Below are 115,343 nucleotides of genomic sequence, written 5' to 3' on the forward strand. Positions count from 1 at the left end.
ATAACGGTGCATAGTAACTTAAACCATCAGTCTAAAGACAAGAAATTGGCAATTCAATTTTCTGCCTACTACACGTCGAATATAAATAATTTACCAGCATCCGATTTGGTAAGAGAGGCCTTGACTTTGGCACCAAATGCGCCTGATCTATATAATGATGATGGATCACTAAACTGGGAAAACTCGACATGGAATAATCCGCTTCGTAATTTGGAAGGTAAATACTTAGCCCAAAGCACTACTTTAATAAGTAATGCAACTATCAATTATACTCTTAATAAAGGTTTAAAGTTAGTCACCAGTTTAGGCTATACAGAGAGCGATCTGCAAGAACTAAGAACCGTACCGTCTACCACGCTGAACCCCGCTTATGGTCTAGGTAGCGACATCTCATCGGCTATTCATAATAATGCCGATAGAACCTCATGGATTATAGAGCCTCAATTACATGGGACGTTTCATTTGGGGAAAACCAAAATAGAATCCTTGGTTGGATTCACTTTTCAAGAACAAAAGAGCCATCGACTATCGCAATTTGCCTTTGGGTTTACCAATAATAACTTTATTGAAAACATTGCGGCGGCATCTAGCCTATTTGTTCTTGGTGACACCCAAACACAATATAGATACCACGCGCTTTTTAGTAGGATTAATTTAAATCACCAAGGGAAATATATTCTTAATCTAACAGGAAGACGTGATGGTTCCAGCAGATTTGGGGATGACAAGAAGTTTGCCGATTTTGGAGCTGTGGGTGCTGCTTGGATTTTTTCAAATGAATCTTTTATAGAATCTGCTTTGCCATTTTTAAGCTTTGGTAAAATACGGGCGAGTTATGGTACTTCAGGCAATGACCAGATAGGAGACTATCAGTATTTAGACACCTATAATTTTGGCAGCTCACCCTATCAAAATATTATAGGTTTACAACCTACAAGACTATACAACCCTAATTTTAGTTGGGAATCCAATAAAAAACTGGAGTTTTCTATGGAACTTGGGTTTTTACAAGACCGTATTTTTATAAGCAGTAGTTATTACCGTAACAAATCATCCAACCAATTGGTTGGTATTCCATTGCCAGGGACAACAGGTTTTAATTTTTTAAATGCCAATCTTAATGCAACGGTAGAAAATAAAGGCTGGGAATTTGAATTGAATACAACCAATATAGCTAGTAAAAATATACGTTGGACGACTTCAATTAACTTGACCCTACCTAAGAATAAACTTTTAGAATTTCCAGATTTGGAAGGGTCTACTTATGCCAATCAATTGGTGATAGGACAACCTCTAAATATTATAAAGGTGTATCAATATACAGGGGTAAATCCGCAAACGGGACTTTATGAATTTACGGATTTTAATGAAGATAGTACTATTTCTGCACCTGATGACAAGCAGGTTATTAAAGACCTTAATCCCAAGTATTTTGGAGGTATAAACAATCATTTTTCCTATAAGAAATTTAGTCTGGATGTGCTGTTTCAGTTTACCAAACAATTAGGTGTGCACTTTTTGGGTATTCCCGGGACTATGGGGAGTCAAACTAATGACGTATTGCAGCGGTGGCAAAATGTGGGCGACCAAACGTCTGTGCAACGTTATACCAGCGGATTAAACTTTGAAGGTTTAGTAGCTTATTCTAATTATACTCAAAGTGATGCTGTTATTGGCGACTCCTCTTATCTGCGCTTAAAAACGTTGGCTTTATCTTATCAGATTTCAAAAAAGACGAGCAAGGGTATTGGTTGTGACCTCTTTTTAAGAGCTCATAATCTGCTGACCATTACGAGCTATAATGGACTTGATCCAGAGACCAGATCCAGTTCAACCATTCCTCCATTACGATTTATCTCCTTAGGAACGCAACTTACATTTTAAAAAAGAACATTATGACACATATAATTAAACATACAAACCCGTCTAGAAGTTTAGCCTTCATGCTTTTACTTCTTGTGCTTTTGACCTCTTGTGAAGATTTTGTTGACATAGATCCTCCAAACAATCAGCTTACTAGTGCCATTGTATTTGAAGACGCAGCAACTGTTAATGCAGCCTTAACTCATGTTTACGGTCAACTTAGAGATCAGGGACTCACCAATGGAGGTGTCTCAGGATTGGGCTATCTATTGGGGCATTACACGGATGAACTAACACTTTATAGTACCTCACAGTCTGGGATTCAGTTATTTTTCGATAATAATGTATTGGCAACAGACAATACAGTTTTAAGCCAATGGAATAGCAGTTATAATCTTATATATGCAACCAACAACATCATAGAAGGTGTTAAAAGTTCAACAGGTTTAGCAGAGGAAGATAAAGACCAATTTCTTGGTGAGGCGTACTTTATAAGAACCTTAATTCATTTTTATTTAGTGAATCTCTTTGGAGATATCCCTTATATAGATACGACTGACTATCGCACTAATAGTACTACTTCAAGACTGGAAGCAGATCAAGTGTATCAAAAAATGATTGATGATCTGGTGTTATCGAAATCATTGTTATCTGCAAATTATGGAGATGCAAACAGAGTACGTCCCAATAAATGGGTAGCAACTGCGCTTTTAGCTAGGGTATATCTTTATAACGAGAATTGGGATGGGGCTTTAAGCGAAGCTACCGAGATACTTTCTAGTGGCGTTTACGCTTTGAATACTGATATTAATCAGGTGTTTTTAAAAAATAGTACAGAGACCCTTTTGCAATTTGATGCTGGGATTTCGGGGGCTAATACCATAGACGCCTTGACATATATTTTTACAAGTGGCCCACCTCCAAACAGTAGTTTAGCAGATTATTTTATTGATAGTTTTGAAGTTGGGGATGCGCGCTTTAGCGATTGGATGGGTACCGTTTCTAATGGTACAGATACTTGGTATTATCCTTTTAAATATAAGCTGAATACCAATACTAGGACTACTCAAGAGTGTTCCATCCTATTTCGATTGGCAGAATTATATCTTATTTCGGCGGAAGCCAACGCCCAATTAGGCAATGTGTCTAACGCTTTAGATCAGTTAAATGTTATACGAGAAAGATCGAGTTTGGCACCTGTGTTGGTAACCGATACAGCTGCACTTTTAGAGACCATTTATCAGGAACGTAAAATGGAGTTCTTTACTGAAATGGGGCATCGCTTTTTTGACTTGAAACGAACTAGTGCAGCAACTAGTGAGCTATCTCCAGTAAAACCTAATTGGCAAGCTACGGATGTACTATTGCCTATTCCAGAATCAGAACTCCTTTTGAATCCTAATCTGAAACCGCAAAACGATGGGTATTAAAATGATACGTCTAAATCGATTAGAGACTATTAAAGGTATTGGCTTTGCCTCCATTGGCAAACTTTTGTTTCCAATGATTATTTTGTTAGTCACCTGCTCCTTATGGGGGCAGGTTAACAACAAGCTGGATCTCAATGATTTCTTAGCATCTGGAGATTTTATAAAAGTTCATTGGCAAGACAGTAAGGTTTTCTTTGAAATTGATGAAAAATTATTGGGTAAAGACCTGCTGTTTGTGAGGCATGATAAGGGCTATAAGCATGTGATTTGGACTAAATACAAGGATCAGATACTTTTAGAAACCCCAAGAATTAAATCGTTGTCAGGGGTTATTATTCCCATAGATAATCATCCATCTATAGAAAAAAGTATCCTTGGTATATTTCCAATTATAAAAGAAAAAAGTGATCTCAAGACCCTTTATATTGATGTGACTGATTTATTTCTAAAGAACAGTGTGGCGTGGTATTCCAATTTTAAGGAAACCATTATACCTGATTTATCAGCAATAGAAGAAATAAAGTATTTGAAAAATGAAATTGTGATTTCAACCAAGAGAGTCTTATCAAAAAACACAAGCAAATCAACAAATCAGGTTGATTTTAGTTTTTTTCTATTGCCAGAGTCCATGAAACCTAGATTATTTGACCATCGCATAGGCTATTTTATAGAGGATGAATTGAGCCCAATTAATCATTTTCCTAAACATGCTAAAGCGAGTATATCAAGATGGCACTTGGAAAAAAAGGATGCAAACAAGAAAATCAGTGTCCCTGTTAAGCCCATTACGTTTTACTTAGATACTAATATCCCCAATAAGTGGAAACCCTATATAAAAGCGGGGATTCTTGAATGGCTGCCAGCTTTCGAAGCAGCAGGTTTTAAAAATGCCATTGAAGTTAAAGAGATTCCAAATAATATTAAGAATTGGCAAAGTAACAGCGTCAATAATTCTGTTGTGAGATGGTTGAACAAAGAAGGGATAAGAGGTCAGAATAATAAAGCAGGTTCTGGAGTGTCTAGAATAGTTGATTTAAGATCGGGTGAAATTATAAAATCAGATATTATTATTGGCTCCTCATACCAATATTTTTCAGACAGCTATTTTATTAGATGTAGCCCCTTGGATAAGCGTGCACAGCAATATCCATTTTCAGATGATTTAATGGGAGCACTTATTCAATCGGTTGTGGCACATGAAGCAGGTCATGCTTTTGGAATCAAGGATGCTAATTATGGGGAATATGCCTATCCATTTGACAAAATGCGAGATAAAAAATGGCTCCAAGATATGGGGCACACCCCAAGTGTTATGTCTTATGCCAGGCATAATTATATGGTGCAGCCAGAAGACCATATACCACCCTCTTTATTAATTCGGAAAGTTGGACCTACTGATGTTTATACTATTAAATGGGGATACGAATCCTTTCCAAATATTAATGAGCCACAAGACGAACTACCATATTTAGAAAAAATGATTCGTCGGCAGGATTCCATTCCTTGGTATCGCTATAATATAGGCAACTATGAAAAGACGGGTCCAGATTGTAGTAATGAAGTCGCTGATAATAATAATCCCATAAAGAGTGCAGAACTAGGACTATTAAATATGAAAAGAGTGATTGAACTCTTATCAACGGTTACAAAGACTCAAAAGGATAATGAACTGTTAGAGCGATTATATAATAAAACAATAACGCTTTGGTTTGATCAAATGAGTCATGTCATGACTTCAATTGGTGGCTATACGACGCATTATAAATCGGGAGCACAAACGGGTGCGGTGTATACACCAATTCCTATGCAACTTCAACAAGAGGCTGTAGATTTCCTAAATTTAAATGCCTTTAAGATTCCTGATTGGTTAGCGCATCCAATGTTTTATTCTAGGATTATGTACTCGACTTCGACTGATAAAATAATGGCATATCAATTACAATTACTATCGGAAATATTGAGTCCATTAAGAATGAAAAGGTTAGAAAATATGGTGTTTTCTTCTAAAGCCGATGGTGTTATCAAAGCATTACTATCAAAATTGCGTATTGGTCTTTGGAGTGAATTATCTCAAAATAAAATAAGCATTATACGCCGAAGACAGGAACTACAAAGTGCTTATATCGCTTTGTTAAGTGAGGCAATTACAAAACCAAAAAAATATGGAATCACAAACCCAAGTGATATGTACTTTGTGTACAGCGATTATTCAAGAAGTATTTTTATGTCTGAACTCATGTTATTAAAAAAGGATATTATAAGTACAGGAACTAGCGTTACAGATAGCATCACTTTTGGTCATTTAAAACGTTGTTTGTTAAATATAGATGACATCTTAATCGGGAAGTAGTTAAAAGTTTATATTTTGTGTGCGTCAAAACTTTGACTTTAAATCAACCAATTTTTAACCAGAAAAGGGGCATACAGCCCCTTTTCTTTTTTTATACCTAAATCCCTTAAGGTCTAAAAACTACCAGAGGACAAGTTGTTTGACTTGGAAACATTTTCCCAAAGGCTTGTTGTCCTTGCGCATTGGTACAAAGAATCTCTCCATCAGGAGAACAATCAACTTTTTGTGTACAAGGTGCTGGAGAATCAATATAGCCATCTACTATGGCTAAATTTGCTACATTCGAACTAGTCGAAGTAGCAAAGGCGCTGGTTAAAGCAAAAATGATTGCTACAACCGGAATTAATAATTTAAACTTGAAAGTTTTCATAATTATTATTTTTAAATGAATGTTATGATCTACTCTTTTATACAGGTTTTCGATCTCAGTCCTGTTACCGGCCGGTAAATCTTTTATCTTATGGTGGCATTTAAGCTATTAGCCATCTGTGTGTTATTCAAAGGTTACTAAAAATGTGAGGGCTTTAATTGGTATACAGAAAGCACAACATCTATTAGAGCAACCAAATGATTGTTATAAACATTAAATTCTCTAACTTTTCTTTGACCAATATTATAGAGGTAAAAGCTAAATTGATAGCTTTGCTTTTTCCAGTTGTAAACATCAATTATTGCGGCTTGGTTTAGCATAGATTTTTCTTCATATTTACCTAGTCTATTAGAGTGAATCATCATCAGGTTTTGATATAAAGCAGCCGTTTTATTTACTTCTAATGGAGGCACTTTCATTTTAATTTCTCCCAGTTCATTTTTTTGGGATAATTGAATTTGGGCAACCCGAACAGTGTCTATAGTTTCTTCCCTGCGGAGTAACTTCAGATCAGGATTCATAATCATAAATTGGTTGCGGTAGAAGTAAACATAACCCAGGTTTTCTTTGTCTTCTGAAACGATCATAGTACCATCGACATCAAACATGCCATCTATTTGTCTTTCTAATAAGTCAGGATCTAATATTATATTAAAATCATCCTGTTTCTCTAGAACCCCAAGTGTGGCTTCATTTGTTTTACTACTGATAGCCTTTATATATAATTTGTTAGAATCTATAGGGATGGCACGCGTAAAATAGGTTTTGTTTTTCATCCAAAGGCTGGCATGCCAGTCTCCAATGTTTCCGCGGAAAATACAGGGTACAAATCCATCGGTTACAAAGAAGTATGGTGGGTGAAACTTTACTGTTATGGATCGAAAAGGTAAATCCATTCTATCCAATGTAATCCGGATATGTTGGGTGTCTTTAGTTTTTAAGTTTACCTCTAAAAGATGTAATGGGGCCGTGGTATTTCCTAAATACAATATCTCATTTTCGTATCCAGCGATATAATAGGAATTGTATTTAAGAGAAAGGTCATACTTTTTAGTAATGGGATGGTGGGGATACCTTCTAACAAAAGCGTTATTACGATGCATTTGGTTTTCGGAAAGTAAAAACATGATTATAACGAGAGAGCAACTCAATAATCCAAATATTGATAACCTTAAAAGAGTTTTCATGTTATTTTGCTTTTAAGGTTAAAGGGTTTCTTTCTAAATAAAAGATGGCAATAACTGCCATTATAATAAATATCAGATTGAATATAATATGCTCTGTCCATCCCAAATGTTCCAATACACCGCCACAGGAACAAGGGATATAGTCGCTAAAATTCAGGATAAGTATGATGTAAGCAGTAAATAGTATCATTAATGAGAAACTGGCATAAAACGCCAATAGCATACACTTTGGAATTAAGAATAGACCTGAAATTACCAGTTCTATTATTGGTATTCCCCAAGCCACCCAACTGGCATACCTCGTAACAATTGGGGATTGACCCAATTGTATTTGAAACTGATTGAAATCAAGAAGCTTGCTTGTGGCAGCATAAACAAATAATACAATGAATAAAATACGTATACTATTTGTTATTGTTACTAATTGATATCGTGTATTCGAACCTGTCATACCTTTTGATTTGATATGCCAAAGTTCCGAAATAAAATTTAACCCTAAGGGATAATTAGTTGACTGTGAGGGATTTATTTATTAAAATGTGGTTTGTGTACTTGTTTTTTATCAGGATTCAATGTTTTTTTACGTAAGTCTCTAGGCGTATATCCATAACGTTTTTTAAATGTTCTGGTGAAATGAGGGTTGCTTTTAAACCCTGTCATTTCTGCAATTGACTTGAAAGTTTGGCGGGTATACTGAATCATCATTTTCGCCTTTCTTAAACGTTCTTCCTTTAAGAACCGATAGACCGTAGTGCCATACAACTCCTTAAACCCATACTTCAGTTTAAACTCATTGGTGCCCAATTGCAGTGCGAATTTTTTAAGCGAGGGGAAGTCCTTTTCAAGATTATTGATAATGATGCTATGGGCTTCACGTATTCTACGAATGTCCTCAAAGCTCAGTCGAAGCTTTTGTTTCTGATTTTCTGATCGCGTATTATTTGAACTTTGTTGGTCGTTGGAGTGTTGGATGACCCGTTGCTTCAAATCATTTTCCAGATGATCCTGTCTATTGGAATGGTGAATCACCGTAATAAGGGCCTTTTTAAAATCATTTTGTTTACCATTAAGACTCGTCATATAGCAAGTCTTTGGAATGACCAAACTTCCCTTGGATTTGAAGGTTAGCTCCAGGGACCTGTCCTGAAATTTACTTTGCTTTAGGCTACGCCATGCCTCCTTCCACGATATTCGTGACTTTTCTATTAAAAAATCTGAAAAAGGGTGTCCTATAATATCCATCTGTAAAACAGATAGCATATTGCAAGCTTGTTGGTTGGCAATGTCAATGAACCCATCCTTATCCACAACGAAGCTCATTTGAACAATGGCCGCAATGGGGCTATTGGTGTTGGCATAGCCCTGATGGAGTAGGGTTTCCTGAATTTCTTCAGCCAGCATATTCAGTGATAGACCTATCGCTTCGAGATTATCATTTTTACCAGAGCGCTCCAAACGGTAAAAGAAATTCCCTGAGGCCATTTCCAATAACATTTGGTTGATTCGTTTCATTCTTCGCTTTTTACCGGTACTCACATCTAAAGTATTATATATAAATTAATTGTGAGAGACTCTACTAAAAAAAATAGCAATTATTTAAGGCGTAAATCCTTTATTGTTCCATAAATCCAGAAAGAAACGCTATGGCATGTTCCATAGAATCAAATGTCTTTGTCGGGATTGGTGGATTGCTGGTTCGGATATAAAATTCGGACAGCATTTCAGAAACCGGTGGATCTACAATAACCGCCACAGCCGTTATCAAGGTTGAACCTTCCATGGCCAAATAGGCCCTGGCAGATTTATTGATTTCCTTTACACCTCTAATGTCGCATAGTACAGGGAATTCACGACCCTCATGTAAAGTCAGTCTATCCTCGACAATCTGTACGGCAGCTTCTAAATCCACAGTAACACCTTGGTGGTAGATAATATGTAATACACCATCTAGGAACCTATACGAGGTATAATCATTTTCAAAATAATTTCGCATCATGTAGAAAACTGGTTTTTCATTATAAACTTACAAAATAATCAAGACTAGCCTATACCATTTATCGATTTCCCTTAGTAATTATTGGCTTTTTATTGCCTACCAAGGATTAAAAGTTGACTCTAAGGGAGTATAGAGCCGACTCATTTTGTAAAATCCTACAAATGATGTTAAATTATATGAAATAAAAACATAATAAGATGGCAAAAATCAAACACAACAATTTTTTGAGTACCGTTCACGAAGTATTTACAGATGCCAAACAAGAGGGCATTATGCATCTCTATGCCGAAGGCGAAGCATTTACTGGGCGTACTATTGGCGTAAAGGACAGACAATTATTTCACTTTGGAACCACGGGATATTTAGGCCTGGAGCAGGATGCGCGATTGAAGGCCGCTGCGATAGATGCTATTACCAAATACGGAACGCAATTTCCATTATCCAAGTCTTACATTTCCAATCCCCTCTACAGGCAGTTGGAAGAACGCTTAACGGCGATGTACCAGAACCCAATCATTATAACCAAGAACAGCACTTTGGGGCACATGGGTGCTATACCTAATGCGGTGAATGACCAAGATGCCATTATCCTAGACCATCAAGTCCACTGGAGTGTGCAAAGTGCCGCCAAAGTTTTAAAGAACAGATCGGTTCCCATTGATATGATCCGCCATAACGATTTGAACATGCTGGAGGACAAAATAAAATCGCTTTCCGATAAACATAAAAAGATCTGGTATATGGCCGATGGCATCTATTCCATGTACGGTGATTTTGCACCGATTCAGGATTTAAAGACCTTGAGCTTAAAGTATCCCCAATTACATCTATATATAGATGACGTGCACGGGATGAGTTGGGTGGGCAAGAACGGAACGGGTTATGCCTTGAGCGAGCTCAAAGAACTTTCAGAAAATGTTCTGCTCTTTGGCACCCTGAGTAAGACCTTTGGAGCAAGTGGTGCGGTATTGGTATGTTCCAATAAAAAGATGTACCAAGAAATAAAGACCTTTGGCGGGCCCTTGACCTTTTCAGCGCAATTGGAACCAGCGTCTGTGGCAGCAGCCACGGCCTCGGCAGACATACACCTATCCCCTGAAATCTATGAACTTCAAAATGACCTAAGGGAACGGATTCAGTATTTCAATGCACTATTAGAGCAAACCGACTTGCCTCTAATTGATAAAAATCTGTCACCTGTGTTCTTTATAGGTACGGGCATGCCGAAAACGGGCTATAATTTTGTCGGTCGACTTATGAAAGAAGGGTTCTATGTGAACCTTGGTATTTTTCCAGCTGTGCCCGTAAAGAATACAGGGGTGCGCATTACCATATCCAGACATAACCAAAGGGAGGAAATCAAAGCCTTGGTAGAGGCGATGGTATATCATTATCCAAAAGCGCTTGAAGACACGCACACGAATGCACAACGGGTCCTGCACGCCTTTAAAATGGATGCTAAAAAGAGTAAAGAAAATCATGTATCCAAGGCGCTTGTCATTAAGTTGGAAAACTCCATTTTAAAAATGGATAAAGCACTCTGGGACAAACTCATGGGCAAACAAGGCGTCTTTAACTGGGAAGGCCTTAAGTTTTTAGAGGAATCTTTTAGTGGTAATGTTTTAATAGAACATAACTGGGCGTTCCGATATCTCGTTATCTATGACCAACAGGAGAAACCCATTCTAGCCACCTTCTTAACTGTAGGGTTATGGAAGGACGATATGCTGTCCAATTTAAGTGCCTCTGAAACCATAGAAAAACAAAGACAGTCAAACCCCTATTATTTAACATCCCAAGTGCTGGGTATGGGATCACTCTTTACCGAAGGGAATCACCTGTATATAGACGACAAGCACCCCTTAAAGTCCCAAGCATTAGATACGGTGATGCAAACCTTGGAAACGCTTGAACAAGAATTTAAGGCAACCATGGTAGTGCTCCGGGATTTCCCTAAAAATGAAAATTTGCACCCTTATTTCCAAGGACAGGGATTTATAAGGGTCCAGATGCCTGATTCCTGTAACATAGATTTAGTGGAAGGTGAAGCTATGGAAACTTACATCGCCAAGCTTTCTTCTAGAAATAGGCGGCATTTACGAAAGGAGATTTTGGAATATGAAACTCGTTTGAAGATCGATATAGTAAAGAAGTGTAACCTTAATCAATTAAAGCAATTTCAGGAATTGTATGCCAATGTCCATCAAAATAATCGCGGATTGAACACGTTCTCATTCCCTGAAAAATTATTCGAGAAAATGTCAAAGCATCCCAATTGGGAGTTCATTACCGTTGCCTTAATTAATAATCCAGAAACAATTATTGGGGTTATGCTGTGCTATAATAACAACGGCCATACCTACGTCCCTGCCTTTGTTGGTCTGGACTATGAGTACGTTCTGGAATATCATACCTACAGGCAGCTTTTATACCAGACCATTAAAAGGGCAATACAATTAAAGTTTCATCAGATTGACTTGGGAATGACCGCTGCTTTTGAAAAAAGAAAACTAGGAGCCACCGTTGAAGAAAAGTTTGCCTATATCCAAACATCCGATAATTATACCATGGAGCTTATGGGTATTTTGGAAGGTCCCCAATCGCAGTAAACTGAATTTCACATACGTTTGAAATACCAAGATTTAATATCTGAATTTGAAATAAAGTTGGAAACTTTGGAGTCCTGTCATGAGGATATACTATATAAGGCAGAACATGGCATTAACCATACCGAGAAGTGTATCAAATCCCTGCGCTGTAGAGTCGTTGAACGAGGTTTTCGATCAACACAGGAGGAGATACACTTCTTTAAATATATTAAGCCCCAAGTTTTCAGTAAGTTGATCTATTATGTAAAATTATATAAAATAGAGAGCAAACGACCGAGAAGCAGTTCCAAGTTTCAGGTCAAATATTTAAATGATCAGATCAATAAATTACAAGTTTATTTTAATGATAATTTAGAGTTCTACCATTACTATCGCCGGGGTGCCACGACCCTGGACGACCAATATTTTATTAGAGGTAAATCAGACCTACGTTCGCCCACAGAATCCTTCCATGTCTTTATAGACGAACAATTCTCCACATGTCAAGATAGCACGGTGGCCACCATTATGGCATTCGATATGCTCATTGTATACTTGCAACAGGAAATAATGAAACTAGAATCTCTCAACACTAATCCAAAAACAATTCCAATGAAGCAGTCTTCGAAGCTTTTCTGGACGGGAAGCAAAACAGAATTAATTGAACTCATTTATGCCTTGCACAGCAGTGGTGTTATCAATAGTGGCACTGCAGATATTAAGGAAATGGCGTCCTTATTTGAACAGATCTTTAATATTGACCTAGGGAATTACTACCACACATTTATTGAGATCAGGGCACGGAAATGCAGTAAAACCAAGTTCTTGGACAAACTCATTGAAGTTTTGGTGAGACGGTTTAATGAATCTGATGAATAATCCCAAGTTGACCCCAAGGTGGGAGATTATATGAAAGGCCTGAAATCATATAATTTATAGAGAATTGTACTTTTATTTTATAAAAGTTCTTGTTATTTAATAACAAAACCCATCAAAATAAATGCAAGAAAAAACACCCCACCTTGGGGTTGGATATAGATGATAAATTAAAATAGTATCTCAGATTTGTAGAACGAAAGTCAAATCAGGTCAAGGACTATCATTTTAGTTGAAAGCAAAATGGTGGTTCTTTTCTAAAAATAGTTCTACTATGCCAGCAACAATTATTACTCCAGATGATCTAAGGGATTTTAAACTTGAATTGCTCGATGACATCAAAAAACTTTTAAGCAACCAGGCGCAAGCTAAACTGAAGAAATATCTAAAATCTTCAGAACTCATGGACTTACTTCAAATTAGTCCTGGCACGTTACAAAAACTTCGAATTAAAGGCATACTACCCTATACAAAGGTGGGTGGCATCATTTTTTATGATTCCGAAGAAATTCAGAAGGTTATGGACAATAATGACGTGAACCACAAAATCGATTAAGGATGTATGAATTATATAAAACACCTCAATGCTGTATTTCAAAAATTTTATACAGACAAAAGATTAAATACTACACATGTCAGCTTGTATATGGCGTTGTTTCAGTTTTGGAATATCAATCGATTCCCAGAGGAATTTTATATCGGCAGACAAGAAATCATGCAGCTCTCAAAAATTGGTTCGACAGCAACTTATCATGGTTGTTTAAAACAGATGCATACATGGAAATATCTGAAATATATGCCTTCACACAATCCGTACAAAGGCAGTAAAATTAAGATGTTCAATTTCGGTACAACCTCTGAACAAGTAGTGAACGAGCATGAAACAAGTACTGAACAAGCATTGATACATAATACAAACATTAATAAACAAATAGAAAACATTAATAAAACTAAGCTACCCAAAAATGAAAATGATGTTATTATTTTTTTTAAAAAGAAAAAATGGCCAGCTAATGAAGCTCAAAAATTTTACAATCACTATCAAGGTATTGGATGGAAAATTGGTGGGAAAATAAAAATTGAAGATTGGCATGCTACCGCAAGTAATTGGATGCTAAAAGCCAATGAATTTGAAACTGTGTATCCAGTTCTTCAAAAAAAAGATAACCTAAGAACCAGTAAAAACAAAGATTATGGTCAACCCTTGTGAAATAATCGAAGAAGACAAAACATATTCCATTGGCAAATTTGATGGCAAAGAATTGATTTACGATTTTGAAAAAATCTTAATCTATCTCGATGCTAAAGGAAAATTACTTTTTGGTAACGGTTTTAAAATCTATGACGAAGACCGCAAAATTATTTTAAAACTCTGTCATTACTTCATAAAAGATAAAACAAACTGCGAGAAAAACGAGATTGATCCCGAAAAAGGCATGTTACTTTCTGGACCTGTGGGATGTGGCAAAACAAGTTTAATGTTACTCTTAAAACACATCGTTCCCATCCAAAAACCATACATCCTAATTCCATCCAGAAATATCGTATTTGGTTTTAACCATATTGGGTACAAAACCGTTGAAGACTATGGTTGTAAACAGTTTTTTTGTTTTGATGATTTGGGCATTGAGCCCATTGGAAGGCATTATGGAAAAGATTTTAACGTCATGGGAGAAATTCTACTCTCACGTCACGAGCTTTTTATAAACCATCACATAAAAACCCACGCTACTACAAATCTAAATGCAGGAGAATTAGAAGATTTATATGGCAATAGAGTACGAAGCAGAATGCGCCAATTATTTAACCTCGTAGCATTTGACCAAGACACTAACGATAAACGAAAATAAAAATTTAGAAATCATGAAAATAGCAACTTTTAATGTTCAGAATTTATTCCACAGAGATAAAAGCCTTTTAGAAAAACCTTTTGGAAAATCCCTCAGAGATTGGATTAAAGAGCTTGACGCATTGATGCATCAACCTTCAAAATCCTTGAGCCAACAAGATAGAATTAGAGACCTATCATTTTTGATTGGTTTTGAAAAATCAAGTTCAAGACCTTATGCAATTTTGCGACGAAAAGCTGGCTTTCTTTACATGAAAGGTTTGAGTCATTCTGGCGAAAACAAAGCTGGCGATGTTACAAATTGGAATGGATGGATTGAGTTGCAAACGGTACCTATTCATCCAAAATCCACAGACCATAAAGCACAAGTTATTGCCAATGTAAATCCTGATATTTTACTGCTTCAGGAAATAGAAGATAGAGCTTCGTTTGAAGATTTTAACCAACTCATTTTACCAAAATACGACTGTAATCCTTATGAGCATTCTTTTGTAATTCAAGGTAATGATATGAACAGTTTGGAAATGGGAATTGCCATGAAGAAAGGCTATAATCTTGAAGCGGTTAGAACCCATAATATTAATGAAGTGATTAACGAGGATGGCAAAAATCTCATTGAATATGAAATTAGCACACCATCAAAAGATACCATTTGGTTATTGAATGCTTATCTAAGAAAGCCTACAACAAACAAAAAGCAATCAGATAACATTAGAAAAAAACAAATCGCAAAAATCGCTGAAGTTTATAATAACCTTATTTCTGAAGGGAAAACAAATATTGTTATAGCAGGTACATTTAATGCACCTTCTTACTGTGATTCCTTATCGCCATTAATTCAGAATACAGACCTAAAAGACATCACAAAACACCTATCTTTTGAAGTAGATATCGATAAAGGCGATGATTCTACTTATTTTAGATTAGGCGCTTATAGAATGGGTGTTAATATTAAACAGAAAGATTATATGCTGTTCTCGCCTGCTCTTTTTAACAAAATGAAAGATAGTGGCTTAAATCGCAAAGCGATGTGGCCAGAAAAGCGTCCGCAATGGTGTATTTATAAATCTGTTTCTAATAAGAATGTTGCTGCTAGTGAGCATCCTTTGGTTTGGGGGAATATATAATAATTTATTTAATTTGACATAAGAACAATTATAGTACAAATGTTGTTATTGTTATTTTAAGTCAGTAGTACATTTGATAGCTATAATGTAGTATTATGTAAAATATCCCGGAAGCATTGGTTTTCATAAGAATAATTAGAACTTGGGTCATTAAACTAATAAGCGGTTTGCTTCGCAGCGTTTAAAAAACATTTGTATCTATAATTTGCCATTATGTAAAATAGCTACTGCCAAACGCTCGATTGCTTTTATAAAATCAAATTGCTTATTACAATTTATTTATATCACAATTATCCATCGCTTGCCAACGCCAAAATAAAAGCTAACCTTTTTACTGTTATTGAAATTTTAGCGTATTTGAAAATTGTGCATCATGTTTTTTTCTACGCGATTCTCGTGAGCTTGCCATAAGAGCTTAAATTTTAAAAAAATAAAATTCCAAGCACTTATTCTATTCTCGTTACTATTTAATCTTTTTTTAAGAAGCTGTTTCGATATTATGTAAAATAGAACTAGTAATTGTATTTTATAAATTGATACTCAATCAATTTCCAAAATAGTATGTAAAATAGGATTTAAACTTTTGAACTTCTCAAGGTTTCATTAATTCTTTTTTTCTTGGATAAAAAAAGAAACAAAAAAATCATGACTGCATATAATTTTGGAAACAATTACGGCTCGTTACGCTATATTTTAGGAAACATTGGAACTAACCAAGATTTCTGTAGAAAACGCTTTAAAACTCAGGAAAACAAATAATAACAGTAACTAAACCCCTAAAATATTGTGCTCCTCTCTCCTATTGTTTTAGCCAAAATTCTATGAGGTCACATCAGATTGATTCAATAATGATAATTCCATATTAAAAAATTTATATGTAAAAGTAGTTTTAACAATGCAGAAAACGTTGCCATATGACAACGTTTTCAAGAGTTTTTTACTCAATTTTTAATAAATATTTTTAGAACTCCAAATCAACAACTAAATCAAACTCATCATAAATGGCTTTATCTTTTAAGTTGTCGAAAAAACTTGTAGACCCATATCTTACATCAAATTTTGTTCTATCTATTTTTAATGAAGTATTTGCTTTATTTCCATAAACCGAAAGATCAAATGAAATAGGTTCTGTTTTTTCTTTAATCGTTATATTTCCTGTGACTTTATAAGAGTTTTTACCTGTAGACTTTACTTTAGTGAAAACTAATGAAGCCGTTGAATATTTTGTAACTCCAAAGAAATCATCAGATTTTAAATGACCTTCTAACTTTCCTTTGTATTCTCCTTCTAGATCTGTAACTGTTATGGTTGACATGTCTATTTCAAAACTTCCACCAGTCAAAATATCGTTATCAAAATTTAAGTGGCCAGTTTTTATTGAGATGGTACCTTCATGAGAACCTGTTACTTTGTAGCCTTTCCATACAACTTTACTGTTGTCTACTTTAATATCTTTTTTATCACTTTCTATTGTTGAAAAAGAGAATGTCATAAATGATACCATTATAAGTGTAGCGACGTTTTTAATTGATTTTTTCATTTGTATTAATTTAAATAGTTAATATTTTAAATTACGCGCCGTAATAAAATTTTTCTTTGATTATTTTTCCGTCTTTCCAGTCTTGTACTGCAACTTGAGTGTAGTTTTTTACGCCCCAATCCTTATGGGTGTAATCAAAATGCCATTCTACCATTGTTGTGTTTTCACCAATGGTAACTTTTAAGGGTTGAGCGCCTCTAAATTCTGTTATAGCTCCAAAGAAATCATCTTCACGTTTTCTGTTGGCTTTCTTTCCTTCAATAATAGGATTGTCATTTTCCTGCATAACCACATCGTCATGGTAGAATTGATCAAAAGCTTCTAAAGCTTTTCCTTGAAGAATCATGTCGTTAATCGTACTAATTTTTTCTAATAATGTATTCATCTTATTTGTTTTAAATATTATGGTACAAATGTCCCAAATATTAAAACCTTAGAAAATGAAGTAGATTATGAAATGATGTTAAACTAGATTAACAACTATTGATTTTGAATGATTTGACTTTTGATTTTACTTAAAAACTCTTTAGTAATACCTAAATATGAAGCAATCATATATTGAGGTACACGTCGTTCTATTTTAGGATAGGTATTCTTAAAAATTTGGTAGCGCTGTTTTGCAGTAAGGCTAAAATTTCTGATAATACGTTTTTGCGAAGCTGCGTAGGCACGTTCTACAATTTTTCTAAAAAGACGTTCCAGTTTAGGTATTTCTGTATATAGTTCTTCAAGGTTACTATAAGTAAATTGAATAAGCTGAGTGTTTTCTATACATTGAATATTAAAATCGGCAGGTGTTTGCGTAATAAAACTTCCTAAATCGGATGTCCACCAATCTTCAATCGAGAACATTACAATATGCTCTTGACCATCTAAATCCACATAGAATGTTTTAGTACAACCAGAAATAATAAAATTGACACTTTTACAGATATCTCCTTGTTGCGATATGTATTGGTCTTTGAGGTAGTTTCTGTGAACTATTTTAGAAAGCAGAATGGCTTCTTCTTCAACGGTTAAGCTGATATATTTATTTATATAATCTAAAAAAGGCTGATAATTAATTTGCATCTTCTGCTTGCGTTTTAATTCTATTTTGGCACATAATTTAAGGTTTTATTCTGGATTTTAACAATGTGGTCAAAAGTCCATAAACCAATAGTATAAATGAAACTCCAAATCCTAAAACGCCAATATTAACTCCTAAGAGTGTTTTTTCGGTTCCATCTAAATATTTCATTGAGCCTCCATAGGAATTCTGCAATACAAATGCTAATAAAAATCCTCCTGTTATGAGTAAACTTAAAATTGTACTAATTTTTGTTTGTGTTACAGGAAATTGTAATTAAACATGAAAGCAGTAATAATGTTATTTTATTCATTCTGACTTTAATTAGTGGTAACAGATTTTAAACCATAGATTTATTACAATAGGTTGCTTTTTCAAAATCTCTTATATTCATTGAAATAATCGGAACATTTGGAAACATTAATTTCAGTTCTTTTATAATTGATTTTGAAAGCATCGCTTTTTGATTAGTAGTTCTTCCTTCCATAATATTTGCAAATATGTGAATAAAATCATCCTTAGTATTTCCAATATTATAATGCTCAAAAGGGTTGATTCTCACCTTAATATCTCCTTTATCAAAAAGCTGACTAGAGTCTGCAGTATCATAGACTTTCTGCATAATCTCACGAGGTGTTTTTAAGCTCATGATTTGTTCTGAACAATCAATTACAAAATGTGGCATAGTGTTGTTTTATTGGTTATTAGTTTGATTAGTTTTAATCCAAGTTTTGATTTTGGTCATAGCGTCTTCATTGTGCTAATTCCATTATGAGTTTCTCCTTCAACGATATAATGATCTCCTTTCGAATAAGAATTGATTGCAACAGCATATTCTTCAGCTATAAACGCTTCGTCTTTGCTTCCTGTCAATACCAACAAGGGTTTACTTACAGATTGTAATGCTTTCTTATAATCCACTGGAAAACTTGCCTGCATACTTCTATAAGAATACGATCGTATTGGCATTTGCTCTGGTGAATTGTAAAACACGACATGCATTGAGTCATAAGTATGAATACCAAATTCATTCAGCATTTTTAATCCTAAACCTCTTGTTAGATGTGTTTTTATAAAATTACTCTTTAAATTTAAATCTTGACTTGTTGTTGGCGCATTATTACCAAGGTTTGGTGTAAACAATAAATAAGCATCTACGTTGGTTTCTGGAAAGGTTTCAGCATGTTTTAGCACTATACCTTCACCCATTGAATGTCCAGCAAGAATAATGGTTTCATTTGGTCTGTCTTTTTTTTATGTTTGAAATGATATCATCCAAATCTTCTGCGTATTGATTAAGCGTAGTGACGTCACCAGGAGCTCCACCTGATTGTCCATGACCTCTTAAATCCAAAGCAATAACATTGGCTTGAGTAGCTTCTCGCAATAATCCAGACATTTTATTATAAGTAAAACTCGTCGCCAAAGTGCCATGCAGTAATAAAATTGTTCTTTTGGAATCATGCATGTAGTTTTGTCCATGAATTTGAACACCATCTCGCATTTTAAATGAAACTACTTCTGATGAATATGGCTGATCAAAACCCATATCTTCAATGCTTTTTTGTGTGATTTCTGGTAAAAAAGGTTTTTCGAATTCAGGTTCTGGATACTGAATCATTTTTAAGGCTTCAGTTAAAACTCTTATGCTATCTGAATGCGTTTGTGATGTTAGTTTAGTACTAGTGAGTATAAAAATCACGAGAGCTATTACTAATCTTATTAGATGTATCATAATTATTTATTAAATATTCGTTTTTTGATTTATGTGTTTTTGATTTATGAATTCCAAATACCAGTTGCAGCTGTTTCTTTTATATATTCAGAAATGTCCTTTGGTTTTCTGCCTAATACGTGCTCAATGTCGTTAGTGATTTCTGAGTTATTAGGGTTGCCAAGAACTTCAGTAAACAAGTATTCGACAAGCCAAATAAAATCATCTGGTACCTCTTGTTGTTTCATCATATTGGTATAAGCAGAAATGGCAATTGGTGTAAATGCTATGTCTCTTCCTGTTGTTTCTGAAATTTCATTAATCACCTCTTTAAAAGTCAGTGACCTTGATCCAGTTAATTGATAAATTTTACTGTTATGCTTATCATTTAAAAGTGCTTCTACAGCTACATCTGAAATATCTTCGGTATCCACATAAGGAACTTTTATATCTGCTTGAGGAAGTGCTACAAACCCTTCTAGTATTGGTTCTAAAAAGAAACTTTCACTAAAATTTTGATTAAACCAACTTGCTCTTATTATAGTATAATCAATTCCCGAATGAATAATAACTTGTTCACACAGTTCAGCTTCTCTTTCACCTTTACCTGATAACAATACTATTTTTTTAATATTAGCATTTTTTGCTTGCTTGGTTAATGCTTCTATTGCATTTAAAGCACCTGGAACTGCTAAGTCAGGTTGAAACGTGATGTATACCTTATCCATTCCTTGTAAAGCTAGTGACCAATATTCTGGTTTGTGCCAATCAAATGCTGGTGAGCCCGAACGTGAACCAACTCTAACAAGGTGTCCGTTTTTTGATAATTTATGCGCTACTTTACGGCCAGTTTTTCCTGTACCTCCGATGACTAAAATGTTTTCTTTCATAATTGTATTATATTTTTTGATTATTTTTTAATTAAAATGGTCATTAATAGTAATAGAAATGACATAGAAGAACTAAGTGTTCTAATGTGGTGTAATTGATTCCATTTATTTTCAAAACCAGCACGCAGATCTTTTAATGCGCCTTCACTAGCAGAAGTTAATTCTGTATTATTTAAAATTTCGTTCAGAGGTACATTTCCAAAAATAGTAACAAGCGCTACACCAAAAACATAAAGTATAGTTGCTATAACTAAAAGCCATATGATGTTGTTAGAAGCCGATTTAAAAAAGTATAGATTAATAAGGTTTATAAATACAGGTCCGAAGAACACCACAAAGAATGTTGGATTTAAGATGGTTCTATTCATTTGTTGAAAAGCACTTAAATAACCAAAATCGTCTAGTCTCGATATTCCTGTTGTTACTGTATTACTCCATGTAAAGCATAATCCTGCAGATAAACCTGTAAATAATATGAGAATAATAAATACGATATTTTGAACCGTTATTTCCATCGTGTTATTTCTTTACTGCGTTTAACTTAGAATAGACTTTTGCATAATAATAAAGTGCTGCAACCAATAGAAATTCAAATGCTATAATCCAAAATGCAGGTGCCGTAAAAAAACTATAATGACTTCCTCCATTGGGAATTTCAAATAATGGAACTGTAATTAAAGCATCTAAAGCAACACTTGTAAGCAACATGGTTTGCCCAACCTTTACACCATGTGTTTGATAATCTTTCTTGTAGTAATAATGGCAGCCTAGCCATACTAATGGCATTACAGTAATAAAGAGCACTGTGTTTGCTTGTGTTGTAGCGTCCTCTAATATGGTTACATAATAAGAGAGTGAATAAAAAAGAACAGCTATTATCCAAATAACTACTCCTGTTAAAACTGCGCGTTTAGTTTTCATGTCTTTATAAGTTTTTAATTATAAGACAAATTTATCCTGACATTAGAAGAGTAACTTATTTGAAAAGGATTATGATTTGTTTGAAAAGTAGAACGTACTATATTTGGACGATGACTTAATTATTTTATTTGGCTAGGTCTATACCCAAACTTTTTCTCAAAGGCATTAGAAAATGAACTCAAGCTTTCATAACCAACATGCCATGCGGCTTCTTGAACAGTAGACTTCTGATTCCGAATCATTTTATGAGCCAATGTAAGGCGCTCATTTTGTAAATACTTAAATACTGGAACACCAAAAAACGCTTTAAAGCCTTTCTTTAGTTTAAAAGTATTTAATCCTATCTGCTTAGAAATTTCACTTAATGATGGTGGATTATCGATATGCTTTAGCAAAATCTCCTTAGCCAAATTAAGTTTTTCACGTTCAGGAGTTTTTATACGATCCGTTTTTAAAATTGCCAATTGTCCGAAAAAATGAGAGAGCAAGGCTGTTATTTGACTTCTAAAAAACATCATTTTTGTCTTACCTTCGTACTTGATATTAAATAACGAGTCCACAATAGACTGCATTTCGGGAGTCATAATAAAACTAGGGCCTTCTACATAATGATCTATAGGATTAACCAACTGATTAAGCATTTCTCCAAATAACTCTCCTTCTTGATTAGGAAGGTCTTCTATAGCTTTTGCCGAAGTAGCTATTACCAAACATTCCAATGGTTTTGAAGCAGAAACAGAATGTATAAACTCTACCTTTTCATCTGCATAAAATGATAATGCTAGACCTTTAGTATGATTAAAGCCCTTTTCTTTATTCACATATTGAACAGTTAAATCTACATTTCCTGAACCATAGAACGCTACTGCAATAATTGGTTCATCAAAAAAACAAGAGTCTACGGTTGGCTCATTTACTTTAGCTTCTTCAACCAAAATGGTAAAATCATTTATGTCTATAATATCTCTTGTCATATCAGGTATTGTAAATTTAAGAAATATCAACAAGATATTTTTTAGATTGTATGTATTATTTTACTGATAGCTTAATGTTTAATCCATTCCACACACATTTTATCCCACTCCTCTACCCTTACATAAAAAGAGCGTTCCATTAACATTGTAGAGAAAAATTGTAGAAGAAAAAAATAAAGAAAATGATGTAATAAACTTGAGCTTTTAACCAAAGCTCAAGTTACATAACGCGGTACATTATAGTACATTTTATAAATAGGTTTGCCCAGTGGGTGAAGCTATTTATAACACAGATGGCGCGCTGGCGAAATTATGATGTTTAGTACATATCATTCTATTTATAAAAAATAAGCTATAATGTAATATTATGTAAAATATTCCAGAAGCATTCGTTTTCAGTAGAATAATTGGAACTTGGATCATTAAAAATTCGTGTTTTTATTTATCGTTTAATTTTAATATTCTGTACAATCCTTCAACATTTTTTAAATACGCGATTCTCAAGAAACTTTAGAACTATAAATTTGTAGCTATAATTTGACGTTATGTAAAATATCCGCTGCCAACGTTTATTGTTTTTATAAATTCAAATTGTTTATTGCAATTTAATTATAACACAATTTCCAGCCGCTTGCCAGCGCATTATAAAAGCTTAACTTTTTGCTATGTTTTAAAAATCGCGTATTCGACAAATGTACATCAAAAAAAATTTTAAGCGATTCTCGTCAACTTGCCACAAGAGTATAAAATTTAAGAAAAATAAATTTCTATACACTTGTTATATGTAGAATTTCAATTAATCTTTTTTTAAAATATTCTAATCTTTTTTTCTTGATAAAAAAAGAAACAAAAAAATCAAGTTAGGTATTTTAAAAATTGATACTCAATCAATTCTTTAAAATAGTATATAATTTTGGAAACAATTACGGCTCATTATGCTATATTTTAGACAATTTATCGTTAAGAAAATGTACCAAAGTACATTTTTAGATAAATACAATTTGAAGCAGCCTTTTAGTAAAGTGTTGTATCCAAATACAATCATCCTCAGGATAATCGTATTCGTATAGCCTAAAATATGCACGCTCCACTCACCCTATTGTTTTACCAAAATTTCATGACCCCGTTTAAGATTTAAGCATAAATAATTAAATCTTAAATAATAAAAATGATTAGAATTTAAAAAGGTCGATAAATTAATCGCCCTTTTTTTTATTTTATTATTTCATCCCAATTTACTTTATCATTATGAGAATGTGTAAATCCTATAGCTCTTTCTTCTGCTATAGTATCAACATCTCTAAATGCCATAACATACGTTTTTCTCCAATCTTTTGATTTATTTCCACCAGAGCCATGAATAATTCTTTCATCATGAATTGTAATACTACCTCTTTTTACCGGCAGGTAGCTAATTTTATCTGACTTTTTTTCATCTATAACAAGTGTGTGAGTTTCATCTCTGTTAACGTTTTCAGATTCATTATCGCCATTAAATGGTTTAGGCATATGTTTACGTAGTTCTGGTTCATTGTTTGTACCTGGAATTACTTGTAAGCATCCATTAATTAAATCTGAATCACTTAATGCTAAAGAAAATGTTGCTGTCCATGTTTTTTTTGTTTTTGGCCAATATCCTAAATCTTGATGCATTGCAAATTCAGCACCAGCTTTAGTTGGTTTTTTAGCAAGAAACTGTTCGTAATCTATTGCTGCTTTTCCATTTATATAAAGCTGATCTACAATATTTTGTGCTATTTTATAGTAAATATTATCAACCAATTCTGAACAATATTTACTTGGAAGCATTGCATTTACTAATTGAAAATCTTCAACTGGTGTGCCGTAAGGTTGAGACATATCACAAAAATCTCTTCCCATTTTATCCTTTTCATTACCATTTACAAAATGATCAAACCAAGGATCTATGGTTTTCATTTCTTCATCTGTTAGAACATCATTAAGTACAATATAACCTAGTTCGTGATATTGTTTGATTTCTTTTTCGGTTATCAAATATTGATTTCCTTCTCTTCTGTGTTTTCTTGAATCTGAATTCGTTATTCTATCCATTTGTTTAAAATTTAAAAGGTTAATAATTGTTTATTCTGTCCATATAATTTTCTTGTATAAAATTTATTGAATCATCTTTACAGGTTATTTCCCATGTCTTATTAATGTCTTTTTGCATGTCTATTTTTATAGCTTTTTTATTTAAAGGTGTAGAAATAAACAGAATTGAGGCGTTTTCTTCTGTAGCGTAATTGGTTAGTATTATTTCAGACCAATCAATATTTCTAGTACATTGTGCTAGTTTTACATGAGGTAAAATTGTACCACTTTTTACTAAAATAATTCCTGGCAATTTTTCTGAAGATATGCTCCACCAATTACTACCATTATAGACATTCCCTGTTTGATAATCCACCCAATCGCCTTGTGGAATATAAACGTTACGTTTGTTTTTATTGGCTTCAATAAATGGTGCAATTAAAATACTATCACCAAATAGATACTGATCTTCTATATACCATGAAGTTAAATCCTTTGGAAATTCAAAAAACAAAGGGCGCAACATAGGTATTCCTTTTTCACTGCTTATAACAGCTTGCATGTATATATATGGAAGAAGCTTGTATTTTAATTCAACGATTGAACGAAATGTATTCATAAATTCATCATTAAATAACCAAGGTTCTCTTGGTGGCATACCATGAACTCTGCTATGTGATGAGAAAATTCCAAAGAATGCCCATCTTAAAAATAATTCTTCATTTGGTTCAGAAGAAAAACCACCTATATCATGGCTCCAATATGTAAATCCACTTAATCCTAAAGACATACCTGCTCTTAATGAAGTAGCCATTGCAAAATCACTAACCTCAGAATCTCCGCCCCAATGTATTGGGTAGCGTTGTCCTCCTGCCCATGTACTTCTTGCCCAAATTATATTTTCTGAAGATTTTTTCTTAACGAGTTCATACAAAAAACGTGTGTAATATAAAGGGTATAAATTATGCTCATAAAAGCCATTTCTATTAGAATGATAAACGCCTTTTAAAGGCGCACTTTCTCCAAAATCTGCTTTTATTGCAGAAACACCAATATCTAACAATTTATCCACCTTTTCTGCATACCATTGTTGTGCTTTTGGGTTGGTAAAGTCTAAGATAACATCGCTTGTAGGTACATTATGATTCCCATTTTGGATATAAAGCTTTTTTTCAATTATTTCAGTATATAATGGATTCTTTGTTGTGTAATATGGTAATTGCCATAACGATGTATAAAAGCCTTTTTCCTTTAATTGTGAAATCATTGATTTTGGTGTTTCATAATTTGTTCCAAACTCAAAATCGCAATTAAGTCCATTTTTAAACCAACCAGCATCAATGTGAATAACATCGCATGGGATTTTATTATTTCTCATTTTTTTTGCCACATCCAATACTTCAGTTTGTGATTGATATGATAATCGACTCATCCAAAGTCCAAATGTCCATATTGGTGGAACTGGACTTTTACCAGTTATATTGGTGTATTCTGAAAGAATTTCTTTAGGATTACCTATAAAAATAAAAACATCTAAAAATTCATCTCCAATAAATAATGTATTGCAAGCATCATAAGTATTTCCAAAATCAAAAGTCATTGGTGTTGTTGAATGTACAAACATACCATACCCTTTTGAGCTCATAAAAAAAGGTATAGGTTTATACATTTCTTTAGTTGCTGTACTTTGCGCATCTGTAGCAAATAATTGAATTTTTTGTCCTCTTTTATCTAATCTTGTAAAAGATTCTCCACAACCATAGATTTTTTCATTTGGTGATAAACTAAATGAAGCCGCAAACCCTCTTGAATAATCTTTTGATTTTCTAACAAATGAAAAAGGTGTGTACTTTTGATGTAATGATTTGTTATCGTTTAAGTTTAGTGTTTCAAATAATAATTCGTCATTATTATCAAAAATTGCTACTTTCCAATTAGATTTTGAGATTTTAATTTTTCCGAAGTTGCTTTTGTAAATTATTTTGTCGTCAACGTCTTTACATATCCAATTACAATTAGATAATGGTTTATCTAATAACATTTTCGATTTTTCTTTAGGAATTTTCCCATGATCTGAAGACATTCTTAATCGGATTGTACGTTCAGTAATGAAAGATAAATCCCATTGAAATGATGGATTTACATCATAATCTTCTTGAGGCCATTCTTTTCCTCCTTGTTTTTCTAGTTTTAAACCAATTTTATTAAAAGCCCAATCTAACCGAAGACAATGCTTTTCCCATTGTAATTTTCCTGTGCATTTTTCAGAATCGAAATCTATAACCTTTTTAGGTAGAAAAAATTCATTTTCCATTTCCGTAAAGGCACTAGAAACGTCAATCACTTGATTTAGTAGTGCTTTCATTGATACAAATATTAAAATTAAGTGTGCTTGTAACTAATTAATCTTTAGCACGGTATATCCGAAAGGTGCTAAGATTAAGTCTATTTTTGATTCTTTAATTGAGTTCGAATTTTCTTTGTTAGAGATAATACTTTCTAATTTATTCTCGGTTAGTTTAAATGGTAAATCTGCACTATTAATTGAGGTAGTTTGCGCACTATTAGACTCATTAAAAAGTACTAGATACTTTTCATTGTCTTGCCATCTACAAAAAGATATTATACTAGTATTTGTATTGTTAACAAAGGCTTGTTCACCAATTGTAAATGCACTATTTGATTTTCTTAATTTTATAAGTTCTTTATAAAAACTGAGTAGTGAATTGGGGTCATTTATTTGTTCTTCAACAGAAATTCCATCGTTGTCTTTTAAAGTTGTATCGTCCCACCATGGGCCTGTATTTTTATACCATAATGGCATTCCTCTTCCATCAACGGTTTTGTACCATTCAAAAGCTTCTCGCATAGGAATGTCATTTCCGTCTGAAACACCATATTTTCCCATACCACCAGAACCTTGCATTCCAATCTCTTGTCCATAATATATGCTTGGTATACCTTTATTTAAGATTGAAAAGAGTGCACCTAGTTTAAGTTTTTTAGAATTACCCTCTACAACCGAAGCATAGCGAGGTATATCGTGATTCTCTAAAAATATTAGTTGATATTTTCCTTTTGGTGTTGCATTTTTAGATGAATCAACTTTATTAATTAAGGTTGTTTTATCAAAAGACATAAAGCCTTCTCTAACAGAAAATCCAAACATCATATCTACTTTTCCTTTTGAAAAATAATCTTCTCCTAAATCATTCCAGTTTGCTTGTTCCCCAAAGATTTTTATGTTCGGATTTATACTTCTTAACTCTTCGAATAATGGTGCCCAAAATTCTACAAATAGGTTTTCACGGATACCTTTCCAGTCCAAATCATCCATCATATGATCTATTCTAAAACCATCTACTCCATCATTAAAGTTTCCATCTTTATTTGGGTCAACCCAATATTTAAATAAATCATACATGTATGTTTTAACGTTTTCATCTGCTAAATCAACTGTTGTAATATCAAAAGATTCACCATTATAAGACTCTAATGATGTTAAGTTAAAAATCATGGATTCTGGTTTTGTGTTATCTACTCCATTATAAACAATATAGTCACTGTATTCTGAATCTGGATTTTCAAAAGAATCTTTAAACCAAATATGGTTTTTGGTTACATAATGTATTTCCATATCCATATAAAATTTCATGTTTCTTTTATGTATGGCTTTTACCATTTCATTGTAATCATCAAAAGTTCCATATTCTTCATCTATCTTTTTAAAATCATCTGGAAAATAATTGTGATAATAAATTGATTTATAAAGTGGTGTCATTAAAATTGAAGTAATACCTAAATCTTCTAAATAATCTAGTTTTTCAGTAACTCCATTAATATCACCATGTGTATCATCATTGCTGTCATAAAAGCTACGTTGAAAAAGATGATAAAAAATTTCATCTTCGGGTGAAGAAATCTTTGTTGTCCTTAATTCTGAAGTAGTTTGAGTTTTGTCTTTCTGTTTACAACTTGTGATTAAGCAAAAACAAAATGATAGTAAAAAAATATGTTTCATGATACTGTTAGTTTAAATTGTATAGCACAAAATTAGACGATAGCACCGGTATTTTATTCTACTCCGTATGCAAATAACTATACCATATTTGCATTTAATTAGATTTATATCAATATAGTCTTATGTGCTCTTTTTTATTTTTATTTTTGAATACTTATGAATGCAATGTTTGAACAGATAGAGATTGGCGCTTCTCAATCACTTAAAATTAAGAAATATCATATTTCTAATATTGATATTCCATATCATTATCATCCTGAGATTGAAATAGTTTTAATTCTTTCAAGTACAGGAAAAGTGTTTGTCAGAAATTCTATGGTTGTATTTAAACCTGGTAATTTATTTATTTTTGGTTCTAATGTGCCTCATCTTCTTATAAATGATAAAATATACCATAATGATGAATTAGAAGTAAGATTATTAGTTATTCAATTTCATCCAGATTTATTTGGAAACCACTTATTTAATCTACCTGAATTAATAAACGTTCAAAAATTAATTAACAATTCAAATGCTGGTATTAAATTAGAAAGCAATAAAAATTGGTCTAAAAAAAATGCCATTGTAGATTTATTAAACACAAATAATATTGAACGATTTACTAAAATATTACTAATGTTGGATAGAATACAAAGAAAACATAAATTTCAGTTTATTGATAAGTTCATAGAATGTAGTGATAGTATAGATATACCTATTCGGATTCAAAATGTAAACAGATTTTTGCTACAAAATTATCATAGAGAAATCTCACTCGATGAAATTGCTAATATTGCCAACATGAATAAATCATCATTTTGTAGATATTTTAAAGTACATACAAATAAAACTTTTAGTGAATTCTTAAATGAATTAAGAGTAGATTATGCTTCAAAATTATTAATTGAAGGGTCGCTTTCAATTTCAAGTATTGGATACGAAGTTGGTTATAACAATTTACCTTATTTTATTAAAAGATTCTATAAAATTAAAGGCATAAATCCTAAAGAATATAGAGCAAAATATAAATGGAATTAAAAAAATTGTTTATAAATGACAACTAATAATTTACACATCCCATTTCACACACATTTCACTACTCTCCTACGTCGTTTCGTAAAAAGAGTGTTCCACCATTAACATTGTAGAGAAAGTTTATAGAAGAAAAAAAACAAGAAAATGTAGAAATTCAACTTCGCTTTTAGCCAAAGCTCAAGTTACATAACACGGTACATTATAGTACAAATGTTCATTATGTTGTTTAGAGCATTGTTTCCATTTGATAGCTATAATGTAGTATTAATGCGAATCAAAAGTTGAATTTATAATAAAAAAACAAGCCTAATTAGTTGAAAAACAACGTTTTAAATTTGTTTAAGTTATTGATTTTCAGTATCTTAATAGTCAATTTCAACAAGATTATTTTGGATACAAACAGCAATAACAAGGATTACAAGTTAGTGAAAATATATAATTATGTCCGTGAAAAATTCGAGACCCATTTACAATTTGATTGTGGGCGATTTAGCAACAATAATGTGCCAAAGCTTACAGATCAAGAGATCATAACAATCTATCTATTCGTGGTGCACCACCAAGGGATTTTTAAGATGGACAAGATACACCAATTTGCAAGCGAGTACTTATTGAGCTGGTTTCCAGATCTGGGAAGCTATCAGGCCTTTAACAAAAGAATGAACGGGCTCTCCAATGTTATGAACACATTTGTAGAGTTGCTCTTGGGCGAGTTTGCCCCAAAGGAATGTTCAGATAAACTTAATGTACTGGATTCCATGCCCATTATCACTTGCTCAGGAAAACGTTCGGGGAAAGTCGCTCCCGAGATCACGGACAAAGGGTACTGCTCCACAAAGGGCATGTATTATTACGGCATGAAACTCCATGCTTTAGGGTTTTGCAATCCCAAGAGGTTGCCACATCCAGGGCAAATAGTGTTCACGCCAGCTTCGGTAAACGATCTTGCCCTATTCAAAGAGGCTTGATCTAGACTATTACCCAACCATATATTTTTTTCAATAAACCCATCATTATAATTTAATACATTGTGTTATTATTATTCGAAGTCTTAGATATTTGCTGGATACTATCCCAATGTTCTACAATTTTTCCGTTGTTATCAAATCGAAAAAAGTCCATTGTTACATATTGATCGTTATCTGGCCAAATTTGATGCGTATGTAATGCTACTAAATCTCCTTCTGCTACACTTCGTACAAAATCAATTGATTTTATAGGATACTCTCTTTGCATTCTATCAAAATAATCTATAAAAGGTTGTGGACCATTGCCAACTATTGGGTTGTGCTGTATATATTCTTTACCAACATAAAGCTCTACAGCTTTTGTTGGGTTGCCTTCATAAGCCATTTTATAAAATGCTATGGCGTTTTTTTTGTTTAGTGCTATGTCCATAAAATTTAGTTATTTAGTTTTCAGTACTGCCAATTCCTTTTCTAAAGCTTCTGCTTTTTCTTTAAACTTTTGCATTGCCTTTTTAAGCTGACCTATTTTTTTAAAACTTCTTTATTTTGAAGTGCTTCATAAGTTGTTTCTCCGTTTACTTCTTTTATTTTTGATTTGCTGCCACAGGTTGGGCAAGTTGCTACTTGGCTCATTTTTTACTTTTTATAGACGACATTAAATATTGCTTAAGTTCAACTAATTCGAAAATTATTCTATTTTTTTAAATGATCAATAATTCCGCTTCTGAATACGGTTTGTAAAGTTCGCTTAGCTTCATTTTTGTAACCAATTATTATGGAACTATGAACAATCATTTTATCAAAATCAAAAACAATTGTTAAGTAATCGTTTTTATCAATTTCATGCCAATTGATTAAATAAAGATTTTCACCAATTTTACGAGAACGATATGAAATATCTTGGTTTCCGTTTCCTTTTGCGGGGCCAACAAGCCATTTATACTTAGCCTTACCATTATTAAATGCCATATGTATAGCGGTGCCATTTTGATATTGGAAGTTCATGGAATAACCATCTAGCAAGTGTTCTGGCTCTCCAAATTGGAAATTATTGTTTTCTAATGTTTCACTTTGTGAAAAACTATGAGTAGTACTTAATAAGATAATACAGATAACTGCAATTAATTTTGTTTTCATTTTATTTAATTTTTAAGAGTTATTAAAACCACTTTACCCTTATACTTTGAAGTAAACTGGTACTTAGTTTTTTTATTAATAATTTTTAAAAATGCTTGAGAATCTGCCATATTAGCATTATCAACGTAAATAACTGTGTTGGAATGAAAATTTGGTTCAAGCATTTCAAATAATGGCAAATACAAATCTTTCCAACCATCTAGTAAAAGTAAATCTATAGACTCATTATGATTTTTTAAGGTTTCCATAGCATCGCCTACTTTAACTTCAATAAGCTCATTTACACCTGCTTTTTCAAAATTTTCTTTCGCCTTTTGAGCTTTTGATTCAAAAAGTTCTGTTGTAATAATGCATTCACCTGTTTCTATTACCCCTTGAGCTAAAAACAATGTAGAGATACCAAATGAAGTTCCAAATTCTACTATGCTTTTAAGATTGTTTTTCCTAATGAGCTGGACTAAATATTCTCCTTGTGCTTTAGAAATAGAAAGATAGGCCTCCTTAAAATCAGCGGGTCGCATAGGTCTAAACATGCTTTTTGCCAGCCCTTTCATTATTTTTAAACGGTCGTTTTTAGAGTCTTTAAATAATTGGTTCAAAGTGATTTCTATTTGATTGTCTTGTTCAACTATCATAATATTTTTATTTTATTGCAATACAAAGTTGGAGCAATTCATCCCGTAAAATAGTATCAAAATGAGCTTTAAAATGGTAAATGTGAAACCAATGGTTATAGTTGTTGTCTAAATTTAATTTTCCAATCCTTTTAACAACTGAATTGCATAACTGTTCATATAATTTCTTCCAGTTGCATTGACCATAGTCTTAGCTATCTCCATAAGTGACTTGGCTTTTAACTTGATGATTTCTTTATCACTTTCGTTTAAGGCTAACAGATAGTCGCATAATTGTGACGCCCATTGAAACTCACCCTCTTTGAATGCGGTCAGGGCATTTGAACGAAGTTGGCCCTTTCCACCGACCATTTCCGCAACCTTTTCGGCTTCTATTTTTGGTGTTAGGCGGTTCAGGTTTACAGGGTTTCCATCAAACCAACCTAAATAGCCGTTAAAAATGGAGCGTACACCCCAATCAACGCGACCATAATATCCCATTAAATTAGGTTTAGTGGCCAAATGCTCCGGTAGCTTAACATATTCGACCAAATGGTCTGGGGTCATTCCTTTGTTCATCCCTTCAATAGTTTTATCGAATACAAATTTTATGGCATCATGATAATCGGTCAACACTTTTTTTACCTTATCTTTTCCGATGACTGGACGGGTGTGACCAGGCAATAAATATTCCGCATTTTCGCTTTCCATTTTCCCAATGCTTTCGTACCAGCTTTTGACATCACGGTATTGCGACCCTCGAATGGTATAAAGATTAGGAAACGATTTGTAATAAGTGTCTCCACAAAAAAGAATTTTTTGGTCGGGCATCCAAATATACATATTGTCGTAAGTCTCCCCAGTAGCAGCAACAAGTTCAAATTTAACGCCATCAATTTCAATTTGTTTGCGTTGGTCTTTTAAAAAATGTGTTGGACTGAATGCCGCCGTTTCATTTCCGCGGGTAAACATGGTACGTTGTTTGTCGGGGCGTGGAGCAATGCCATTGTTAATGTGAATGGAATCTGGAAGAATAATTCCTGCTTGTCTAGCTCCACGGGCGTTGGCATAGGTTAATCCTGCCTCCTTGCCAGCGTTTGCCTCCAGATTAAACCCGATGTTGTTTCCCAATGCAGATGACCTTCCCCAAACTTGTGGTTGATCCCCTTCTTTCAAAAAAGCATCGATGCCACCAAAATGATCTCCATGTCCGTGTGTTATTAATATCGCCTTAATAGGCTTATCCGTAATCTCACGAAATTTTAAGCGTAATGCTTCCATACTAACGGGCGACTGTCCTGCGTCTATTAATATAATTCCAGTTTCTCCTTCAATCATGGCAACATTGCTCACATCGTGACCAACGGCAAACCAAACGTTATCGCCAAACTTGAATATTTCCGGCTCAAACTCTTTGTTCTGTTCTTTCAATATACGGGTAGCTTCTGTTTCTTGGGCATTCGTAGCTATAGTTAAAACAATCAATGCCACAAATAAGATGAAATTTCTAGTTTTCATTTTTTTTAAATTTAAAGTTCAATACAAAAATAGTATCATACCAAACAATCCAAAAGGTTAATCTTCGGAAAATAATGGTAAATATCGAACCCTAATAGTTAGATGTAGTCTTTTTTGAATGTATTTGGGGTTAATCCTGTATGTTTTTTGAAGTATTTTACAAAATTAGTTGGTTCTTCAAATCCTAAAGAATAGGCTAATTCTGTGCTTTTGATTTCAGAATTGATCAATAATCTTTTAGCTTCTAAAATCACAAAGGCATCTATAAATTGTTTGGCAGTTATTTTTACAATGTCTTTGCAAATGGTATTAAGATGTTTGTATGTGATGTTTAATTTTTTGGCATAAAAATCAGCATTTCTGCTCTTGGAAAAATTATTTTCAAGTAGGGATTTTAAATTTAAAAAAGTAGTTAATTTATCTGATTTTTTTAAATGAACAGTTTGGTATTGCTTTAAGCGTTCTAATTTTGAAAAGATTATAGAATGTAACGCGTTATACGTGTTTTCCTGATTGTAGTTTTCTTTAGGATTGGTGTATTCTTCGTAAAACAATCTAATGTATTGCTCTACATTTGAATCCTCAGGAACTTCGATTTTTGGCGAAAACAGATGAGAATTGAAGAGCCTTATAATTTCGTTTTTAGGCAACGAATGAATCTGCTTTTTTAAATAATCATCTGTAAATACTAATATGTATCCTTTTAATCCTTCAGTAAATTGAAAGGCGTGAATTTGACCTTTAGATATATGAAGAATAGTGTTCTTTTTAACCTCATGCCATACAAAATCTACCAAATGCTTACTCTCTCCTTCAGTATAAAAGACAATCATATTAAAAGCCACTTGATGTGCTTTTTCTGGATTATGGTCTGCCTCACTAATACGTTTTAAAAGACTTTCTATAGTTAATATTTCAATACCACTATTGTTTGGTTTTTGGGAATTAAAAGTAATATGTGGTATATCGTTCAGCATAAAGGATTATTGAATTTTAAATCTATTTTACATTTAATTAGTTAAATGTAGTAATTTTTATAAGTATTAAAATTAGTTTTTAAATATTCCATTCCACACACATTATGCTTCCCTCCTACGTCGTCGCATAAAAAGTGTTTATTCACAAGGTTAATATTGTTTTAGAAGAGTTCATGAATCTCGTAAACTCGATTTCATTAATAATGTAGAAGAAACTTTTTAGAATAAATTTTTTTAAGAAACTGTAGAAATAACTTTGCCAACGCGCCGACTCGCTCCTACCTCAAAAGGTCTACTAGACCTTTATCATTCGGCCGTAACCAAAGCTCAAGTTACATAACACGGAACATTATAGGACAAATATCTCTATAGTTTTTTAGTGAGATTGAGTAATAAGTATGTGAATGTTACATTAATATCACAAACGTGATAAAAACAACATTTAGTTAATTTTCACCTTTTCTAGGTAGACTAAATATTATTTTAAGAATTTCCTTCATAGTTTTGTAAAACTGATTATAAATCGCCCTCATAATCCTAAAAATTTAATAATAGATTGAAGTATATTTAAAGCTATGGCATATTGAGATTCCTCTTTGCTCAAATAATATGCCTCATCAGTTTGAGATAAAAAACCAAGCTCTAACAGTATGGCTGCGTTACTATTATGGTTATCTCGCAGCACTTGAAAATTACCATATTTTATACCTCGATTATTAATACCCAAAACATCTGCCAATCCTTTTTGAATAGTAAATCCCAAATAAGCAGATGCTGACGCTTGTACTTCGCTTTTAGGATGAATAAAAACTTCTGTTCCTGAAGCTGTTCGATTTAAAGCTTGATTACAATGGATTGAAATAAATATATCAGCTTTCAGTTTTTTGGCTAGTTGTGTTCTATCGCCAAGCGATATTAATGTATCTGTATATCGCGTGAGAAATAATACCAAAGGATTTTCAAACAGCTTTTCATTAAGTACCACAATTTTTGAGGCGATGCCCATAACAATATCTTTTTCTTTTGTTCCAATTTTGGTAATTGCACCAACATCTTTCCCACCATGTCCTGGGTCTATAATTACAATTGGATTCGTCTTTTTATCTACATCTTTTTGTGAATAAGACCCATTTAAAAATCCTAGACAAAATAGTAGCAACGTAATTTGATTTAATGTTTTCATAATATCAGTTTTAGATTACACAATATTCAAGAAATCAATCACTTCCTTAATAATCTTCAAAAGTTTAACACCAATCTGCGTTAAAATTTAGAGATTTTCTTTGGTCTTCTTCATTTCATAATAGATTTCGAAAAAGTCTTAGCAGACGGCGAAGTATGACGTACTGCACGGATACTAAAAAATTTAAAATCTATTCGTTATGAAAAAATCAATTTTTGTATTACTCGTACTCTTGCTGACATCAGCTTCAAGCTTTGCGCAAATTGGTGGTATTGAAGATTCTGTAAATGATGTTTCAGATACCATTAGAGCCATTTTCCCAATCATTTTGGGTGTCATTTTCCTTATCGGCTTCCTGTTTAACGCTGGTCATTTCTTTGGCGAAAACTCAGACCTTAAAAAAGGTATTACTCGTGTTTTGGTCTTTGTATTAATTGCTGGTGCAGTAGTTGGCATCTTCACTTATTTAATAGCCATCGTAGTATAATGACCCTGATCGAGGGCATTGATACAATAGCTGTATGAAGAAATACGAAGTCTATAAAAACATCAGGAAGCGAGCAGTCATTTTTGGATTGCCCATTTCCCTGTTTGCATTAATGATGGTTTCTGTTTTGGCATCATTATTAATCATCATTTTCTCTTTCAGTTTTGGGTTGATAATTGGCATTCTGGTTTTCAATTCAGCATTATATGTTGCCTTGACGCGCATAACCAACAATCCACAGCTTTTTCAAATGGCAAAAGCCTTTCCAAGAATTATAAGCAACAAAAGAAATTCCGGCTTCGATTATGAACAAGATTAATATTTCGGCATATCAACCCATTGTAGATATTCAAGACCATATCGTATTTGCCAACAATGGCAATGTGGTTTTATGCTATGAAGGAAATCTGCCAGAAATCTATTCACTATCCGAAAAGGATTTTGAGGATATGCATGGCGCATGGTTTCAAGCTCTGAAATCATTACCAATTGGAACTGTGGTCCACAAACAGGACATCTACCTTAAAAAATCATATACTTCAGAAAAACTTCCAAACACCACCTTTCTGGAAAAAGCCACTCACGAACATTTTAAAGGTCGTGGACATATTGAGCACAAATGTTATTTGTTCTTTATTCTGACTAAAAACAAAGCACTCAACAACCCAAAATACGTCAATCCCTTCAGAAAAATTTCAAAGGGAATTGTACAAGAATTGGATGATAACATTAAGAGTTTCGCCAACTCTGTAAGTGATTCGGCCTCCTTTATCAACAATAGCCGAAAAATGGCATTTACACCTCTTAAATCGGAAGATATTCAGCAACTGACAAGTAACTATTTTAATGGTTTCAACGAAGGATTTGACACCGATATTTTATTGGAAAAGAAAAGTGTCAATATCGGCGAAAACCATTTTGATGCGCTCGCCATCAATAGCGAATTATGTTTTGGCGAAAGCGTACAAAGCAGCAAAACCAATGAGAAATTCACTTCGGACGATTTTGTGTTTCATCAAGGGTTTATTGATGGTCTAGGACTTACACTAAATGAAAACCATATCGTTAACCAGATTCTTTATTTGGATGACAAACAAAAGTGGCGCAAGCTATTGGATAAGAAAATAGAGGAACTCAATAAGAGTTCCAATTTTGGTTCACAGAACAAAGTAGTTCTTGGGAAAATCCAGCACATTTTGGACCAAATAAATGCAGATGACAATTCACGTATTATACGTGGTCATCTCAATATTGTGTATTGGTCGAAAGATGCTAAAGAGCTCGACAAAATAACTTCGAAAATTAAAACCGAATTCAAGGAATTGGATATCGCCCCTTACTATCCCAGAGGCGAAGAACGCAAAAATTATATCCTGAATAGTTACTGTTGCTTTTCTTCAAATTTCTCGAGCAATGATTTATACGTGACCGATTTAAAACATGCACTTTGTCTGTTCATTAATAACACCAATTACAAATCGGATAAAACAGGCATCATCTTTAATGATAGAGAACATAATATTCCGGTATTAAAAGATGTTTGGGATGAAAAAAAGAAACGAATCAAGGCTCGAAACTTTGCCATTTTTGCACCTACTGGCGAAGGCAAATCGTTCTTGGCCAACAACATTTTGCGTCAATATTTTGAAAGTGGTGTAAGATTGGTCATCATAGATTTAGGTGGTTCTTATACCAAATTTGCCAAACTCTATCCTGAAAAATATACTGTATTACGATACGAAAGCGGAAAGAACTTAGGCATCAATCCCTTTTACATCAGCAATAAAAATGACCTGACACCAGAACGACTTGAAGATTTATCAGTCTTCTTATTTGAATTGTTTGCTTCAGATATGAAAGTGACCAAAACACAATCGGTTTCCGTTAAAAAGATATTGCGCCATTATTATGATAGCACTTCAGGAAATCATTCATTGGAAGGCTATTACAACTTTATAGAAAGGCATCAGGAAGATCTTCTGAGCACCTTAAAAATCCATCCCGACTACTTTAATGTTACAAGCTTCTTGCACGTCATGTCTGAGTACGTTGGCGATGGTCTATATAGCTTTCTATTTGAAGTTAGCGAAGACCAGACCTACAAAATTGAGGATAAACGCTTGATTGTTTTTGAACTGGATGAAGTGAAGGACAATAAGGAAATCCTGTCCGTAATGTTGAAGTTGATTAAGTCTGCCATCCAAAGAACCATTTGGAAAAATAGGGCTGAAAAAGGCATCATCTTATTCGATGAATTTGCCAAACAACTGAAGTTTGAAAATGTACTGGAAAGTGTAGAATTCTATTATCAGGCCATACGTAAACAGAATGGTGCGATTGGTATTATTCTGCAATCCATCAATCAATTGCCTAATAATTCAACTTCAGCCAGCATTTTAGAAAACACACAAGTTATCTACAGTCTGAATAATGAAAAAGGTTATGACGAACTGGTTAAAAGACTCAACCTATCTAGTCACGACTTAAACCAGTTAAAATCCATAAAAAACAATCTTTCTGGTCCACGGAAGTACACCGAAATGTTTATCAAAATCGGAAAGGAAAGTAACATTTTTAGGCTCGAAGTACCAAAGGAAGTGTATGCAGCTTACTTAACTGATGGACAAGAAAACGAGGCCATAATGGCCATTTATGAAAAAAGCCAAAATATGGAATTGGCTATAAAAGAATTCACATCTAAAACATAATACTATGAAATTTTCAAAAAAAATTCAAGTACAGGTCAGCAATAGATTTGCTGTGAGTAAAACAAAAATCAAAACATTCACTGTAGGGTTCATCTTTGCTATTGCCTTTTTATTGCCTGGCGGTGCTACCGCCCAAGGAATGCCCACTTATGACAATACCAATTTTATCAGTTTGGTAAAACAACTTGTGGAATCTGGGAAACAGACCGCTCAAATGATTAAGTCTGTACAATTCTTGAAGGATGCCAAGGAAAGCATTGAGAAAGTATCAAGTGTGGTGCAACAACTCAGAGCGGTTGAGGAAATTGCACAAAACAATCAACGTCTTATTCAGGTCATGCAAAATGATTTACAGGATATTCTGAACTCGCCTTATATCAAACCAGAAGAAGTTACCAGAGTTGCGGAATCCTTTGATGCCATAGTGCAAAACTCTTTAGACACGGTAGATTTTATTGATGAAATCCTATCTAGCGATTACCTAAAAATGACCGATGCCGAACGTGCCGAAATTCTAAAACAAAAAGAGCTGGAATCAAAACAAATGGTTTCCAACATTACTACGAAAACGAAACGGTATAGGGACATTATCTCCTTCAGAAAAATGCAGGATAAAGTTAATAACCGCGAAACAAACTATTAGAAATGACCGCAACCATCATTTTAGGAATTGGTCTAGAATATATAGACACGGTTTTCCAGACCATACAGAACAGCAGTTTCTCGCAATATACCATTGCAGGAATGAAAACACTTGCAGTATTGTTTTTTCTGGTCAATATCCTAAAAAAGTACAATGAAGGTATTGCGGATAAAGACGGTTATTCTTGGGGATTGGGTCCTGGCGAACTAGCAAAGAATTTTGCTGTAGTAATCTTAGTGATATTTTCAACGCAGGTGTTAGGGTTTTTCGATGGTATTTTAGTTGCCATTGAAGGACAATATCGAGGGACTGCACCCGCGTTATTACCATTGCAATTACAGGATTTACCGATTGAAGAAGATGTAGGTTTATTTGATGCTGCAAGTATGGCAATGACCTTGCTTTATGAAGCTTTAGTGACACCACTTTATGGATTCAAAATTTTAGCCTTCATGCTAAGCACCATTTTGTGGATTCTTGACCTTTTCATCTATCCGTTATTCTTAGCAGAACGCTTCTTTCTACTAGGTATCATGCAAGCCTTTTTCCCTTTGGTTATAAGTTTGGCTGTATTTGAAAAATTCCGTTCACTTGCATTCACGTTTTTCAAACTTTATGCAGCTGTCTATATGCTAGTGCCTGCTTTCTTTTTGGTCAATGTATTTGTCAACGCCATATATACTGAAATAAATACCAATTTCTGGACCAACTTATTTGGTTCTGACTTTGGCCAGGGCTTTTTCGCACCAGTTGTGCAATTGGGCTCGGTAGGCTTTATCGTATTCCTGAAATTCAAATTATATAAACGCGCTACGTCTTTTACACTCAGATTATTTACTGCCTAAGGCAGATTAAAAATAAAAATATGAAAACACCATACAAGAATATTTATAACGTCTTAAAAATCAATCGATTCATCGTTTTGGCAGTCGTTGTTTGCGCTTTGCTATCCAGTAGCTTTTCAGTTTGGATGGCATTTACTACCAACAAAAATGCGATGAATAGCGCTTTTGCCATTAATACTGATGGTAGTATCATTCCTCTGAAGCTCGTGAGCCAAAAAGAAAATTTTAAAGTTGAAGCTCTGGCACATTTAGAATTGTTTCACAACTACTTCTACAACATCGATGCAAGCAACTATGAAAAGAATTTAAAAAAGGCGCTTTGGTTGGGAAATAGTTCCGTGGATAATCTATATCGCCAGAAAAAAGCTGATGGCGTCTATAATCGGTTATTGCAATATTCCTTAGTTCAAAAAGTACTGAGCATCGATTCGAAAATAAGTGAAAACAATGGCTCGTATGATTTTACCACAACAACCATTTTTGAAATCAATCGAGGTTCTATAATTGACACGTATGAATTGGTTTCCACAGGAAGCCTAATTATGGTTGACCGAAACTTCCCCAACAATCCGCACGGACTTTTGATTACCAATTATTTCGAAAGCACTTTAAAAAAACTGAACGATGAAAATTGAGCCGATACTTGGCACTTAAAAACAACGATTATGAAAGTACAAAAGAACAAAATAGTATTTGTAGCAGTATTGTCCATAGTTTTCATATTCCTGATTTCCTATTCCGTGATGGTAATGGGTGATGATGACAATGAAAATGACAACCTTGAACAGACCTTGATACCAGATTTGGAAGAAAATCAAAAAGAGTACGATTCCAAACTGGATGCTCTTAATGATTTGAAAGAAGTGCGTGAAAACAATGCACCTAGTATCTATGATGAAAAATTAATTGATTCCTTAGGTTATTACGATCCACATCTGCCAGAACGTGAAAAGAAACGTATAGTAGATAGTATTTATAATGCAGGCAAAATTCAATATTCCGAAAAAAGATATGAAAACTTCGGACAAAAGAAAATCGAGAAAAAGCAACCTGTAAAAATTGATTCAGCCGAAATCCTGAGAAAACTAAAGATTCAAGCCAAAGAATTAGGTCTGGAACATCAACTGTTTTTTGCTGCTGCACCCAAACCCAATGCCCTTTCAATTATCGGTAATACGGATGCAACAATTTACGTGATTGTTGATGGCGACCAAATTGTAAAAGCAAATACCAGGTTGAGAATGCGACTTACTAAAGCTGCAACAATCAATAATAAACAAATACCTAAGAACACACTTTTATTTGGGTTTATCAGCTTTCAGCCTAATCGCGCTTTAATTGAAATTGATAATATCAATCATCATCCCACAAAACTAAAAGCTTTCGATTTGCAGGACGGTAGTGAAGGTATTTATGTAGAAAACAACTTTAGAGCTGAAGCCACAAATGAAGTTCTGGACGATGTTATAGGCGATATCAATATCCCAACTGTTCCGCAGGTAGGCGGAATCACAAAAGTACTTAGACGCAGTAATCGAAACGTGAAGGTTACCGTATTGAACAACTACAAACTTATTCTAAAACCAAAATTATAAGCCCATAATGGGTATTTAAAAACGCACTCTTATGAAAAAGTATATCAGCATTTTGACTCTAATTATTGTTTCCGCTTCTATGAATGCGCAAAAACCAAACATCCTTGACACCATTTATGCAAACGACATCAAAAATGTGGCACTCTTTTTCCCGGAGCCCATACGACAAGGTATAACTGGTTCAGAAAATTTTGTATTCACTTACAATCGTGAAAAAGAGCAATATTTTGGTTTACTTCAAGCCAAACAAGGAAAAGAAAGTAATCTGTTGGTAATCAATAGAAATGGTTCAATTTTTTCGTATATCATAAGGTATAAAGCGAAGCTTTCAAAGCTCAATTATTTTATCCCAATGACAAGTAGCATCGGGAATGAAAAACCAAAAGTTAAAGATTTGATTCAGGGTAAAACCTCTGAAAAAGGTATTGATAACAGTAGATTTTATTATCAAAAGTTCTGCTCTTATCTACTTTACAGAAAACAACATATTGGTCGGAATACAAAGCGAAATAATGGTGTTATCCTGAGGCTTGAAAATATTGTTTTTGATAAAGAAGAACTCTACTTCGTTATTCAAATTAGGAATAATTCTACTTTGGATTACGATTTGAATTTCTTGAACCTTTCCATTGAAACGCGACAAAAAGGAAAAAAGAAATCTTTACAGCGTCTGTATCAAGAACCGATTTACAAACACCATCTGCCTTCAAAAATTGCAGAAGGTAAGATGACAAGATTCGTTTACGTGTTGCCCAAATTTTCATTATCCAATGACCGAAGGGTGATTTTAGAATTGAACGAGAAAGATGGCGAACGAAATATTGATATGAAAATATCACACAGATATATCAATAACCCAAATTAATAACGTTCTGAAAAGCCCTGTTGTTTTTAAACTGGTCAAAGAGAATTACCAATGGAAAGTGACTAACAAAGGACCGAGGGAAAAAGGATCTTTTTAATAGTAAGGATTATTTAAGTTAGTTTCTTTGGGCAAGTCAGATTACCAAGAGTAGAACACAATAGTTTTTTTTATCCATATTCTAATTTAAGTCACTATACATTAAAAGCACTAGACATCAACTCTATCTCCAAATTTTTTATACCGATTCTATTTGCAACTGTTTTCCAATCTTTGACCACAGTTAATACTTCATTTAAAATAGTCTCCATTTCGGTATTGTTTAGCCTAAAATATTCGCCAACACTTTTAGCCAAACCAAAGCTTAAAGCATTATCATCCATATCTATATTTAGAGATAAACCACCTTTTTCTATCGAGGGGTTTAAATCATAGGCGGGCGATAAGATCCAACCTTTTTCAGTTAATATAAATCCGTGATTTCGCAAATGGTCATCCGTATTAGAAATTGCTATGTTAAATACGATACGCCGCCAAAGTTGATGTAAATTAGCTGATACATCTGTACCATAATTTTCTATGAACTCTACAATTTCAAGATAACTAGGTGCAGATTCCTTTATAATATCTTCTGTATTTCCAGTCATAGTCATAGCTGAAGCAAAGTGAATGCGTTTTCCATGGTCTCTATCAAATCGTCTAGTTAGGAACGTGTGATACTGACCGCTAATCTTTTCTATTTTAGAATCTGCCATATGTATTCCTGCCGCAGTGGCTAGTCGATAGGCTAAAAACTCCCAAGCAGCTTTATCTATTGTATCTGTCTTTGATGGGAACTTTGCTATCCATAGGTTCTTCTTTGTGTCAAAAATATTTGCCTTGGGTCTCGCACCTCCTAAAGAAGAACCTGGTGCTATTAATATAGCAATCCATTTTCTTACGGCTTCACTTTGGTCATCACTTTCTAGTTGTTTAGCAGCTTCCTGCAAATCTCCTAGCGATGACCACGGTGGTGTTGGACTATGTGCATCGTTATCTAAAAAAGGACCTTCCAATTCAGTTTTAAAGCGCAAAGCACCCATTCTACTTTCATCAAAAACGCCGAGCAGGTAATCTATTTCATAGAGTGTGCCTGCTTTTTCATTCTTTGCTCTAGCATCTTGAGCAGCCCTACGTTTCATTAAAGTCTTACCCCAAGTGTCTGGCATACTGTCGAGAAAGATACCGAAATTCTCTTTGTTAGCTGGATATTGTGGACCTGAGTAAAAATCTATGTCTGGGTCTAACAATCTTTGTGCATCCGTTTTTAACCAATCCTTGTCATACTCAAAACTGAATGCTTTTTTACCTTTGGCAAAGTGAGCGGAAAGTACGCCTACCAAGGTTGGTTTCCCTAAAGCTGACCAATCTGCAAATACGTATATGTCAAATTTTCCTGTTGCCATAATATTTATAATAAATCAAGGTCTTGCAGTTTTCTGCCAAATTCATCATCCACGGCTAACTTTAGAAAATCATCTTGAAGATTGAGCACCCTAAATACATTAAAGTACAAACCAATCGCCACAGCTGGGTCGCCCTTTTCAATACGATAAAGGGTAGCTCGATGAATACCTGCACGTTCAGAAACTTGCTCAGTGGTAAGCTTCCTTCGCTTACGAGCAAGCTTTACATTTTCTCCTATTTGCTCAAAAATTTTGAGATATTTAGGAAGAACTATAGCTTTCTTAGAATTCATAATGTTGCTTATTTAAGACAAATATAAGATTTTTGCTGTAAATTAGCGACAATTTAAAATGTTTAGCAATTATGTATAGTATTTTTAATAAAGACCATGAATTGGCCATACAAATGGGACGACCTTTTGTATTTCGATTCCGTCCACCCAATGAAAATACTTTAAGCGAGCTTAAAGAAAATTATATTTGGTTTTCAGATAGGGACTCACTTAATGATGAATTGGATTCTAACCCAGAGTTTGTGAAACTTTCAACTAATGTTGAAGAGCAAAAGCTACTTTATAATACAGTAGCCGAGAATATCCTTGACCCAAAAACCATGTATGATGCGGAACAAGACTTTATTGAAGCTGTATTAAGCAATGTCAAAGACAACTATAAAAATGTGAAAATTTTGCAAATAGTTAAGCCAGTTAGTATAAGTATAGGAAAATTATCATATAAGCCGCTGTACATTCCTTAATGTGAAATAGTATTAATAGACCAATATTACACCACTCGTTACACCACCTATTGGACCACCTAAATCAACAATAATTTCAGCGCAGTTATTAATTTCTAAATCATATCGCAATAAAGATACAGATATCAATTTTTAAAAATAGACTTAACCTCTTTATAAACCCTATCAAAATTAGCTTGTAAATCGGCATCAGAATAGTTCTGTTGTTTCGTTGGTAATCGCTTTTCTATTTTAGGAAGTTTGAACTGTACTTTTCTGTCCTTTCCATCAGCAAAGGTTATAAACTCGCCTTCTTTTAATCTGAAAAACACATCAGCTCTAATTTTAGCAACTTCTCGCTCGCCTGTTGTAATTCGTGTATCAAAATTAAGATTATGTCCTCGATTGACGCTTGTGGTTTCTTTCTTTACGATTTCAAAAAAGCGCTCGTAGTATTTGGCGGTATCAGGATCGTTTACCTTTCCGAAGAATTGGTAGGATAGGTTACTCAAAATCGCTTTACTCGCTTTATCTCCATACATCATATCATTCTGTATTTTGTCTTGCATTACGTAAATCGTGGCAATATCATAACTTCGCAATGTGGCTGGAATCCTGTGCATATTTAATAATCGAATGGTTGGCGCTTCTTCCATAAGAAGAAACGACGCATTTGAATTTCGCACACTCATTTGTTTTATAATGGTGTGAATAATAGTTGCGATTATTGGTGAATATGCAGTTTCATATTTTGGATTATTTACTACGGAAATAATTATGGGTTGTTCCTGGCTATTAATATCGAGAGGCACATCATCTGAAGACAATGCCATAAAAATGTGTTGTGTGCTTATCTTTTTGAGCGCATTGGCCAAAGTACTTTTTACACCAGCGGTTTGTCTGTCGGAATCCTTACCACTAATAAACGCATCTGCCATCGCTCTCGATGTGGTGTTAGAACTCAAAAAAGCAATCAGACTGTCTGTGTCCAGAAATTGATAAATGGCTATTAGATGTGGTAACGTACAAAAGTGCGGGTATGAGGTTCGTAGTTTCCAAATCAAACCACCAATTAAACCTTCTGCTGCATCATTAAAGAATTTTGTTGTCCCTATACTTCCGGATTCCCTTTGTTCCAAAAGGTTTTCAATAAGCACTCTTGCAACCTCATTTACACTTTCTTCATTGGTCATATATCTTGGTGCAATTGGATTTACGCGGTCATATATATTGTCGAATGAAATGACTTTAAAATCTATCTCATTCTTTTCAAATAAAGGGAATGCCATTTCTGTGATTTCAAAGTTTTTATAATCGTGAATCACACCAGAAAACTTGTGCTTGCTAAAATGCTGAAGAAAATTAAAAACAACGCTCTCGGTCTTTCCGCTTCCTGCAGAACCAATAATTGAAGCGCCTCGTTTTATGTTATTAATTCTGAAACTTCCTCGCTTTATTTTAAAATGGACCTGGTGTTTATTATTAGAATCAAAAGTTTCATCTTCTTTATGAAGAAACACATACAAAACTGTGTTGATAAGCAATAATGGACAACCAATATAAAGTAGCTGTATAAACCATTGCATTAAAAAACGATTTGTTTTGAAAAGCAGTCCTAGACATAACAAAGTCAAAATAAGATTTATTAAAAAGGCATATCGACTTATTCTAAACAAACTTAAAAACACCAAGCTCATTCCAAGTATTAACCCAATCGTAAATGTGATACCTTGTAATTCCATATTATATACCTATTGAACCCGATTTAATTGCCACTTCTACACCACGTTTTAAATATCTCAATGTTTTTAAGGCAACTTGAACTTGATTAGTTGGAATACTCATTATTGGTACTCCAGATTTTGCGAGCATTTTAAAAGCTATCGCTTTCTCACTTGCTGGCAATCCCAACAATGTTGTAAAGTAGAGCTTGGGATTTTTTATAAAATCTTTCTTCGACTTATAGGATTCTGCATAGTTGCGTTTATAAGCAAAAGTTTTGTCAAATGTGTTTTCCGCTTTCTCAAAAAACGAATCTCTGTCAAACCCTCGTTTTACAATTTTACCATGCATCTCAACTTCCGAAGCTTTGTATTTAGATCCTGGCGATAAGCTCACAGAATTTGATGCATCCTTTCGGCTTACGATGATATGAATATGACTTTGGTTACCGTCTTTTTTCATCCCTTGAACGATCCGTTTTCCATTTTGTTGGTGTGGTGCTTCGGCTTCAAGTTTGGTGATTTGGGATTTCATTTTTTTGATATTCCCATCTAATTGATGATTCTCTATTTTTCGAATTTCATTTTTTAGCTGAAGGATTTTAGTTGCAAAAGGTTGGTTTTCTTTTACCTGTTTATCTGTCCCTTTAAATGTTCTTTGATGCTCAATTTTAGCAAAATATTTTATGTCGTCAACGGTTATCGGTTTGCCATTAATTTCTCGATTGAAGGACGTTGCATAATCGTTCATTATAGCTCTGGTATATTTCTTTAAATCTTCGGAATTATTCTGCAATTTTTTCAATTCATATTTACTGGGACTAACTGTAATTGAATAAAATTTCGGCTCTTTCTTTTTGAGTTTTGCGGTATTTCCATCAATTTCCTTTACTACTTCTTTGGCACTAATTTCATCGCCATATTGATTAAAAAAATGCTCAATATCTTCTTGCTCCAAACCTTGATTTTCCTTCTCCAGATACTCAGCAAAATCCGCAGAACTTTGAGAATAATCTCCTCCTAATTTTTGAGCTGTGATTGTGATGTACATGATTTTATAATTGATTATTAGGATCTAATTTTTCTGCAAACTGCACTTTCTTTTCTTTGAGGTCTTTCTCCAAAATCAGCTTTTTTTGTTTGGGTTCTAACTCCATAAACAAGGATTGTAACATCGCTGTTGTGGGTTTGTCATGGTGCTTTTCGATGTCCTTTATAATGGCAATTACCGCATTGATTCGTTTCTTGATTTCACTCTCTAAAGTTTGCATATTCGGACCTAAAGTTTCGTTTGGCGAAATACCATTTTCTTCAAAAAAGTCAAGCATCATAAGTAATGTCATCGATTGGGATTTAGACATTTTCTTGCAAAATTTTCGAAATCTGTCTGCTACAGAAACCTTAATTCCTAGCTTCTCAAATCGCTCTTTTTCAAATCCTTTATCCATTTTTTCTGAAAAAATTTGTTGTTTTTATTGGGCTGCGAGGGTTTTTTCTGAAAAAACAATGCTTACCATTCAAAAACAAAAACAATCAATCGCTGTTAAGTGTTGATTTTACTAGTGTTTTGTAAAAACTGAATATCGAAACACCGGCTTGCCGTGTTACCCTCTTGCTATTCCTTTTCGTCCAGCTCGCTGGACAAAAAAATACCATTACATCCAAAAATGTAATGGCTTTTACTGGAATATAAATTGTAATTCGATTTTTTAAGAGTTTAATTCTTGAAGTTTAAAAGTATCTTTAACAAACACCTCTTTTTGTTGCAAAAAATAAAATGAGCGCATAAAAAAGACCTCTAAAAAAATTAAAGGTCTTGAGCTTAATAATTATACTTTTAAATATTAAAAACGTAGTCATAAGAATATAGATTTCTTATGGCTTCTTCTTCCAACAGAGTATCATAATTAATATGATTTTCTTCGGCGTACTGCTTCAAATCTTTTCCAAATTTATGTTCTACCTCTTCTTTGGAAACCGAAAGCAATTTCTCTTGCGTTTCATCATCGAGGTTTGTGTAATTAAGATATACCATAACCGAAAAATTTTAGTATTCGCTTGGAAGCATTAGCGTATTATTCACGAAAAATAATCGCAGTTCATCCAATGGAAAATCGGTTACATTATAGCGATGTGTTTCAAAAATATTATCGTTTCCGTCGCTATAATTAATGATGGCTTCGCATTGCTTTTCAAACTGTTCCTTTTCAGAAAGTCGCTTAAAATCCACCGTAATAAATTCACTTCTATTCGATAGACTTTTTGCAATTACTGATGCATCTGTAATCAACCAAAAGCATTGCGCTTCGTTTGCTAAATATTTCAATCCGTCCGTAAACCGAGTTCCAATTAATGGAATTTTAAAGAACATTTCCGTACCGCAAAAATGTTGTAATTCGGCTTTTATTTTGTTACCTTTATCATTCATTGTTTATCTATTTAATAAGGTTAATAATGAAAAAGAGAGCGCACTTTTTGACAGGAACGCTCTCTTTTAATTTTAGATTATTCTGTAGCGTTATCGCCTTTAATTCCTAAAAGCAAGATTTCATCTACGACCACTTCGGTAACGTATCTTTTTTCTCCGGCTTTGGTTTCATAAGAGCGTGAGGTCAATTTTCCCTCTAACGCAACTTCTTTTCCTTTGCCTACATATTTTTCTACGATTTCGGCAATCTTTCCCCATGCCACAATATTGTGCCATTGGGTGTTCGTCACTTTTTCGCCCTTAGAATCTTTGTAAGACTCATTTGTAGCGATTGAAAATTTTGCAACTTTCTTTCCGCTTTCAAGGTTTGTGATTTCTGGCTCGTTTCCTACGTTGCCAATTAACTGTACTTTGTTTCTTAGAGTACTCATGATTAAAAAATTTAAAGATTAATATTGACCTATCTGAACCATTCAGAAAGGCTTTGTTATTGATTTACTTATTATATCCCGAGCGTTTTCCTTTTTTTGTTTTTTTAACTTTTGTTCCGCTTCCTTTTTATTGATTTTGTAAGATTTCATAAGATTCATTTTAGATTTACTTCCCATAGAGCCACCACTGTTACCTTCTTTTTGTTGCTTGGCGCTGTTCAATATTCAGGTTTGTTTAGACATATAAAAAGTGCGAGGGTAGCCTGCGCTGAGCGCAGTCGAAGTGAGCCTGGTTATGCTGTCGTTCAAAGCTGAATGTTGTTATTTTGCTGACAAAAAAAAGTATGGCAGTTGTGGCTTGGGTTGTGAGTCTAAATCTTTTGTGAAATACAAATTCATAGGAAGTGGAACAAAACGCAAATACATTTATATTCCTATTTGGCGGACTTGATTCACGCTTTTTACTTGGAATGACCTGATCCTTTCCAGAGGATCGGAAAGGGTTAACGAAATGGAAAGTCAAAAGTGTGGATTAGGTCCAAGACCTTTGTGAATGAAGCTCTTTTGCTGGAATGTAGTTTTTACGGAATGCAGGGAAAGGTGCTGAACCTAATGGTCTGGATGTAATTATCGTCTTTTCCTAATTTTAGTTTTTTACGAAGTGCGTTGATAAACACATCTATAACACCAGTATTGTAGTCAAAATGAATGTCCCAAACGCTTTCAATAATTCGTGACCTTCGGCACACTAACCCTTTGTTACGTATTAGATATTCCAATAAGGCAAATTCTTCTTGGGTTTGGGCTATTTCTTCTTCAGATTTAAAGACTTGATGTGTTGCAGTGTTCAGCGTGATTTCGCCAAGTTTAAAGATGGAATGTTCACCAGATTTTGGTCGCAATTGTACTTTGATTCGTTCTAATAGTTCTTCAAAATGAAAGGGCTTTTTTATATAGTCGTTAGCACCAGTTTGAAGTCCAAAAATAGTCTCGTCTAGTGTGTCTTTCGCTGTTAAAAAGATAACGGGTGTTTCTTGAAACTCCTTTCGGAATTGGCGACAGATTTCTATACCACTTATACCTGGCACCATCCAATCCAATAACAATAAATCATATTCTCCAGAAAGAGCCATTTCAAGCCCTTTTTTGCCTTCTTCGGCTATGTCCACAGCATAAGACTCTTCCTCTCTAAGCCTTGTTTGAGGAAGTTAAATATACCTGGTTCATCTTCTACTATTAAAATTCTCATCGGGCAAAAGTTACAATTTTTAATTAAGTTAAGATTTGGTTTTTCTTAAGATTTGCTTAAAAAGAGTTGCTCCTATTAGTTTAACATAACGTTTCTATAATTTTAAAGTACTTTAAGTCCAATAAATATAAATCATACAAAAAAACAGGCTTCAATTGTACTGTAAGACGAAGGTTTTATGGGATACCTAATGCTTTCATATAAGCGCAAAATCTAAACTCTCAACAAAATCTCGAATATTGAGGAATAACCCTATTGCATGGCTATACTGAACTGGCTTTTATTGATTTGAACTTTCCTCAACTAGTTTCCAAGTGTCCAAAATTTGTTTCAAGCGTGATTTAAATTCTATAGAATCTTCACTTTTTTCTATTTTTTTAAAGATATCATGTAATTCTCCGCGAAGTAATGGGTATTTGTCGGATACTTTTCTAAAATCCAACCAACGTCGTGGATAGATAATTACCACATTTCATCAATACAGATTCTTCAGTATGGATTCGTAATTGTTCATTTTCCGAAACAGAATCGTATTCGCCCTCTATTATATATAAAAAACACGCTTCATTTGGCATTGGATTTGGCTTTTTAAAAGGCGGTTTTAAAATCACTGTTTCAAACAGCATTATGCCAAATAAATCTATTGTCTTATAATCGATTATCATTTCGTTTTATTGCAAAAATAGTGTTTGTGAGCCATTCTTTATTTTATAATTTGCCCAATAATTTGTCAATTTAGTCCATGTGTTTTTCGGTATAGCAACAACTTGTTATATAATCAAATGTACTTTTATTAAGACGAAAGTAGATATCAGAATACCTAATGGAGAGTGAACCTATAATAAACAATATATTAATGAGTATTTACCAACGCAAATAAACATTTATTATTTTATTTGCGTAACTGAATGGTTTCGCTTATATTTGTAACCGATCAATTACATGATATCATGAGAAGAGACGTTTTTCAAGCCATCGCGGATCCTGTTAGAAGAGATATTATTCAGTTATTGGCAAATGAAACCCTAACAGTGAATTCAGTAGCTGATAAATTTGACGTAAGCCGTCCTGCAATTTCAAAACATTTAAAAATTCTGGAAGAGTGCGGCATAGTAAATATTACAAAACAAGGTAGGGAGCGATTTTGTCAGATTCAGCCTAAAAACCTTATCCCTGCCTTCTTATGGATAGAACAATATCAAAAACTATGGGAAGACAAATTAGGCTCTTTCGAGGATTATTTAACCAAATTACAAACTAAAAATAAAGATAATGAGTAATTCAAACAACCGAACTGTAACCATAAAAAGAACTTTTCATGCACCTATAAAATTAGTTTGGGAAGCCTGGACACAACCTGAACATATTGCGCAATGGTGGAGTCCAAAAGGAATGGAAACGAAAGTAATTGAACACGATTTTAAAGTTGGAGGGAAATGGAAGTATGTTATGCCAATGCCAGACGGGAAAGAATTTATTGCAGAAGGCATATATTCTGAGATTGTTGAACTTGAAAAGATAATTTCATCAGCGGACTTCAAACCAATGACCGAAGGTGTAGAAATACAAGCGATGTTTGAGGGAAATGGTAATAAAACCAACTTTACTTTTAATGTTGTTCATCCTACAGAGGAATATAAAATACAACAAGAAAAAATGGGTATTATGAATGGTTGGGGCTCTGTTTTTGCAAGGTTGGAAGAGTTTCTAAAATAGAAATAAAATAATAAATAAGACAATTATGAATAAGCAAACAGGTTGGAAGCCAATTCCACTAGCTTTAAAAATACTTTTTGTGGTGTTTATTTTGTGGTCTATAGGAGCTGTCTTAAATCTTCCTAATCTATTTGAATCGGGATTACCTCTTTTTGGAATATTTGTGCATGGAATAGTTGCCAGTCTAATTGTACTGTTTTTAGATATTATTGGGCCAATCATCTTTCTATTCGGCTTATGGAATAGAAAACCATGGGCTCCGGTATGGGCCTTCTTTTACATAGGATTCTTCATTCTCAATAACACAGTTGCTTTTTTTACCGTAAGAGAACAATTGGGACTTGTGCAAATTCTTATTCCAATCGTCGCTAGTGTTATCTTTATAATAGTCATATATACAAAAAGAAGTTATTTTAAATAAAGAAGAGGTTTAGTATTTTTTTAGAATAAACAACTATTAATATTCAATAGGATTATAAACTTTAATTTAACTAGATATTATGAAAACAATGACTTGTAAACAATTAGGAGGAGCATGTGACAAAGAATTCCATGCCAATACATTTGAAGAAATGGCTGAAATGAGTAAAAAACATGGTATGGAAATGTTCCAAAAGAAAGACGAAGCACATCTTAAGGCTATGAATGAAATGCAAGACCTGATGAAATCACCTAAAGCAATGAATGAATGGTTTGAAAACAAAAGAAAAGAATTTAACGTCCTACCTCAGAACGACTAGTAAATTTATACTACACCCTCTTCCTTTCCAATATAAACTTTTCAATTCCCAGAATTCCCATATTCCCGGCTCCTTTAAATGCTTCTTTTGCCTCATTTTCGCTTTCGGGATCCTCACAATCAAAAGTCCATCTCCAATTAATCACGGCTTTACCATTTTCATCAGCCATAACCCTTGTATTTCCGACAATATTATGAATGTTAGGAATCATGCTTTGTTTAATAAAAGTATATTTAAACTCTTTATTCTCATGATCAATCTTAAGAATTTCTTCGATTAATTCTCCTTGCTCCAGGCCGCAAACACGGGTTGTTCCTTCAAGTCTACAGCTTTTGATCATTTCAGGAAACCATTTATCTACATCTTTACCGGAACCTATTATTTCCCAAGCTTGTTCAGGTGTAACATCAATTGTACGTATTACTTGTTGTTCAGATTTCGTCATTTGTAATGTTTTATTAGTTAATAATGATACAAAGATGAAAGAATAGCACAAATTAGATTTTACTTATCGGTTCAATCAGTTGCCTATTTGTTCCAAACGATATTTCGATGGAGATGCGTTATATTTAGAATAAAAAGACCTTGAAAAATGGGCAGGATTATTAAAACCACAGTCATATGCAATAGCACTGATGGGTTCAGATGAATATGTGAGCAACTCTGCAGCCCGTTCTAATTTTTTGTTTTTTATATAATGAGCAGGGTTTTGGTTATACTCCTTTTTAAATTCCCTTATGAAGGATGAACGGCTCAAAAAAGTTAGATTGGCCAACTGGTCTATTGAAATAGCAGTATAAATATGCGCATTAATTATTTCTTTTAAGTTATAAATTCTAGGTGTAAATAAATTGGAAAGGATTGAAAATACCGTTTGGTCATTTTGAGTTTTTACTAGCAAAAGAATCAATTCCTTGATCTTTAACTTTAAAATTTCATCATCTACTAATTCCTGGTTTTCAAAATAAAATAATAGACTATCAAAATATTTCTCCAGTAGTCCGTTGGCTTTTACCTTGGTCATGTTTGGAACCACCACCTTATTGGATTGTTTCAAAAAATCTGGCAATTTGTCTGCATATATTGCTTTTAAAGTTTCAGGGTAGAAGTGGATGGTGATAATATTGTTCAATACATCTTTTTTTGTAACATTCACCCTCGATAGATAATTTCCGCATTTTTTTAAAACAGATTCACCTTTGGTGACCGACAGATGGCTATCTTCAGAAATCTCAATATGTTGTCCTTCCAGAACGTAAATAAAACATGCTTCTTGAATCATTTTACCTGGAAGCTCAAAAGGAGGCCTGATAATAATCTTATTAAAAACCGCTTTGCCCAAAAATGTAAATGTTTTACTTTCTATAATCATTTTTTGTACATAAACCGCTTATTATTTATTACTACAAAGCTAATCATTTCCCCAACCATTTCTTTAGTAGAATAGAAAGTACGGGTAAACCCACATAAACCATATAGAGTATTAAAATAACAGTGAGAATAAAGGTCCTTAAAGGAATAGGAAGCACAATTAACCAATTTTTAAATAGCTCAAAAATGAGTGCTGTACAAGCGTAAATAGGTAACCGTGCAATAATATAAATGTCTTTATTGTTAATATAACTAATTATGTTTCATACAAAAACGACCATTTTCAAAATAAATTATCATTTACTGTAACAGTCATCTTTCCACTATGTCTAAATTATAAAGCAAGTATATTATTAACAAAAAATAAACTTTATGATTCACAAAACACAATCAAAATTACTTACGGTCATATTATTCTGTATGACTTCAATTACTATTAACGCTCAAACAATTAAAACAAAAAAGATGACACAAGAACAACAGAATGTATTAAACGCAATCGAAAAAATGACAGGAGCCTTTCAAAATAAAGATATTGATGGCGTTATGGCTTGTTATGAAAAAAACGCAGTAGTTGTATTCGAGCCTGAATCACCTATTTCAGATACAACCGTTTTGCGAGAAATGTTTCAAGGTATGTCAATGATCAATCCTGTATTCACTTATAGTGGACACGAAGTGTTTATAACAGGAAATATCGCAACTCATATTGCACCTTGGAAAATGACAGGAAAAGCACCAGACGGAACTGTAATCAAACAAAGTGGATTATCAGTTGCCGTTTTAAGAAAACAAGAAGACGGAAAGTGGCTAATGATATTAGACAATCCTCACGGTCAATTCTTAATGAACAATTAAGATAATTCTGATAACATTTTGCCTTTACAAAGGCAAAATGTTATTTTTAAACAAAACACGAAATGGCTAACAAATTATTTGACTTCACAACTACAGACACTATTTTGATAGAAAAATCTCTTACAGGAAATAAGGAAGCATTGGAAAATTTGATTAAAAAACATCAAGATTGGATTTATAATATTGCTTTGACTTTTGTTGGTGACAAAGATGAAGCAGCAGATTTGACACAAGAAGTTCTAATAAAAATTGTTACAAAATTAGATTCGTTCAAACAAAAAAGCAGTTTTAAAACTTGGGTATATCGCATTGTAAAAAACCATTTTTTGAATATGAAAAGAGGGAAATACGAAATCAATGCTCCAACATTTGAACAATTCGGACAAGGACTTGACCAATTACCAAGCGAATCACTTTCTGACTATTCTTATGAAGTTGAAAATAAACTTTTAGTAAAAGAAGCCAAAATCAGTTGTATGAAAGGAATGCTACTATGTCTTGACCGAGAACAACGAATGATTTATATCATTGGAGAATTATTTGAATTCAAGGACACTATTGGAAGTGATATAATGGAAATTTCAAAAGGAAATTTCAGAGTAAAACTACATAGAGCAAAAAAGCAATTATATAATTTTATGGACAATAAATGTGGTCTTATAAACAAAAGTAATCCTTGTAGGTGTTCAAGAAAAACTGCGGGGTTTATAAAAATGGGCTTTGTAGACCCAGTAAACTTACATTTTCAGAAAAAAACGATTGCCAGTATCAATAAAGTAATCGACAAGAAAGTAGAAACTTATAAAGGAGAAGTAATATCAGAATATCAAAAATTGTTTCAAGAACATCCATTTGTACAAAGTCCAGATAAATTGAAATCAATTAAAAAATTACTCTCATCTGAAGCAATAAAAGAAACCTTTAATTTCGACTAAAATAAAGCGCGAAAGCCTAGCAAAGTATAAGTAATGGCTAAGAAAGTGCAAGCCCCAAAGTCTGTGCTTTTTTGTGTTTTTGTGCTAACCAAAAAGTAAGTGCTTATAATCTCACTGCTTTTCATATACTTAACTTGTGTAAACCATGTGCCTTAACGAACATTAGTAAAATAGACGCCTAATTAAGACTTAAAAATATTTAAATCGAACTAATTACAGTGGTGAATAAACTATATAATGACAGAATCTGAAATTTTATTTAATAAAATAATCAATGAAATCCCGAGATGAGTTAAAGGGAAAATGTTTGGTGCTGAATGCATAAAATCTACTAATGGAAAAACCACGGCATTTTTTTGGAAAGAAAATATGGTTTTTAAACTTGACGAAAAAAGCAAAGAAAGCGCAATGAGAATTAAAGGAGCAGAAATAGGTTCGCACCTTTATGCGCCTGAAAAAAAAAATGAAAGGTTGGATTTCAATCCCAAATAATCATTCAGATAAATGGATTGAATTTACTGAAAAGGCACTTGAATATGTAAGCGGACTGAAATAATAACGAAAACCGTATAAAATTAATTACTAGTGGAGGCTACTCACAAAAATCCTAGCGGATTTTCTATTTGGTTTGTATTTGCTAAATTAGAAGCTTAAACAACTCAACTAATCTTAAAGAAACACGTTGTGCGTAATGCTCATACTAGCTACAAAATAATAATGGCAGAATTATTTAAAAATATTTACAACGAAGATTTTTTTGACAAATTCATTAAATCAGTTCAAGAAGTCATTTCAGACTTTAATAGAGAATCATTTTTAAATAGCATTTATGACAATGAATGGAATGACAGAGAATTAAAACAAAGGATGAGACATATAACTCATACTCTTAAAAGCCACTTATCGAATGATTTTAATGAAAATGCGGAAACAATATTAAATTTAATTCCTGTATTGGAGAATAACGGATTTAAACCAGATAACTTGGAATTCATATTTTTCCCTGACTTTATAGAAGTTTATGGATTAGATAATTACAACACTTCTGCTAACGCATTTGAAACCATCACTCAATTTGTCAGTTGTGAATTTGCGGTTAGACCTTTTATCATTAATAATCAAAAAGCAATGTTGAAGCAGATGTTTGATTGGTCTAATCACAAACATCCAATGGTTAGGCGACTTGCTACGGAAGGTTGTCGACCAAGACTTCCTTGGGCAATGGCAATACCATCTTTAAAAGAGAATCCAGAACCGATAATTCCTATTCTTGAAAATTTAAAAAATGATGTTTCGGAATCTGTAAGAAGAAGTGTAGCAAATAATCTTAATGATATTTCTAAAGACAATCCAACAAGAGTAATTAACCTTGTTAAAAGTTGGAAAGGTAAAACAAAAGAAACTGACTCATTAACCAAACACGCTTGTAGGACGCTTTTGAAACAAGGAAATTTAGAAGTAATGAAATTATTTGGTTTTGGAGCAATTGATAAAATCAAAATAACAGAATTTAAAATTATCACGCCAATTGTTAAAATTGGTGGTAATTTAGAATTCGCGTTTAATATTGTAAACACAAGTAACAAAAAATCAAAAATCCGATTAGAATATGGCCTTTATTATCAAAAAGCAAATGGCTCTTTATCGAAAAAAGTATTTAAAATAAGCGAAAAAGATTACTCTTTACAATCGATAACAAAAATTAATAGAAAGCAATCCTTTAAAATAATTACAACTCGAAAATTCCATACAGGGAAACACCAAGTATCTATTATAATAAACGGAACAGAATTTGAAAAAAGGGATTTTGAACTAAATGAATAAAGACAAACTTAAGACGTATAAAATTAATTGCAAGTACAAGCCTACTTACGAATCCCGAAGCGTCGGGACTCGCGGATTTTCTTCTATTCGGTTTGTATAAGAAAGACCTAAATTATATCTCAAAAAAAGCATCCCATCTTTTAACTGCGTATATTTTTTAGGGAAGGCCACAATTCTGAACTGTAACGGTCACCATTTTAATGTGTCTAAATTAGACAAACACTTAAAATAGATTTAAAATGGAGAAAAAAATGTTAGAAAAAAACTTTGACGTACAAAGTATCGGAATCAATGCAAACCACAGAGATGTATTTGAATTTGTTGCTAAACCAGAAAACTTGCCCTTATGGACAAAAGCCTTCACAAAAGCAGATACTAAATCTGCAATAATGGTTACCCCCAATGGTGAGTTGAGCATTGAAATGGAAACAGTAATCTCTAAAGATATGGGAACTGTCGATTGGGTTATGAAGATGCCAGATGGAAGTATCGGAAAGGCATTTTCAAGAGTTTCAGAAAACGGCAATGCAGCTATTTATTCATTTATTTTATTAGCACCACCTGTGCCTTTAGAACAATTGGAAGGGGCATTATCAGCCCAGAAACTATTGTTAGCAGATGAATTAGTAAATTTGAAGAATTTGCTCGAAACAAAGTAAAAAACGGCCAAGTTCAGACTTAAATCTTTACTTGGTCATTGAAAAAAGCGGAAATGAAAAGTATGTTTGAAGCTAACAATATTAAGGAAGAAGATAATATCCTTATCAACCAGGCTTTGAAAGGCGATAAAGTCGCCCTAGAAAATCTAATTAAAAAACATCAAAATTGGATCTATAATGTTGCTCTAGCCATGGTAAGCGACCATAATGATGCTGCCGATATTACACAAGAGGTATTAATAAAATGTATTACAAAATTAGGGACTTTTAAAAACGAAAGTAACTTTAGAACTTGGTTGTATCGTATTGTCAAAAATCATTTCCTGAATATGAAAAGAGGGAAGTATGAAACCAAACCAATGTCTTTTGACGAATTCGGAGAAGGACTAGATACCATACCCAATGAATCTTTATCAAATTATATTTATAAAATAGATAAGAATATTCTTATTGAGGAAGCTAAAATAAGTTGCATGAAAGGGATGCTCCTATGCCTTGATAGGGAACAACGCTTCATTTATATAATTGGCGAACTTTTTGAATTTTCAGATACAATCGGAAGCACGGTAATGGAAATTACCAAAGCAAATTTCAGGGTAAAACTTCATAGAGCGAAACAGCAACTTTATAATTTTATGAATGACAAATGTGGATTGGTGAACAAAAAAAATCCGTGTAGATGTGCCAGAAAAACCACTGGGTTTATTGAAAAGGGCTATGTTGACCCCATAAATCTTCATTTTCAAAAAGAAAGAATTACAACTATTGGGAAGGTGGCAAACAAAAAGGCAAATGCTTATGACAATGAAGTGATCAATGATTACCAACAGCTATTTCATAATCACCCTTTTGTGCAAAGTCCGGACAATTTAAAATCAATTAAAAAGTTGTTATCATCAAAATCGATTAAGGATACTTTTAATTTAGACTAAAACACACTTTAAAGTTGAGTATATCAATAAAATAATTATGGTCACTCATCGTACAATATATCCTTGATTCTATTTACACGCTTTATGAGATAGTCCTCTTACGAAAATCCTCGCGGATTTTCTTCTATTCGGTTTGTATAAGAAAGACCTAAACTATACCTCAAAAAAAGCATCCCACCTTTTAACTGCATGTAAGTATGAGCTTGGTTCGGAATAACCTAAAATATGTGCAATATCTTGTGTTTTCATTTGCTTTCCTTTTGCCAAGTAATAAGAAAGTTCTCTTTTAACATCATCTGAAATTTTTCTAAATGACAGTCCTTCTTCCGTAAGTTTTCTTTGAATTGTTCGGTCACTTAACGGAAATTGTTTTGAAATTTGTTCAAACGTTGGGAGTTCAGGACAACACATATTCAAAATCATATTTCTTACTTGTAAGGAAAAATTCTTGTAACCTATCTTTTCACTATTTATCATCATTAAAAATTTTGGCAATAAGTACTCGATCTCTTTTACACGCTTTCTGTTAATTTCAGTACCTAGAACTTTATTCCTCAAAATAATTAAATGTGAATTTCCTTTTTGGATATTTGAATTTAACAATGAGGAGTATTCATCAACGTCAGAATATGGTAATTGAAGCAGGGGATAATCATCATCAATTAACATCAATTTCAGCTCTCGATAGATAAAGCAAAAGGCAGTATCTAAAGTATGTTTTTTTAATATTTCATCTTCTAAAGTACAATCTAAACGCAATGTGTAGTATTCTACATTTTGAGAAATAACTAGAGATACAAGAGGAAAGGTTGAGTCAAGATAATTTTGCAATAATATAACTGCTTGCTCTATACTTGAGGCATTTAGAGATAGCTCTGCGATGAGGCCTAAAGCTTTTATATTAAGATAACTGCCATAATACAATCCAAAATATGGATTGTTTATCTTGTGTATAAGAACTTCTAATATTTCTAAATATTCCGAATCACTAACCCAATTATTTGAATTACAAACATCAAGCTCTCTTTCAATCAAATATTGTCTTAAAGTAAACTCATCAAAACCTTGACTAGTACCATAAAAAAATAGATTTGCAATATGCGGTGCTAAAATTCTCATTTATTTAAACGTAAAGATTGGCGTAAAATATCAATAAAACAAGTTTTATTCAATCTAATTTTACACCATACAACAATCTAATTAATAAAACAGAAATATGAATACATCACAAAAAGCGACAAAGTTAAATGCTATAACTACCCTTATATCAGGTGTTGGAATTTTAGTTTTTCAAAAACAATTAATGAATGTTTTTGAAATAACAAGTAGTATTCCTTTTCTTATAGTTGGCGGAGTAATTACTTTTTTTTCATTAACAATGTTTTTTGAAATAAAAAAACAAAGAGCATTAGCCATTTTGTGGATAATTGTTCAAGACACCTTATTCGTTTTGGTAAGTATTTATATACTTATTACACGACCTTTTGAGATTTCAGACACAGGATATCTATTAGTTGAACTGTTTATAATTCCCATTGTTTTTTTTATTATTTACCAATCCATTGGTTTGTCAAAACTAGATTCAATAAAGGGTTCTAATAAAAAATTCATGTCCTTTCAAAGAAAAGTAAAAGCGAGTAAAACTGATGTATGGAACATCATCTCAGACATTGAGAACTATCATAAAGTAGCTTCTAACATTGATAATGTGAAAATTATTTCAGGCGAGGGAGAAGGAATGATTCGTTCTTGTTCCCACGGTAAAGATAGTTGGTCTGAAACGTGTATTCTATGGGAAAACGAAAAACAATATTCTTTTTTAATCGATACCAAAGCACCTGATTACCCATATCCTTTTAAAACCTTGAAAGGAATTTGGAAGGTTGATGAAATTGGAACTAGTAATTCTGAAATTACCATGGAATTTGAATTTGAATATTCGAAGAAAATTCATAACATAATATTGCATCCACTATTGAAATTAAAGTTTACCAAAGTTTGTTTAGAAATAATGGACAATTGGCAATCAATATTGGAAACAAAAGTACGAAAGCACAACAAAGATGTATAAAAGCAATACAATATGGGTAATGGTTCCCATTTCGAACACGATGAAAAACACTTTGCTAACCTCGAACTTGACTTTGTGGAAAAACGTATTTGCCGTAGCTTATTTGTGATGTGAGCAGATACTGCAAGTGCGTGAGAAATCTTTCCCCATCTGAGATTTTTTATGACCACATTTGAGACGTTCAAAACCCTCATTCCATTTAATCCAAACCAAATATTCTTTACAATCTTCACCGGTTTTGAACCAATCAGAACTCCAGGAGGTTCTGACCCTTGAAAATATTCATAATATACCGATATTCATTGATTTTAAAGATATGAGGTTAAATACTGACCTTAATTTTAAATTAGTTTTCCAAATCCTTTATATATACCATAAATTGCACCATGCTTTAAAAATGGTGTTCCAAAGGATGCAAAAAATAAATTATGGTTTTTGTAATGTGATTTTTAGCTTAATCCACTCCATAAAATCAATATAGTCCAATACATTGTTAGAAATCTGCTCTTTCTCTAAACTTTGGTGAAGTATGGCAAAAGAATTTACTAACTCCTTTTTATTGGTAATATCAATGCTATTAGATAAAAATTTTAAAAGCAACTTCTCGTAAGCTTCTATTACTTTTTGTTTCTTCAAATAGCGCCGCATGGCATCAACATAATAGCGCAATACAAAGACGTTTTTTAATTCAAAATGGATTAACAAATTCAACCAATACGTATAAGTAATCAAGTCCGAACGATGATATTTTTCTTTTCCATTTAAAATAATATTGACCCATTTTAATGAAGCCTTGTAGTCAGTATTTAAAAAAAATAAATGAGAAAATTGAAATCTAAATGAAAGTAGATAATTTTTGGGGACCTTGCTATAATGCAAGTTTATATAAGCACATATTTCGTCAATAAGTCCAATCCCTTTAATCAAATCGTTTTGAGTTCTATAAATTTCTATTTCAATATTATATGCGCGCAAAATTTCTTTAATCAATGAAGCCGATTGATTTTTAATTTTTGTTGTAAAAACTTTTAGTTTGTTAAGTGTTTCAATAGCAATATCAAATTGATTCCTAAAAGTTAAATAGGCTAAATAGGTGTTAACAATAGAGCAATAAGTAGTAGCATATTCCGATTTTAGGTCAGGTTTGTCTTCCCAAATCTCAATGAGTTTTAGTAAACGGTGATGTTCATCATCGGAGTTTCCATTTCTAATGGCCTTTTGATATTGATGCAACTCATAAAGAGTATAATGATGTATGTTTTCTACATTCTTAAAAGATATTGAGAACTGCTCTGGATTTATATTGGCTAGTATCAAATCGGTATAATCAATACTAATAGATAATAGTTCTTTTTGCCTTTCAGTAAGACGCTTAATAGTTTCCCAATCTTGAGGAAATAAACTTTGATGTATTTTCCGTTTCCAATCAATTATCTGAATATGCAACGTATTTAATTGAAATTGAATCGCTTTTTTTTCGGCACGCTGTAATTCACTCTGGCAAATTTCATATAAACCTTTGTTATAAAGAATCTCCACATTTCTTAAAATGTCAATAAGTTCAGACTGAACAGATAGTTGTGAATGATAATTACGTAATGAGTTTAAAATTTTATGCTTTAAATAATTCTTTATGGTCGTAAACTGTTTAATAAAAGCTCTGTTCTTAAACTTGGCCTTAATCTGTACCTCATCATATAAGTCCTGTTTATCAATAGCATCAAAAACCAATAAGAATCGAGAAGAACCGTTTGCCTGATTTTTTAAATTAAAATAACGCTTTTCACTTTTAGTTAAAGATTTTATCAAATAAAAAAGCTCTTCATTTTTTTTCATTCGTTCTACGTATATTAGAATCCTATGTTTTTGTAAAAATAGAACAATAATAATATACTTTTAAAACTAAATTTGAAAACTGTTTAATCACAAAAAATAATAATATGTCAAATGCAATTAATTGGTTCGAGCTACCAAGTACAAATTTTGAGAGAGCTGTAAAATTTTATAGCAAAGTTTTAGGTTCTGAATTACAACCCATGGAAATGGATTTTAAAATGGCTTTTTTACCACATTCAGAGGGTGGTGTTGGAGGCTGTATCACGCACGGTAATGGCAACAAGCCTTCTAAAGAAGGGTCTTTTGTTTATCTTAATGGAGGTGATGATTTAAGCAAACCTTTAAGCAAAGTTGAAAAAGCAGGTGGCGAGGTGGTAATGGCAAAAACAGCTATAGGAGAAAACGGCTTTATGGCTGTGTTTTTAGATACCGAAGGCAACAGAGTGGCATTTCATTCTATGGGATGAAAAATCAAGAAGCTCACTCAAGTGAGCTTTTTTCATCTATCCAGTAACTTTCTCTAACTCAAGTTCAAGTTCTTTCTTCCGCTTTTTTTGGTAATTCAATTCAGGGTCAGAGATGTCCTTTACATGTGCTTTATCATTATCGTTTACTGTCCGATGATTAACAGACCAAGCAGCCATTTCAATCATTATGGGCATTAAATCTATGCCAGCCTTAGTTAAGGTGTAAATATTTTTTTGTTTGTGGTTTGGGTCGTCGGTTTTAACGACAATACCAGACTCTTCTAATTTATTCAATCTATCGGCTAAAATATTAGTAGCAATCCCTTCTTCAGAGCTTAACAATTCTCTAAAATAGCGTTTACCAACAAACATTAAATCTCTTATTATCAATAAAGTCCATTTATCACCAAATACTTCAAGATATTGATTTACTGGACAATCAGATTTTAATTCTTTCATTATGTGATTTTATTTTAAAAGCAGTTGCAGAATAAAATTAGTTTTATATATTTGTAACTAATTGCAATATGCAACCAGTTGCAAATATACAAATAATGTACTAAAAAATAATAAATTATGAAAAATCAAAAGAAGATTATAATTAATACAGATCAGTCTGAACCTTATAAAGGTTTAAGCGATAATTGGGATAATACTTTAAATAAACTAAAAAAATATCTCAACACTAGTAAATCAAAAAATTAAAATCTATCTAAAAAATAAGAAAATGAACTATCAAAACAATCAATTAATAAAATCAAGTCAAGAAAAAGCATTTAATGCTGTATTGAGTCATATTCCGCTATGGTGGGGCAAAATAGACAATATTAATCTTCAAAAAGTCGGCGATCAATTCTCAATATTCTTTGAGGAAAACACAGTTTGGAAGTTTGAAATAACCAAAATAAGTCCTAATAAAGAGATTAGATGGAAATGTATTGAAGCATACCATATTATTACAGGTCTTGATGATATTGAAACCGAGTGGCTAAATACCGAGCTTATTTGGAAATTCTCTGAATCGGATACCAAAAATCAAATCCTTTTGTCTTTCGAACACAAAGGACTTTCACCTCAATTAAACTGCTATGAGGCTTGTAATAATGGCTGGAATTATTTTGTAGGAAGCTTGAAGTTATTACTCGAAACTGGCAAAGGAACTCCAAATATTGTTGAATAAAAATAATTTTAAAAAAAGCAACAAAATGAACACAAAATTAGACACCCTATTAAAGCCGTATGACTATCACGATATACTTTTATAATCGACAGAGAATCTGCTGTCATAGGGAAATTGGCCTTTTTAAGGAAAATATTGGGCTATCCAGCAATGAAATATAATATTATGAACAATCAATTATTAACAAACAAAACAGCACTAAAAAGGCTACCATCTCAATCTGAAACCTCCAATTTATTAGTTTTTGCAGCTTCAAATATGGCAAGTTACATGACAGGCACAATTTTTAATAATTCTGGAGGGCATATTTTAGAGTAATACATTAGAAGCCTATGTTTTTTATAACTTAGATTTAAATAATAGCATGGTGTGATATAATTTAGCTTACAAATTAATGACCCGTTTTTGTCTCCTTTCATAGAAGTTGAATCGTCTATTACAAAACGGGAAATGTAAAATGCGCCTTTTAATGAATTTTATTAAGTCTTAATAACAAAAAAACATCATAATCAAAACTATATCAGATAATGAATGCAATAAAAAAAACAGGTGATAAACTAAACTCATTTGCTATAAAGTGGGCAGAGTTTGTTGTGAAATACAAATGGGGAGTTCTTTTATTTTCCATTTTAATGGCGGTGGGGATTGCTTCCCAAGGTAAAATGGAGTTCGACGCCGATTATCATGTCTTTTTTAGTGAGGACAACCCTGAATTGCTTGCCTTTGATGGACTTCAGGAGAAATACACAAAAGATGATAGTGCCTTAATAGTACTTACCCCAAACAATGGTAGTGTATTTACAAAGGAAAATCTGTCCGCTATTGAGGAATTAACTGCTGAAGCATGGAAAACACCATTTTCTTCAAGGATTGATGCCATAACCAATTTTCAGCATACCAAAGCGGACAACGACGATTTATATGTAGAGGACCTTTCCTATGAAACCTCCAGTAAATCAGTTGCCGATATCCAAAGAATTAGGGAAATTGCTCTTAAAGAACCCTTATTGGTAAATAGGTTGGTTAATGAAGAAGGAACTGTTACGGCTATTAATGTCACGGTAAAATTCCCGAACAAAAGCTTGGATGAAAACCCGATGACGGTTACTTTTCTAAAGGATATTATTGCCAAGTTCAAAGAAAAACATCCCCAGTTCGATGTGCATCTTTCTGGAATTATCATGATGAATGATGCCTTCTTTACCTCTTCCCAAAAAGACTTGATGTTCACGCTTTTTATGTTGGCGGCCATTGTTCTTTTGATAATAGTGTTGACACGAAGTATCTACAGTACCGTTGTTACCTTTTTCATCATCTTGTTTTCGATAACTACGGCAATAGGCTTCATGGGTATAGCGGGTATCAAATTAGCTCCCTCTTCATCCACATTCCCTACAATTATCTTGACTTTGGCAGTTGCGGATAGCATACATATTCTTGTAACCTTTCTACATAATATCCGAAAGAAAGGCATGAATAAGAAGGATGCACTTGTAGAAAGTTTAAGGCTCAATTTTATGCCGGTTTTTATAACTAGCATAACAACAATGATAGGTTTTTTATCAATGAATTTTGGCGATGTGCCCCCATTTGCGGATTTAGGGAATATTGTGTCTGTTGGTGTATTTGCAGCATTCGTCTATTCGTTAACGTTTCTGCCAGCGTTTCTGGCAATCATGCCCATAAAAGTCAAGGAAATTACCGTTGTAAAAGAAAGAGGGATTGACAGGTGGTTGTCAAATTTAGGCAGGTTTGTTACGGAAAGACCAAAACAATTGACCCTTATTTCCTTGGCTATAATAGGTGGGTTTACTGCCTTATCATTTAAAAATGAATTTGATGACGAGTTTATCAAATACTTTGATGAAACGGTAGATTTTAGAACCAATAGTGAATATATAAGTCAGAATCTTACCGGAATATACAATGTAGAATATTCAATAGGTTCAGGTGAGAGCGGAGGAATGAATAATCCGCAATACCTCAAAAAGCTGGAGGAGTTTGAAGAATGGTTCAAAAAACAACCCGAAGTAGTTCATGTGAATGCTTTTACCGAAGTGGCCAGAAGGGTCAACAAATCGATGCACGGTGATGATTTGGCTTATTATAAGGTTCCCAATGATAGGCAAGAAGCTGCGCAATATCTCTTATTGTATGAAATGTCCTTGCCTTTCGGACTGGATTTGAACAACCAAATCAACGTTGACAAATCCGAAACAAGGGTCACGGTTACGACCCAAAACATGAAAAGCTCGAAACTTATCGAGTTGTCGGAACGTGGCGAGAATTGGTTAAAAGAAAACGCACCAGAGCATATGCATGCCTTGGGTACTAGCACTACATTAATGTTTTCAAGGTTGGGAATTCGACAAGCAAAAAGTATGCTTAAAGGGAATATAGTAGCACTCATTTTAATATCGTTGATTCTAATGATAGCCCTCAGGAATTTCAAAATAGGCCTTATCAGCATCATCCCGAACTTAGCCCCCGTATTTGTAGGCTTTGGTCTATGGGCTTTGTACAAAGGTCAAATAAACACAGGTATGGTAATCGTCTTTGGAATGACCTTGGGGATTATTGTGGACGACACGGTACATTTTGTTTCAAAATTTCTGAGGGCAAGGCGCGAGTTGGGTTATGATTCAAAACAAGCTGTTATCTATGCCTTTCAGACCGTTGGAAAAGCATTAGTTATAACTACCATAGTTTTATTGGCGGGGTTTATCATCCTGTCCCAATCCACCTTTGCCCTTAATAGCTATATGGCGCGTATTACTACCATGATTATTCTAGGAGCCATAATAATTGATTTTATTTTGCTGCCTTCCCTATTGATTTTGGTCAGTAAGGACGATAAAAAGATAAAAGCAAAAAATTAAGAAGTATAATCTAAAATTTAAATAAAATGAAAAGAGCGGTAATACTATTTACATTAATGGCCTTTAACTTTTCGGTCATCTCGCAAACACCCGAGCAAAAAGGTTTGGAAATAGCTAAGGCCGCAGATTTGGCAGACCAAGGTTTTGGTAGTTCTACTGTGAATCTAAAAATGATTCTCAAAAATAAGAATGGTCAAACAAGCGAACGGGAAATAACCAATAAAACGCTTGAACTGATAGAGGATGGGGATAAGTCACTCGTTGCTTTTCAGACACCTAAAGATGTGAAAGGTACGGCGACGCTTACTTTTACCCACAAAGTAGGTAGTGATGACCAATGGCTGTATCTACCTTCCATAAAAAGGGTAAAGCGGATTTCTTCCAGTAATAAGTCTGGACCTTTTATGGGAAGCGAATTCGCTTTTGAAGACCTTTCGTCCAATGAGGTGGAGAAATATACCTATAAATTCATCGAAGATAATGACGGATTGCTTTTAGTCGAGCAGAATCCTTTGAACCCAAAGTCTGGATACTCAAAAAGATTGGTATGGTACAATGGGTCTAAAGGTTATCGAATTGAAAAAATCGAGTTCTATGACCGGAAAGATGCCTTATTGAAAACCTTGGTTTATAGTGATTACAAACAATATAAAAACAAATTCTGGAGGGCTGGTGAAATGGTCATGAGCAATCATTTGAGCAATAAGGAAACTACGCTTCTTTTTTCTGGTTACAATTTTGGATTAGAGCTTTCAGACGAAGATTTCACTGAAAATGCGCTTATAAGGGTTGGTGGTTAGTTGGTTTTAGTTAGTACTTAGATTAATAGCAACTCTAAAATTGGGAACCCATCTTTTTGGGTTCTCAATTTTACTTTAATTCTTTAAAATAAATGATTAATAATAAATATAGCATTGTTGTAATACTATGCTTTTTTTTGGCATGGGAAGGATTATCTCAAGAGGACAAACAAGTGGTTCAAGATTTTCAAGTCGAACTTGAAGCCGAATACCGATATTTTGCAGAAACTCCATCTTTTGATAGTCAAAAAGACCATTTTCCTTCATTTGCTATACGACCTGAATATTCAGCAACATGGAACAATGGCTATGAGGCGCTAAACTTTCAAGGTTTCTTTAGATTGGATGTTGATGAAGAACGCACCCACTGGGATATAAGGGAGCTATACTATCAAAAGACAAAGAATAATTGGGATTTAAGTATAGGGTTTAAGAAAATATATTGGGGTGTAACCGAAAGTAATCATTTGGTCGATGTTATCAATCAAACGGATGCAGTAGAAAGTTTTGATGGAGAGAAAAAGTTAGGACAGCCTATGGTCCAGTTTTCTCTAAACACAAAAAATATTGGCTCTTTCGATTTCTTTTACCTGCCCTATCACAGAAAAAGAGTTTTCCCAGATAAAAAATCCAGATTACGGTTTCCTATGGTCATTGATAAAAAAGATTTAGGCTATGAAAGCGGTGCGGAGGAATGGCATCAGGATTTTGCCATTCGCTGGAAACACTATTTCGGAATTTTTGATATTGGATTATCCCATTTTTATGGAACCGGAAGAGAACCACTTTTTACATTCCTTGAATCGGGCAATATAAATGCCTTCTATCCAATAATTAATCAAACTGGGTTGGAGCTTCAAATTACCCATGATGCCTTTTTATGGAAACTGGAATCTATTTATAGAAAGGCTAATACACAGGATTTTTTGGCCGTTACAGCTGGTCTTGAATACACTTTTGGGAACATCAAAAGTTCAGGAATTGATTTGGGTATACTTGGAGAATACCTCTATGATGAAAGAGACGAATTAGCATTGAGCGGTCTCCAGAACGATGTGTTCTTAGGCAGCAGGATAGCTTTTAATGATGTGCAAAGCACACAGATTCTTGTGGGAGGAATTTTTGATTTGGGAAAAAGTAGTAGAATATTCAGTTTGGAAGCTTCGAGAAGGCTAAGCGAAAGTTGGAAAATGGAAGTTGAGGGAAGGTTTTTCAATTCAATTGATAATAGGGAACTTATTCTCCTAAACTTTCAGAATGATAGTTTTCTCCGTCTTACGCTTTTTAAATATTTTTAAATGAAATGACATGAGTTACTTTAAAAATGATTTCTTCACATTTTTTGAAGAATTAGAGAAAAACAATAACAAGGAATGGTTTCATGCTAACAAATCAAGGTACAATCAATTTGTAAAAATACCTTTCGAGAATTTTACTTCCGAATTTATTTTTGAAATTCAAAATCGTGATGCAACACTCAAGATAGAGGCAAAAGAGTGTATTTTAAGAATTAACAAAGACATTCGGTTTTCTAAAGATAAGTCACCGTACAACCTCCACGTCACGGCATTTATTTCTAATGGTGGTAGAAAAGACAAAACCATTCCAGGACTATACATTCGTCTTTCTAGAGAGATGACAGGTATTATGGGTGGATGCTACAACCCTAATAAAGAGCAATTGCACAATCTGAGAAATGCTATTTTTAGGAATAAAGTTGAGTTTAACAACATTATTAAAAATTCAACTTTCACCAATAAATTTGGAGAGCTTAAGGGTGAGGAAATGAAAAGAGTTCCTAAAGAATGGGTGCCAAAAGTAGAAGAAGTTCCACTACTAATTAAAAAACAGTTTTATGTAGCATCAGAGTTAAACCCTCAAAGAATGTTACAAGATAATTTTATGGACAGTGTACTTGAACATTGGGAAGCTCTTAACCCATTCAACGCTTTTTTATTAAAGAATTTAAACTAAAGGACTATGGCGTATTCAGATTTTTTAATTGACCGTGTAGAAAGAGTTTTTAAGCAAAAAAAAATAAATGCAGAAGGCAAAAAGTTTATGGGTGGCTATTGTTTCTTTTTAGATGACAAAATGTGTATTGGTTTAGATGTCGATAAAAAAACAGGAAAAGATCGGCTTATGGCAAGAATTGGCGAAAATGTAATTGAGGAAGCCCTAAAACGAAAAGGGTGTATGCCAATGGATATTACTGGCCGACCCATGAAAGGATTTGTGTTCGTTGCTCCTGAAGGTTTCGATCTAGATAGAGATTTAGAGTATTGGATACAATTAGCAATTAATTTTAATCCGTTGGCTAAAAGTAGTAAGCGTAAAAAGTAAAGCTAAATAATAATTGAAAGAAATTGAAGAAATATTTAAGCATTTTGATAGTAATATCGAAGATTTAGAAACTAATGTTGAAGATGTTCTGCTAAAAGCCGAAAAAGGCATAAAAATTACAAAGGATACACTTCTAGCAATGAGAAGTCTTGTCCTAGAGAAAAACTTCAAAACAAAGGAAGTAGAAATACATTTTTTCAAAAACTCAAAGCCCCAAATTTACAGTAAGCTCATTTACTATGTAAAGCTTTTCAATATTGAAAGTAAAAGGCCAAGAGGTAGTAAAAAATCACAGGCCAAATACCTAAACAATCATATCGATAGGCTTCAGACATTTTTTAATGACAATTTAGAGTTTTATCACTATTTTAGAAGAGGAGCCACCACCTTTGATAAGCAGTATTTTTTAAGAGGACAAGCAGATATTAGATTACATTCTGATGCTTTCCACTTTTTCACTGATGAGCAATTTTCTACAAGTCATGATAGCACGGTAGTATGTGTCTTGAAGTGTGTTTTTGAAAATTCCTGAAAACGTTTGGCGGTTTTCCTCTTGAACCTGATGGTGATGAATGAATCCATTTTTTTCGCTTTTTTGAAGATTTGACGTAAATCCATCCCTGTTTACAGGCTGTTTGGCGGCATTTGACGCAAATTGATAAAATTCGAAAAAGAATAAAATTATAATTAATTGAAAATCAATTATTTATAAACTAAAAGGATAATGTAACGCGGCTCTGCCCGTTACCCTCTTGCTATTCCTTTTCGTTCGCCACAGGCGAACAAAAATTTCATACAATCTGGCTAAAAAGCCAATTGCCTTGTAGGAATTCGAGAATTCCTACATGTAAATTATAGATGGATACAGCTATCAGCGAAAGTTAAAAATGGGATAACTATATGAATTTATGTGTGCTGAATTTCAGCGAAATAAAGATACGCTTTTTTCTCGACTTGAAATTAATTGCATATAAAAACACCTCCAAAAATTTAGAGGTGCTTGACTATAAAGTTTAGAAAATTAAATGTTGAATACGTATTTATAGGAATATAAATTTCGTAATGCTTCTTCCTCTATCATCGTTTCAAAACAGGTATAATTTTCCCTTACGTATTTGCGAATATCATCGCCAAATTTTCGTTCCACATCCTTCTTGGAATTTTCTAAAAGACGGTTTTGAGCCTCTTCGCTCAAGTCTGTAAAATTGAGATATACCATAGCTTTAGATTTTAGTATTCGCTTGGTAACATCAGCGTATCATTTACAAAAAACAACCGCAATTCATCGAGCGGAAAATCGGTTGCACGATAGTTCTTTTTGATTCATATTAAACATTATTTAAAAGTACTTGGTAGTAAAGGGGATGCTTCTCTCTGTAGTAAGCTAAATGACTCTCTGCACTTTCAATAGTGTAATTTTCACTACTTAATTGATAATGTTCTTCTGCTTCTTGCAATGAAATGCTGGGTTTTACAGTTAATTGTTTCATAATATTATATTTATTAGTTAAACAATATTTGAGCAATACCTAAACTGAAGCTAAAATCACAGCTCAAAAGGAAACGGAATAAATAAGCGTTGGTGCAGTGCGTTGGCTTTATGCCGTAGTCTTTTGATGGAAGTATTTTACGAGTTTAAATGCGGTTATATTGTATGATAATAAACTCCCCCTTACGAAGAAGTAAGGCTATGATTTACCCGAAATTTATTATTCTGATAGTAAATTCATAAGGATTAAAACCAAATATAGTCATTTGATATCAATACAAATGTTGCCCTGAAATTAGCAAAATGTTGTACCTATGTGGGTCGATTAAGGAACGACTTCCCAATTCTACTTTTACTCTTGGAAGTACATACTCTTTATATTCTGTCACATAAGGATATTCCACTAAAATTGATACTGGATCTTGATCTCCATCTCCCAAATTTTCAAAACCAAAAGTAACGTCTTCAAAACCATATTTTTTAAATGCTTCTTGTAATGCTTTGTAAAAGGTTGTAGTAACATATTCAAAAGACTTCGCTCTTAATTTCCTTACTTGTGTTTTACTAATAAGCCCTGAGTCGAAGCCTAGATATTCTCTGCTTAGTGCTAAATCAATATCTTCTGAAAATCTTTCGATTAAGTCCCATGCTTTGCTTAATGATGTACCACCTTTAAAGAGCAAGTGGTCTTTCACATCCATTTGAAAAATGATGTTCAATGTTTGTACTACCCACCAATCTTTTTCAACAGCAAAATCTGGAATTCCTTTTTGACTTCCAATAGCCTCAAATATTTCTTTTTTTTGACTGGGTTTTAACTTGTAAAAATCTATTACTCCCATTATAGTGCTTTTGCCATGATTTCTGCAATCCATTGTGGTGCCAATGCTATATCATGTTTTAAATCTTTAATATCCTCTTTTTTCAATAAACTTATGATTTTTTCTTCTTCCTGTAAAGTTAGTTTGTCTTTTCCAATATCGCGAAGAGCTTGTACAACAAGTCTTCCCACTTCACTCTTTAACGCTAGATTTTTTGGAGTTGTTCTTCTAAATTGTATGGTTCTATTACCTACCTTGATTGTTCTCGCCTTACCATCTGTATAATAAACTAACTTTAATGGTATTTGGGTTGACATACCCAGAGCATATTGCGCATAACTACCCGAAGGTAATAATTTAGCCTTATCTCTTTTAGCAATCGCTAAAGCAACTTCTTCTGCAGAAGGTAATATTTCCTGATTTAGCAATTCACTTACTTTTGGTTTGGCATATATACCATGAGAGACCCTAGACAGTACTTTCCTTTTTTCTAACCTATGCAGGGTTGTATGTATAGCACTTTGACTACCTATATCGCCAAAATCATCAGCAAAAAAAATAGTTCCTTCTTTTGCCTTGCTTATCCTGTTTTCAATTTGATCATCTATGCTCATAATTGTAATTGAACGGTAAATATAAAAAAAATGTAAGATATAGAGTAACTATTTCTTGCATGTTTTTTACGAATATCTTACAAATCATATAAAAATAGCTCAACTTATTCCGAATTAATTGCATATGATTTACTTATATAGCTAAGATAAACACAATATGAAAAATTAAACTACAAATACGTTTTTGAATTAAAAAAATGTATATCAAAAGGAGAAAAATTAAAACAAGTTTCAAATACCATCAATTGGTTACAAAAGAAATTATGACCTAAAAAACAGCAAAATGTTGTACCTGTGTTATTTGAAAGGAGAAAAAATAAGGTTTTTAAACAAAAAAAAGTCGAAGATTTCTCTTCGGCTTTTGTACGGGTGGGGAGACTCGAACTCCCACACCGTAAGGCATTAGATCCTAAGCCTAACGTGTCTACCAATTCCACCACACCCGCTTTAACAATATTTTAACGTTTTTTATTTCACTCCAATATCAATTTTAGTTTTTCCATGTCCTGACTTACCTTTTTTTCCACTACTCTAGCGTAGATTTGGGTTGTTGCCAGCTTTGTATGACCCAAAAGTTTTGAAACGGTTTCTATTGGCACACCATTACTTAAAGTTACAGTTGTGGCAAAGGTGTGACGCGCCATATGAAAAGTAAGGTTCTTCTTGATACCGCAAAGGTCTGCTATTTCCTTTAGGTAGCTATTCAATTTTTGATTGGACAATTTAGGTAGAAGATTATCATTATTAGAAGTTCTAAAATCATTTTTATACTTATCGATTAAGATACTAGCCTTAGGAAGTAAAGGTATTTTAAAAGGTGTTCCTGTCTTTGTCCTCTTCGCCGATATCCAAGAAAGACCATCTATTCCCTTTACTATATTCACGGCTGTCAATCGAACGATATCACTATAAGAAATACCTGTATAGCAACTAAAAACAAATAAATCCTTAACAACTACCAGACGTTCAATCTTGGAGGATAAATTCTCAATATTTTGTAATTCCTCGCCAATAAGAAATTCTCGTTCTTTCTTTTCAATCTTTATTTTAAAATTGACAAATGGATCTCTATCAATCCATTCCATCTGATAGGCAAGAGTAACCATTCTACGTAATCGTTTAATATGTTTCATAGCCGTATTATTCCCAATTTTAGATTGGCCACTCTTTGGAATATAGGAGCGCAGAAAATCTTCAAAACTTATTACAAAACTATAATCAAGTTCAGAGAGAAGAATATCAGTAACTTTATATTCCTTTAAAATATACTCTACCATATACCTTTGACTGGTCTTATATTGACCCATAGTATTTTTATGCAACTTGTGCTGCATCTTTTCATTATGATAGTCAATAAGATTTTGAAAAGAAAAACGCGTTCTGTCCTCGCCTAAAAATTTAGCTTTGACCATTTGAGAAGTAAAAGGCATTTCTTGCCTTTTGAAATCTTCGTAAATCCGATATACCTTTGATTGTACTTCGTTCAAATAGAGGTTTAAAATACGGGAATCTTTACCAGTTCCCTTTGCTCTCTGTAGTTTTTCGTCCCAAGTGTCAACATTGATTTTCTTTTTGAGACTGATGTTGACACGTTGACCGTTTAGGGTAACCCTAATATAAATATTCGCTTTGTTGTTTACGGCACGTTTGCCGTATATCCAAAATAGGATAGAAAATGTTGAAGAAGTTCGCATACTTGTCGTCTTTAATGGTTAAACATTAGTTAGACGAAAGTCAAATCAACTAGCCTGAGCTATCAAGATACATCATTCTGTCAACATAAATAATGAAAAATAAAAGATGTTGACGATTTGTGACCTTTTAGAATCAAATAGAACCAAATTCTATGATTGCCCTAAAAAGATAAAACCTTGTAAATCATATGATTTACAAGGTTTTGAGGGTTTTTGTTAACCCTTTTAGCGGTCTGGACGGGACTCGAACCCGCGACCTTCGCCGTGACAGGGCGACATTCTAACCAACTGAACTACCAGACCGTTGCATTATTGCGGTTGCAAATATACATGCCTTTTTTTATATCTCAAACCTTTTTTGTGTTTTTTTAATAAGATTTGATTAGCACTCTATTTCTTCATTGAAATTACTATTAAAACAAGTTCCTCCCCTCTGGGGAGGTTAGGAGGGGATCAAATAAATTTTTGACGTTCTACCATATAGGTGGTGAGGATCTTATTGAAACCGCCATTAATATCTGCCTCAACATATTTAATCTTATACTGCGCACATTTTAAGCGTAATACATGAAAATAGCTTCTTACAGCTTTTTGATAATTGTCCTTTATGCCATCAGCGTATAAATTAATATGCTCCCCAGTCTCCACATCAATAAACCGCTTTGGCTTATTATCAAAATCAAAATGGAGTTCTTTCAATTTATCAAACACATGAAACAGGACCACTTCATGCTTATTATATTTTAAATGTCTTAGGGCTTCAAAAAGCTTAGCGTCGTCCTCAGACGTTTGAAACATATCCGTAAAAAGAAATATCAAGGACCGTCTATGAGTTTTCTCAGCAATTTGATGTAAGTATCTGTACGTCTCCGTTTGCTTATTCACAGGTTTGGAAATTACAGATTCACTAAGATGATTTATCAACATTTGATGATGCCGCTCACTCCCCTTTTCTGGCGCATAATAATCATAAGCATCACTATAGATACTTAACCCTACAGCATCGCGCTGCTTCTTTAAAATGTGCATTAAAGACGCAGCAGCTAAAACCGAAAAGCCAATTTTGTTGAGATGGGTTAACGAGAAGTCCTGCACATCGGGAAAATGCATCGAGCTGCTATTATCTAATATAATATGACAGCGCAAATTGGTTTCGTCATCATAACGCTTGGTATACAGCTTATCTGTTTTTGCGTATAATTTCCAATCAATATGGCGCGTGCTCTCACCTTGATTGTAAATCTTATGCTCTGCAAATTCTGCTGAAAAACCATGAAACGGACTTTTATGCATGCCAGAAATAAAACCTTCAACCACTTGTTTAGCAAGTAATTCTAAGTTTTTAAACCCGCCAACTTTATTCAGTTCATGTTGTAAATCCATAATAAGCCCCACCTAGCCTCACCTTTGGGGAGGCAAACTCATGAGGTAAATCTATATTTTAAAAATTTAAAAAAATCATATATTAAAAAAGGACACGCCCTCAAAGGAAAAAGTAAATTCCCCCTTCGGGGGCTAGGGGGATTAGATTACCTTATCAACAATACCATATTCAACAGATTCATCAGCCCCCATCCAATGGTCTCTATTAAAATCTTTCAAAATTTTCTTGATGTCCTGCCCGCAGTTATCCGCTAAAATCTGGGCACTTAACTCTTTGGTTTTTAAAATTTCCTGCGCTGTAATCTCTATATCACTGGCTGGTCCGCGAGCACCACCACTTGGCTGATGTATCATCACACGCGCATGCGGTTGTATAAAACGCTTCCCCTTTTTTCCTGCCGATAAAATAATAGATCCCATCGATGCTGCAAAACCGGTGCATATGGTAGACACATCGCTTTTAAGTGACTTAATACAATCATATATTGCAAATCCAGAAGTTACAAAACCACCTGGGCTGTTAATGTACAAATGGATCTCTTTTGTCTCCAAGGCATCTAAATACATCAAACGGGATATTACGTGTTTTGCAGAGCTATCATCTACCTGTCCCCACAAAAATACTTTACGCGCTTCAATTAATTTGCTATCTATAGCGTTCTGAACTTTATTATTTTTACTCATATCGATTTTAATTTGTGTCTAAAATAAAAAAAGGTTTACCATAATGGCAAACCTTTTTAGCTTTCTTTTATTTATATATTATAAAAGCGCATCAATCGCTTCGGTATAGGCATTTTTTGGAGCGACTCCTACTTGACGACCTACGACTTCTCCATTCTGAAAAACTAAAACCGTCGGGATATTACGCACCCCGTATTTAGCAGCAAATTCTTGATTTGCATCTACATCTACTTTTCCAACAATGGCTTTACCGTCGTACTCCCCACTAATCTCTTCAATAATTGGTCCAACCATTCTACATGGCCCACACCACGCCGCCCAAAAATCAACAAGTACGGGTTTATCGCTTTTTAATACCGTTTCTTCAAACGTTGCATCTGTTATTTCTAATGCCATAATTTATGTTTTTAATGTTTAAATTAATTTTTAATACACAAAATTAGTCAAATTTTCCTCGAAAGCTTACAAGGTAACAATTTGTTTTATTTATATCCATATTGTTTAGCACTATCATAATTTTTTGGGCGCATAAAACAGGCTATCCGCTATATCTTTTTATGAAGCAGTCCCGAACTTGTTTCGGGATCTCAACAATATAAACCACGGCATAATAAATCAAATAACGTATTGTAAACGCTTCACAAAAAGGATGCCGCTACTATCCTTTGCGCAAAGTCTAACAACTATTTAGCCTAGGGTTTTGAATTTAACTTTTGCGCTTTCAAACAAGTGAATTATAATGATTTAATTTTTAAGCAACTAAAAAGTTGCATAATTTAAATAGTTATATTAATTTAGCAACCACAAAGTTGCATATTAATTAAAAAAATCGAATCATTATGAAAGATGTTATTAAAAAAGAAGTCGTATTTAACCACTCCATAGACAAAGTATGGAGCGCTATATCAAGAGCCGAGGAAATCTCGACATGGTTTATTAAAGCCGATTTTAAAGCAGAGAAAGGTTATAATTACACCTTTACGGCTAGCGAAGAAAAGGGATGTTTGACTATCACAGGAGAAGTCAAACAATCCAATCCCTATGTCTTAATTTATACTTGGATCGTTGAAAACACCAACGTAGAAACCACTGTAAAATGGGATTTAGAATCGACCAAATCGGGCACGAAATTATTTTTAGAGCACTCTGGCATATCCAATTACGAAGGTGACACGGCCATAGCCATGTTTGAAAGTTTCAATGGTGGCTGGGACGGATGCATCAACCAATTAACAGACTATTTAAAAGAAACCGTTAATGCAGGATAAGATTACCAAACTATTTAAGGCCATTGCAGACCCAACAAGGCGTGACATATTTCACGCCTTGGTAATTGCGACCTCAGCATTATCGATCACCCAAATATCGAGCCAGTTCGATATTACCAGACAAGGTGTTACCAAACATATTAAAACGCTTGAAGACGCTGGATTGGTAAATATCAATGCGAAAGGACGTGAGCGTTTTTGCAATGCCAATCCAAAACAACTTCAAGAAGTTAATAAATGGTTGCAATTCTATGAGCAGTTCTGGGATGGATCACTTCAGAATTTAGGGGATTACTTGGATAATAAAGTTTAATGCAATATGTCATTATAATGACAATAATATAGCAAACACACCGTCATTGCGAGGGCAAAGGAGGTGGCAATCTCCTTAAATGAAACTAAAACAATGATGTAGGTTAGCAACAAACAGGTTCTCACGCTTTTTTCAATAAAAAAAACTCAGAATGACGGAATATAATAAATACAACGTCATTGCGAGGACGAAGGACGTGGCAATCTCTTTAAATGAAACTAAAACATAGTTTTCCTAAATACATATTCTTATAGCCCTCCCATAAAAGTGGCTCAGAATGATAGGAACTAATAATCAATTCAACTTAAACCTAACATCCTGTGCTTCCAATTCACTAATAAGTTCTTGAGAAACTTTCACCTTTTGTTTTCTACTGGGCATGGTTAGTTTAATTTTTTCTGTAGTATCATACACTAAAAAATTCAGTAGTTGATTTCCAGGGTGCATATTTATCAATTCCTTTAGCGCAATAATTTTTTGTTCGCTCAAATCTTTAACATTCACCTGTATTGACAATTTCTTCGCATAATTTTCCATCACGTCATGGAGCAACTGAAAATTGTTGAATTGTAATCTGGGGTCGCTTTTCTTACCTGTATCTTTATTCACCCAACCTTCACGAATAAATGATTTAACAAACACAAAATTATTCTTCATTAAAAAGTGTCTAAACTTCAAATAGTCTTCTCCAAATATCCTGAACTCAAAACTATCGGTATAATCTTCAATAGTAAATAAGGCCCAACCTTTTCCTTGCTTGCTCACCCGGTGTTGCACATCGGTAACCACACCGCCAAAAACAAGCTCTCTATTTACATAAGGCTCTAGATTAGCAAACATGCCCACGGTGCCGTTGCAAAAGGTTTTCATTTCCGTTTTAAAATCATCCAACGGATGTCCAGAAATATAAACCCCAACCACTTCGCGTTCCTTACTTAACTTTTCCATAGTGCCCCACTCTTCACAAGGTGGCACTTGGGGTTCGGCAATCTGCACATCGCTAGCATCTCCAAACAAACTGACTTGAGCCGAATTTTCATTTTCCTGATGTTTATGCGCATACTTGATGGCTTTTTCTAAAAAGGTGATCCCATCACCATCATCATGAAAATATTGTGCTCTGTGGGTAGAGCCTAATCCATCAAAACCACCAGCTAAAGCCAAATTTTCGAAGGCTTTTTTATTTGCCGCACGTAAATCTATGCGTTTTGCAAAATCAAAAATAGATTTATAATGACCATCCTCTTTTCTGTTTTTAACAATGGTCATTACCGCTCCGTGACCCACACCTTTAATGGCGCCCATACCAAAGCGGACTGCGTAATCTTTATTTACCGAAAATTTATAAAATGACTCGTTCACATCGGGACCCAGAACATCCAATTTCATGCGTTTACATTCTTCCATGAAAAAAGTCACCTGTTTGATATCGTTCATGTTATTAGATAAAACCGCCGCCATATATTCTGCTGGATAATGTGCTTTTAAATAGGCTGTTTGATAGGCTATCCAAGCATAACAAGTAGAGTGCGATTTGTTAAATGCATAACTCGCGAAGGCTTCCCAATCTTTCCAAACTTTTTCCAGAACTTTGGCATCATGTCCATTGGCACTGGCTTGCTCTACAAATTTGGGTTTCATTTTATCAAGTACCGCAATTTGTTTTTTACCCATCGCCTTACGCAATACATCGGCTTCACCCTTGGTGAATCCAGCTAGTTTTTGTGACAACAGCATCACCTGCTCTTGATAGACTGTAATACCATAGGTTTCTTTTAAGTACTCTTCCATCGCTGGCAAATCGTACTCAATAGCCTCATCGCCATGTTTTCTGCGAACGAAACTCGGAATATACTCCATCGGTCCTGGTCGATACAGCGCGTTCATGGCTATTAAATCTTCAAACACCGTTGGTTTTAAATCTTTAAGGTGCTTTTGCATTCCGGGAGATTCATACTGAAATACACCAACCGTTTCTCCCCGCTGAAAAAGCTCATACGTCTTGTCATCATCTAAAGGAAACGAATCCGGATCCAATAAAATATCATGTTTGGCTTTAACGATTTTAACCGTATCCTTGATTAAGGTCAGTGTTTTTAATCCTAAAAAATCCATTTTAAGCAAACCTGCATCTTCCACAACCGAGTTATCAAACTGGGTGACATACAGATCGGAATCCTTCGCGGTTGCCACAGGTACAAATTTGGTAATATCATCTGGCGTGATAATGACTCCACAGGCATGGATTCCTGTATTTCGCACGGAGCCTTCCAATGTTCTGGCGAGATTTACAGTTTCAGCCTGTAAATCATCGCCGTCTGCAATATTTAAGAGCTCATTGACCTTTTCTAAATCTTCAGCTCTAAATTTACTGCCTAATTCTTTTTCAGAAAGACCAAAAATCTTTCCGAGTTTTGACATGGTTGGAATGAGTTTCGCAATTCTATCGGCATCAAATAATGGTAAATCCAATACCCGTGCAGTATCGCGAATAGACGACTTCGCCGCCATAGTGCCATAGGTGATAATTTGCGCCACCTGGTTACTTCCGTATTTATTGATTACATAATCCATGACACGGCTTCTGCCTTCATCATCAAAATCAATATCAATATCTGGCATACTAATCCGATCCGGATTTAAGAACCGCTCAAAAAGCAAATCGTATTTAAGAGGGTCTATATTTGTAATCCAAAGACAATAAGCGACCACAGACCCTGCTGCCGAACCACGACCTGGGCCCACGGACACATCCATATTTCTGGCTTCACGGATAAAATCCTCTACAATCAAAAAATACCCAGGATAGCCTGTGTTTTCAATAACACTTAACTCAAAATCCAGTCGTTCTTTAATGGCTTCTGTTAATTCCGGATATCTCTTTTTTGCACCTTCATATGTAAGATGTCTTAAATAGGCATTTTCCCCACGTTTACCACCATCAGCTGCATCAGCGTCATCCTTAAATTTTTCCGGAATATCAAAAGCAGGCAATAAGACTTCACGTGCTAACTCATAGGCTTCAACCTTATCGACCACTTCCTGTATATTACTGATGGCCTCAGGAACGTCCTTAAACAAGGTTTTCATTTCATCAGAAGACTTGAAATAATAGTCTTGATTTGGTAATCCATAGCGATAGCCACGCCCTCTTCCTATGGGAGTCGCTTGCTTTTCACCATCTTTAACACATAATAAAATATCATGTGCATTGGCATCTTCCTTATTACAATAATACGTGTTGTTTGAAGCGACCAATTTTATGTCATGCTTTTTTGAAAACTCGATGAGCACAGGATTAACACGGTTTTCATCTTCTTGGTTATGGCGCATCAACTCAATATATAAATCGTCACCAAATTGTTCTTTCCACCATAATAACGCCTCTTCCGCTTGGTTCTCGCCTACATTTAGAATCTTACTCGGCACTTCACCATATAAATTTCCTGTAAGGACAATTAGGTCTTCCTTGTATTGTTCAACTAACTTTTTATCGATTCGCGGTAAATAGTAAAACCCATTAACGAAGGCATGGGACGACAATTTTGCGAGGTTGTGATAGCCATTTTTGTTTTTCGCCAAAAATACCACTTGATACCCGTTGTCTTTTCTAGTTTTGTCTAGATGATTTTCGCATACAAAGAACTCACACCCTAGAATGGGTTTAATGACTTTAGCCGTAGGTGTATCTCCTTTTTCAACAGCCGCTTCATTTTTTGCTGTTACCACCCTATTATGAGCGCCAACTGCTCTCACAAAATGGAAAGCCCCCATCATATTAGCATGATCTGTTAAGGCAACCGCAGGCATTTGATACTCTGCCGCAGAGGCCACTAAATCGGTAACACTGATAGTAGATTGTAATACCGAAAACTGTGAATGGTTATGCAAATGCGCAAATTCGACAGCTTTTAATTCCGATATGTTTTGCTTTATCTCTTGTGATGAAACATTAGATGTTTGATATTTTTTAATGCGCTCAAGAATTTTTGCGCTTTCCTTTTTTAGATTGATATGTTTTAAACCAATGAGTTGAATCTCATTAGGGTTTTCCTTTTTAAACTTTTCAAAATAATCAGGTTGAACATCTAGCTGTTCCTTCGTGTATTCTTCCAGTCGCAGGAGTTCGAAAAAGCAACGCGTGGTGGCCTCCACATCGGCAGTGGCGTTGTGGGCTTCTGCAAAGGGTTGATTAAATAAAAATTCGTGAAGTTCGGTAAGCGTTGGTAATTTGAACTTTCCATATCGCCCTCCAGGAATCTGGCATAAACTAGCCGTATGCTCGGTACAGGTATCCAAAACTGGCAATTCCTGTAATAAATTTGCAACAGCACCTCTAACAAACTCCGCCCCCATAATGTTTAAATCAAACTTGACGTTTTGACCGACAACAAATTGGGTTTTACTTAAAGCTTCGTTGAATTTTTCTAATACCTCAGCTAACGGAATACCTTGTTCTTGTGCTAATTCGGTAGAAATACCATGGATTTTCTCAGCATCATAAGGAATATTAAACCCGTCAGGTTGCACCAAATAATCCTGATGTTCCATACAGTTACCCATACCATCATGCAATTGCCATGCTATTTGAATGCATCTTGGCCAATTGTCTGTATCTGTAATTGGGGCATCCCAACGTTTTGGTAATCCTGTGGTTTCGGTGTCGAAAATTAAGTACATTTTTTATGTTTAGGCGTTGATTTGTTTAGGTGTTTAGAACAATAACGAGCCTATAAAAATACATAGAAATGATAGGTTTTTAAAGTGAAGTTATAAAGAGTTTTAAACAAAAAAATAAAGAACAAAATACTGAACGAAAATAAAATCCTTTTTTATGACAAAAATCATATTTTGTGTAACAAATGTCACATACTTTTATTCAACATTTTAAAATTTTTTATAACTAAAACCTCCATTATATGAAACCTCCCAACAAAATAAGTTACTTAATCATTCTAATATCAAGTTTAATGATTCTTGGATGTACCCATGACACAGAATATATTCCTGGACCAGCAGGAGCTGATGGCATAGATGGCATTGATGGTCATGACGGGGTAGATGGAGTAGATGGCTCTGCTGCGGTTTGTATAGACTGTCACTCTGCTTCTCACCGAGGTCCTATTAATGATTCATATATATTATCTGCACACGGCAGTGGAAGTTCTTGGGCAAGAGGCACCAGTGCCACTTGCGCACAATGCCATAACAACCAAGGCTACGTCGATTATTTATCAGGGCTTTTTGTTAACGAAAACGGCATTCAATCGGCACATCCAGATGGTTATGCGGTCTCCAACCCGATTTCTTGTACAGGGTGTCATAGTGATCACCGGTCATTCGATTTTGTAAATGATGGTAATGACTATGCTCTAAGAAATATAGCTCCTGTAAGTTTGGTTCTAGACCCTAATATGGTCATTGACTTTAAAAACGATTCTAATCCATTAGGCACGAGTAATGCCTGTATAACCTGTCATCAACCAAGACCAAGTTATCCTATTCCCGCAGGAACAGAAGACTATGAGATTACCAGTAGTCGATTCGGGCCACATCATGGTCCGCAATCAACCATGTTAGAAGGTGTCATGGGCGCCATTATTACTGGCTCAACAGGTTATCCTGGTGTAGGGGCTGCGACTCATAGATCTGGGGCATCCTGCATTTCTTGCCATATGGGGGAAACTACGGATGGTACAGACGGTGACCATACTTGGAAGCCAACTTTAAACACCTGTGTTAGCTGTCACACAAGTATGACTAGCATCCCAGATGGCATTGCCGGTTTAGAGGAGGATATGGCAACGCTCAAGGCATTATTATTAGCTCTTGACCCAAGTCCCTTACTTGAAACAGACAGTACCGTACCAGGCACCTATCCAGCCAATATAGCTAAAGCAACCTGGAACTACAAAACTGTATTGGAAGATCATAGTAACGGTATTCATAACCCTGAATATACTAGAGCATTGATTAAAAACTCAATTGAAGCCTTACAATAAAGGCCTTAACGCACTCATAAAAAGGTTTAACCGTTCCTTAATTTAAGCGTTTAGAATTGCTAAACCTTTTTATAATTTTAGTTACTCTCATTTACGAAAAGAAATGAGGTGTTTAAAAACACATCTCCATTTGATATACCTCTGTAGAATTTATAAACAGCTAAAAACAGAAAAACAGCACTTTAAAAAACACTGTGGATTTAACACCATAGTTTTTAAAGAAATAACAATCACGATAAATATGTTAAATACTTATAATTAATTGTGAACTCTTTGTTTTTATTAAAACAAATACAGCATTAATGTCAATTCATTACAGATCTATAAATTTTAAACACTTTACCCTAATTCTCTCTGGCTTTATGATATAAGTCATAATTACTGTAACAAATGTTACATATTTTTATAACGTATTTCAAAAGTGAACTTATAAAAACTTAAATATATAATTATGAAAACACCAAAATTAGTTTCTGCGCTATTTATTATGGCAATATTTTTTGCAGGCTGTACCCACGACGATTATGTTCCAATCACTGGACCAGATGATGGAGGTATTGGTGAAAGCCCAGACGAATTACTAGTAAAAAAATTCTCTACAGCTCCAACTTTCGATGGAGATATTGACGATGTTTGGAGTGAAGCCAGGCCTTTAATAAATAAGGCAACTGTTACGCCCGCAGGTGATAGAGAAATCACTTTAAATTCATCAAGTGGAGGTGACTTATCATTAGAACCTACAGATTTAATGGATCCCTACACTGGCGAAAGTTACAGCTACTCTTTAAGGGGCGGTCATGATGGTCAATACTTATACCTATTATTTGAATGGGAAGATGATACTGATAGTCAAGACAGAGAATCTTGGTTCTTTAACCCTATTACAAGTAAATGGCAACAAGAAAACAAATACGCCAATCATAAAAATGATAAATTTTATGAAGATAAATTTGGTTTTATGTTCCCAATAGGGAATCCTGCTGGATTTAATGAAGGCACATGTACGGTTACTTGTCATAGTGGTTTAGCCGATCCCCAACCAGGAGAAAAAGTGACTAGACACTACATGAAAAATGAAGGCGAATTGGCCGATTTCTGGCACTGGAAACGTGACAGACATGCATTAGCTGAAGCTTGTGATGATGGTTTTGTACAATGGGAAGACGATTTTGGAAAAGCGTCAGCTAACGGAAGAAAAAATGATGAGGGTATCTCTCCTTATGCAAATAATCAAACATTTGAAGATGCTGTAACAGGAATGAAAGGACCAAAATATGTAATACCTAATAGAGAAAACTACTATTGGATTGCACAATCTGAAATTGATGGTGGAACTGCAAAAGCAGTGACTGCAATTGCATTAGATGGTACCATAACACATGAAGGCGGAACAATTGATCCTAACGGAGATCCTGCATATTCGCAAGGATTTGGTAACAAAAGAATACCAAGTATTATAATTAATCCTGCCGGACAAGGAAATGATGGTAGATCTGAAGTACAAGTGAAAGCTATACATACTGGTTCTGGATGGCAATTAGAAATTAGAAGATTACTATATACTGGCGACCCTACAGATGCTGAATTTAAAATTGGAGAAACCATACCTTTTGGATTGGCAATTTTTAATAATGCTGCAATTGGCCATGGTCAAACTAACTTCTTATCAATGAAAATTGAAAATTAGTTTTACTATCAAATAGTGCAGACTAAGATGTGTCTGCACTATTTGATAATAAGCATAATTGATAAAAACGTACAATATGAAAAAACTATTTCAAATTTTAGTATTAATAGGTATCTGTTTATCTCTAGACTCGTGTTATTATGATTCTATTTATGAGCCTATAGCCGATGACGGTGATGATGGTGATCCCATAGAAGAAGTTACTTTCACTAATGATATAGCACCCATTTTTGGGTTCTGTAGCAATTGCCATAATGGAAGTCAAGATCCTGATTTAAGAGATGGAAATGCATATAATTCACTAGTTCCAACTTATGTTACGGCTAATGACGCTGAAGCTAGCCCACTCTATATTAAATTAAAAGATGGCCATCAAAATTTACCAGCGAGTAGACTGGAATTAGTTAAAACCTGGATAGACCAAGGCGCTATAGAATAATTAACCTTTTAAGAATATAGACATGAAAAATTATATAAAACTATTTTTTGTTTTTTTGATACTTCCATTTATTACTGTAGCTCAAGAACAGGTTAATGATACCATAGTAAAAGAAAAACCAGAACGCTCTGCGTTTGAAAGCTCATTTTTAATAGACAACCCAACAAATGTTTTATTTAGCAAAAACACGTTAGAGGTACAAATGTCCCATAGGTTTGGAGAACTTAATGACGATAGAAACGATTTGGCTGGTTTTTATGGCGCAGCCAATATTAGAATTGGATTAACATACGGAATTCACGATAGATTAACCATAGGTTTTGGTACTACTAAAAACAAAAAATATCAGGACTTTAACTGGAAAGCGGCATTGTTAAGACAAACACGTTCTGATAAAATGCCTGTAAGCGTAAGCTACTACGGGAATTTCGCCATAGATGCAAGAAGTAAAAACCAAGGTCTTTTTCTAAATACGGAAGATAGATACTCGTTTTTCAATCAGTTAATAATCGCTCGCCGATTCAATCCAAAACTTTCTTTACAAGTAGCTCCAAGTGTCTCTCATTATAACACAGTTGAAAGAACAATGAGAAATGACATGGTAGCCATTGCTTTTGGGGGACGTTATAAAATTAGTCCACAAACTTCTGTTATTGTAGATTATAGTCAACCACTCACTAAAATGAGATTGAATAACCCTCAACCCGGAATTAGTTTAGGTGTTGAGTTTGGAACATCTGCCCACACGTTTCAATTATTTGCAACCAATTATTGGGGAATTCTTCCTCAAGAAAACTACATGTTTAACCAAAAGGCAACAGGACTTGATAAAAAGCAAGGTAGCGGACAATATCTTATTGGATTTAATATAACCAGAAACTATAACTTTTAAACATTATGGAAAATAAATCTAGAAAAGGAACAAAAATTTCCCGTCGTGGCATGTTGCCGCTTTTAGGCGGTAGCTTACTAATTCCTTTTCTAGGCTTTAGTAATTCTGAAAAGGATATCGTTTCCACAAGCAAAGATGAAACATACCAAACCCTCTTGAAACCAGATGGAACCACGGTTAAAGTTAAGACAGACACTTTAAAAAAGTCAAAAGTGCTTAAAAAGAACATCTCCAATACATCATTACTTAGTTGGATTAGTAAAAAACTTTAATTTCAGTTTAATTAGAATAAATTATGGAAGAAAAGAACAAAAATTCAAGACGTAAATTTCTTGATAAGGGTTTAAAACTGGGTATTGTTAGTGCTATTGGCGGACTTGGATTATCTAAAATCACCTCCAAATTAAATGCAACCAACACTGATGGTTCTGGAGACAAAATGGAATTAATGACCACTGATGGGACATTAATCCAAGTCGATTCTTCTGAGGTCATAGAAATTGAACACCCTACAGATCATGATAAAAAATACAATGTAAGGGAAGGAATGCCCAACCGTAAATTTGTTATGGTTGTCGATTTGGCCAAGTGTACCAACGAGCTTAAATGCCAGGAATCCTGCAATAAAAACCATTACATTACGGGCGATAATGCCTGGCTTAAGGTTTATAAGATGCAGGAATCTGAAAAAGAAGCCCCTTACTGGATGCCTACCTTATGCCAACATTGCGATAAACCCGCTTGCGTTACCGTATGCCCTGTAGACGCGACCTTTAAAAGAAAAGACGGCTTGGTATTGATAGATGCCGAGCGCTGCATTGGCTGTAGGTTTTGTATGGCCGCCTGCCCCTACTCGGTGAGGGTATTTAACTGGAGCGAACCTGCACAAGGTGAAATGAGTGAGATCACCATGCATGCAGACATGGCTCAACATACGCCATCTCCAGAATATGCCGGTATGCCAAGCATAAAAGGTACTGTGGATAAATGTGACTTCTGTCCACATCAAATACACAAAAAAGAACTTCCGCATTGCGTTGCGGCTTGCCCTAACGATGTGTTTTACTTTGGCGATATGTATGAAGATGCCGTAACCAATGGTAGCGGGCAAACAGTTGTATTGAGCAAGCTTTTAGAAGAACGGGCAGGATATAAATTACTGGAAGGCCTTGGCACAGCTCCAAGCGTTTTTTACTTGCCTCCAGTCGATAGGCTGGGTGATTTTGAGGAAGGCCTAGAAAACTACAATGAATTTCAATCTGTTAAAAAGCCTGAATAATCATGTATACCCATAAAAAAATAATCAGTGATTTAGCGCCAAAAAAATTTGGCAAAAGGGATTCTATTTGGACCGCTTCACTTATTGTCATTGTAATTGTTGGAATTATTGCTTATATAGACCAACTTATCAAGGGACAAGAAGTAACCAATATGAGGGACTATGCTCTTTGGGGGATTTACATCTCTAATTTTGTATTCTTTGTAGCAACAAGTTTTGTAGGCACAGTTACAGTTGCCATATTACGGTTAACCAATAATTCGTGGCGGACCCCTTTAGTTAGAATTGCCGAAATCATATCCGTTGCAGCCATTATTATGGCCGGAATTACCATCATGATCGATATGGCAAGACCCGATAGATTATTAAACCTGTTTATCCATGCAAGACTTCAATCCCCTATTACTTGGGATGTGGTAATTATTCCAACTTACATTGTTATTAGTTTGTTATTATTATATTTTCCTTTGATTCCAGATTTCGCAATACTTAAAGGCCATTTTAAAAAGAAAAAGCCAAAACTAGGTAAGTTTTACGGTAAATTGGCTTTAAACTGGACAGGAAGTAAAGCTCAAAAATTATTGCAGGAAAAATCCATCCAAATTCTTGCGATCATGATTATTCCCGTTGGCCTATTACTTCAAACAATTGATGCTTGGTTATTTTCTACAACCTATAGAATTGGATGGGACAGCACTAATTTTGCGCCGTATTTTATTTCTGGAGCTTTTGTTGCCGGGGTTGGCTCACTTATAACTCTAATTTTTATTATTAGAAAAGCAAAAAAATTGGAAAACTACATTACCAATCACCACTTCGACAAGCTTGGTAAGCTATTAGTACTTGCTTGTCTAATTTACCTCTATTTTAGTATTAACGAATATGTTATTCCGTTATTTACAGCAAAAAAGGGAGAGCTTACACATTTAGAAACCTTATATTCAGGAACCTATTCAATTTTATTTTGGGCAGTAACCCTACTAGGCTTGGTTTTACCAATCATAATATTACTATTTAAGGCAGGAAGAAAACCGCTACCTATGTTTATTATAGGTTTAACGGTGGTAGTCGGAGCCTGGTGGAAACGCTACCTAATTGTTACACCTACACTATTACATCCGTTTTTGCCTATTCAAGGCGTTCCAGAATCATGGCACCACTATTTCCCTAGTTTGCACGAATGGTTAATTACTATCGCAACACTTGCCATGGCTTTCTTGATCATTACAATTTTAGTCCGCTATTTACCTGTCATTCCTATACAAAGAACAATTGATGAGCAAGCATTATTAAAAACGAATAATAATCCCACTGAATCATGAAAAACCAATTAAATCTTCGGTTCTTTTTTATCGCATTTATAAGTGTGTTTTTATTCACCTCTTTATTTCAAAATTTATTTGCTCAAGAGGTTAAAAAAAATAAGGTTAGATTAAAAGTCGATTATTTTAAAATTATGGATCATGAAGCTTATTTTAATATTAAAGCTTTTTCCAGAATTGATAAAGAAAATGTAGATGTTTCAAATATTGAATTAATCATTTATAATGACCTAGAAGATGAAAAAATTAAAGTGGGCAGTACAACCACCAATATGGAAGGTGAAAGTAAATTTATTTTAACCAGTCTAAATGCTATTAAGCCAGATTCAACACAAACCTATAATATGGTTGTTTCGTTTAAAGGAAATGATTTATTTAAAAAATCATCCAAAAGCATTAGCTTTAAAGATGCGACCATTAAGGCACGTGTAATAACAAAAGATAGCCTAAATTATATAAGCGCAACACTTACGGAGACAAGTAAAGACAGTGCACTTGTTGACCAGACACTTAATGTGCAAGTAGCGCGACTATTCAGCCCTTTAAGAATAGGTGAAGAATTTAACTATACCGATGAGAATGGTACAATACTTGTACCAATTGAAGATGGAATACCGGGTGTAGATGGAAATTTAATCATTGAAGTCGTTTTAAAGGAGAATGATGACTTCGGAACTGTAAAAGCCATAATTAATGCTCCTCTAGGAGTACCTATAGTAGATGAATCTACATTTGATCAAAGAAAAATGTGGTCTCCCAGAAATAAAACACCAATTTTTATTCTAATATTTGCCAATTTGCTAATTTTAGCAATGTGGGGCATTATTATATATTTAATTGTCAATTTATTTAGAATCAATAAAATTTAACATTATGAAAACACTTAAAAATCTAATCTTTATACTAATAACAGCATTTGCATTAGTTTCCTTTACCTCTATAATTCAAGAGAAATGGGAGGTTCCCGCCAAGTATGAGAACATGAAAAACCCAACAAATCCAAGTGAAGATATAGCCATAGGGAAATCTCTTTATAGCAAACACTGTAAATCCTGTCATGGTAAAGAAGGTTATGGTGATGGTCCCAAGGCTGAGGAACAAGAAGGGGATTTGGGAGATTTTTCAACATCAGAATTTCAAGCACAATCTGATGGTGCTTTATTTTACAAAACCACCTTTGGAAGAGACGATATGCCAGAATACACAAAAAAAATGCCTGATGACGAAGACCGATGGCTTATTGTAAATTATATGAGGGCTTTGAAAGAATAGTTTTACTTATACATGTAATATATATTAATAAAACCCGAACAAATTGTTCGGGTTTCTTATTAATAAACTTTTTAATCACCCCAATGCAAACCCATGTAACAAAAGTTACAAAACATGATATAAATCATTAAATTATTGGTAATTAGATGTTATATTTGAGATTATTGGTTTTGCTTTTAAAGTGAACAAGAGCAATTCTTTTTAAAATTAAAAACCGCATTTTTTGACATTTAGCTCGTTAGAGATTGACTTTTTAAACTATGTTCTTTAATAGTTTAATTCCCCCTTTAATTTAATCTCAAAGTAATGGAAAAGGAAAATTCCAATACAGATTCTAGAAGGCAATTCTTAAAACAAATTTCTACAGGTAGTATCCTCGCCGCATCTGGATTAACATTTAGCTCTCTTTCTTCTTGCAAAGAAACATCACAAGAAAAAACTACTTTATTAACAACAGATGGGACATTGGTTCAAGTTCCTAACTCCGAAATTGAAGCTATGGAACATTTACAACATGGAGTCCCACCCAAAGAGGCTCGTAAGGGCATTCCTGGCAAAAAATTTGTTATGGTAATCGATTTAGGTAAATGTAAGAATGCTAGAAAATGTGTACAAGCTTGCGACAAACACCATAATCTTACACCGGACAGACCTTATATAAAGGTTCTTGAAATGAAGGACAATGAAAAATCATCGCCTTATTGGATGCCAAAAAAATGCTTTCAATGCGACAATCCTCCTTGTGTAAAAGTTTGCCCAGTTGGTGCCACTTTTAAACGAACTGATGGAATTGTTCTTGTTGATAACGAACGTTGTATAGGCTGCCGCTTTTGTATGGCTGCCTGCCCTTATTCTGCAAGAGTTTTTAATTGGGGAGCTCCTCCAGGGGAGGAACTAGACATCCCCTATTCACCTGAAACCAGTCTTCCAAGTAAAATTGGCACAGTCGCTAAATGTGATTTTTGCCCTGATATGCTTCGAGAAGGTAAATTACCACACTGCGTTCCAGCTTGCCCCAACGGGGTTATTTATTTTGGTGATGAGATTGATGATACGGTTACTAATGGTGACGAGACAGTCCGACTTTCTACCATTTTAAAAGACAAAGCAGGTTATCGATATATGGAAGAATTAGGCACTAAACCACGTGTATATTACTTACCTCCTGTCGATAGACTGTTTCCTTTTGAAAAGAACAACGAAGCTAATAGTGAATCATGAGAAAAGCGGTTCAAAAACAGCAGAAATATAGAACCAAGCGAGGGGAAGTATTATTGGCTCATATCGTAAATACATCCTTAAAATATAAATTGTGGATTGCTTTTCTTCTTCTCATTATATTTATATCTGGATATGCTTATTATAGACAGCTAAAATTAGGTCTTATTGTAACGGCAATGAGAGATTATACCTCTTGGGGAATTTACATCTCCAATTTTGTTTTTTTCGTTGCTATTAGTTTAGTTGGCTCCCTATTCAGTTCTATATTAAAACTCAATAAAAATGTATGGTCAAGACCTTTAACCAGAGTATCAGAAATTATTGCAGTAGCAGCTATTATTTGTGCGTCCGCAATTATTATAGTTGATATGGGCCGGCCAGACCGGTTTTTTTACGTGATTACACATTTAAGAATTCAATCACCCATTATTTGGGACGTCATTATTATTTCAACCTATTTAGTTATAAGTTTGTTATTACTCTACCTTTCTTTACTTCCTGATATTGCGCTTTGCCGTGATAGGCTTATAGCCATACCTAAGTGGAAAAAACGGATGTATAAATTTTTAGCGATAAATTGGAATAATGACCCTAAACAAGTTGCAAGCCTTCAAAAAATAAGCAGAATATTAGCCATTACAGTACTCCCTGTTGCATTTGCTATCCATACAGTAACCTCCTGGTTGTTTGCTACAACCTGGCGTCCGGGATGGGATAGTACCAACTTAGGCCCATATTTTGTTTCGGGAGCTTTTATGGCAGGTGCAGCAGTGATAATTGTCGCCATGTATTTTTTGAGAGTACAATTAAAACTTAAAGCTTATATAACTGAATTGCATTTTAACAGAATGGGGCATCTTTTAGTGTTATTATCACTTGTGTATCTTTACTTTAATATAAATGAATATCTCGGTCCTGCCTTTAAAATGGTTGGTGTTGAAGGTGAACATATTACAGAATTATTTACAGGAAAATATGCCCCTATGTATTGGTTAGTTCAGTTGGGAGGACTAATTTTACCAATCATTTTTTTAATATTCAGGCCATTTAGAAAACCTTTACCAATATTTATTATATCGTTATTCGTGATTTTGGGAGCATGGTTTAAGCGTTTTCTAATTGTTATCCCGTCACTACAACATCCTTATTTACCTATTCAAGGGGTGGACGAATCGTATTTACATTATAATCCTACTTGGGAAGAATGGGCCATCACAATGTCTTCTTTTGCTTGGTTCTTATTAATTATTACAGTTCTTATTAAATTATTTCCTGTAATCCCTGTTCTAAAAGAGAAACTTGATTCTGAAACTATCGTAAAACTAAATATTTTTAAAAATGAGAATTCATAATTATTTAAAAATGCATGTTTTGAAAGTTTTTATCCTTTTAGGCATAATAGGTCTCAATAACTCCATAATTTATGCACAAGACTCTAAGGAAGATGCGGTATTGGCTATTTCTTTCTCTGAAGAAAATGACCGTAAAGTAATCGTAACAAAAGCAACGGACCATTATGGCTTACCTATTGAGGATCTCGAATTATATTTTTATGTTAAAAGAACCTTTAGTTTATTACCTATTGGAGATCCATTTAACGCTACAGATGAAAATGGAATTGTGGAAGTTGAATTCCCAAATGACCTTCCGGGAGATGCCAAAGGAAATGTTATCATTATAACAAAAATAATTGAATCAGATTTGTATCATGATCTTTCAATAGAAAATATAAAAAAATGGGGTGTACCAACAATACAAGTTCAATCAGAAGAAAAAAGATCCTTATGGGCTGCGGCAGCCAATGCCCCGATAAGTTTGATCTTGATTGTTAGCATTATGATTATTTCTGTATGGTATATCATTTTTTATATCCTTTTTAAACTATACAAAATCAGCAAAATCAAACCTTTAAACGGTTAAAGAATATACAATAAAATGATTATAAATTAAAAGTCTTCTATTATGAAAAATCAAGTTTTTAACATCAGCATAATTCTCGTTGGATGCCTAGCACTATTATCAATGGCTGCCCTAAAATCCAATATGCAAGATACTTGGGAAGCACCGGCCAAATACGTAAAAATGAAGAACCCTTATACAAATAGTACAGATGACGAGAAAATAGGTCGGATTATGTACGCTAAACATTGTAAATCATGTCATGGCACAAAAGGAAAAGGGGACGGTAAAAAAGCAGGAAGTATAGATACCCCTATTGGTGATTTTTCAGATGATTCATTTAAAAAACAAACTGATGGAAGTCTTTATTATAAAACAATATTTGGACGAGATGATATGCCGAGTTTTGAAAAGAAAATAACAGATGAAGAAGAACGATGGTTAATAGTTAATCATATAAGATCCCTCGGGGAATAATATACTTGCTTCAATATTTACTATAGCGCTTAAAACATGACAATTGTCATTAATTATGCTGTAAATAGATGCTATCTTTGAAGCGTAAAGGCGTACATTTTATGTTTTAATAAAGCAATTTTAGTCCTTTAGCACTTAAACAGGATTTAGGTTTTGTAGTATTGAATTTAATAAATTTATATGGATAGGTCTTTAAAATATATAAGCATTTCACATAAAAATGCACCTGTTATTCAGCGAGAAAAATATTATATATCCGAAATAGAAAAAGAAGATTTAGTAAATTTAATTTGTAAATCTTTTCCTGAAATTAAAGGATTATTGATATTATCAACCTGCAATAGAACAGAAATTTACTTTGAATCTGTAGGCATATCTGCCACTTCAATACGTGATTTTTTTATAATCTATAAGATAGGGCAAAATATTAAAGGGAATGCACCTTTATTCCGTTATAGCAATACTACAGAAGGCACCATTAAACATCTTTTGCTAGTTTCTTCGGGCCTAGAGTCTATGGTAATTGGTGACGCCGAAATTATACATCAAATAAAAAAGGCCTATCACTTTGCAATGGCTCATAAGCTACAAGGCTCCTTATTAGAGCGTGCTTTACAAACTGTATTTAAAACTCATAAACGCATCAGTAACGAGACTACATTTAGAGACGGCACCACGTCTGTAGCTTATAAATCGTTAAAGGTTATTAGGGATTCCTACGCTAAAACAACTGTAAAGTCTAAAAAAATATTATTCGTTGGTGCGGGAGACATTGTTAAACAATTGTTTAAGTATAATAATAAATTCAATTTTAGTAACATTTATATAAGTAATCGCAGTCAGGAAAAAGCTGAAGTTTTAGCCAAAATAAACAATAGCAAAACCTACGATTGGAATAAAGTGATTGAAAATAATTTCCAGGATTTCGATGTTATAATTAGTGCAGTAAGCAACTGCCGCCATATAATAAAGAACATTGGGGATTCTACAAAAAAAATAATCCTTATAGATTTAGCCGTACCAAGCAATATTGATAAAAGCATGACACAATCCGAAAATATAATTTATTTTGATTTGGATACCATATCCGTGGAACTAAAAGAGACAAAAGAAAAAAGACTAGCGGCCACCAACCAAATAAGCACCATTATCAACGAGGAATTTTACCTTTACCTGCAATGGATTCAAAAAGCTCCTTTTCGTGAACTTATTGCCAAATATAAAACGATGGTAAGCAAAAAAGTTCAAAATCATTTTGAAGAGCATTTAGGCTCACACAACATTCAAAAAATGAAAGAGATTACGAATCAGGTCATGCGGAAATTAATGGAGGAAAATGGAACCATAAATACTTCTTTAAAAATAGACTCTCTAATTTTGCAGCATATAGAGCGATAAGGTCATGCCAATTATTTTCTATATCTTTAATTAGCCCTTTAATCTAAATAATTCTCCGATGGCTCTGTCTCGGGGTTCCCGATTCACCTCTCTTTTGGAGAGGTCGGAACTGTCTTTTTGCAGTTCCGGGTGAGGTAAAATACAAAATTTCGGTTTTTGACCTAAAGGCCAAAATGAAACCGGCGAAATACCTCTATGGCTCTGCCTCGAGGATAGTCGGTTTCAAGAATTTTTTTATTTATATTTGTTACCAACAATGTCCGATTAAAATTTTAAAACCGCCCGAACAATACGTTGGTGATGGGTTAAAGTATTTTTTCCAAGATTTGCACCTTGCTTTTACAACAAATAAAAAATGGTATCCTTTCAGAAATGAAAAATATATTATACATTGATTATCAATTAGTTAAAATCACGTCTTTTCCGATAGCTATAGGAACTATGTTCTAGCAGCGGAGCGATCTTATTTTTTTATCGGAAAAGCCATAATAACACCAATTACAACATACAAATTAGTTCTACTTTTGGAATCCAACTAACCTGACAACAATGAAGATTAAATTATTACTACTATTCACAATTAGCATTTTAAATTCTATGGCTCAGAACATTCCGTTATACGTTGGAACATATACTAATGGAGAAAGCGAAGGCATATACCATCTTCAATTCAATACAGATACAGGGGAATTAAATAACCAGGCGCTCGCTATTCACATAGATAACCCTTCGTTTTTAGCCTATTCGCCAAATAGGGAATTTTTATACTCAGCAAATGAAACAGAAAGCGGGTTTTTATCTTCGTATAAAATAAATGAGGATGGCGCATTATCCCTTTTAACAAGGGTAAGTAGCCAAGGCAAAGCCCCATGCCATATAGCGGTAAATAAATCAGGAACTAAAGCGGTGGTCTCCAACTATGGCGGCGGATCGGTTTCTGTTTACCCAATTAATTCCGATGGCAGTTTATGCGAAGCCTCACAAGTTTTTGATCACAATTCGGAAGCGCAACAGTCCCATGCACACTCTGCTCAATTTTTTAATGGGGATTTATTTGTTGCCGATTTAGGCAGAAATGCCGTGTATCAATACAAACTAAAAGACGACAGCTATATACTTGAATCTTCGGCAATAGTAAACATGGAAGGGAATCCAGGACCAAGGCATTTTTCTATAAGTGATAGTGGTGAGTTCATATATATTATAAACGAGTACGGAAGTTCCATAACGTCGGTAAAGCGAACAGAAGATGGGTTTGAACCGATTGATCTTGACTCGACATTAGATGACACTTATAAGGGCAACAATTCATGCGCCGATATTCACTTATCTCAAGACGGTCGATTTCTATATGCCTCAAATCGAGGCGAAAATTCCATAGCCGTATTTAAAAGAAACACGCAAACAGGTATGCTGAACAAAGTTCAAAATAGCGCTGTTCATGGCGATTGGCCTCGTAATTTCACGCTGGATCCTTCGGGGAAATTTCTGTTAGTAGCCAATAGAAGAAGTAACAATATTTCGGTATTTCAAATAGACCAAACACATGGGACTTTGCAGTTCTTAGATTCCGTTAAGGTGCCAACGCCTGTATGCCTTTTATTTTAAACCTGTTTGGAAGCTATATACCATTGATATTCAATATGAAATAGTAAAGATTTCTACTTAATTATTCTATTGCAAATTAAAAATAATGAAGTATCTTTGCGCCCTCATTAATAACCGAGGTCGAGAACCTCAAATAATTAATTATTATGCCAGTAAAGATTAGATTACAAAGACACGGTAAAAAAGGGAAACCTTATTATTGGATCGTTGCAGCTGATGCCCGATCAAAAAGAGATGGTAAATACCTAGAAAAATTAGGTGCTTACAATCCTAACACAAATCCAGCAACAATTGAATTGAATGTTGACGGTACGGTTCAATGGCTTCAGAATGGTGCACAACCAACTGATACTGCCAAAGCTATTTTATCTTATAAAGGGGCGTTATTAAAAAATCACCTTGCAGGTGGAGTTAGAAAAGGCGCTTTAACTGAAGAGCAAGCAGAAGCAAAATTCACAGCTTGGTTAGAAGAAAAAGAAGGTAAAGTAGGATCTAAAGAAGAAAATTTAGCAAAAGCAGAAGCTGATGCAAAAGCAAAAGCTTTAGAAGCTGAAAAAGCGGTTAACGAGGCACGAATTGCTGCTGCAACACCAGCTGTAGAAGAAGAGGTAACTCCTGAAACTCCAGAAAACGTTGATGCAACTGAAGAAGTTGAAGCACTAGAGCAAGCTGCCGAAGAAGGTGCTGCTGCTGCTGATACAGAAGTAGCTGACAAAAAAGAATAAAAGAAGATTTTTTATACTTTTAAACTCCGGTAATTACTATCGGAGTTTTTTGTACCCAAAAATGTCGCATAAAACATGAAAAAAGAAGATTGTTTTTATTTAGGTAAAATTGTAAAAAAATATAGTTTCAAAGGAGAAGTATTAGCGAAACTCGATACTGACGAGCCAGACCTCTATGAAAATTTAGATGCTATATTTTTAGAACTTCGGAATAATCTAGTCCCGTTTTTTATTGTGGAATCTCAACTGCACAAATCAGAATTATTGAGAATTCGATTTGAGGATGTCGATACTGAAGCTGATGCAGATGCCATAATGAAAAGTGGTTTGTATTTGCCTCTAGATTTATTACCAAAACTAGAAGGCAATAAGTTCTATTTTCATGAAGTCATAGGATTAACAATGATGGACGTTAATTACGGAACAGTTGGCATTATAAAGGGCATTAATGATTCTACCGCCCAATCGCTTTTTGAAGTTGAACATGACGGAAAGGAAATCTTGATTCCGATGAATGATGAGTTTATTGTAAAAATTGATAGAGAAAATAAAACCGTTATTGTTGAAACACCCGAAGGGCTGATTGAACTTTATCTATAGAAAATTCCAAAATTTAAAACCCAAATTCCAATCAATTATGGAAGTTAAAAAAGTTTATGATTTAGAAGAACGGATTTACTTATTCGCAAAAAATGTTATTTGCAATAAGTTAACAAATCCTAGCCCTATTGGGTTTTGGAATTTAATATTTTAAATTTTAACATTGAAACCTTTCCAATTCAAACAGTTCACAGTTAACCAAGACCAATGCGCCATGAAAATTGGTACAGATGGTGTTTTATTAGGTGCTTGGACATCTTTAGATAATAATCCTAATTCTATTTTGGATATTGGAGCCGGCACGGGCGTGGTAGCTTTAATGCTTGCGCAGCGATGTTCTGCCAAAGTTATCGATGCTCTAGAAATTGATGATGATGCTTATGAACAATGCGTTGATAATTTTGAACAGTCGCCCTGGGGGGATCGTCTTTTTTGTTATCACGCTTCTTTAGAAGAATTTGTTAATGAGATTGAAGACACCTATGATCTTATAGTTGCCAATCCACCATTTTATTCTGAAGACTATAAAACAAAAAGCCTAAAACGAGATGTCGCTAGGTTTCAAGATGCGATGCCTTTTGACCACCTTATTGAAAGTGCGTCCAAACTGTTAGATAAAGACGGTACATTCTCCGTCATTATTCCGTTTAAAGAGGAAGCGTCCTTTATAGCGCTAGCCAATATTCATAACTTATTCCCTACAGGTATCATGCGTGTTAAAGGCCATCCAAACTCTGAAATAAAGCGAAGTTTAATCGCCTGCTCTTTCCGCGAAAGCGACATACATATTGAAGAATTAGTCATTGAAACTGAGCGCCATCAATACACCGATGCCTATATCAATCTTACCAAAGATTTCTATTTAAAACTGTAGTTATTTTATATCTAATCATTAAATTTGGGCATCAAAAATGATGAATTCTTAAAATATTTTAATTTTAATAATTAATTCTCTTTTTTGTAAGCCATAAATATAAATTTGTGAAAGTTAATACGTGTTTTTAGCGCACTTACATTCATAATAAAATAATAAGATAACACATGAAACCAGATTTATTTGAAGCTCCAGATTATTATAATATTGATGAGTTACTTTCTAATGAACATAAATTGGTACGTGATGCCGCACGAGAATGGGTTAAACGAGAAGTATCCCCCATTATAGAAGACTATGCCCAAAAAGCCGAATTTCCAGAACAAATTATTAATGGCTTGGCCGAAATAGGCGCCTTTGGCCCGTATATTCCTGAAGAATATGGCGGCGCTGGACTGGATCAAATTTCTTACGGCCTCATAATGCAAGAAATTGAGCGTGGAGACTCTGGAGTACGATCGACAGCTTCTGTACAATCGTCATTAGTCATGTATCCTATCTGGAAATATGGCAATGAAGACCAGCGTCAAAAGTATTTACCTAAATTGGCCAGTGGCGAATGGATGGGTTGTTTTGGTTTAACTGAGCCAGACCATGGGAGTAACCCAAGTGGCATGACTACTAATTTTAAGGATAAAGGCGATCATTACTTATTAAATGGAGCCAAAATGTGGATTTCTAACGCGCCCTTTGCACAAGTGGCCGTGGTTTGGGCCAAAGATGAAAGTGGTCGTATTCACGGATTAATTGTGGAGCGTGGTATGGAAGGCTTCTCGACCCCAGAAACACATAATAAATGGTCCTTACGCGCAAGTGCCACTGGAGAACTTATTTTTGACAATGTCAAAGTCCCAAAGGAAAATTTATTACCAAATAAATCAGGATTAGGCGCTCCATTGGGTTGTTTGGATTCTGCACGCTACGGGATTGCCTGGGGAGCCATAGGAGCCGCCATGGATTGTTACGATACGGCATTACGATATAGTAAAGAACGTATGCAGTTTGGAAAACCCATTGGTCAATTTCAACTGCAACAAAAAAAGCTTGCTGAAATGATTACCGAAATCACCAAGGCACAACTTTTAGCATGGAAACTTGGCGTGATGCGTAATAATGGTACTGCCACCTCAGCACAAATCTCCATGGCCAAACGAAATAATGTAGATATGGCGATACATATTGCCCGCGAAGCAAGACAGATGCTTGGTGGAATGGGTATTACCGGCGAGTATAGTATTATGAGACATTCCATGAATTTAGAAAGCGTAATCACTTATGAAGGCACCCATGATATTCATTTATTGATTACAGGGCTTGACATTACAGGCTTGAATGCCTTTAAGTAATTCATATAAAAATTTAATAGATAATATCATTTAAAGAATGCCTCTCAGATCTGAGAGGCATTCTTTTTACATAAAACCGAACATATCACAAATTCGTATATTTATATAAAAAATGAAAAAGCTAAGAAGTTTGTTTTTGGTCGTCCTTTGTATGTCATTATTTACTTGCTCCACTAATGATGATGCAACGGACTTAGTCGAAATTGAAGAACAAGAAGAAACGCTACCAGATGAGACGGATGAGACCGAAGGAGAGGTTAGCGTAATAAGATTATTAGCTCTTGGCGACAGTTATACGATAGGTCAGAGTGTTTGTGAGACGTGTCGATTCCCTGAACAACTAAAGGATAGTCTCTTTTCAAGATTTGAATCTCAAAAGAATTTTGAATTAAAAATAATTGCTAAAACAGGTTGGACAACAACAAACTTAATTAATGCTATTGAAAGTGAAAGCCTTGATGCTAATTACGACTTGGTAACACTCTTAATTGGTGTAAATAACCAATTTCAAAACAGACCCTTTTCGATTTATGAAAAAGAATTTCCAGAACTTGTTAATACGGCAATCTCTAAAGCCAAGGATGATAAGAGTAAACTCATTGTAGTATCCATACCAGATTATGCCTTTACACCTTACGGGAATGGAAATCCTAATATCACATCTGGTATCAATACATATAATGCCTTTGCTAAAAGCTACTGCGATGCCAATAGTATAACATTTATAAATATTACAGATATCACACGCATGGGTTTAGATAATCCAAATTTAGTAGCCTCAGACGGATTGCACCCCTCTGAATTTGCGTATTCAAAATTTGCAGAACGTTTGTCTCCTATTGCTTATGACAGGCTTAGATAATGAGTTGACAATAACATAAATCTGTTTCAAAAGAAAACTTTCATTCCAAATCATAATATGCGTTTCCTATAGAATATCTTTTTTGATTACATTTATATCATGTTTTCATCCAAAATAAGATTAGATAACGCATATAACAAAGCCAAAATCATTGATTTTGATGATAGCAGTAAGTTTATTCTTTTTAGTGATTGTCACCGAGGTGATAATAGTTTTGCTGATGACTTTTCAAATAACCGAAACATATATTACCATACTTTAAAGCATTATTATACTGAAGGGTTTCAATATTGTGAATTGGGTGATGGTGATGAACTTTGGGAAAACCTATCATTCAAATCTATTTTCTATGCACACCAGAATGTGTATTTATTGATGAAGCTATTTTACACCCAGGGCAGACTACATATGATTTGGGGAAACCATGATATGGTGTACCGAAATCAGGATTATGTAAAAAAACACATATACTCCTATTTTGATAAAAAGCTAGGAAAGGATGTTGGTCTTTTTAATGGCATTAAGTATCATGAAGGCATCATTTTAAAACACAAACACACCAATCAAGAACTTTTTTTAACCCACGGGCATCAAGCCGATTCGTGGAATTTTCTGTTTTGGAAATGGAGCAGATTCATGGTACGTGCGCTTTGGAAACCGTTAAATGTTATGGGTATTGTAGACCCTACGAGTCCTGCAAAAAATTATAGTGAACTTATTCGGATAGAACGTAAAACCAAAAAATGGATTGTAGACAATAATAACTTATTAACCATTGTAGGGCATACGCATCGTCCACGCTTTCCAGAACCTGGCGACATTGCCTATTTTAATGATGGTAGCTGTGTGCATCCACGAAGTATCACTGGTATTGAAATTGAAGACGGTAATATTTCTTTGATTAAATGGCAAATTTCAACCAAGGAAGATGGCACCCTACAAATAGTAAGAGTGCTACTTGAGGGACCCAGAAAATTGATTGATTATAAAACAAGTTAGATACTATGTGTTAGCTCCCCCAGCTAGCGTTCGTTTTCAACGAATGTATTTCTTGAATTATTGATTATGGCACTCGTTGAAAACGAACGATGGAGTACTACAAATTGTTAGGGTTTTACATAAAGAGCCTAGAAAATTGATTGACAATAAAACCGAACAGCTTCAAACTTAACGATTCCGCAAATAATCAAATGATTCAAAAAAGATACGAAGGCTTTTTAAAAACACCTTATTTATGGAAGCATAATGTTACTTTCGATTTGCAACAATTTGAAATCATTTCTAAACTCCATAAAATTGACAGTGCCATAGATGATTCTTTACGTTTAGGCAAGTACGTAGAACGTTTGGTTTCTTTTGAACTGGAACAGCATGATGCCATTTCGATTATAGCTGAAAACATTCAAATACAGGATAATAAAACTACATTAGGGGAATTGGATTGCTTGCTCATAAAAGACAACAAGCCCATCCATTTAGAAATAATTTATAAATTTTATTTGTATGACGATTCTGTTGGGACTACTGAAATTGAACATATTATTGGACCAAACAGAAAAGATTCCTTAAAAGAAAAACTCACAAAATTAAGCAAAAAACAACTCCCTCTTTTACATGCTGATGCTACCGGAAAATATCTGACAAAGTTGGGATTGAAACCAAAAGACATCACACAGGAAGTCTATTTTAAAGCGCAATTGTTTGTTCCATATGCGAATAATAATATTGAACTTAAAATATTGAACCCAGAATGTATTGTGGGTTTTTACATGAACCGAAAAGAACTTGAACAATTCAAAGATTGCGAATTCTATATTCCGAATAAAAAAGACTGGTTAGCCCTTCCGCACCAACATGTAAATTGGATGAATTTTGGAGCATTTAAAAACACTGCAAAAGATTATTTTGAACAGCAGTTTTCGCCTCTATGCTGGATAAAATCCAAAAACTGGGAAATGACAAAAATATTCTTGGTTTGGTGGTAGTTTTTTAGCTGATTGGTTTTGAGTTAGGGATAGAAATGGAAAGCCCACAGGGAGCTCCCGATAATTATCGGGACGGGATTCGCAGGAATTTTTAACTTTCAGGAGCTAACTCAACTTCAAGACCTTCCATGTCTGGGGTCATTTTAATTTGGCATCCTAAACGGGAATTCTTTTTAACATCAAAGGCTTCTGACAACATGGCTTCTTCATCATCACTCATTTCTGGTAATTCAACAGCACTCAACACATAACATTGACAGGATGCACACATGGCCATACCACCGCATACACCAATGGTGCCTTCTGGTGCAAGCTCATAAGACCTAACCACTTCCATAAGGTTCATGGCCATATCTGTTGGAGCAACAATATTATGCAATGTACCTTCTCTATCTGTTATTTTTATATTGATATCTACCATTATAAATTTAATGCAAAAATTTCGCCAAAAATAACATTTAATTCAGAATAAAAAAATCAATTCCTACTATTTTAATAGGAATAACTGAATTGAAACTTTATAAAAAGGATAGCATTATAAATAAAAAAGGGGTGCTTATTTACAAATAAAATATAATAACGGCTATGATTTTTCGCCATTATTCCAGTAATGCGGATTGGTATCTGTAGTTTTTTGATTCCAATAATCTTGAGTTACTTTATGACCATCAAACGTTTTAAGTTTACGTTCGAACACCCAAATAGTTGGGTTAAAAACCATATTAGTCACCGCTACCGTATATAATTGCGGGGCTTCTTCGGTTTTCCTTTTTTCTTCATCAATTATAACTTCTAAACCATTATGTTCTAATAGTTTTCTTAGAAAATCCCGTCTGTTCTCATCTACGCCTTTTTCAACAAAAGTGACTCTTGTTTCTCCAATGCTTCCAAATGTATGTTTTCCTGATAAGGCCATAATTTCTTAGTTAAATATACTGCTTAATTCATAAATATAATCATATATAGGACTGTATAAACCTATTACCAAAATACCTATTACAGTAACTAATAAACCTAATCGCATATAGAGTTTATTCTTAAAATAAGGAATGGGATCGTCGCTTTTTCTTAAGAACATCGCTCTTATTACCAAAAGATAATAGTATAAGGAAATTGTAACGTTTACAACAGCCAAAAAGACGAGTAAATAATACCCTTTACTTGCAGCAGCAGTAAACAGGAAGAACTTACCAAAAAAACCTGCTACAGGTGGAATTCCAGCTAAAGAAAACAGAGCCAACATCATCACTAAACTTAAATTAGGATTAGTACGATAAAGTCCCGTATAATCATCCATATTTTCTTTTCCCGTTTTAAGTGAAATAGCTTGTACAACGCCAAAAGCAGCTAAATTTGAAAATATATAGATCATCATAAAATACACAATGGTTGCGGTTCCTAATTGTGTTCCTGTAATTAAACCAAGAAGGATAAAACCCGCTTGCGCAATGGATGAAAATGCTAAAAAACGTTTCATGTTTTGTTGACGTAGTGCAAATAAATTACCAATAAACATGGTTGCAATAGCAATAACGTATACAAGATTTTCCCAAATATGCATTAAAGGTTTTAAAACCGTGAACAATAAGATCATTAGAATAAATACCGCAGCACCTTTCGAGATGACCGATAGATAAGAAGCTATACTTATTGGAGCACCTTCATACACATCTGCAGTCCAGAAATGGAAAGGGACAAGAGATATTTTAAATGCTAATCCTGCAAAGAATAAAAGCATTCCTAAAATGGTCAAATTACTTGCTGTTATGATTTCGGCAATGGCATCAAAATATATGGATCCAGAGGTTGCATATAACATGGAAATACCAAATAGTGATACCCCGGAAGCTAATGCGGCAGAAAGTATCAACTTAATTCCTGCTTCACTTGATATTCTTTTAGAGGTTTCAAATGCTGCTAATGCCGCCACTGGTAAAGTAGATAATTCCAGTCCTAAATAGAACATTAGGAAATCCCCTGAAGCGATCATAAAATACATGCCAAGTAAAGAAGAGAACAGTAATATAAAGAATTCACTTCCTCTATTTTGATCTACAATTTTTTCTTTTAACCAATCAGCAGATTGAAGCAATAAGACCAATACCCCTATATTTAATACATTTTTAAAAAAATGAATCATATTATTAGTTCGAAACATGCCTCCAAACAAACTGCTTTCCTCTATAGCGAAAAAACCAATAGCGGTATGAATACCAAATAAGAATATAGCTAAATGTATAATGCTTTTTTTCTTTTCTTTAGGAATAAAAATCTCACCTATTAGCAATATCAGTATAATTGCCAAAAGCAAAATTTCCTGTCGCATCAATAAAAAATTACTAAAATTCATTTTAGTTGTTTCTTTTTAATTATAAAACGCCTTGTATAAAAGGTTCTAAACTTGCCAAAATCATATCGCTTAGCCATAACGGCGCAACACCAATCGCTACTATTGGTATCAGCAATAAAAATACACCTGTCTTCTCATACCAAGTGGCTCCTGGCAGACCTATATAGGCTTCATTTTTAACCGGTCCCATGAGCATGATTCCAACCACTCTTAATATATAAACTGCAGTCACCACAATCGCTGATACCGAAACAATCGTTGCTACTCTATAGAACATATCATCATGCTGAAATGCACCCACAAAAATGTTCATTTCGGCCACAAACCCGCTGAATCCTGGCAAACCTAATGATGCTAAACCAGCTATGACATAAATGACAGATATAAAGGGAATCACTTTAAGCAATCCTCCCAATTTTGTAATATCTCTTGTGTGCGTCCTTTCATATATCATTCCGATTAAGGCAAAGAATAATGCCGTCATAAATCCATGAGAAAGGGATTGTAAAATGGCCCCATTCCATGCTGTTTTATTTAGCATCAATAAAGCAAACAATACCATGCCCAAATGGCTCACAGAAGAGTAAGCGTTGATGTATTTTAAATCGGTTTGCTTAATAGCGGCAAAAGCGCCATATATAACACCAAATGCCGATAATATTATAAAGAACCAAGACCAATGTAACGCACCTTCTGGCAACAAAAACATGGCAACCCTAAATACACCATAACCACCTAACTTCATTAAAACACCGGCATGTAACATCGATACAGCTGTTGGTGCCGAAGCATGACCATCTGGTGACCACGTATGAAAAGGAAACAAAGCGCCAATAACTGCAAAACCAATAAACGTTAGTGGGAAGAATAATTTTTGAGCTTCAAAAGGAATATTAACTTGCGCGATTTCCAATATATTGAAAGTTAAAGCACCGCCATCTGCATTTGAGTTGAAGTAGATGCCTAATATTCCAACTAATAATACAGCTGATGCTCCCATTAACATTAACGTTAATTTCATTGCGGAATATTCTTTTGGACCACTTCCCCAAATACCAATTAATAAATACATTGGTATGACAGCTATTTCGTAGAACACAAACATGGTGAATAGATCAACGGAAATAAAGAAACCGTAAACGCCTGTAGACAGTACAATCAGTGAAATAAAGAATTCCTTAGGCAGGTCCTTCATTTTCCATGAGATAAAAACACCTGCCAAAACAACGATTGAAGTTAACACTAAAAGTGCTACCGAAATACCATCGACACCAATATTGTAATGTATATTGAATTGTTTAAACCAAACCAAATCTTTGGTAAAAACCATAATGTCATCATTAACAGCTCTTTCTTTAAAATAAGCAAACACTAAATTTATTGCCATTCCAAGCTGAACAAAACTTCCAACCATGGCTACTTGTCGCGCTTGTTTTAATCCTTTTGCAAACACCAATATTAAAATTGTGATTACAGGTACTACGACAAAAAGTGATAAAATATCCATAACTTTTTAAATTCCAATTTTTAAATTCCAAAATCCAAAACAACTAAAAGTATTTAACAACAGGCTTTTGGAATTTGTCATTTGATTTTTTGTTTTTTTAAATTTAGTTTGTCCATAAATAAATAAATACCAAGGCGATTACAACAACTCCTGCAATAAATGAAAAGGCATAATCCTGAACTTTTCCAGATTGCAAACCTTTAATTTTTTTAGATGTTGCGACTGTCGAGTTTCCAATTAGGTTCATAGTTGCATCCACTACATGTCTATCAAACCAAGCTGCAGAAGCAGAAACACCTTTAAATAATATTTTTTTAGTGACGAAAAGGTAAATCTCATCAAAGTAAAACTTATCATAAGTCCATTTGTAAAACACTCCAAAACCATTTGCAAAACGATCTGATAAGCTGTTTTCTTTTTTATAGAAAACCCAGGCCAATAAAATTCCAACTAAACCAACACCAACAGCAATAGCAGCAAGCGAATAGTTTAAATGGGCTTCAAAACCAGCTCTGTCTGGTGATACAAATTCGCTAAACGGAATAAACCCACCAACAATACTTAACAATGCCAATACCATCAAAGGAAATGTCATTGAGAATGGGGATTCATGTGGTGTATGTTTGTATTTTGTTTCTTTTCCCCAGAAAATCCCAAAATATAATCTAAACATATAGAAAGCGGTCAATCCAGCTACAAAGACCCCTACCAAATAGATGAGTTTGTTATGCTCGTAAGCCGCAACTAAAATTTCATCTTTACTCCAAAACCCTGCAAACGGTGGTACGCCAGCTATTGCTAATGCAGCAATCAGGAAAGTTATATTTGTAATTGGCATGTACTTACGTAAGCCTCCCATATCCTTTAAATAGTTACTATGTACAGCATGAATTACGGAACCAGCACCAAGGAACAATAAGGCTTTAAACATCGCATGTGTAAACAAATGGAACATGGATGCCATATAACCAAGGCCATCATGTCCTTCGTAACCAGACACACCAAGGGCTAACATCATATAGCCTAATTGTGACATGGTTGAGAATGCCAATACACGTTTTATATCTGTTTGCGTAATAGCAATTATGGCCGCAAATAAGGACGAAAAGGCGCCAACAAAAGCGACGATATTAAGAGCAAATCCATCTTCTACAAAGAAATACATGGGAAAGAGTCGCGCTACCAAATAAACACCAGCTACAACCATGGTAGCGGCATGAATTAATGCTGAAACAGGCGTTGGGCCTTCCATGGCGTCCGGTAACCAAATGTGCAATGGAAACATCGCAGATTTCCCAGCACCGCCAATAAAAATTAATATGAGTGCCCAAGTTAAAACCGATAACCCCATAAAGGATGTCGATGCCCAATTTAAAATAGCACTTCCTTCAGGGTTATTAAGGGTTTCAAAATCATAAGTCCCCGTGTAATAACCAACAATTAAAATGCCTATTAAAAATCCTAGATCGGCAAAACGAGTGACAATAAACGCTTTTTTGGCCGCAGCTACCGCTGATGGTTTTGTGTAATAATAGCCTATCAATAAATAGGATGACACACCAACCAATTCCCAGAAAATATAGATTTGGAAAAGGTTTGTTGCCAATACCAATCCAAACATTGAAAATGAAAAGAGCCCTAAAAACGCAAAGAATTTGGTGTAACCATCATCCCCTTTCATGTAGCCTCTGCTATAAATATGAACCATTAGCGACACTATGGATACCACAATAAGCATCATAATAGATATTGGGTCAATTAAAATACCCATGTCAATACTTAAGGTGTCCGTAAAGTTCATCCAAGTTGTTTTTTCAACGAGCGTTTGATAAACGCCGTTTACTTTTCCGTAAACAAAGAAATATTGATATGCTGTATAGAATGATAGTAATGCCGAAGAAGTTAGACCAAACACCCCAATGTAACCTGAAACAGAAGGTTTGATTTTTTTATTAAAGATCCCCAATAGCAAAAATACTGCCAGTGGAATTAAGGGAATTAATATGATATAATCTAGATTCATATTTAAACTATTTATTTCGTGTGCTTAAAGTTTTGTTTAATATTTTCATTTAGGTTCTAACTTTAAGTGCTTTTTTAATATTTCATCATTTCAGTGTCCTTAACTTCAACAGAGTTAATTTGTCTGTACAGATTTATTATTATTGATACCGCTAAAGCAGTTTCTGCAGCAGCAACAGCGATAATAAAAATTGAAAAGATGACACCTTGCAACATATCAGGATATAAATACTTATTGATAATAACAAAATTTATGACTGAAGCATTCAAGATTAACTCAATAGACATTAAAATTGAAATCAAGTTCTTTCTAGTTATAAATCCGTAAATACCAATAAAAAATAAAATAGAGGTTACGGTTAGTAGTTCGTATATGCTAATTCCAGAAATCATACGGTCTCATCATTTTTAATGCTTAGCTTTTTTCCTTTTGCAATAATAATTGCACCAATCATTGCGGCTAATAGTAGTATACTGATTACTTCAAAGGGTAAAATAAATCCTCCTGCTTCGTAGCTTAGTAACTTCATCCCTATATCAGAAGTGGTGATTGTATTATAATTTTGAACAACATTAAAATCATGAGCGTATATTGTTGTTAAAAAAACGCCTAGACCCACTAAACAAGACAGACCAACGAGTAACTGCTTAGATGTTTTTGCAATTTCCAGTTCCATTTCAATATGATGTACTAAAATGACTGAAAATATAATGAGCACAATAATTCCGCCGGCATAAACAGTTAATTGAATAGCCGCCAGAAAATTATAGTCTATTAAGAAGTAGAGTCCGGCAATACCACAAAGGACAAACAGTAGATAAATAACCGATCGTAGCATTTTACGACTGGTAACAGAAGCCATAGCAAAAACAATGATTATAAATGATAAAATGTAAAATATATACTTTTCCATAGTTTTAGTCTTCTATTCCAGCTTTGACTTTTGAGCCGGGTTCGTTTAAAACCTTTGTTAATTGCGTTCTATCATATACAGCATTTTCATAATTCTGTGCCCAAACAATGGCATCAGTAGGACATGCTTCAATACACAAACCACACATGGTACATAACCCCAAATGATAAATATGTTTGTCTATTTTCTTTTTCTTTTTACCGGTTGTTTCATCAATGCCTCTATCCCAAATAATTTCTATACTACCATTAGGGCAAGCAATTTCACATTTTTGGCAACCGGTACATTGGTGTTCGTTGTTTTCATCGTGTGGCATCACTACTTCGCCACGAAAACGTTCAAACATCTTTAAGGTGTCCCTATTGTCTGGATACTGCTGTGTAATGGCGCCTTTTCTGGATGTTAAAAAGTACTTTCCTGTAACACTCATACCGTTAAGAAGTGTTTTTATTCCTTTATATATATCTGAAAAATAACTCATCCTTTTTAAAATTGAATTGTCATATTAAGCCAAACTATTAATGCCATTATGACGATGTTTACCAGGTTTATCGGTAATAAATATTTCCATTCCAACGTAAGTAACTGGTCTATTCTCAATCTTGGAAATGTCCACCTAAACCACATCATTAAAAACACCAATACCAATGTTTTTGTTAAAAACCAAAAGACGCCTAACCATGGAATGGATTCGGTTATTCCGAAAGGCGATAACCATGCTCCAAAAAAGACCGTTGTAGCAATGGCGGCAATAATGAACATATTTATAAACTCCGCTAAGAAAAAATAAGCGAATTTCATTCCCGAATATTCGGTATGAAAACCTGCACCCAACTCAGATTCTGCTTCAACCATATCAAAAGGCGCTCTGTTGGTTTCGGCAGTACCTGCAATCATATATATCATGAAAGCTATGATTGCAGGAATATGCCCTTGCACTATGAGCCAGCCACTTTTTTGTACTTCTACAATTTCCGATAATTGCAACGAACCAGTAATTAATACCATGGTTAATAATGATAAGCCAATGGATAGTTCATAACTAATCGTTTGAACACCACTACGCATGGCACCAATAAGCGCAAATTTGTTATTACTGCTCCAGCCTCCCAATAAAATACCAATGACTCCAATAGAGGAAATAGCAATTAAAAAGAGAATACCAATATTAATATCAAATGCTTGAAATTCTTGTGTGAAAGGAAAAACAGCCAATGCCATTAATGAAGAAATAATGACAAAATAAGGTGCTAAATTGTATAAGAACTTATCTGCTTTAACAGTGCCTGTTAGCTCTTTTGAAACCAGTTTTAAGGCATCTGCCATGGTTTGCAATAATCCTAAAGGCCCTACTCTATTGGGCCCAATACGTAATTGAAACCAAGCAGCTACTTTACGCTCAAGAAGCACTAAGTATAATCCAGCTACAGCAAAAATGCCCAAATAAATTAAAGCAACTAAAACCATGGCAACAATACTTGCGGCACCTTCTGGCATCACACTAACAAGCCAATCTTCTATGGTTTTGGTTATGTTCAATGACCGAGGACCGAAGACCGAAGACGGAAGGCTGATGACCGAGGACCAATATTGAATGATTAATCTAAACATTATAATTTATTTCTAAATGCAATCATCATATTCATTAAATGAAATGATTCTTCATAAAAGTTATCAAATTCTTTTTCTACTATGTAATTTCTTCTTTTGGCCTTGTGTAAACACGTTACCACTTCAGCTAAAGAGCGGATAGCATATCCAACAAACTTTTTTTGCTCTGGATTTGATTGTCCAATAGCTCCTTCAGATATGTTTAACGCAATGGAATCTGAAGCTCGTCTTATCTGTGAGGATAAGTTATATAGTTCTTTTTTCGGAAAACTCTCGGCTAACTTATCTATATCATCTCCTAAATCCATAGCCTTGTTCCATATTTTTAATTTCTCAAATTTAAATCTACTCTCCATAGTAAAACATCTTTTTTATCACCCGTCACCTGTCACCTATCATTTCTCATCTATCAATATCAGGTATTACCAAGTCTAATGTTGCCATACTTGCCACGAGATCTCCAATTTTTCCACCAACAGCAATGTGATTTAATAATGATAAGTTTGAAAATCCAGGAGAACGGAATTTAAGTCGATATGGGTTTTTTGTTCCCGTACTTATTACATAAACCCCAAGCTCGCCTCTTGCTGTTTCAACACGTTGATAAAATTCACCTTTAGGTAATTTAATCACTACTTTAGTTACCACTTTATGATCGCCCTCCGGAATATTATCAATTAATTGTTCAATGATTGACATAGATTCCCACATTTCCTGAATTCTAACCTGATAACGCGCTAAACTATCTCCTTCCGTTTTTAAGGCTTCATTAAATGTTACCTTATCATAAGCGCTA

The 115,343-nt window shown here is 34.1% G+C and carries 124 protein-coding genes, 2 tRNA genes and 2 pseudogenes (2 of these 128 cut by a window edge); 64 read left to right on the forward strand and 64 right to left on the reverse strand.

All coding sequences use genetic code 11. The annotated features are described in order from the left end of the window. The 3 genes in view from FAF07_RS05020 to FAF07_RS05030 are tightly spaced (at most 11 nt apart) and all read left to right on the forward strand, a layout consistent with a single transcriptional unit that may run on beyond the window. Positions 1–1,884 carry the 3' portion of a SusC/RagA family TonB-linked outer membrane protein gene (locus FAF07_RS05020; RefSeq protein ID WP_142784071.1) on the forward strand. Its footprint begins 1,161 nt before the window's first position, so only the last 1,884 of its 3,045 coding nucleotides appear in the window; its start codon lies beyond the left edge, outside the window; its stop codon occupies positions 1,882–1,884. An 11-nt stretch (positions 1,885–1,895) separates the two neighbouring features. Then, positions 1,896–3,293 carry a RagB/SusD family nutrient uptake outer membrane protein gene (locus FAF07_RS05025; protein ID WP_142784072.1) on the forward strand — a complete coding sequence of 466 codons (1,398 nt, stop codon included), beginning with the start codon at positions 1,896–1,898 and terminating at the stop codon, positions 3,291–3,293. A 1-nt stretch (position 3,294) separates the two neighbouring features. Continuing rightward, entirely contained in the window at positions 3,295–5,643 is a 2,349-nt protein-coding gene (locus FAF07_RS05030; protein ID WP_185956521.1) for a zinc-dependent metalloprotease, read from the forward strand. A gap of 106 nt (positions 5,644–5,749) precedes the next feature. Here FAF07_RS05030 and FAF07_RS05035 read toward each other — a convergent pair whose 3' ends face one another. The 5 genes from FAF07_RS05035 to FAF07_RS05055 all read right to left on the reverse strand — a co-directional run bounded on the left by FAF07_RS05035 (position 5,750) and on the right by FAF07_RS05055 (position 9,196). Further along, on the reverse strand, positions 5,750–6,013 hold the full coding sequence (locus tag FAF07_RS05035) for a DUF6520 family protein (protein ID WP_142784074.1): 264 nt from the start codon (positions 6,011–6,013) through the stop codon (positions 5,750–5,752). A gap of 137 nt (positions 6,014–6,150) precedes the next feature. Next, positions 6,151–7,200 carry a hypothetical protein gene (locus tag FAF07_RS05040; protein WP_142784075.1) on the reverse strand — a complete coding sequence of 350 codons (1,050 nt, stop codon included), beginning with the start codon at positions 7,198–7,200 and terminating at the stop codon, positions 6,151–6,153. A gap of 1 nt (position 7,201) precedes the next feature. After that, a complete protein-coding gene (locus FAF07_RS05045; protein ID WP_142784076.1) occupies positions 7,202–7,651 on the reverse strand; it encodes a MauE/DoxX family redox-associated membrane protein in 450 nt (149 codons plus the stop codon). Between the two features lie 74 nt (positions 7,652–7,725). Beyond that, positions 7,726–8,712, reverse strand: a complete 987-nt coding sequence (locus FAF07_RS05050) for an AraC family transcriptional regulator (RefSeq protein WP_142784077.1) — start codon at positions 8,710–8,712, stop codon at positions 7,726–7,728. A gap of 100 nt (positions 8,713–8,812) precedes the next feature. Next, positions 8,813–9,196, reverse strand: coding sequence for a DUF7793 family protein (locus tag FAF07_RS05055; RefSeq protein WP_142784078.1), 384 nt, complete (start codon positions 9,194–9,196; stop codon positions 8,813–8,815). 197 nt (positions 9,197–9,393) lie between these two features. On the opposite strand from FAF07_RS05055, the gene FAF07_RS05060 reads away from it, so the two are divergent. The 6 genes from FAF07_RS05060 to FAF07_RS05085 all read left to right on the forward strand — a co-directional run bounded on the left by FAF07_RS05060 (position 9,394) and on the right by FAF07_RS05085 (position 15,636). Further along, positions 9,394–11,805: an aminotransferase class I/II-fold pyridoxal phosphate-dependent enzyme gene (locus FAF07_RS05060; protein ID WP_142784079.1), complete on the forward strand. Its 2,412-nt coding sequence runs from the start codon at positions 9,394–9,396 to the stop codon at positions 11,803–11,805. 18 nt (positions 11,806–11,823) lie between these two features. Continuing rightward, the gene (locus FAF07_RS05065; RefSeq protein ID WP_142784080.1) at positions 11,824–12,663 is read left to right on the forward strand and encodes an RteC domain-containing protein; all 840 of its coding nucleotides are present in this window, start codon (positions 11,824–11,826) and stop codon (positions 12,661–12,663) included. 271 nt (positions 12,664–12,934) lie between these two features. Then, entirely contained in the window at positions 12,935–13,216 is a 282-nt protein-coding gene (locus FAF07_RS05070) for a helix-turn-helix domain-containing protein (protein ID WP_142784081.1), read from the forward strand. Between the two features lie 6 nt (positions 13,217–13,222). Continuing rightward, the gene (locus FAF07_RS05075) at positions 13,223–13,870 is read left to right on the forward strand and encodes a hypothetical protein (RefSeq protein ID WP_142784082.1); all 648 of its coding nucleotides are present in this window, start codon (positions 13,223–13,225) and stop codon (positions 13,868–13,870) included. Continuing rightward, the gene (locus FAF07_RS05080; protein WP_142784083.1) at positions 13,854–14,510 is read left to right on the forward strand and encodes a P-loop NTPase family protein; all 657 of its coding nucleotides are present in this window, start codon (positions 13,854–13,856) and stop codon (positions 14,508–14,510) included. Before FAF07_RS05075 ends, FAF07_RS05080 begins: the two co-directional genes overlap by 17 nt. Before the next feature lie 13 nt (positions 14,511–14,523). After that, complete coding sequence (locus tag FAF07_RS05085; protein ID WP_142784084.1) at positions 14,524–15,636, forward strand: exonuclease/endonuclease/phosphatase family protein; 1,113 nt, start codon at positions 14,524–14,526, stop codon at positions 15,634–15,636. Between the two features lie 961 nt (positions 15,637–16,597). On the opposite strand, the gene FAF07_RS05090 is transcribed toward FAF07_RS05085, so the two are convergent. The 14 genes from FAF07_RS05090 to FAF07_RS05150 form a co-directional block, all read right to left on the reverse strand. Further along, positions 16,598–17,176, reverse strand: a complete 579-nt coding sequence (locus tag FAF07_RS05090) for a YceI family protein (protein WP_142784085.1) — start codon at positions 17,174–17,176, stop codon at positions 16,598–16,600. A 31-nt stretch (positions 17,177–17,207) separates the two neighbouring features. Beyond that, entirely contained in the window at positions 17,208–17,561 is a 354-nt protein-coding gene (locus FAF07_RS05095) for a nuclear transport factor 2 family protein (protein WP_142784086.1), read from the reverse strand. Between the two features lie 95 nt (positions 17,562–17,656). Next, on the reverse strand, positions 17,657–18,247 hold the full coding sequence (locus FAF07_RS05100) for a Crp/Fnr family transcriptional regulator (RefSeq protein WP_246067776.1): 591 nt from the start codon (positions 18,245–18,247) through the stop codon (positions 17,657–17,659). 37 nt (positions 18,248–18,284) lie between these two features. Beyond that, entirely contained in the window at positions 18,285–18,416 is a 132-nt protein-coding gene (locus tag FAF07_RS18965) for a hypothetical protein (protein ID WP_262710942.1), read from the reverse strand. 169 nt (positions 18,417–18,585) lie between these two features. Further along, a complete protein-coding gene (locus FAF07_RS05105; protein ID WP_142784087.1) occupies positions 18,586–18,930 on the reverse strand; it encodes a 5-carboxymethyl-2-hydroxymuconate Delta-isomerase in 345 nt (114 codons plus the stop codon). Between the two features lie 56 nt (positions 18,931–18,986). Beyond that, entirely contained in the window at positions 18,987–19,454 is a 468-nt protein-coding gene (locus FAF07_RS05110) for a hypothetical protein (RefSeq protein WP_142784088.1), read from the reverse strand. 25 nt (positions 19,455–19,479) lie between these two features. Continuing rightward, a complete protein-coding gene (locus FAF07_RS05115) occupies positions 19,480–19,980 on the reverse strand; it encodes an alpha/beta hydrolase (protein WP_142784089.1) in 501 nt (166 codons plus the stop codon). A 44-nt stretch (positions 19,981–20,024) separates the two neighbouring features. Beyond that, entirely contained in the window at positions 20,025–20,849 is an 825-nt protein-coding gene (locus tag FAF07_RS05120; protein ID WP_142784090.1) for an NmrA family NAD(P)-binding protein, read from the reverse strand. Between the two features lie 20 nt (positions 20,850–20,869). After that, positions 20,870–21,364 (reverse strand): anthrone oxygenase family protein, encoded by a 495-nt coding sequence (locus tag FAF07_RS05125; RefSeq protein ID WP_142784091.1) that lies wholly within the window; start codon positions 21,362–21,364, stop codon positions 20,870–20,872. Between the two features lie 4 nt (positions 21,365–21,368). Further along, the gene (locus tag FAF07_RS05130; RefSeq protein WP_142784092.1) at positions 21,369–21,770 is read right to left on the reverse strand and encodes a DUF5367 family protein; all 402 of its coding nucleotides are present in this window, start codon (positions 21,768–21,770) and stop codon (positions 21,369–21,371) included. Between the two features lie 119 nt (positions 21,771–21,889). Continuing rightward, entirely contained in the window at positions 21,890–22,744 is an 855-nt protein-coding gene (locus FAF07_RS05135) for a helix-turn-helix transcriptional regulator (RefSeq protein WP_142784093.1), read from the reverse strand. A 1,212-nt stretch (positions 22,745–23,956) separates the two neighbouring features. Beyond that, the gene (locus tag FAF07_RS05140; protein WP_142784094.1) at positions 23,957–24,817 is read right to left on the reverse strand and encodes a phytanoyl-CoA dioxygenase family protein; all 861 of its coding nucleotides are present in this window, start codon (positions 24,815–24,817) and stop codon (positions 23,957–23,959) included. A gap of 19 nt (positions 24,818–24,836) precedes the next feature. After that, positions 24,837–27,161 carry a glycoside hydrolase family 31 protein gene (locus FAF07_RS05145; RefSeq protein WP_142784095.1) on the reverse strand — a complete coding sequence of 775 codons (2,325 nt, stop codon included), beginning with the start codon at positions 27,159–27,161 and terminating at the stop codon, positions 24,837–24,839. A gap of 33 nt (positions 27,162–27,194) precedes the next feature. Next, on the reverse strand, positions 27,195–28,817 hold the full coding sequence (locus FAF07_RS05150) for an alpha-amylase family glycosyl hydrolase (RefSeq protein WP_142784096.1): 1,623 nt from the start codon (positions 28,815–28,817) through the stop codon (positions 27,195–27,197). Positions 28,818–28,973: 156 nt separating this feature from the next. Here FAF07_RS05150 and FAF07_RS05155 point away from each other — a divergent pair, with 156 nt between their 5' ends. Both FAF07_RS05155 and FAF07_RS05160 read left to right on the forward strand, forming a co-directional pair. After that, a complete protein-coding gene (locus FAF07_RS05155; protein ID WP_142784097.1) occupies positions 28,974–29,834 on the forward strand; it encodes an AraC family transcriptional regulator in 861 nt (286 codons plus the stop codon). 386 nt (positions 29,835–30,220) lie between these two features. Beyond that, positions 30,221–30,799 (forward strand): hypothetical protein, encoded by a 579-nt coding sequence (locus FAF07_RS05160; protein WP_246067777.1) that lies wholly within the window; start codon positions 30,221–30,223, stop codon positions 30,797–30,799. Positions 30,800–30,851: 52 nt separating this feature from the next. Here FAF07_RS05160 and FAF07_RS05165 read toward each other — a convergent pair whose 3' ends face one another. The 6 genes from FAF07_RS05165 to FAF07_RS05190 all read right to left on the reverse strand — a co-directional run bounded on the left by FAF07_RS05165 (position 30,852) and on the right by FAF07_RS05190 (position 36,228). Next, on the reverse strand, positions 30,852–31,229 hold the full coding sequence (locus tag FAF07_RS05165; protein ID WP_142784098.1) for a nuclear transport factor 2 family protein: 378 nt from the start codon (positions 31,227–31,229) through the stop codon (positions 30,852–30,854). 263 nt (positions 31,230–31,492) lie between these two features. After that, positions 31,493–31,936 (reverse strand): MoaF-related domain-containing protein, encoded by a 444-nt coding sequence (locus FAF07_RS05170; RefSeq protein ID WP_142784099.1) that lies wholly within the window; start codon positions 31,934–31,936, stop codon positions 31,493–31,495. 5 nt (positions 31,937–31,941) lie between these two features. After that, positions 31,942–32,571: an O-methyltransferase gene (locus tag FAF07_RS05175; protein WP_142784100.1), complete on the reverse strand. Its 630-nt coding sequence runs from the start codon at positions 32,569–32,571 to the stop codon at positions 31,942–31,944. Positions 32,572–32,685: 114 nt separating this feature from the next. Continuing rightward, positions 32,686–34,068 carry an alkyl/aryl-sulfatase gene (locus FAF07_RS05180; RefSeq protein WP_142784101.1) on the reverse strand — a complete coding sequence of 461 codons (1,383 nt, stop codon included), beginning with the start codon at positions 34,066–34,068 and terminating at the stop codon, positions 32,686–32,688. Between the two features lie 98 nt (positions 34,069–34,166). Next, complete coding sequence (locus FAF07_RS05185; RefSeq protein ID WP_142784102.1) at positions 34,167–35,045, reverse strand: helix-turn-helix domain-containing protein; 879 nt, start codon at positions 35,043–35,045, stop codon at positions 34,167–34,169. 529 nt (positions 35,046–35,574) lie between these two features. Continuing rightward, a complete protein-coding gene (locus FAF07_RS05190) occupies positions 35,575–36,228 on the reverse strand; it encodes an N-acetylmuramoyl-L-alanine amidase family protein (RefSeq protein ID WP_142784103.1) in 654 nt (217 codons plus the stop codon). A gap of 199 nt (positions 36,229–36,427) precedes the next feature. Here FAF07_RS05190 and FAF07_RS05195 point away from each other — a divergent pair, with 199 nt between their 5' ends. From FAF07_RS05195 to FAF07_RS05230, 8 genes are read left to right on the forward strand one after another with little or no spacing between them, the layout of a single operon-like run. After that, a complete protein-coding gene (locus tag FAF07_RS05195) occupies positions 36,428–36,715 on the forward strand; it encodes a hypothetical protein (protein WP_142784104.1) in 288 nt (95 codons plus the stop codon). 34 nt (positions 36,716–36,749) lie between these two features. Then, positions 36,750–37,034, forward strand: a complete 285-nt coding sequence (locus FAF07_RS05200; protein WP_142784105.1) for a hypothetical protein — start codon at positions 36,750–36,752, stop codon at positions 37,032–37,034. After that, a complete protein-coding gene (locus FAF07_RS05205) occupies positions 37,021–39,423 on the forward strand; it encodes a TraG family conjugative transposon ATPase (RefSeq protein WP_142784106.1) in 2,403 nt (800 codons plus the stop codon). The genes FAF07_RS05200 and FAF07_RS05205 overlap by 14 nt, the downstream gene beginning before the upstream one ends. A gap of 4 nt (positions 39,424–39,427) precedes the next feature. After that, positions 39,428–40,066: a conjugal transfer protein gene (locus FAF07_RS18485; protein WP_449384923.1), complete on the forward strand. Its 639-nt coding sequence runs from the start codon at positions 39,428–39,430 to the stop codon at positions 40,064–40,066. A 2-nt stretch (positions 40,067–40,068) separates the two neighbouring features. After that, entirely contained in the window at positions 40,069–40,911 is an 843-nt protein-coding gene (locus tag FAF07_RS05215; protein WP_142784107.1) for a hypothetical protein, read from the forward strand. Between the two features lie 20 nt (positions 40,912–40,931). After that, positions 40,932–41,546 (forward strand): conjugal transfer protein TraK, encoded by a 615-nt coding sequence (locus FAF07_RS05220; protein WP_142784108.1) that lies wholly within the window; start codon positions 40,932–40,934, stop codon positions 41,544–41,546. 30 nt (positions 41,547–41,576) lie between these two features. Then, positions 41,577–42,506 (forward strand): conjugative transposon protein TraM, encoded by a 930-nt coding sequence (gene traM / locus FAF07_RS05225; RefSeq protein ID WP_142784109.1) that lies wholly within the window; start codon positions 41,577–41,579, stop codon positions 42,504–42,506. A 31-nt stretch (positions 42,507–42,537) separates the two neighbouring features. Further along, positions 42,538–43,371 (forward strand): DUF4138 domain-containing protein, encoded by an 834-nt coding sequence (locus FAF07_RS05230; protein ID WP_142784110.1) that lies wholly within the window; start codon positions 42,538–42,540, stop codon positions 43,369–43,371. A 191-nt stretch (positions 43,372–43,562) separates the two neighbouring features. On the opposite strand, the gene FAF07_RS05235 is transcribed toward FAF07_RS05230, so the two are convergent. Next, entirely contained in the window at positions 43,563–44,813 is a 1,251-nt protein-coding gene (locus tag FAF07_RS05235; RefSeq protein WP_142784111.1) for a type II toxin-antitoxin system HipA family toxin, read from the reverse strand. Positions 44,814–44,818: 5 nt separating this feature from the next. After that, positions 44,819–45,106, reverse strand: coding sequence for a helix-turn-helix domain-containing protein (locus tag FAF07_RS05240; protein ID WP_026753008.1), 288 nt, complete (start codon positions 45,104–45,106; stop codon positions 44,819–44,821). A 71-nt stretch (positions 45,107–45,177) separates the two neighbouring features. Between FAF07_RS05240 and FAF07_RS05245 the strand changes: the two genes are divergently transcribed. Continuing rightward, on the forward strand, positions 45,178–45,570 hold the full coding sequence (locus FAF07_RS05245) for a hypothetical protein (protein ID WP_142784112.1): 393 nt from the start codon (positions 45,178–45,180) through the stop codon (positions 45,568–45,570). Positions 45,571–45,695: 125 nt separating this feature from the next. Here the strand turns inward: FAF07_RS05245 and FAF07_RS05250 are convergent, their stop codons facing one another. The 7 genes from FAF07_RS05250 to FAF07_RS05285 all read right to left on the reverse strand — a co-directional run bounded on the left by FAF07_RS05250 (position 45,696) and on the right by FAF07_RS05285 (position 51,298). Beyond that, complete coding sequence (locus FAF07_RS05250) at positions 45,696–47,291, reverse strand: type IV secretory system conjugative DNA transfer family protein (RefSeq protein WP_142784113.1); 1,596 nt, start codon at positions 47,289–47,291, stop codon at positions 45,696–45,698. Position 47,292: 1 nt separating this feature from the next. Then, positions 47,293–48,321, reverse strand: a complete 1,029-nt coding sequence (mobB, locus tag FAF07_RS05255; RefSeq protein WP_142784114.1) for a MobB family relaxase — start codon at positions 48,319–48,321, stop codon at positions 47,293–47,295. Positions 48,322–48,325: 4 nt separating this feature from the next. Beyond that, positions 48,326–48,718, reverse strand: a complete 393-nt coding sequence (locus FAF07_RS05260) for a BfmA/BtgA family mobilization protein (RefSeq protein WP_142784115.1) — start codon at positions 48,716–48,718, stop codon at positions 48,326–48,328. A 389-nt stretch (positions 48,719–49,107) separates the two neighbouring features. Next, positions 49,108–49,305, reverse strand: coding sequence for a hypothetical protein (locus FAF07_RS05265; RefSeq protein ID WP_142784116.1), 198 nt, complete (start codon positions 49,303–49,305; stop codon positions 49,108–49,110). Positions 49,306–49,317: 12 nt separating this feature from the next. Next, positions 49,318–49,698, reverse strand: a complete 381-nt coding sequence (locus FAF07_RS05270; RefSeq protein WP_142784117.1) for a DUF6876 family protein — start codon at positions 49,696–49,698, stop codon at positions 49,318–49,320. A 77-nt stretch (positions 49,699–49,775) separates the two neighbouring features. After that, on the reverse strand, positions 49,776–50,129 hold the full coding sequence (locus FAF07_RS05275; RefSeq protein ID WP_142784118.1) for a single-stranded DNA-binding protein: 354 nt from the start codon (positions 50,127–50,129) through the stop codon (positions 49,776–49,778). Between the two features lie 581 nt (positions 50,130–50,710). Then, entirely contained in the window at positions 50,711–51,298 is a 588-nt protein-coding gene (locus FAF07_RS05285) for a response regulator transcription factor (protein WP_317130334.1), read from the reverse strand. A 1,030-nt stretch (positions 51,299–52,328) separates the two neighbouring features. Between FAF07_RS05285 and FAF07_RS05295 the strand changes: the two genes are divergently transcribed. The 4 genes from FAF07_RS05295 (at position 52,329) to FAF07_RS05310 (ending at position 53,834) form a co-directional block, all read left to right on the forward strand. Then, on the forward strand, positions 52,329–52,658 hold the full coding sequence (locus tag FAF07_RS05295; protein ID WP_142784121.1) for an ArsR/SmtB family transcription factor: 330 nt from the start codon (positions 52,329–52,331) through the stop codon (positions 52,656–52,658). After that, on the forward strand, positions 52,651–53,094 hold the full coding sequence (locus FAF07_RS05300; protein WP_142784122.1) for an SRPBCC family protein: 444 nt from the start codon (positions 52,651–52,653) through the stop codon (positions 53,092–53,094). Before FAF07_RS05295 ends, FAF07_RS05300 begins: the two co-directional genes overlap by 8 nt. A 25-nt stretch (positions 53,095–53,119) precedes the next feature. Then, on the forward strand, positions 53,120–53,515 hold the full coding sequence (locus FAF07_RS05305; protein ID WP_142784123.1) for a hypothetical protein: 396 nt from the start codon (positions 53,120–53,122) through the stop codon (positions 53,513–53,515). 88 nt (positions 53,516–53,603) lie between these two features. Further along, complete coding sequence (locus tag FAF07_RS05310) at positions 53,604–53,834, forward strand: DUF1059 domain-containing protein (RefSeq protein WP_246067778.1); 231 nt, start codon at positions 53,604–53,606, stop codon at positions 53,832–53,834. A gap of 10 nt (positions 53,835–53,844) precedes the next feature. On the opposite strand, the gene FAF07_RS05315 is transcribed toward FAF07_RS05310, so the two are convergent. Both FAF07_RS05315 and FAF07_RS05320 read right to left on the reverse strand, forming a co-directional pair. Continuing rightward, positions 53,845–54,279 carry an SRPBCC family protein gene (locus FAF07_RS05315; protein ID WP_142784125.1) on the reverse strand — a complete coding sequence of 145 codons (435 nt, stop codon included), beginning with the start codon at positions 54,277–54,279 and terminating at the stop codon, positions 53,845–53,847. 75 nt (positions 54,280–54,354) lie between these two features. Further along, the gene (locus FAF07_RS05320) at positions 54,355–55,206 is read right to left on the reverse strand and encodes a helix-turn-helix domain-containing protein (protein WP_142784126.1); all 852 of its coding nucleotides are present in this window, start codon (positions 55,204–55,206) and stop codon (positions 54,355–54,357) included. 371 nt (positions 55,207–55,577) lie between these two features. Between FAF07_RS05320 and FAF07_RS05325 the strand changes: the two genes are divergently transcribed. The 6 genes from FAF07_RS05325 (at position 55,578) to FAF07_RS05350 (ending at position 60,413) form a co-directional block, all read left to right on the forward strand. Further along, complete coding sequence (locus tag FAF07_RS05325; protein ID WP_142784127.1) at positions 55,578–56,063, forward strand: YybH family protein; 486 nt, start codon at positions 55,578–55,580, stop codon at positions 56,061–56,063. Positions 56,064–56,125: 62 nt separating this feature from the next. Further along, complete coding sequence (locus FAF07_RS05330; protein ID WP_142784128.1) at positions 56,126–56,998, forward strand: RNA polymerase sigma factor; 873 nt, start codon at positions 56,126–56,128, stop codon at positions 56,996–56,998. A gap of 303 nt (positions 56,999–57,301) precedes the next feature. After that, positions 57,302–57,490, forward strand: coding sequence for a hypothetical protein (locus FAF07_RS05335; protein WP_142784129.1), 189 nt, complete (start codon positions 57,302–57,304; stop codon positions 57,488–57,490). A 225-nt stretch (positions 57,491–57,715) separates the two neighbouring features. Further along, entirely contained in the window at positions 57,716–58,822 is a 1,107-nt protein-coding gene (locus FAF07_RS05340) for a DNA alkylation repair protein (RefSeq protein WP_142784130.1), read from the forward strand. A 239-nt stretch (positions 58,823–59,061) separates the two neighbouring features. After that, complete coding sequence (locus tag FAF07_RS05345) at positions 59,062–59,481, forward strand: hypothetical protein (protein ID WP_221930770.1); 420 nt, start codon at positions 59,062–59,064, stop codon at positions 59,479–59,481. 53 nt (positions 59,482–59,534) lie between these two features. Continuing rightward, positions 59,535–60,413 carry an RNA polymerase sigma factor gene (locus FAF07_RS05350; protein ID WP_142784131.1) on the forward strand — a complete coding sequence of 293 codons (879 nt, stop codon included), beginning with the start codon at positions 59,535–59,537 and terminating at the stop codon, positions 60,411–60,413. Between the two features lie 153 nt (positions 60,414–60,566). Here the strand turns inward: FAF07_RS05350 and FAF07_RS05355 are convergent, their stop codons facing one another. Next, positions 60,567–61,532, reverse strand: a complete 966-nt coding sequence (locus FAF07_RS05355; protein ID WP_142784132.1) for an AraC family transcriptional regulator — start codon at positions 61,530–61,532, stop codon at positions 60,567–60,569. A 97-nt stretch (positions 61,533–61,629) separates the two neighbouring features. On the opposite strand from FAF07_RS05355, the gene FAF07_RS19145 reads away from it, so the two are divergent. After that, positions 61,630–62,484, forward strand: coding sequence for a type II toxin-antitoxin system RatA family toxin (locus FAF07_RS19145; RefSeq protein WP_142784133.1), 855 nt, complete (start codon positions 61,630–61,632; stop codon positions 62,482–62,484). 15 nt (positions 62,485–62,499) lie between these two features. Here FAF07_RS19145 and FAF07_RS18800 read toward each other — a convergent pair. Both FAF07_RS18800 and FAF07_RS05365 read right to left on the reverse strand, forming a co-directional pair. Continuing rightward, positions 62,500–62,770: pseudogene (locus FAF07_RS18800) on the reverse strand (IS1595 family transposase); the annotation flags it as partial. Positions 62,771–62,910: 140 nt separating this feature from the next. Further along, on the reverse strand, positions 62,911–64,320 hold the full coding sequence (locus FAF07_RS05365; protein ID WP_142784134.1) for a hypothetical protein: 1,410 nt from the start codon (positions 64,318–64,320) through the stop codon (positions 62,911–62,913). A 104-nt stretch (positions 64,321–64,424) separates the two neighbouring features. Between FAF07_RS05365 and FAF07_RS05370 the strand changes: the two genes are divergently transcribed. Beyond that, positions 64,425–64,787: a VOC family protein gene (locus tag FAF07_RS05370; protein WP_142784135.1), complete on the forward strand. Its 363-nt coding sequence runs from the start codon at positions 64,425–64,427 to the stop codon at positions 64,785–64,787. A gap of 36 nt (positions 64,788–64,823) precedes the next feature. On the opposite strand, the gene FAF07_RS05375 is transcribed toward FAF07_RS05370, so the two are convergent. Further along, the gene (locus tag FAF07_RS05375) at positions 64,824–65,246 is read right to left on the reverse strand and encodes a winged helix-turn-helix transcriptional regulator (RefSeq protein WP_221930771.1); all 423 of its coding nucleotides are present in this window, start codon (positions 65,244–65,246) and stop codon (positions 64,824–64,826) included. A 268-nt stretch (positions 65,247–65,514) separates the two neighbouring features. On the opposite strand from FAF07_RS05375, the gene FAF07_RS05380 reads away from it, so the two are divergent. The 8 genes from FAF07_RS05380 (at position 65,515) to FAF07_RS18805 (ending at position 72,521) form a co-directional block, all read left to right on the forward strand. Next, complete coding sequence (locus tag FAF07_RS05380) at positions 65,515–65,967, forward strand: SRPBCC family protein (protein WP_142784137.1); 453 nt, start codon at positions 65,515–65,517, stop codon at positions 65,965–65,967. 165 nt (positions 65,968–66,132) lie between these two features. Continuing rightward, positions 66,133–66,285, forward strand: coding sequence for a hypothetical protein (locus tag FAF07_RS18490; RefSeq protein ID WP_185956524.1), 153 nt, complete (start codon positions 66,133–66,135; stop codon positions 66,283–66,285). Between the two features lie 209 nt (positions 66,286–66,494). Next, positions 66,495–68,846, forward strand: coding sequence for an efflux RND transporter permease subunit (locus FAF07_RS05385; RefSeq protein ID WP_142784138.1), 2,352 nt, complete (start codon positions 66,495–66,497; stop codon positions 68,844–68,846). 26 nt (positions 68,847–68,872) lie between these two features. Further along, positions 68,873–69,646, forward strand: coding sequence for an outer membrane lipoprotein-sorting protein (locus FAF07_RS05390; RefSeq protein WP_142784139.1), 774 nt, complete (start codon positions 68,873–68,875; stop codon positions 69,644–69,646). 92 nt (positions 69,647–69,738) lie between these two features. After that, entirely contained in the window at positions 69,739–70,944 is a 1,206-nt protein-coding gene (locus FAF07_RS05395) for a hypothetical protein (RefSeq protein ID WP_142784140.1), read from the forward strand. A 10-nt stretch (positions 70,945–70,954) separates the two neighbouring features. Then, positions 70,955–71,620 (forward strand): DUF2461 domain-containing protein, encoded by a 666-nt coding sequence (locus tag FAF07_RS05400; protein WP_142784141.1) that lies wholly within the window; start codon positions 70,955–70,957, stop codon positions 71,618–71,620. 6 nt (positions 71,621–71,626) lie between these two features. After that, positions 71,627–71,989: a TfoX/Sxy family protein gene (locus tag FAF07_RS05405; RefSeq protein ID WP_142784142.1), complete on the forward strand. Its 363-nt coding sequence runs from the start codon at positions 71,627–71,629 to the stop codon at positions 71,987–71,989. A gap of 139 nt (positions 71,990–72,128) precedes the next feature. After that, positions 72,129–72,521, forward strand: coding sequence for an RteC domain-containing protein (locus tag FAF07_RS18805; protein ID WP_394344971.1), 393 nt, complete (start codon positions 72,129–72,131; stop codon positions 72,519–72,521). Here FAF07_RS18805 and FAF07_RS19150 read toward each other — a convergent pair. From FAF07_RS19150 to trxA, 12 genes and pseudogenes are all read right to left on the reverse strand, one after another. Then, positions 72,476–72,571 (reverse strand): annotated as a pseudogene (locus FAF07_RS19150) (BfmA/BtgA family mobilization protein); the annotation flags it as partial. The gene FAF07_RS18805 and the pseudogene FAF07_RS19150 overlap by 46 nt on opposite strands. 439 nt (positions 72,572–73,010) lie before the next feature. Beyond that, positions 73,011–73,208: a hypothetical protein gene (locus FAF07_RS05415; RefSeq protein ID WP_142784144.1), complete on the reverse strand. Its 198-nt coding sequence runs from the start codon at positions 73,206–73,208 to the stop codon at positions 73,011–73,013. A gap of 11 nt (positions 73,209–73,219) precedes the next feature. Further along, positions 73,220–73,270 carry a hypothetical protein gene (locus tag FAF07_RS19055; protein ID WP_394344972.1) on the reverse strand — a complete coding sequence of 17 codons (51 nt, stop codon included), beginning with the start codon at positions 73,268–73,270 and terminating at the stop codon, positions 73,220–73,222. A gap of 47 nt (positions 73,271–73,317) precedes the next feature. Then, positions 73,318–73,479: a hypothetical protein gene (locus tag FAF07_RS18495; protein ID WP_185956525.1), complete on the reverse strand. Its 162-nt coding sequence runs from the start codon at positions 73,477–73,479 to the stop codon at positions 73,318–73,320. A gap of 271 nt (positions 73,480–73,750) precedes the next feature. Beyond that, positions 73,751–74,320 (reverse strand): nucleotidyl transferase AbiEii/AbiGii toxin family protein, encoded by a 570-nt coding sequence (locus tag FAF07_RS05420; RefSeq protein ID WP_185956526.1) that lies wholly within the window; start codon positions 74,318–74,320, stop codon positions 73,751–73,753. Then, on the reverse strand, positions 74,320–74,913 hold the full coding sequence (locus FAF07_RS05425; RefSeq protein WP_142784146.1) for a DUF6088 family protein: 594 nt from the start codon (positions 74,911–74,913) through the stop codon (positions 74,320–74,322). The genes FAF07_RS05420 and FAF07_RS05425 overlap by 1 nt, the downstream gene beginning before the upstream one ends. A 364-nt stretch (positions 74,914–75,277) precedes the next feature. Further along, a tRNA-Leu gene (locus FAF07_RS05430) sits at positions 75,278–75,359 on the reverse strand. Between the two features lie 27 nt (positions 75,360–75,386). After that, positions 75,387–76,607 carry a site-specific integrase gene (locus FAF07_RS05435; RefSeq protein WP_142784147.1) on the reverse strand — a complete coding sequence of 407 codons (1,221 nt, stop codon included), beginning with the start codon at positions 76,605–76,607 and terminating at the stop codon, positions 75,387–75,389. A gap of 229 nt (positions 76,608–76,836) precedes the next feature. Beyond that, a tRNA-Asp gene (locus FAF07_RS05440) sits at positions 76,837–76,910 on the reverse strand. Between the two features lie 150 nt (positions 76,911–77,060). After that, positions 77,061–77,990, reverse strand: coding sequence for a DUF58 domain-containing protein (locus FAF07_RS05445; RefSeq protein WP_142784148.1), 930 nt, complete (start codon positions 77,988–77,990; stop codon positions 77,061–77,063). A gap of 141 nt (positions 77,991–78,131) precedes the next feature. Beyond that, a complete protein-coding gene (locus FAF07_RS05450; protein WP_142784149.1) occupies positions 78,132–78,674 on the reverse strand; it encodes a ClpP family protease in 543 nt (180 codons plus the stop codon). Between the two features lie 78 nt (positions 78,675–78,752). Next, positions 78,753–79,070, reverse strand: coding sequence for a thioredoxin (gene trxA / locus FAF07_RS05455; protein ID WP_142784150.1), 318 nt, complete (start codon positions 79,068–79,070; stop codon positions 78,753–78,755). A gap of 443 nt (positions 79,071–79,513) precedes the next feature. Here trxA and FAF07_RS05460 point away from each other — a divergent pair, with 443 nt between their 5' ends. Further along, positions 79,514–79,942: an SRPBCC family protein gene (locus FAF07_RS05460; RefSeq protein WP_142784151.1), complete on the forward strand. Its 429-nt coding sequence runs from the start codon at positions 79,514–79,516 to the stop codon at positions 79,940–79,942. Further along, a complete protein-coding gene (locus tag FAF07_RS05465; protein WP_142784152.1) occupies positions 79,932–80,255 on the forward strand; it encodes an ArsR/SmtB family transcription factor in 324 nt (107 codons plus the stop codon). Before FAF07_RS05460 ends, FAF07_RS05465 begins: the two co-directional genes overlap by 11 nt. Before the next feature lie 294 nt (positions 80,256–80,549). Here FAF07_RS05465 and dnaE read toward each other — a convergent pair whose 3' ends face one another. Continuing rightward, positions 80,550–84,935, reverse strand: coding sequence for a DNA polymerase III subunit alpha (gene dnaE, locus FAF07_RS05470; RefSeq protein WP_142784153.1), 4,386 nt, complete (start codon positions 84,933–84,935; stop codon positions 80,550–80,552). Between the two features lie 239 nt (positions 84,936–85,174). On the opposite strand from dnaE, the gene FAF07_RS05475 reads away from it, so the two are divergent. The 22 genes from FAF07_RS05475 (at position 85,175) to FAF07_RS05580 (ending at position 106,143) form a co-directional block, all read left to right on the forward strand. Beyond that, the gene (locus FAF07_RS05475; protein WP_142784154.1) at positions 85,175–86,257 is read left to right on the forward strand and encodes a hypothetical protein; all 1,083 of its coding nucleotides are present in this window, start codon (positions 85,175–85,177) and stop codon (positions 86,255–86,257) included. A 451-nt stretch (positions 86,258–86,708) separates the two neighbouring features. Continuing rightward, positions 86,709–87,944, forward strand: coding sequence for an ethylbenzene dehydrogenase-related protein (locus tag FAF07_RS05480; protein WP_142784155.1), 1,236 nt, complete (start codon positions 86,709–86,711; stop codon positions 87,942–87,944). 76 nt (positions 87,945–88,020) lie between these two features. Beyond that, positions 88,021–88,383, forward strand: coding sequence for a hypothetical protein (locus FAF07_RS05485; RefSeq protein WP_142784156.1), 363 nt, complete (start codon positions 88,021–88,023; stop codon positions 88,381–88,383). A gap of 22 nt (positions 88,384–88,405) precedes the next feature. Next, complete coding sequence (locus FAF07_RS05490; protein WP_142784157.1) at positions 88,406–89,275, forward strand: DUF5777 family beta-barrel protein; 870 nt, start codon at positions 88,406–88,408, stop codon at positions 89,273–89,275. 5 nt (positions 89,276–89,280) lie between these two features. Continuing rightward, on the forward strand, positions 89,281–89,547 hold the full coding sequence (locus FAF07_RS05495) for a hypothetical protein (RefSeq protein ID WP_142784158.1): 267 nt from the start codon (positions 89,281–89,283) through the stop codon (positions 89,545–89,547). 23 nt (positions 89,548–89,570) lie between these two features. Further along, entirely contained in the window at positions 89,571–90,554 is a 984-nt protein-coding gene (locus FAF07_RS05500) for a 4Fe-4S dicluster domain-containing protein (protein ID WP_142784159.1), read from the forward strand. Between the two features lie 2 nt (positions 90,555–90,556). Further along, the gene (gene nrfD / locus FAF07_RS05505; RefSeq protein WP_142784160.1) at positions 90,557–91,876 is read left to right on the forward strand and encodes an NrfD/PsrC family molybdoenzyme membrane anchor subunit; all 1,320 of its coding nucleotides are present in this window, start codon (positions 90,557–90,559) and stop codon (positions 91,874–91,876) included. Next, a complete protein-coding gene (locus FAF07_RS05510; protein ID WP_142784161.1) occupies positions 91,873–92,745 on the forward strand; it encodes a hypothetical protein in 873 nt (290 codons plus the stop codon). Before nrfD (FAF07_RS05505) ends, FAF07_RS05510 begins: the two co-directional genes overlap by 4 nt. Before the next feature lie 4 nt (positions 92,746–92,749). Then, positions 92,750–93,148 carry a c-type cytochrome gene (locus FAF07_RS05515; protein ID WP_246067779.1) on the forward strand — a complete coding sequence of 133 codons (399 nt, stop codon included), beginning with the start codon at positions 92,750–92,752 and terminating at the stop codon, positions 93,146–93,148. A 306-nt stretch (positions 93,149–93,454) separates the two neighbouring features. Next, a complete protein-coding gene (locus FAF07_RS05520; protein ID WP_142784162.1) occupies positions 93,455–94,369 on the forward strand; it encodes a 4Fe-4S dicluster domain-containing protein in 915 nt (304 codons plus the stop codon). Beyond that, positions 94,366–95,721 carry an NrfD/PsrC family molybdoenzyme membrane anchor subunit gene (gene nrfD, locus FAF07_RS05525; RefSeq protein WP_142784163.1) on the forward strand — a complete coding sequence of 452 codons (1,356 nt, stop codon included), beginning with the start codon at positions 94,366–94,368 and terminating at the stop codon, positions 95,719–95,721. Before FAF07_RS05520 ends, nrfD (FAF07_RS05525) begins: the two co-directional genes overlap by 4 nt. Continuing rightward, positions 95,708–96,289 carry a hypothetical protein gene (locus tag FAF07_RS05530; RefSeq protein WP_142784164.1) on the forward strand — a complete coding sequence of 194 codons (582 nt, stop codon included), beginning with the start codon at positions 95,708–95,710 and terminating at the stop codon, positions 96,287–96,289. The genes nrfD (FAF07_RS05525) and FAF07_RS05530 overlap by 14 nt, the downstream gene beginning before the upstream one ends. 42 nt (positions 96,290–96,331) lie before the next feature. Further along, positions 96,332–96,745 carry a c-type cytochrome gene (locus FAF07_RS05535; RefSeq protein WP_142784165.1) on the forward strand — a complete coding sequence of 138 codons (414 nt, stop codon included), beginning with the start codon at positions 96,332–96,334 and terminating at the stop codon, positions 96,743–96,745. Positions 96,746–96,925: 180 nt separating this feature from the next. Then, positions 96,926–98,143, forward strand: a complete 1,218-nt coding sequence (gene hemA, locus FAF07_RS05540; protein WP_142784166.1) for a glutamyl-tRNA reductase — start codon at positions 96,926–96,928, stop codon at positions 98,141–98,143. Positions 98,144–98,692: 549 nt separating this feature from the next. Beyond that, positions 98,693–99,751 carry a lactonase family protein gene (locus FAF07_RS05545; protein ID WP_142784167.1) on the forward strand — a complete coding sequence of 353 codons (1,059 nt, stop codon included), beginning with the start codon at positions 98,693–98,695 and terminating at the stop codon, positions 99,749–99,751. Between the two features lie 146 nt (positions 99,752–99,897). Then, positions 99,898–100,476, forward strand: a complete 579-nt coding sequence (locus FAF07_RS05550; RefSeq protein ID WP_142784168.1) for a 30S ribosomal protein S16 — start codon at positions 99,898–99,900, stop codon at positions 100,474–100,476. 75 nt (positions 100,477–100,551) lie between these two features. Further along, complete coding sequence (gene rimM, locus FAF07_RS05555) at positions 100,552–101,076, forward strand: ribosome maturation factor RimM (RefSeq protein WP_142784169.1); 525 nt, start codon at positions 100,552–100,554, stop codon at positions 101,074–101,076. 214 nt (positions 101,077–101,290) lie between these two features. Further along, the gene (locus tag FAF07_RS05560; RefSeq protein WP_142784170.1) at positions 101,291–101,950 is read left to right on the forward strand and encodes a tRNA1(Val) (adenine(37)-N6)-methyltransferase; all 660 of its coding nucleotides are present in this window, start codon (positions 101,291–101,293) and stop codon (positions 101,948–101,950) included. A 167-nt stretch (positions 101,951–102,117) separates the two neighbouring features. Further along, the gene (locus FAF07_RS05565) at positions 102,118–103,296 is read left to right on the forward strand and encodes an acyl-CoA dehydrogenase family protein (protein WP_142784171.1); all 1,179 of its coding nucleotides are present in this window, start codon (positions 102,118–102,120) and stop codon (positions 103,294–103,296) included. A 112-nt stretch (positions 103,297–103,408) separates the two neighbouring features. Continuing rightward, positions 103,409–104,158: an SGNH/GDSL hydrolase family protein gene (locus FAF07_RS05570; RefSeq protein ID WP_142784172.1), complete on the forward strand. Its 750-nt coding sequence runs from the start codon at positions 103,409–103,411 to the stop codon at positions 104,156–104,158. A gap of 99 nt (positions 104,159–104,257) precedes the next feature. Further along, the gene (locus tag FAF07_RS05575) at positions 104,258–105,157 is read left to right on the forward strand and encodes a metallophosphoesterase family protein (RefSeq protein ID WP_142784173.1); all 900 of its coding nucleotides are present in this window, start codon (positions 104,258–104,260) and stop codon (positions 105,155–105,157) included. A 191-nt stretch (positions 105,158–105,348) separates the two neighbouring features. Then, the gene (locus FAF07_RS05580; protein ID WP_142784174.1) at positions 105,349–106,143 is read left to right on the forward strand and encodes a DUF1853 family protein; all 795 of its coding nucleotides are present in this window, start codon (positions 105,349–105,351) and stop codon (positions 106,141–106,143) included. A gap of 91 nt (positions 106,144–106,234) precedes the next feature. Here the strand turns inward: FAF07_RS05580 and FAF07_RS05585 are convergent, their stop codons facing one another. The 11 genes from FAF07_RS05585 to FAF07_RS05635 all read right to left on the reverse strand — a co-directional run. Then, entirely contained in the window at positions 106,235–106,564 is a 330-nt protein-coding gene (locus FAF07_RS05585) for a 2Fe-2S iron-sulfur cluster-binding family protein (protein WP_142784175.1), read from the reverse strand. A gap of 162 nt (positions 106,565–106,726) precedes the next feature. Further along, complete coding sequence (locus FAF07_RS05590; RefSeq protein ID WP_142784176.1) at positions 106,727–107,059, reverse strand: hypothetical protein; 333 nt, start codon at positions 107,057–107,059, stop codon at positions 106,727–106,729. A 6-nt stretch (positions 107,060–107,065) separates the two neighbouring features. Continuing rightward, positions 107,066–108,493 (reverse strand): NADH-quinone oxidoreductase subunit N, encoded by a 1,428-nt coding sequence (locus FAF07_RS05595; protein ID WP_142784177.1) that lies wholly within the window; start codon positions 108,491–108,493, stop codon positions 107,066–107,068. Positions 108,494–108,512: 19 nt separating this feature from the next. Beyond that, positions 108,513–110,000, reverse strand: coding sequence for a complex I subunit 4 family protein (locus tag FAF07_RS05600; protein ID WP_142784178.1), 1,488 nt, complete (start codon positions 109,998–110,000; stop codon positions 108,513–108,515). Between the two features lie 103 nt (positions 110,001–110,103). Further along, positions 110,104–112,023: an NADH-quinone oxidoreductase subunit L gene (gene nuoL / locus FAF07_RS05605; protein ID WP_142784179.1), complete on the reverse strand. Its 1,920-nt coding sequence runs from the start codon at positions 112,021–112,023 to the stop codon at positions 110,104–110,106. 74 nt (positions 112,024–112,097) lie between these two features. Next, entirely contained in the window at positions 112,098–112,415 is a 318-nt protein-coding gene (gene nuoK, locus FAF07_RS05610; protein ID WP_142784180.1) for an NADH-quinone oxidoreductase subunit NuoK, read from the reverse strand. Then, positions 112,412–112,936 carry an NADH-quinone oxidoreductase subunit J family protein gene (locus FAF07_RS05615; RefSeq protein WP_142784181.1) on the reverse strand — a complete coding sequence of 175 codons (525 nt, stop codon included), beginning with the start codon at positions 112,934–112,936 and terminating at the stop codon, positions 112,412–112,414. Before FAF07_RS05615 ends, nuoK begins: the two co-directional genes overlap by 4 nt. 4 nt (positions 112,937–112,940) lie before the next feature. Continuing rightward, positions 112,941–113,417 (reverse strand): 4Fe-4S binding protein, encoded by a 477-nt coding sequence (locus tag FAF07_RS05620; RefSeq protein ID WP_142784182.1) that lies wholly within the window; start codon positions 113,415–113,417, stop codon positions 112,941–112,943. A gap of 5 nt (positions 113,418–113,422) precedes the next feature. Next, positions 113,423–114,547 (reverse strand): NADH-quinone oxidoreductase subunit NuoH, encoded by a 1,125-nt coding sequence (nuoH, locus tag FAF07_RS05625; RefSeq protein ID WP_142784183.1) that lies wholly within the window; start codon positions 114,545–114,547, stop codon positions 113,423–113,425. Further along, positions 114,547–114,903 carry a four helix bundle protein gene (locus FAF07_RS05630; RefSeq protein ID WP_142784184.1) on the reverse strand — a complete coding sequence of 119 codons (357 nt, stop codon included), beginning with the start codon at positions 114,901–114,903 and terminating at the stop codon, positions 114,547–114,549. The genes nuoH and FAF07_RS05630 overlap by 1 nt, the downstream gene beginning before the upstream one ends. A gap of 46 nt (positions 114,904–114,949) precedes the next feature. After that, positions 114,950–115,343: the end of an NADH-quinone oxidoreductase subunit D gene (locus FAF07_RS05635; RefSeq protein ID WP_221930772.1), read on the reverse strand. It continues 728 nt past the right edge of the window; only the last 394 of its 1,122 coding nucleotides appear in the window; the start codon falls outside the window, past its right edge; its stop codon occupies positions 114,950–114,952.

The sequence above is a fragment of the Changchengzhania lutea genome, assembly GCF_006974145.1.
GTDB classification, from domain to species: domain Bacteria; phylum Bacteroidota; class Bacteroidia; order Flavobacteriales; family Flavobacteriaceae; genus Changchengzhania; species Changchengzhania lutea.

Excerpts from the sequence above, each read along its gene's own strand:
- FAF07_RS05025 (WP_142784072.1), top strand. The coding sequence starts at position 1,896 with ATGACACATATAATTAAACATACAAACCCGTCTAGAAGTTTAGCCTTC.
- FAF07_RS05030 (WP_185956521.1), top strand. The coding sequence starts at position 3,295 with ATGATACGTCTAAATCGATTAGAGACTATTAAAGGTATTGGCTTTGCC.
- FAF07_RS05035 (WP_142784074.1), bottom strand. The coding sequence starts at position 6,013 with ATGAAAACTTTCAAGTTTAAATTATTAATTCCGGTTGTAGCAATCATT.
- FAF07_RS05040 (WP_142784075.1), bottom strand. The coding sequence starts at position 7,200 with ATGAAAACTCTTTTAAGGTTATCAATATTTGGATTATTGAGTTGCTCT.
- FAF07_RS05045 (WP_142784076.1), bottom strand. The coding sequence starts at position 7,651 with ATGACAGGTTCGAATACACGATATCAATTAGTAACAATAACAAATAGT.
- FAF07_RS05050 (WP_142784077.1), bottom strand. The coding sequence starts at position 8,712 with ATGAAACGAATCAACCAAATGTTATTGGAAATGGCCTCAGGGAATTTC.
- FAF07_RS05055 (WP_142784078.1), bottom strand. The coding sequence starts at position 9,196 with ATGATGCGAAATTATTTTGAAAATGATTATACCTCGTATAGGTTCCTA.
- FAF07_RS05060 (WP_142784079.1), top strand. The coding sequence starts at position 9,394 with ATGGCAAAAATCAAACACAACAATTTTTTGAGTACCGTTCACGAAGTA.
- FAF07_RS05070 (WP_142784081.1), top strand. The coding sequence starts at position 12,935 with ATGCCAGCAACAATTATTACTCCAGATGATCTAAGGGATTTTAAACTT.
- FAF07_RS05075 (WP_142784082.1), top strand. The coding sequence starts at position 13,223 with ATGAATTATATAAAACACCTCAATGCTGTATTTCAAAAATTTTATACA.
- FAF07_RS05080 (WP_142784083.1), top strand. The coding sequence starts at position 13,854 with ATGGTCAACCCTTGTGAAATAATCGAAGAAGACAAAACATATTCCATT.
- FAF07_RS05085 (WP_142784084.1), top strand. The coding sequence starts at position 14,524 with ATGAAAATAGCAACTTTTAATGTTCAGAATTTATTCCACAGAGATAAA.
- FAF07_RS05090 (WP_142784085.1), bottom strand. The coding sequence starts at position 17,176 with ATGAAAAAATCAATTAAAAACGTCGCTACACTTATAATGGTATCATTT.
- FAF07_RS05095 (WP_142784086.1), bottom strand. The coding sequence starts at position 17,561 with ATGAATACATTATTAGAAAAAATTAGTACGATTAACGACATGATTCTT.
- FAF07_RS05100 (WP_246067776.1), bottom strand. The coding sequence starts at position 18,247 with ATGCAAATTAATTATCAGCCTTTTTTAGATTATATAAATAAATATATC.
- FAF07_RS18965 (WP_262710942.1), bottom strand. The coding sequence starts at position 18,416 with ATGAAATATTTAGATGGAACCGAAAAAACACTCTTAGGAGTTAATATT.
- FAF07_RS05105 (WP_142784087.1), bottom strand. The coding sequence starts at position 18,930 with ATGCCACATTTTGTAATTGATTGTTCAGAACAAATCATGAGCTTAAAA.
- FAF07_RS05110 (WP_142784088.1), bottom strand. The coding sequence starts at position 19,454 with ATGGGTGAAGGTATAGTGCTAAAACATGCTGAAACCTTTCCAGAAACC.
- FAF07_RS05115 (WP_142784089.1), bottom strand. The coding sequence starts at position 19,980 with ATGATACATCTAATAAGATTAGTAATAGCTCTCGTGATTTTTATACTC.
- FAF07_RS05120 (WP_142784090.1), bottom strand. The coding sequence starts at position 20,849 with ATGAAAGAAAACATTTTAGTCATCGGAGGTACAGGAAAAACTGGCCGT.
- FAF07_RS05125 (WP_142784091.1), bottom strand. The coding sequence starts at position 21,364 with ATGGAAATAACGGTTCAAAATATCGTATTTATTATTCTCATATTATTT.
- FAF07_RS05130 (WP_142784092.1), bottom strand. The coding sequence starts at position 21,770 with ATGAAAACTAAACGCGCAGTTTTAACAGGAGTAGTTATTTGGATAATA.
- FAF07_RS05135 (WP_142784093.1), bottom strand. The coding sequence starts at position 22,744 with ATGACAAGAGATATTATAGACATAAATGATTTTACCATTTTGGTTGAA.
- FAF07_RS05140 (WP_142784094.1), bottom strand. The coding sequence starts at position 24,817 with ATGGATAGAATAACGAATTCAGATTCAAGAAAACACAGAAGAGAAGGA.
- FAF07_RS05145 (WP_142784095.1), bottom strand. The coding sequence starts at position 27,161 with ATGAAAGCACTACTAAATCAAGTGATTGACGTTTCTAGTGCCTTTACG.
- FAF07_RS05150 (WP_142784096.1), bottom strand. The coding sequence starts at position 28,817 with ATGAAACATATTTTTTTACTATCATTTTGTTTTTGCTTAATCACAAGT.
- FAF07_RS05155 (WP_142784097.1), top strand. The coding sequence starts at position 28,974 with ATGAATGCAATGTTTGAACAGATAGAGATTGGCGCTTCTCAATCACTT.
- FAF07_RS05165 (WP_142784098.1), bottom strand. The coding sequence starts at position 31,229 with ATGGACATAGCACTAAACAAAAAAAACGCCATAGCATTTTATAAAATG.
- FAF07_RS05170 (WP_142784099.1), bottom strand. The coding sequence starts at position 31,936 with ATGAAAACAAAATTAATTGCAGTTATCTGTATTATCTTATTAAGTACT.
- FAF07_RS05175 (WP_142784100.1), bottom strand. The coding sequence starts at position 32,571 with ATGATAGTTGAACAAGACAATCAAATAGAAATCACTTTGAACCAATTA.
- FAF07_RS05180 (WP_142784101.1), bottom strand. The coding sequence starts at position 34,068 with ATGAAAACTAGAAATTTCATCTTATTTGTGGCATTGATTGTTTTAACT.
- FAF07_RS05185 (WP_142784102.1), bottom strand. The coding sequence starts at position 35,045 with ATGCTGAACGATATACCACATATTACTTTTAATTCCCAAAAACCAAAC.
- FAF07_RS05190 (WP_142784103.1), bottom strand. The coding sequence starts at position 36,228 with ATGAAAACATTAAATCAAATTACGTTGCTACTATTTTGTCTAGGATTT.
- FAF07_RS05195 (WP_142784104.1), top strand. The coding sequence starts at position 36,428 with ATGAAAAAATCAATTTTTGTATTACTCGTACTCTTGCTGACATCAGCT.
- FAF07_RS05200 (WP_142784105.1), top strand. The coding sequence starts at position 36,750 with ATGAAGAAATACGAAGTCTATAAAAACATCAGGAAGCGAGCAGTCATT.
- FAF07_RS05205 (WP_142784106.1), top strand. The coding sequence starts at position 37,021 with ATGAACAAGATTAATATTTCGGCATATCAACCCATTGTAGATATTCAA.
- FAF07_RS18485 (WP_449384923.1), top strand. The coding sequence starts at position 39,428 with ATGAAATTTTCAAAAAAAATTCAAGTACAGGTCAGCAATAGATTTGCT.
- FAF07_RS05215 (WP_142784107.1), top strand. The coding sequence starts at position 40,069 with ATGACCGCAACCATCATTTTAGGAATTGGTCTAGAATATATAGACACG.
- FAF07_RS05220 (WP_142784108.1), top strand. The coding sequence starts at position 40,932 with ATGAAAACACCATACAAGAATATTTATAACGTCTTAAAAATCAATCGA.
- traM (WP_142784109.1), top strand. The coding sequence starts at position 41,577 with ATGAAAGTACAAAAGAACAAAATAGTATTTGTAGCAGTATTGTCCATA.
- FAF07_RS05230 (WP_142784110.1), top strand. The coding sequence starts at position 42,538 with ATGAAAAAGTATATCAGCATTTTGACTCTAATTATTGTTTCCGCTTCT.
- FAF07_RS05235 (WP_142784111.1), bottom strand. The coding sequence starts at position 44,813 with ATGGCAACAGGAAAATTTGACATATACGTATTTGCAGATTGGTCAGCT.
- FAF07_RS05240 (WP_026753008.1), bottom strand. The coding sequence starts at position 45,106 with ATGAATTCTAAGAAAGCTATAGTTCTTCCTAAATATCTCAAAATTTTT.
- FAF07_RS05245 (WP_142784112.1), top strand. The coding sequence starts at position 45,178 with ATGTATAGTATTTTTAATAAAGACCATGAATTGGCCATACAAATGGGA.
- FAF07_RS05250 (WP_142784113.1), bottom strand. The coding sequence starts at position 47,291 with ATGGAATTACAAGGTATCACATTTACGATTGGGTTAATACTTGGAATG.
- mobB (WP_142784114.1), bottom strand. The coding sequence starts at position 48,321 with ATGTACATCACAATCACAGCTCAAAAATTAGGAGGAGATTATTCTCAA.
- FAF07_RS05260 (WP_142784115.1), bottom strand. The coding sequence starts at position 48,718 with ATGGATAAAGGATTTGAAAAAGAGCGATTTGAGAAGCTAGGAATTAAG.
- FAF07_RS05265 (WP_142784116.1), bottom strand. The coding sequence starts at position 49,305 with ATGGTATATCTTAATTACACAAACCTCGATGATGAAACGCAAGAGAAA.
- FAF07_RS05270 (WP_142784117.1), bottom strand. The coding sequence starts at position 49,698 with ATGAATGATAAAGGTAACAAAATAAAAGCCGAATTACAACATTTTTGC.
- FAF07_RS05275 (WP_142784118.1), bottom strand. The coding sequence starts at position 50,129 with ATGAGTACTCTAAGAAACAAAGTACAGTTAATTGGCAACGTAGGAAAC.
- FAF07_RS05295 (WP_142784121.1), top strand. The coding sequence starts at position 52,329 with ATGAGAAGAGACGTTTTTCAAGCCATCGCGGATCCTGTTAGAAGAGAT.
- FAF07_RS05300 (WP_142784122.1), top strand. The coding sequence starts at position 52,651 with ATGAGTAATTCAAACAACCGAACTGTAACCATAAAAAGAACTTTTCAT.
- FAF07_RS05305 (WP_142784123.1), top strand. The coding sequence starts at position 53,120 with ATGAATAAGCAAACAGGTTGGAAGCCAATTCCACTAGCTTTAAAAATA.
- FAF07_RS05310 (WP_246067778.1), top strand. The coding sequence starts at position 53,604 with ATGACTTGTAAACAATTAGGAGGAGCATGTGACAAAGAATTCCATGCC.
- FAF07_RS05315 (WP_142784125.1), bottom strand. The coding sequence starts at position 54,279 with ATGACGAAATCTGAACAACAAGTAATACGTACAATTGATGTTACACCT.
- FAF07_RS05320 (WP_142784126.1), bottom strand. The coding sequence starts at position 55,206 with ATGATTATAGAAAGTAAAACATTTACATTTTTGGGCAAAGCGGTTTTT.
- FAF07_RS05325 (WP_142784127.1), top strand. The coding sequence starts at position 55,578 with ATGATTCACAAAACACAATCAAAATTACTTACGGTCATATTATTCTGT.
- FAF07_RS05330 (WP_142784128.1), top strand. The coding sequence starts at position 56,126 with ATGGCTAACAAATTATTTGACTTCACAACTACAGACACTATTTTGATA.
- FAF07_RS05335 (WP_142784129.1), top strand. The coding sequence starts at position 57,302 with ATGTTTGGTGCTGAATGCATAAAATCTACTAATGGAAAAACCACGGCA.
- FAF07_RS05340 (WP_142784130.1), top strand. The coding sequence starts at position 57,716 with ATGGCAGAATTATTTAAAAATATTTACAACGAAGATTTTTTTGACAAA.
- FAF07_RS05345 (WP_221930770.1), top strand. The coding sequence starts at position 59,062 with ATGGAGAAAAAAATGTTAGAAAAAAACTTTGACGTACAAAGTATCGGA.
- FAF07_RS05350 (WP_142784131.1), top strand. The coding sequence starts at position 59,535 with ATGAAAAGTATGTTTGAAGCTAACAATATTAAGGAAGAAGATAATATC.
- FAF07_RS05355 (WP_142784132.1), bottom strand. The coding sequence starts at position 61,532 with ATGAGAATTTTAGCACCGCATATTGCAAATCTATTTTTTTATGGTACT.
- FAF07_RS19145 (WP_142784133.1), top strand. The coding sequence starts at position 61,630 with ATGAATACATCACAAAAAGCGACAAAGTTAAATGCTATAACTACCCTT.
- FAF07_RS05365 (WP_142784134.1), bottom strand. The coding sequence starts at position 64,320 with ATGAAAAAAAATGAAGAGCTTTTTTATTTGATAAAATCTTTAACTAAA.
- FAF07_RS05370 (WP_142784135.1), top strand. The coding sequence starts at position 64,425 with ATGTCAAATGCAATTAATTGGTTCGAGCTACCAAGTACAAATTTTGAG.
- FAF07_RS05375 (WP_221930771.1), bottom strand. The coding sequence starts at position 65,246 with ATGAAAGAATTAAAATCTGATTGTCCAGTAAATCAATATCTTGAAGTA.
- FAF07_RS05380 (WP_142784137.1), top strand. The coding sequence starts at position 65,515 with ATGAACTATCAAAACAATCAATTAATAAAATCAAGTCAAGAAAAAGCA.
- FAF07_RS18490 (WP_185956524.1), top strand. The coding sequence starts at position 66,133 with ATGAACAATCAATTATTAACAAACAAAACAGCACTAAAAAGGCTACCA.
- FAF07_RS05385 (WP_142784138.1), top strand. The coding sequence starts at position 66,495 with ATGAATGCAATAAAAAAAACAGGTGATAAACTAAACTCATTTGCTATA.
- FAF07_RS05390 (WP_142784139.1), top strand. The coding sequence starts at position 68,873 with ATGAAAAGAGCGGTAATACTATTTACATTAATGGCCTTTAACTTTTCG.
- FAF07_RS05395 (WP_142784140.1), top strand. The coding sequence starts at position 69,739 with ATGATTAATAATAAATATAGCATTGTTGTAATACTATGCTTTTTTTTG.
- FAF07_RS05400 (WP_142784141.1), top strand. The coding sequence starts at position 70,955 with ATGAGTTACTTTAAAAATGATTTCTTCACATTTTTTGAAGAATTAGAG.
- FAF07_RS05405 (WP_142784142.1), top strand. The coding sequence starts at position 71,627 with ATGGCGTATTCAGATTTTTTAATTGACCGTGTAGAAAGAGTTTTTAAG.
- FAF07_RS18805 (WP_394344971.1), top strand. The coding sequence starts at position 72,129 with ATGAGAAGTCTTGTCCTAGAGAAAAACTTCAAAACAAAGGAAGTAGAA.
- FAF07_RS05415 (WP_142784144.1), bottom strand. The coding sequence starts at position 73,208 with ATGGTATATCTCAATTTTACAGACTTGAGCGAAGAGGCTCAAAACCGT.
- FAF07_RS18495 (WP_185956525.1), bottom strand. The coding sequence starts at position 73,479 with ATGAAACAATTAACTGTAAAACCCAGCATTTCATTGCAAGAAGCAGAA.
- FAF07_RS05420 (WP_185956526.1), bottom strand. The coding sequence starts at position 74,320 with ATGGGAGTAATAGATTTTTACAAGTTAAAACCCAGTCAAAAAAAAGAA.
- FAF07_RS05425 (WP_142784146.1), bottom strand. The coding sequence starts at position 74,913 with ATGAGCATAGATGATCAAATTGAAAACAGGATAAGCAAGGCAAAAGAA.
- FAF07_RS05435 (WP_142784147.1), bottom strand. The coding sequence starts at position 76,607 with ATGCGAACTTCTTCAACATTTTCTATCCTATTTTGGATATACGGCAAA.
- FAF07_RS05445 (WP_142784148.1), bottom strand. The coding sequence starts at position 77,990 with ATGGATTTACAACATGAACTGAATAAAGTTGGCGGGTTTAAAAACTTA.
- FAF07_RS05450 (WP_142784149.1), bottom strand. The coding sequence starts at position 78,674 with ATGAGTAAAAATAATAAAGTTCAGAACGCTATAGATAGCAAATTAATT.
- trxA (WP_142784150.1), bottom strand. The coding sequence starts at position 79,070 with ATGGCATTAGAAATAACAGATGCAACGTTTGAAGAAACGGTATTAAAA.
- FAF07_RS05460 (WP_142784151.1), top strand. The coding sequence starts at position 79,514 with ATGAAAGATGTTATTAAAAAAGAAGTCGTATTTAACCACTCCATAGAC.
- FAF07_RS05465 (WP_142784152.1), top strand. The coding sequence starts at position 79,932 with ATGCAGGATAAGATTACCAAACTATTTAAGGCCATTGCAGACCCAACA.
- dnaE (WP_142784153.1), bottom strand. The coding sequence starts at position 84,935 with ATGTACTTAATTTTCGACACCGAAACCACAGGATTACCAAAACGTTGG.
- FAF07_RS05475 (WP_142784154.1), top strand. The coding sequence starts at position 85,175 with ATGAAACCTCCCAACAAAATAAGTTACTTAATCATTCTAATATCAAGT.
- FAF07_RS05480 (WP_142784155.1), top strand. The coding sequence starts at position 86,709 with ATGAAAACACCAAAATTAGTTTCTGCGCTATTTATTATGGCAATATTT.
- FAF07_RS05485 (WP_142784156.1), top strand. The coding sequence starts at position 88,021 with ATGAAAAAACTATTTCAAATTTTAGTATTAATAGGTATCTGTTTATCT.
- FAF07_RS05490 (WP_142784157.1), top strand. The coding sequence starts at position 88,406 with ATGAAAAATTATATAAAACTATTTTTTGTTTTTTTGATACTTCCATTT.
- FAF07_RS05495 (WP_142784158.1), top strand. The coding sequence starts at position 89,281 with ATGGAAAATAAATCTAGAAAAGGAACAAAAATTTCCCGTCGTGGCATG.
- FAF07_RS05500 (WP_142784159.1), top strand. The coding sequence starts at position 89,571 with ATGGAAGAAAAGAACAAAAATTCAAGACGTAAATTTCTTGATAAGGGT.
- nrfD (WP_142784160.1), top strand. The coding sequence starts at position 90,557 with ATGTATACCCATAAAAAAATAATCAGTGATTTAGCGCCAAAAAAATTT.
- FAF07_RS05510 (WP_142784161.1), top strand. The coding sequence starts at position 91,873 with ATGAAAAACCAATTAAATCTTCGGTTCTTTTTTATCGCATTTATAAGT.
- FAF07_RS05515 (WP_246067779.1), top strand. The coding sequence starts at position 92,750 with ATGAAAACACTTAAAAATCTAATCTTTATACTAATAACAGCATTTGCA.
- FAF07_RS05520 (WP_142784162.1), top strand. The coding sequence starts at position 93,455 with ATGGAAAAGGAAAATTCCAATACAGATTCTAGAAGGCAATTCTTAAAA.
- nrfD (WP_142784163.1), top strand. The coding sequence starts at position 94,366 with ATGAGAAAAGCGGTTCAAAAACAGCAGAAATATAGAACCAAGCGAGGG.
- FAF07_RS05530 (WP_142784164.1), top strand. The coding sequence starts at position 95,708 with ATGAGAATTCATAATTATTTAAAAATGCATGTTTTGAAAGTTTTTATC.
- FAF07_RS05535 (WP_142784165.1), top strand. The coding sequence starts at position 96,332 with ATGAAAAATCAAGTTTTTAACATCAGCATAATTCTCGTTGGATGCCTA.
- hemA (WP_142784166.1), top strand. The coding sequence starts at position 96,926 with ATGGATAGGTCTTTAAAATATATAAGCATTTCACATAAAAATGCACCT.
- FAF07_RS05545 (WP_142784167.1), top strand. The coding sequence starts at position 98,693 with ATGAAGATTAAATTATTACTACTATTCACAATTAGCATTTTAAATTCT.
- FAF07_RS05550 (WP_142784168.1), top strand. The coding sequence starts at position 99,898 with ATGCCAGTAAAGATTAGATTACAAAGACACGGTAAAAAAGGGAAACCT.
- rimM (WP_142784169.1), top strand. The coding sequence starts at position 100,552 with ATGAAAAAAGAAGATTGTTTTTATTTAGGTAAAATTGTAAAAAAATAT.
- FAF07_RS05560 (WP_142784170.1), top strand. The coding sequence starts at position 101,291 with ATGAAAATTGGTACAGATGGTGTTTTATTAGGTGCTTGGACATCTTTA.
- FAF07_RS05565 (WP_142784171.1), top strand. The coding sequence starts at position 102,118 with ATGAAACCAGATTTATTTGAAGCTCCAGATTATTATAATATTGATGAG.
- FAF07_RS05570 (WP_142784172.1), top strand. The coding sequence starts at position 103,409 with ATGAAAAAGCTAAGAAGTTTGTTTTTGGTCGTCCTTTGTATGTCATTA.
- FAF07_RS05575 (WP_142784173.1), top strand. The coding sequence starts at position 104,258 with ATGTTTTCATCCAAAATAAGATTAGATAACGCATATAACAAAGCCAAA.
- FAF07_RS05580 (WP_142784174.1), top strand. The coding sequence starts at position 105,349 with ATGATTCAAAAAAGATACGAAGGCTTTTTAAAAACACCTTATTTATGG.
- FAF07_RS05585 (WP_142784175.1), bottom strand. The coding sequence starts at position 106,564 with ATGGTAGATATCAATATAAAAATAACAGATAGAGAAGGTACATTGCAT.
- FAF07_RS05590 (WP_142784176.1), bottom strand. The coding sequence starts at position 107,059 with ATGGCCTTATCAGGAAAACATACATTTGGAAGCATTGGAGAAACAAGA.
- FAF07_RS05595 (WP_142784177.1), bottom strand. The coding sequence starts at position 108,493 with ATGAATTTTAGTAATTTTTTATTGATGCGACAGGAAATTTTGCTTTTG.
- FAF07_RS05600 (WP_142784178.1), bottom strand. The coding sequence starts at position 110,000 with ATGGATATTTTATCACTTTTTGTCGTAGTACCTGTAATCACAATTTTA.
- nuoL (WP_142784179.1), bottom strand. The coding sequence starts at position 112,023 with ATGAATCTAGATTATATCATATTAATTCCCTTAATTCCACTGGCAGTA.
- nuoK (WP_142784180.1), bottom strand. The coding sequence starts at position 112,415 with ATGATTTCTGGAATTAGCATATACGAACTACTAACCGTAACCTCTATT.
- FAF07_RS05615 (WP_142784181.1), bottom strand. The coding sequence starts at position 112,936 with ATGGAAAAGTATATATTTTACATTTTATCATTTATAATCATTGTTTTT.
- FAF07_RS05620 (WP_142784182.1), bottom strand. The coding sequence starts at position 113,417 with ATGAGTTATTTTTCAGATATATATAAAGGAATAAAAACACTTCTTAAC.
- nuoH (WP_142784183.1), bottom strand. The coding sequence starts at position 114,547 with ATGTTTAGATTAATCATTCAATATTGGTCCTCGGTCATCAGCCTTCCG.
- FAF07_RS05630 (WP_142784184.1), bottom strand. The coding sequence starts at position 114,903 with ATGGAGAGTAGATTTAAATTTGAGAAATTAAAAATATGGAACAAGGCT.